The 107473-nt window shown below is 68.0% G+C and carries 89 protein-coding genes, 1 tRNA gene and 2 pseudogenes; 44 read left to right on the plus strand and 48 right to left on the minus strand.

The window, feature by feature from the left end; translation table 11 throughout:
• The 4 genes from D457_RS33290 to D457_RS0124350 all read right to left on the minus strand — a co-directional run.
• Positions 1–5881, minus strand: a 5881-nt coding sequence (locus D457_RS33290) for an RHS repeat-associated core domain-containing protein (RefSeq protein ID WP_051073026.1), incomplete at its 3' end; no start/stop codon positions are given.
• A 5-nt stretch (positions 5882–5886) separates the two neighbouring features.
• Positions 5887–9381 carry a LamG-like jellyroll fold domain-containing protein gene (locus tag D457_RS33295; protein ID WP_152514352.1) on the minus strand — a complete coding sequence of 1165 codons (3495 nt, stop codon included), beginning with the start codon at positions 9379–9381 and terminating at the stop codon, positions 5887–5889.
• 1709 nt (positions 9382–11090) lie between these two features.
• A complete protein-coding gene (locus D457_RS0124340) occupies positions 11091–11807 on the minus strand; it encodes a hypothetical protein (RefSeq protein WP_017583289.1) in 717 nt (238 codons plus the stop codon).
• Between the two features lie 3107 nt (positions 11808–14914).
• Positions 14915–15805, minus strand: coding sequence for a hypothetical protein (locus D457_RS0124350; protein ID WP_239646206.1), 891 nt, complete (start codon positions 15803–15805; stop codon positions 14915–14917).
• A gap of 403 nt (positions 15806–16208) precedes the next feature.
• Here D457_RS0124350 and D457_RS0124355 point away from each other — a divergent pair, with 403 nt between their 5' ends.
• Complete coding sequence (locus tag D457_RS0124355; protein ID WP_017583292.1) at positions 16209–17531, plus strand: hypothetical protein; 1323 nt, start codon at positions 16209–16211, stop codon at positions 17529–17531.
• On the opposite strand, the gene D457_RS0124360 is transcribed toward D457_RS0124355, so the two are convergent.
• The 8 genes from D457_RS0124360 to D457_RS0124395 form a co-directional block, all read right to left on the minus strand.
• On the minus strand, positions 17525–18421 hold the full coding sequence (locus D457_RS0124360) for a phosphotransferase enzyme family protein (protein ID WP_017583293.1): 897 nt from the start codon (positions 18419–18421) through the stop codon (positions 17525–17527). The genes D457_RS0124355 and D457_RS0124360 overlap by 7 nt on opposite strands.
• 77 nt (positions 18422–18498) lie before the next feature.
• The gene (locus D457_RS0124365; protein ID WP_017583294.1) at positions 18499–19173 is read right to left on the minus strand and encodes an HIT family protein; all 675 of its coding nucleotides are present in this window, start codon (positions 19171–19173) and stop codon (positions 18499–18501) included.
• 13 nt (positions 19174–19186) lie between these two features.
• Positions 19187–20119 carry a DUF2797 domain-containing protein gene (locus tag D457_RS0124370; protein ID WP_017583295.1) on the minus strand — a complete coding sequence of 311 codons (933 nt, stop codon included), beginning with the start codon at positions 20117–20119 and terminating at the stop codon, positions 19187–19189.
• A complete protein-coding gene (locus tag D457_RS0124375; RefSeq protein WP_017583296.1) occupies positions 20116–21147 on the minus strand; it encodes a hypothetical protein in 1032 nt (343 codons plus the stop codon). The genes D457_RS0124370 and D457_RS0124375 overlap by 4 nt, the downstream gene beginning before the upstream one ends.
• Complete coding sequence (locus tag D457_RS0124380) at positions 21144–21812, minus strand: hypothetical protein (RefSeq protein WP_017583297.1); 669 nt, start codon at positions 21810–21812, stop codon at positions 21144–21146. Before D457_RS0124380 ends, D457_RS0124375 begins: the two co-directional genes overlap by 4 nt.
• Entirely contained in the window at positions 21805–22701 is an 897-nt protein-coding gene (locus tag D457_RS0124385; RefSeq protein ID WP_017583298.1) for a hypothetical protein, read from the minus strand. The genes D457_RS0124380 and D457_RS0124385 overlap by 8 nt, the downstream gene beginning before the upstream one ends.
• Entirely contained in the window at positions 22698–23390 is a 693-nt protein-coding gene (locus D457_RS0124390; protein WP_239646207.1) for a pyruvate phosphate dikinase, read from the minus strand. Before D457_RS0124390 ends, D457_RS0124385 begins: the two co-directional genes overlap by 4 nt.
• Before the next feature lie 754 nt (positions 23391–24144).
• Complete coding sequence (locus tag D457_RS0124395; RefSeq protein ID WP_051073027.1) at positions 24145–27348, minus strand: RHS repeat-associated core domain-containing protein; 3204 nt, start codon at positions 27346–27348, stop codon at positions 24145–24147.
• Between the two features lie 557 nt (positions 27349–27905).
• Here D457_RS0124395 and D457_RS0124400 point away from each other — a divergent pair.
• Positions 27906–27986 (plus strand) — tRNA-Arg (locus D457_RS0124400).
• A 32-nt stretch (positions 27987–28018) separates the two neighbouring features.
• Here D457_RS0124400 and D457_RS0124405 read toward each other — a convergent pair.
• Together D457_RS0124405 and D457_RS35930 are read right to left on the minus strand one after the other, a co-directional pair.
• Positions 28019–29248, minus strand: coding sequence for a tyrosine-type recombinase/integrase (locus D457_RS0124405; RefSeq protein ID WP_275041020.1), 1230 nt, complete (start codon positions 29246–29248; stop codon positions 28019–28021).
• A gap of 692 nt (positions 29249–29940) precedes the next feature.
• On the minus strand, positions 29941–30360 hold the full coding sequence (locus tag D457_RS35930) for a hypothetical protein (RefSeq protein WP_152514355.1): 420 nt from the start codon (positions 30358–30360) through the stop codon (positions 29941–29943).
• Between the two features lie 857 nt (positions 30361–31217).
• Between D457_RS35930 and D457_RS0124415 the strand changes: the two genes are divergently transcribed.
• Entirely contained in the window at positions 31218–32510 is a 1293-nt protein-coding gene (locus tag D457_RS0124415; RefSeq protein ID WP_017583303.1) for an IS701 family transposase, read from the plus strand.
• A gap of 24 nt (positions 32511–32534) precedes the next feature.
• Here D457_RS0124415 and D457_RS37275 read toward each other — a convergent pair.
• Positions 32535–32735, minus strand: a pseudogene (locus tag D457_RS37275) (IS3 family transposase); the annotation flags it as partial.
• 719 nt (positions 32736–33454) lie between these two features.
• Positions 33455–34045: an SMI1/KNR4 family protein gene (locus D457_RS0124425; RefSeq protein WP_017583305.1), complete on the minus strand. Its 591-nt coding sequence runs from the start codon at positions 34043–34045 to the stop codon at positions 33455–33457.
• 395 nt (positions 34046–34440) lie between these two features.
• Between D457_RS0124425 and D457_RS0124430 the strand changes: the two genes are divergently transcribed.
• Both D457_RS0124430 and D457_RS0124435 read left to right on the plus strand, forming a co-directional pair.
• Positions 34441–34809 carry a hypothetical protein gene (locus D457_RS0124430; protein WP_026116982.1) on the plus strand — a complete coding sequence of 123 codons (369 nt, stop codon included), beginning with the start codon at positions 34441–34443 and terminating at the stop codon, positions 34807–34809.
• Between the two features lie 609 nt (positions 34810–35418).
• The gene (locus D457_RS0124435; protein WP_017583307.1) at positions 35419–36075 is read left to right on the plus strand and encodes a hypothetical protein; all 657 of its coding nucleotides are present in this window, start codon (positions 35419–35421) and stop codon (positions 36073–36075) included.
• Between the two features lie 341 nt (positions 36076–36416).
• Here D457_RS0124435 and D457_RS0124440 read toward each other — a convergent pair whose 3' ends face one another.
• The gene (locus D457_RS0124440) at positions 36417–37247 is read right to left on the minus strand and encodes a barstar family protein (RefSeq protein WP_026116983.1); all 831 of its coding nucleotides are present in this window, start codon (positions 37245–37247) and stop codon (positions 36417–36419) included.
• Positions 37248–37799: 552 nt separating this feature from the next.
• The gene (locus tag D457_RS0124445; RefSeq protein ID WP_017583309.1) at positions 37800–38411 is read right to left on the minus strand and encodes a hypothetical protein; all 612 of its coding nucleotides are present in this window, start codon (positions 38409–38411) and stop codon (positions 37800–37802) included.
• Positions 38412–38557: 146 nt separating this feature from the next.
• Here D457_RS0124445 and D457_RS0124450 point away from each other — a divergent pair, with 146 nt between their 5' ends.
• Entirely contained in the window at positions 38558–39022 is a 465-nt protein-coding gene (locus D457_RS0124450) for a hypothetical protein (RefSeq protein ID WP_017583310.1), read from the plus strand.
• Positions 39023–39706: 684 nt separating this feature from the next.
• Here the strand turns inward: D457_RS0124450 and D457_RS0124455 are convergent.
• Complete coding sequence (locus D457_RS0124455; protein WP_017583311.1) at positions 39707–40510, minus strand: helix-turn-helix domain-containing protein; 804 nt, start codon at positions 40508–40510, stop codon at positions 39707–39709.
• A gap of 213 nt (positions 40511–40723) precedes the next feature.
• On the opposite strand from D457_RS0124455, the gene D457_RS0124460 reads away from it, so the two are divergent.
• A complete protein-coding gene (locus tag D457_RS0124460; RefSeq protein ID WP_017583312.1) occupies positions 40724–41362 on the plus strand; it encodes a DsbA family protein in 639 nt (212 codons plus the stop codon).
• Positions 41363–41408: 46 nt separating this feature from the next.
• The gene (locus D457_RS0124465) at positions 41409–42059 is read left to right on the plus strand and encodes an NAD(P)-dependent oxidoreductase (RefSeq protein ID WP_017583313.1); all 651 of its coding nucleotides are present in this window, start codon (positions 41409–41411) and stop codon (positions 42057–42059) included.
• A gap of 188 nt (positions 42060–42247) precedes the next feature.
• Here the strand turns inward: D457_RS0124465 and D457_RS35940 are convergent, their stop codons facing one another.
• Entirely contained in the window at positions 42248–42985 is a 738-nt protein-coding gene (locus D457_RS35940) for a hypothetical protein (protein ID WP_152514358.1), read from the minus strand.
• A 1148-nt stretch (positions 42986–44133) separates the two neighbouring features.
• On the opposite strand from D457_RS35940, the gene D457_RS0124480 reads away from it, so the two are divergent.
• The 3 genes from D457_RS0124480 to D457_RS0124490 are packed head-to-tail and all read left to right on the plus strand — an operon-like array spanning position 44134 to position 46606.
• Positions 44134–44379, plus strand: a complete 246-nt coding sequence (locus D457_RS0124480) for a hypothetical protein (RefSeq protein WP_017583315.1) — start codon at positions 44134–44136, stop codon at positions 44377–44379.
• Positions 44372–45424, plus strand: a complete 1053-nt coding sequence (locus D457_RS0124485; RefSeq protein WP_017583316.1) for a polyprenyl synthetase family protein — start codon at positions 44372–44374, stop codon at positions 45422–45424. The genes D457_RS0124480 and D457_RS0124485 overlap by 8 nt, the downstream gene beginning before the upstream one ends.
• Before the next feature lie 18 nt (positions 45425–45442).
• Positions 45443–46606, plus strand: coding sequence for an oxygenase MpaB family protein (locus D457_RS0124490; RefSeq protein ID WP_017583317.1), 1164 nt, complete (start codon positions 45443–45445; stop codon positions 46604–46606).
• A 194-nt stretch (positions 46607–46800) separates the two neighbouring features.
• Here the strand turns inward: D457_RS0124490 and D457_RS0124495 are convergent, their stop codons facing one another.
• Complete coding sequence (locus D457_RS0124495; protein ID WP_239646208.1) at positions 46801–47514, minus strand: YwqG family protein; 714 nt, start codon at positions 47512–47514, stop codon at positions 46801–46803.
• Positions 47515–47848: 334 nt separating this feature from the next.
• On the opposite strand from D457_RS0124495, the gene D457_RS37595 reads away from it, so the two are divergent.
• Positions 47849–49207: a jacalin-like lectin gene (locus D457_RS37595; RefSeq protein ID WP_017583319.1), complete on the plus strand. Its 1359-nt coding sequence runs from the start codon at positions 47849–47851 to the stop codon at positions 49205–49207.
• A gap of 156 nt (positions 49208–49363) precedes the next feature.
• Here the strand turns inward: D457_RS37595 and D457_RS35075 are convergent, their stop codons facing one another.
• The gene (locus tag D457_RS35075) at positions 49364–50839 is read right to left on the minus strand and encodes a pectate lyase family protein (protein ID WP_017583320.1); all 1476 of its coding nucleotides are present in this window, start codon (positions 50837–50839) and stop codon (positions 49364–49366) included.
• A 755-nt stretch (positions 50840–51594) separates the two neighbouring features.
• Here D457_RS35075 and D457_RS0124510 point away from each other — a divergent pair.
• On the plus strand, positions 51595–53133 hold the full coding sequence (locus D457_RS0124510) for a glycoside hydrolase family 43 protein (RefSeq protein WP_026116990.1): 1539 nt from the start codon (positions 51595–51597) through the stop codon (positions 53131–53133).
• A gap of 339 nt (positions 53134–53472) precedes the next feature.
• Entirely contained in the window at positions 53473–53841 is a 369-nt protein-coding gene (locus D457_RS0124515; RefSeq protein WP_017583322.1) for a winged helix-turn-helix transcriptional regulator, read from the plus strand.
• 96 nt (positions 53842–53937) lie between these two features.
• On the opposite strand, the gene D457_RS0124520 is transcribed toward D457_RS0124515, so the two are convergent.
• The 4 genes from D457_RS0124520 to D457_RS0124535 all read right to left on the minus strand — a co-directional run bounded on the left by D457_RS0124520 (position 53938) and on the right by D457_RS0124535 (position 57490).
• The gene (locus D457_RS0124520) at positions 53938–54333 is read right to left on the minus strand and encodes a nuclear transport factor 2 family protein (RefSeq protein WP_017583323.1); all 396 of its coding nucleotides are present in this window, start codon (positions 54331–54333) and stop codon (positions 53938–53940) included.
• A gap of 222 nt (positions 54334–54555) precedes the next feature.
• Positions 54556–54834 (minus strand): hypothetical protein, encoded by a 279-nt coding sequence (locus tag D457_RS34255; RefSeq protein WP_017583324.1) that lies wholly within the window; start codon positions 54832–54834, stop codon positions 54556–54558.
• 347 nt (positions 54835–55181) lie between these two features.
• Complete coding sequence (locus D457_RS0124530; protein ID WP_017583325.1) at positions 55182–57098, minus strand: heavy metal translocating P-type ATPase; 1917 nt, start codon at positions 57096–57098, stop codon at positions 55182–55184.
• Positions 57095–57490, minus strand: a complete 396-nt coding sequence (locus D457_RS0124535) for an ArsR/SmtB family transcription factor (protein ID WP_051073028.1) — start codon at positions 57488–57490, stop codon at positions 57095–57097. The genes D457_RS0124530 and D457_RS0124535 overlap by 4 nt, the downstream gene beginning before the upstream one ends.
• 218 nt (positions 57491–57708) lie before the next feature.
• On the opposite strand from D457_RS0124535, the gene D457_RS0124540 reads away from it, so the two are divergent.
• Positions 57709–58245, plus strand: a complete 537-nt coding sequence (locus D457_RS0124540; protein ID WP_017583327.1) for a GNAT family N-acetyltransferase — start codon at positions 57709–57711, stop codon at positions 58243–58245.
• 239 nt (positions 58246–58484) lie between these two features.
• Here the strand turns inward: D457_RS0124540 and D457_RS0124545 are convergent, their stop codons facing one another.
• Both D457_RS0124545 and D457_RS0124550 read right to left on the minus strand, forming a co-directional pair.
• Positions 58485–59204 carry an ABC transporter permease gene (locus D457_RS0124545; RefSeq protein ID WP_017583328.1) on the minus strand — a complete coding sequence of 240 codons (720 nt, stop codon included), beginning with the start codon at positions 59202–59204 and terminating at the stop codon, positions 58485–58487.
• Between the two features lie 80 nt (positions 59205–59284).
• Positions 59285–60166, minus strand: coding sequence for an ABC transporter ATP-binding protein (locus D457_RS0124550; protein WP_017583329.1), 882 nt, complete (start codon positions 60164–60166; stop codon positions 59285–59287).
• Positions 60167–60330: 164 nt separating this feature from the next.
• Between D457_RS0124550 and D457_RS0124555 the strand changes: the two genes are divergently transcribed.
• The 3 genes and pseudogenes from D457_RS0124555 to D457_RS0124565 form a co-directional block, all read left to right on the plus strand.
• Positions 60331–61482: a sensor histidine kinase gene (locus tag D457_RS0124555; RefSeq protein WP_017583330.1), complete on the plus strand. Its 1152-nt coding sequence runs from the start codon at positions 60331–60333 to the stop codon at positions 61480–61482.
• The gene (locus tag D457_RS0124560) at positions 61479–62081 is read left to right on the plus strand and encodes a response regulator transcription factor (RefSeq protein WP_017583331.1); all 603 of its coding nucleotides are present in this window, start codon (positions 61479–61481) and stop codon (positions 62079–62081) included. Before D457_RS0124555 ends, D457_RS0124560 begins: the two co-directional genes overlap by 4 nt.
• A gap of 100 nt (positions 62082–62181) precedes the next feature.
• A pseudogene (locus D457_RS0124565) lies at positions 62182–62334 on the plus strand (phosphotyrosine protein phosphatase); the annotation flags it as partial.
• A gap of 81 nt (positions 62335–62415) precedes the next feature.
• On the opposite strand, the gene D457_RS0124570 reads toward D457_RS0124565, so the two are convergent.
• On the minus strand, positions 62416–63375 hold the full coding sequence (locus D457_RS0124570; RefSeq protein WP_017583333.1) for a TIGR03557 family F420-dependent LLM class oxidoreductase: 960 nt from the start codon (positions 63373–63375) through the stop codon (positions 62416–62418).
• 291 nt (positions 63376–63666) lie between these two features.
• Here D457_RS0124570 and D457_RS0124575 point away from each other — a divergent pair, with 291 nt between their 5' ends.
• Positions 63667–64362, plus strand: coding sequence for a haloacid dehalogenase-like hydrolase (locus tag D457_RS0124575; RefSeq protein WP_017583334.1), 696 nt, complete (start codon positions 63667–63669; stop codon positions 64360–64362).
• A gap of 154 nt (positions 64363–64516) precedes the next feature.
• Here D457_RS0124575 and katG read toward each other — a convergent pair whose 3' ends face one another.
• From katG to D457_RS0124590, 3 genes are all read right to left on the minus strand, one after another.
• On the minus strand, positions 64517–66739 hold the full coding sequence (gene katG, locus D457_RS0124580; RefSeq protein ID WP_017583335.1) for a catalase/peroxidase HPI: 2223 nt from the start codon (positions 66737–66739) through the stop codon (positions 64517–64519).
• A 40-nt stretch (positions 66740–66779) separates the two neighbouring features.
• Positions 66780–67211 carry a Fur family transcriptional regulator gene (locus tag D457_RS0124585; RefSeq protein ID WP_017583336.1) on the minus strand — a complete coding sequence of 144 codons (432 nt, stop codon included), beginning with the start codon at positions 67209–67211 and terminating at the stop codon, positions 66780–66782.
• 282 nt (positions 67212–67493) lie between these two features.
• Complete coding sequence (locus tag D457_RS0124590; protein ID WP_204367472.1) at positions 67494–68030, minus strand: HIT family protein; 537 nt, start codon at positions 68028–68030, stop codon at positions 67494–67496.
• 149 nt (positions 68031–68179) lie between these two features.
• Here D457_RS0124590 and D457_RS33305 point away from each other — a divergent pair, with 149 nt between their 5' ends.
• On the plus strand, positions 68180–68938 hold the full coding sequence (locus tag D457_RS33305) for a class I SAM-dependent methyltransferase (protein WP_239646213.1): 759 nt from the start codon (positions 68180–68182) through the stop codon (positions 68936–68938).
• Positions 68939–69034: 96 nt separating this feature from the next.
• Here D457_RS33305 and argG read toward each other — a convergent pair whose 3' ends face one another.
• Positions 69035–70483 (minus strand): argininosuccinate synthase, encoded by a 1449-nt coding sequence (gene argG, locus D457_RS0124600; RefSeq protein ID WP_017583339.1) that lies wholly within the window; start codon positions 70481–70483, stop codon positions 69035–69037.
• A 155-nt stretch (positions 70484–70638) separates the two neighbouring features.
• Here argG and D457_RS35430 point away from each other — a divergent pair, with 155 nt between their 5' ends.
• The 6 genes from D457_RS35430 to D457_RS0124630 all read left to right on the plus strand — a co-directional run bounded on the left by D457_RS35430 (position 70639) and on the right by D457_RS0124630 (position 76601).
• The gene (locus D457_RS35430; protein ID WP_017583340.1) at positions 70639–70809 is read left to right on the plus strand and encodes a hypothetical protein; all 171 of its coding nucleotides are present in this window, start codon (positions 70639–70641) and stop codon (positions 70807–70809) included.
• Between the two features lie 121 nt (positions 70810–70930).
• Entirely contained in the window at positions 70931–72130 is a 1200-nt protein-coding gene (locus D457_RS0124610; protein ID WP_017583341.1) for an anhydro-N-acetylmuramic acid kinase, read from the plus strand.
• An 18-nt stretch (positions 72131–72148) separates the two neighbouring features.
• On the plus strand, positions 72149–73675 hold the full coding sequence (locus D457_RS33310; protein WP_017583342.1) for a sodium:solute symporter: 1527 nt from the start codon (positions 72149–72151) through the stop codon (positions 73673–73675).
• Positions 73676–73783: 108 nt separating this feature from the next.
• The gene (locus D457_RS0124620; RefSeq protein WP_026116991.1) at positions 73784–74410 is read left to right on the plus strand and encodes a TetR/AcrR family transcriptional regulator; all 627 of its coding nucleotides are present in this window, start codon (positions 73784–73786) and stop codon (positions 74408–74410) included.
• Positions 74411–74517: 107 nt separating this feature from the next.
• Positions 74518–75003, plus strand: coding sequence for a PH domain-containing protein (locus D457_RS0124625; protein ID WP_026116992.1), 486 nt, complete (start codon positions 74518–74520; stop codon positions 75001–75003).
• A complete protein-coding gene (locus D457_RS0124630) occupies positions 75000–76601 on the plus strand; it encodes a PH domain-containing protein (RefSeq protein ID WP_017583345.1) in 1602 nt (533 codons plus the stop codon). Before D457_RS0124625 ends, D457_RS0124630 begins: the two co-directional genes overlap by 4 nt.
• Before the next feature lie 96 nt (positions 76602–76697).
• Here D457_RS0124630 and D457_RS0124635 read toward each other — a convergent pair whose 3' ends face one another.
• Positions 76698–77777 carry an RNA ligase (ATP) gene (locus tag D457_RS0124635; RefSeq protein ID WP_017583346.1) on the minus strand — a complete coding sequence of 360 codons (1080 nt, stop codon included), beginning with the start codon at positions 77775–77777 and terminating at the stop codon, positions 76698–76700.
• A gap of 159 nt (positions 77778–77936) precedes the next feature.
• Complete coding sequence (gene soxR / locus D457_RS0124640) at positions 77937–78386, minus strand: redox-sensitive transcriptional activator SoxR (protein ID WP_017583347.1); 450 nt, start codon at positions 78384–78386, stop codon at positions 77937–77939.
• Positions 78387–78480: 94 nt separating this feature from the next.
• Here soxR and D457_RS0124645 point away from each other — a divergent pair, with 94 nt between their 5' ends.
• The 3 genes from D457_RS0124645 to D457_RS0124655 are packed head-to-tail and all read left to right on the plus strand — an operon-like array spanning position 78481 to position 81484.
• Entirely contained in the window at positions 78481–79122 is a 642-nt protein-coding gene (locus D457_RS0124645; protein ID WP_017583348.1) for a DsbA family oxidoreductase, read from the plus strand.
• Between the two features lie 47 nt (positions 79123–79169).
• Positions 79170–80114, plus strand: a complete 945-nt coding sequence (locus D457_RS33315) for an NADP-dependent oxidoreductase (protein WP_017583349.1) — start codon at positions 79170–79172, stop codon at positions 80112–80114.
• Complete coding sequence (locus D457_RS0124655) at positions 80111–81484, plus strand: MFS transporter (protein WP_017583350.1); 1374 nt, start codon at positions 80111–80113, stop codon at positions 81482–81484. Before D457_RS33315 ends, D457_RS0124655 begins: the two co-directional genes overlap by 4 nt.
• A gap of 71 nt (positions 81485–81555) precedes the next feature.
• On the opposite strand, the gene D457_RS0124660 is transcribed toward D457_RS0124655, so the two are convergent.
• The 3 genes from D457_RS0124660 to D457_RS0124670 form a co-directional block, all read right to left on the minus strand.
• On the minus strand, positions 81556–81948 hold the full coding sequence (locus D457_RS0124660; protein WP_017583351.1) for a RidA family protein: 393 nt from the start codon (positions 81946–81948) through the stop codon (positions 81556–81558).
• Positions 81949–82085: 137 nt separating this feature from the next.
• Positions 82086–83057: a TauD/TfdA dioxygenase family protein gene (locus D457_RS0124665; protein ID WP_017583352.1), complete on the minus strand. Its 972-nt coding sequence runs from the start codon at positions 83055–83057 to the stop codon at positions 82086–82088.
• A gap of 475 nt (positions 83058–83532) precedes the next feature.
• Complete coding sequence (locus D457_RS0124670; protein ID WP_017583353.1) at positions 83533–84333, minus strand: PP2C family protein-serine/threonine phosphatase; 801 nt, start codon at positions 84331–84333, stop codon at positions 83533–83535.
• A 122-nt stretch (positions 84334–84455) separates the two neighbouring features.
• Here D457_RS0124670 and D457_RS0124675 point away from each other — a divergent pair, with 122 nt between their 5' ends.
• The 4 genes from D457_RS0124675 to D457_RS0124690 all read left to right on the plus strand — a co-directional run bounded on the left by D457_RS0124675 (position 84456) and on the right by D457_RS0124690 (position 88946).
• Positions 84456–85178 (plus strand): DNA alkylation repair protein, encoded by a 723-nt coding sequence (locus D457_RS0124675; protein WP_017583354.1) that lies wholly within the window; start codon positions 84456–84458, stop codon positions 85176–85178.
• 130 nt (positions 85179–85308) lie between these two features.
• Positions 85309–86307 carry an ABC transporter substrate-binding protein gene (locus tag D457_RS0124680; RefSeq protein WP_017583355.1) on the plus strand — a complete coding sequence of 333 codons (999 nt, stop codon included), beginning with the start codon at positions 85309–85311 and terminating at the stop codon, positions 86305–86307.
• A 168-nt stretch (positions 86308–86475) separates the two neighbouring features.
• Complete coding sequence (locus D457_RS0124685) at positions 86476–87042, plus strand: type I-E CRISPR-associated protein Cas6/Cse3/CasE (protein ID WP_017583356.1); 567 nt, start codon at positions 86476–86478, stop codon at positions 87040–87042.
• 251 nt (positions 87043–87293) lie between these two features.
• Positions 87294–88946 carry a glycoside hydrolase family 10 protein gene (locus D457_RS0124690; RefSeq protein ID WP_017583357.1) on the plus strand — a complete coding sequence of 551 codons (1653 nt, stop codon included), beginning with the start codon at positions 87294–87296 and terminating at the stop codon, positions 88944–88946.
• A 176-nt stretch (positions 88947–89122) separates the two neighbouring features.
• Here D457_RS0124690 and D457_RS0124695 read toward each other — a convergent pair whose 3' ends face one another.
• Entirely contained in the window at positions 89123–90682 is a 1560-nt protein-coding gene (locus D457_RS0124695; RefSeq protein WP_039831856.1) for a long-chain-fatty-acid--CoA ligase, read from the minus strand.
• A gap of 203 nt (positions 90683–90885) precedes the next feature.
• Here D457_RS0124695 and D457_RS0124700 point away from each other — a divergent pair, with 203 nt between their 5' ends.
• The 4 genes from D457_RS0124700 (at position 90886) to D457_RS0124715 (ending at position 94056) form a co-directional block, all read left to right on the plus strand.
• Positions 90886–91317, plus strand: a complete 432-nt coding sequence (locus D457_RS0124700; protein ID WP_017583359.1) for a DUF6153 family protein — start codon at positions 90886–90888, stop codon at positions 91315–91317.
• 108 nt (positions 91318–91425) lie between these two features.
• A complete protein-coding gene (locus D457_RS0124705) occupies positions 91426–92112 on the plus strand; it encodes a DUF305 domain-containing protein (RefSeq protein ID WP_017583360.1) in 687 nt (228 codons plus the stop codon).
• 90 nt (positions 92113–92202) lie between these two features.
• A complete protein-coding gene (locus tag D457_RS0124710; RefSeq protein ID WP_026116994.1) occupies positions 92203–93126 on the plus strand; it encodes a F510_1955 family glycosylhydrolase in 924 nt (307 codons plus the stop codon).
• An 81-nt stretch (positions 93127–93207) separates the two neighbouring features.
• Positions 93208–94056: an alpha/beta fold hydrolase gene (locus tag D457_RS0124715; protein ID WP_017583362.1), complete on the plus strand. Its 849-nt coding sequence runs from the start codon at positions 93208–93210 to the stop codon at positions 94054–94056.
• Between the two features lie 126 nt (positions 94057–94182).
• On the opposite strand, the gene D457_RS0124720 is transcribed toward D457_RS0124715, so the two are convergent.
• The 5 genes from D457_RS0124720 to D457_RS0124740 form a co-directional block, all read right to left on the minus strand.
• Complete coding sequence (locus D457_RS0124720) at positions 94183–95016, minus strand: MetQ/NlpA family ABC transporter substrate-binding protein (RefSeq protein WP_026116995.1); 834 nt, start codon at positions 95014–95016, stop codon at positions 94183–94185.
• A 246-nt stretch (positions 95017–95262) separates the two neighbouring features.
• On the minus strand, positions 95263–96345 hold the full coding sequence (locus tag D457_RS0124725; protein ID WP_017583364.1) for an ArsO family NAD(P)H-dependent flavin-containing monooxygenase: 1083 nt from the start codon (positions 96343–96345) through the stop codon (positions 95263–95265).
• A gap of 121 nt (positions 96346–96466) precedes the next feature.
• Complete coding sequence (locus tag D457_RS0124730) at positions 96467–96937, minus strand: GNAT family N-acetyltransferase (RefSeq protein WP_026116996.1); 471 nt, start codon at positions 96935–96937, stop codon at positions 96467–96469.
• A 92-nt stretch (positions 96938–97029) separates the two neighbouring features.
• A complete protein-coding gene (locus D457_RS0124735; protein WP_026116997.1) occupies positions 97030–97227 on the minus strand; it encodes a hypothetical protein in 198 nt (65 codons plus the stop codon).
• 56 nt (positions 97228–97283) lie between these two features.
• Positions 97284–98009: an SDR family NAD(P)-dependent oxidoreductase gene (locus D457_RS0124740; protein ID WP_017583367.1), complete on the minus strand. Its 726-nt coding sequence runs from the start codon at positions 98007–98009 to the stop codon at positions 97284–97286.
• A 218-nt stretch (positions 98010–98227) separates the two neighbouring features.
• Between D457_RS0124740 and D457_RS0124745 the strand changes: the two genes are divergently transcribed.
• The 4 genes from D457_RS0124745 (at position 98228) to D457_RS0124760 (ending at position 101239) form a co-directional block, all read left to right on the plus strand.
• Positions 98228–98647: a hypothetical protein gene (locus D457_RS0124745; RefSeq protein ID WP_026116998.1), complete on the plus strand. Its 420-nt coding sequence runs from the start codon at positions 98228–98230 to the stop codon at positions 98645–98647.
• A gap of 236 nt (positions 98648–98883) precedes the next feature.
• On the plus strand, positions 98884–99699 hold the full coding sequence (locus D457_RS0124750) for an SDR family oxidoreductase (protein ID WP_017583369.1): 816 nt from the start codon (positions 98884–98886) through the stop codon (positions 99697–99699).
• Between the two features lie 181 nt (positions 99700–99880).
• Complete coding sequence (locus D457_RS0124755; protein ID WP_017583370.1) at positions 99881–100729, plus strand: alpha/beta hydrolase; 849 nt, start codon at positions 99881–99883, stop codon at positions 100727–100729.
• A gap of 156 nt (positions 100730–100885) precedes the next feature.
• Positions 100886–101239: an antibiotic biosynthesis monooxygenase family protein gene (locus tag D457_RS0124760; RefSeq protein WP_017583371.1), complete on the plus strand. Its 354-nt coding sequence runs from the start codon at positions 100886–100888 to the stop codon at positions 101237–101239.
• 151 nt (positions 101240–101390) lie between these two features.
• On the opposite strand, the gene D457_RS0124765 is transcribed toward D457_RS0124760, so the two are convergent.
• Positions 101391–102152, minus strand: coding sequence for a class I SAM-dependent methyltransferase (locus D457_RS0124765; protein WP_017583372.1), 762 nt, complete (start codon positions 102150–102152; stop codon positions 101391–101393).
• A gap of 190 nt (positions 102153–102342) precedes the next feature.
• Here D457_RS0124765 and D457_RS0124770 point away from each other — a divergent pair, with 190 nt between their 5' ends.
• Together D457_RS0124770 and D457_RS0124775 are read left to right on the plus strand one after the other, a co-directional pair.
• Positions 102343–103539, plus strand: coding sequence for a benzoate/H(+) symporter BenE family transporter (locus tag D457_RS0124770; protein WP_017583373.1), 1197 nt, complete (start codon positions 102343–102345; stop codon positions 103537–103539).
• A 204-nt stretch (positions 103540–103743) separates the two neighbouring features.
• On the plus strand, positions 103744–104715 hold the full coding sequence (locus D457_RS0124775; RefSeq protein WP_017583374.1) for a GNAT family N-acetyltransferase: 972 nt from the start codon (positions 103744–103746) through the stop codon (positions 104713–104715).
• A 93-nt stretch (positions 104716–104808) separates the two neighbouring features.
• Here the strand turns inward: D457_RS0124775 and D457_RS33320 are convergent, their stop codons facing one another.
• From D457_RS33320 to D457_RS0124790, 3 genes are all read right to left on the minus strand, one after another.
• Positions 104809–105501 carry a TetR/AcrR family transcriptional regulator gene (locus D457_RS33320; RefSeq protein ID WP_017583375.1) on the minus strand — a complete coding sequence of 231 codons (693 nt, stop codon included), beginning with the start codon at positions 105499–105501 and terminating at the stop codon, positions 104809–104811.
• Between the two features lie 7 nt (positions 105502–105508).
• The gene (locus D457_RS0124785) at positions 105509–106105 is read right to left on the minus strand and encodes a hypothetical protein (RefSeq protein ID WP_017583376.1); all 597 of its coding nucleotides are present in this window, start codon (positions 106103–106105) and stop codon (positions 105509–105511) included.
• Between the two features lie 208 nt (positions 106106–106313).
• Entirely contained in the window at positions 106314–107084 is a 771-nt protein-coding gene (locus D457_RS0124790; RefSeq protein WP_017583377.1) for a nucleotidyltransferase domain-containing protein, read from the minus strand.
• 158 nt (positions 107085–107242) lie between these two features.
• Between D457_RS0124790 and D457_RS35080 the strand changes: the two genes are divergently transcribed.
• A partial coding sequence (locus D457_RS35080; RefSeq protein WP_239646209.1) for a TetR/AcrR family transcriptional regulator occupies positions 107243–107473 on the plus strand: 231 nt, incomplete at its 3' end.

Genomic DNA, 107473 nt, shown 5'->3' on the forward strand with positions numbered 1-107473 from the left:
ACACCCGGCTGCCCACCGCACCCGCGATACGACCACCGATCGCACCACCGGCCGCACCCAGCGCACCGCCGACCACGGTGGAGGTGGCGGCCCCGGTGAAGGACCAGTCGTTGCGCGGGGTGTCCATCCCGTACTGGACCAGGCCGCTGGCCGCGCCGCCCAATGCGGCACAACCCACCACTCCCACACCGCCGGTCAGGGCCGTGCAGCCCACACCGACCGCGATGCCCACGCCCACGGAGGCGATGGTGCTCTTGTTGTTGCTGACCCAGTTCTTGGTCGAGTTGTAGCCGGACTTGACGGCGTTGCCGACCTTGCTGGCCCCGGACTTGACGCTGTTCCAGGCGTTGGACAGGAACAGCCCCGTCGGGTCGGCGTAGGTCAGGGGGCTGTTGTTGGCGTAGGCGTAGCCGTTCATCTGCAACGGGTCTGCCGGGTCCACGATGGGGTCGGCCGAGATGAACCGTCCCAGGGCGGCGTCGTACTCGCGCGCGCCGACCAGTGTCAGTCCGGTGAAGTGGTCCACGGTCTTGCCGAGGAAGCCCTTGTCATCGGGCCAGAATCCGCCGGTAATGCCCCGTTCCTCCCCGAAGGGTGACAGGTAGCGGCGTACCGAATGCTCGGAGTCGGCGTGCATGGCCACCTGGCCGGTGCCGTGGTGGTCGGCGGCCAGCAGATCCACTCGGTCGGGGGTGCGCACCGCCACCCTCTGGCCCGCGTGCTCGTAGTAGCGGACGCCCTCTACCTCGCCGGTGAACTTGTTCGCCCGCAGCTCCATCCCCGGCAGGTACAGGATGTCCTCAAAGGGGGTGGAGTGCATCAGGCGCTCGCCGTCAGCGCTGTAGACGAAGGAGGTCTGCCCCTCGTCGGTGGTGACCGTGTCGAGGTTGCCCTCGGGGGTCCATTCGAGTTCCTGGCGCTCGCCCGCGAGTTCGCGCACCACGGTGTTGCCCGTGTCGTCGTAGTCGAAGACGGAGAGGGTGTCGCCCTGTGGTGTCTGCTCGACCACTTCACGAACGGTGTTGGGCTGGTCCTGCCCCTGTTCGGGGTAGGTGTAGTCGCGTACGGCGTCGTCACCGGAGCCGGTGACATCGTGCAGGGTCTCGCTGACCCGGTTGCCTGAATCGTCGTAGGTGTAGGAGTGCCAGTAGGCGGCGGGGCCGCCCACCTCATCGGCAGAGGGTCCGGCCGCGCACTGGCCGGAGTCCTGGTGGGGCAGGGTCCAGGCTTCGGTGAGCTGCAGGAGCGGGTCGTAGGTGAAGCACTGGGTTTCGGCCTGGCCGCCCTCGGGGGCGTCGGTGATGGACAGGACGTTTCCGGCGTCGTCGTAGGTGAAGCCGGTGTCCATCAGCGGAGCCTCGCCGCCCTGGCGGTCCACTCGGCTGCCGAGCAGGCGTTGGGTGCCCTTCTCGTATTCGTGGGTGATCCATGCCTTGGGCCCGGACCCTGCGGCGAGTTCGGTCTGGAGTACCTGGCCGAGCTGGTTGTAGTCGGTGCGGGTGACGTAGGGGGCCTCACCGGACAGGCTGATGGGACGACCGATGTCGTCGTAGCCGATCACGGTCGACTCGGCGGGTAGCCCTCCGGCGGCGGGCAACCCCATCCCTTGGACGGTGCCGTCGATGTTGTAGCTGATGGAGAACTCGTAGTCCCCGCCGAGCGCTCCCTGGGACTCGGGGATCCCGTAGAGGATGTTGGTGGGCCGGTCGAGCCGGTCCTGGCCCACGATGCCGATGCGGAAGTCGCCCTGAGGGGTGTGCCTGGTCTGGATGAACAGCTGGCCCTTAAGGACGGTGTCGTACTGATGGCTGGTGAGCTTGGTGCCCGTCTCGGGCTCGCCCTCCCAGCTCTCGACCCGCCGTCCCAGGTCGTCGTAGACATGGGAGACGGTTGTGCCGTTGGCGTCGGTGGTGGACACCAACTGGTCGAGGTCGTCGTAGACGTTGGTGGTGGTGCCGGTGTCGGGGTCGTGCACGGCCACCTGGCGTCCCCGGTGGTCGTACTCGTAGGACCATTCCTCGCCGGAGGGGGTGGTCATCGAGGCGATCTCACCGCGGGGGGTGTGGGTGTAGCTGGTCGAGACGTGCTCGCCCTCGGGGGTGTGGCCGGTGTACTGGCGCTGTTCGACCTTCTGACCGCGGGCGTCGTTGATGACGGTGGTGGGAACGCCGCCCTCGGGGGGTGTGACGTGCACGCGGTCGCCCTCGTGGACGGCGGTGGTGCGCCACACCTCGTCCCCGGCGACCTGCTGGATCACGTCGGTGAGCCGTTCGGCTCCGTCGTAGGTGTAGACGGTCTGGCCCTGGACGTCGCCGTTGCGGACCACGAGCAGGTTCCGGCTGGGCTCGTCCAGCGCGTAGTAGGTGTCGTTGGTCTTGGCGACTTGGCCGATGCCGTTGTGGAAGGTGTCGGTGACCAGGCGTCCGCCGTCGGGGCCGGGGGCCTGGGTCTGGCGGGGCCGTAGGAAGCCGTCGTAGATCTCGTAGGAGGTCTCGTAGGACCCGTCGTTGAGCAGGGTGCTGGTGGCGACGGCCGCTGGCGCGTTCTCGGTGATGCTGTACCCGAACTTCATGTTCGGGGTCATGTCGTTGGCCTTGGGCCGGTCGGGCAGCCAGACGTCGGTCAGGCGGCCCAGGGGGTCGTAGGCGGTGTCGGTGCGCCGGTCGTTGGCGTCGATCTCGGCGTGCACGATGCCGCGTGCGGGGTCGACGTGGTTCTGTACGGTGTGGCCGAGTGCGTTGGTCACGGTGAAGCCGGTGACCAGGCCGTTGTCGTAGGAGTACTCGACGGTCTCGTTGGTCACGCCCTCGGCGTCGGTGACCTCGACCTGCTGGCCGTACTCGTCGTAGTCGGCCTCCTTCACGGTCGTGTAGACGGGCTCGCCGTCGGCGTGGCCGTCGAGTTCCTCGGTGAGGGTGATGTCCCCCCTGGTGGGTGCGTCTCCGTAGCCGCCGCCGTCGTAGTGGCGGCGCACGTCGGAGACCACGTCACCGGGACCGGCCTCCTCGGAGCAGGCCACCGAGACGCTCTGCGCACGGGAGATGTGGGTGAACATGTGCGCGTCGGTGTTGTCGGCGTAGGTGGTGCGCGTGCACATGTTGTCGGCGTCGGTGGAGGTGTCGCCGAGGTCCTCGACACGTTCGGGGCGCCCGGTGTCGGTGTCGAAGGTCGTGGTGGTCTTCGTCTGGCGCCACTCGCCGTCGGCCAGGGCGGTCAGGGTGCGTTCGACACCGGTGTTGGTCAAGGCCGCCCTGGTGGTGCCCCAGTCCTCGGTTTGGGTGGCTGTGACGTGTCGCCAGGGTTCGAAGATGGCCTTGTCGACGATCTCGTCGCCGTCGTAGGTGATCTCCTCCAGTTGGTGGCCGGCGAGTTCGTCGTGGTCGGTGTACTCGGTTCCGGTGGAGTCGGAGACCTTCGCTGAGACGGTGCCGCCGTCGGGGTCGTCGCCTCCGTGCAGGCCGCGTAGGAAGGTGTAGTCGGTGCGGGTGGGCATGTCCTGGCCGTCACCCGTGCGTACCCGTACGGTTTCGTAGCCGCGCCACTGGCCCCAGGTGTGGTACTCCTCGTCGGTGATCCCGTTGGGTTCGTCGTGGCGCCATCCGGCGTCGCCGAGGTACTCGTAGCGGGTGACCTGGTCGGGTGAGCCGCCGGTGCGGTCGGACTCGATGACCTCCTCGACGACGTACTTGTGGAACCAGTCGGTGATGGGGTCCTCTTCACCGGGCGGGTTCCACTTGACCGGGTAGCAGCGGCCGGTCTGCTCGCCCTCCTCGGGCAGGTCGTCGGGGTCGCAGTCGCCACCGGAGTAGTTGACGTCGATCTGCCCGCCGGTCTCGGTGTGCACGGCTGCGAGGCGGAACCGTACCAGCGGCTGGATGTTGTCGCCCGGTTCGGCCACACGGTTGGGCAGCTGCATACCGTCCAGTTGGACCGGCGGTAGGCTCTCGGTCTCGTCGCCGTCGTGGCCGGTGCGGGTGATCTCCGACAGCCACAGGGTGCGTGAGCCGTCGCCGTTGTCGGTGAACAGGTGGTCCAGCTTCCAGGAGTCCACCGTCTGGTAGCCGTCGCCGGTGTCGTACTGGGTGCGGACCTGGTCCAGGCGCTTACGGGTCCAGAACGAGGGTGCGGTCTGGGCGAAGGCGCACTCGTCACCCGCGTCGCAGGCCCGGTCGTAGGGCACGTCCGGCCAGTGCTTGGCGGTGTCGGAGTCCAGCTCGTCCGCGTCGCAGTCGAAGTCGTCGTCGGGCAGGCAGCGCTCGGCGGTGTCGAAGACCACGCGTGCGGGGGCGTCTCCGTCGTAGATTTCGTCCTTGGTCTGGCCGTAGTCGACGCGTTTGAGGTAGCCGCCGCGGGTGTAGGCGGTGCCCTCGGTGTCGGTGTCGGCGTCCAGGGCGTAGTGGTTGGTCTCCTTTTCGTAGAAGTAGGTCATCACGTTGCCGCGCGGGTCCTCGACGTAGTCCAGGTTCCAACGCCAGCCCTGTTGGCACCAGGAATCGGAGAAGGAGTCGTCGTGGCAGGGCTCGCCGTCGTCGTTGCCGAAGACGGGCACGGTCCAGGTGGAGTCGGTGGTCTCCTCACCGCTTTCCCAACCGGGTAGGCGGTGGCGGCCGAAGTAGTATCGGGTGCCGTCGGTGGTGGTGACCCGCCAGTACTCGCCGTCGTTGTCGCCGTTCTCGGCGCCGGTGAGGTGATCGATCTTGGAGCCGTCGTCGGACTCCAGACGCCACTGGCCGGTGTCGTCGTCCTTGACCAGTTGGCCGGAGGCGCCGTTGAGCATCAGGGTGGCGTTGTCGGTGCCCCAGCACAGGTCGCCCTTGTACTCGTGGCCGTCGTCGGCGCAGGCCTTGTAGGAGCGCTCGATGTAGCCGGGCTCGTAGGAGAATCCCTCTCCGATCCACGAGCCCTGGTTGTTGGTGGCGCTGGTGCGCCCGTCCACGGTCTGTGAGGAGTAGTCCAGCGCCAGGTGCGGCATGAGGCTGGAGGGCACCGGTACCGGGTCCAGGGGATAGGACCAGGAGAAGACACCGGAGGAAGCGGACACGCTCCACTCGGAGGAGGGGGCCAGCGGGGTGGCCGAGTAATCGCCTCCGGGTCCGGACCCCGAGGCCGCCAAGGCGAAGACCCCGGTGGACGAACCGGTGGGCTCGGTGGGCGCGACGGTACGGGCTGTTGAGGGTGTGCGGCCCTCGTCTGCGGGGGTGGGGGCGCCCTGTTCAGGATCGAAACGGGCCGCCACGGTGCCCGGGGTGCCTGTCACCGGCTCGCTGAGCACGGGAGTGCGGCACTCCGGGACCTGCGGGGTGGAGGCGAAACAGTCGGGCAGTTGGGTGAGCGTGAGCCGATCACCGTAGGAGCCGCCGTAGGCGTCGGCGAAGTCGGAGGGGTCTACGTGCAGCTCGAGCTCGTGGTCGGCTTGGACCCGCAGCAGAAGGCCGTCGACGCCGGCCTCGCGGGCGCTGGCGCGGTCCAGGACCTCCACTTCGGTGTTGTTGCCCTCGGCGGAAACTGTTTGGACGGGCAAGCCGCCCACCGAAACCATGGTTTCGGGGTCAAGTGTTTCGGAGGCTGCAAGGGTCTCTCGGGCCGCTGAGGGCCAGGAGGCCTCGGGGTCGCTGCCCGCCGCCTCAGCCAGTTCCTCGCCCAGTTCCCGGGGCTCCACCTCTCCAGTGGAACCGGTGACCGGGTCGGGCATCTGCTGGCTCTCGGGGACCGAGTCGTCCCGCAGCCAGTCCGGCAGGGCTGGAAGGGTCTCGATCAGGGTCACGGTCACCACTACGGCCATGAGGGCCGAGGCCGCGGCGAGCAGGGCCCTCTTGAGCCGGGGCCGGGGGGCGCGGGAGGGCTCGGTGCCCGATTCGGTGGTGTCGGATGCGGGGGTCATACCGGTCACAGCTCCGGGTTCTCGGTGGTCCGGTTGAGCGCGGAGATCAGGTCGTCGTCAGCGGCTCCGGAGTAGACGCGCACGTCATCGACGGCGCCGGAGAAGTGCTGGTGCCAGTCATGGCCGTCCATGGCTCGCCCGACATTCAGGAGCGGCCAGGGTGAGTACTCGTCCTCGTCCAGGGCCTCCGGTGTCGGCCACAGAGGGTGGAAGGCTCGGGTGGAGGCACGTGTGCCGTTGACGTAGAAGCGCACTTCCTGAGCGAAGGCGTCGAAGACCAGCGCCAGGTGGTCGCCGCGCATCTCGGAGCTGGGAGAGACATCGTTCGCCTCCAGGACGGTGGTATCGGCCTCGTTCGAATCCCAGTTCGAGAGAACAGCCTCCCAGCGGCCGCTCTCAGCGTTGTAGCGCAGGTCGATGAGGGAGTTGTAAGCGTTCTGGGAGAGCACCGTCATCGTCTCGTCGGGTTCGGCGGCGGCCAGACGGGTCCGGGCGGTGATCGTGAAGCTGCCGTTCAGGGGCTCGTCCACCAGGGCTCCTGCGGAGTCCCCGTCACCGTTGAGCTGTAGGTGGCCCTGGCCGATCAGGGCGCTGTCGCCCTGCCAGGGGTCGGCGGTGTAGATGTTCGCGCCGCCGTTGAGCACCATCGGGCTCAACCCTTCGGCGTCCGGGCTGGTGCCGTCCTCGGCCAGATCGTTGAAGGGCCAGTAGCCGCGCCGGTCCACGGGCAGCATCCTGAGGCGGTCGAACTCATAGCCGTGCACGAGACGGTCGAAGACACGCACATCGGCCAGGGCGCCGTTGAGATGATGGTGGTAACCGCTGTCGCTGAGCGCACGGCCGATCTGTACGTCACCGGTGGTGTGCGGGGCCTCGTCCCGGTCGATGGTCCCCTCCGGGGAGCCGTTGACGTAGAGGCGAGCCGTGTTCGCATGGCTGTCGTGAGCCATGGCCAGGTGGGTCCACTCCCCTGCGATCACCGGCGTGTCTGCGGACACGCTCCACTCCTCCGGGGTGTGTGTCTCCGGGTCGGGAAAAGCCAGGTGCCAGGCCTGGTCGGAGGCGTCGTAGCCCAGGGTGAAACCGGGCCCGCCGCTGCCGTCCTGGGACAGGACCGCCTGGTCACTGTCCAACTCGTCCAGTCGCACCCAGGCGGCGGCTGAGAACAGGCTTGTGGTGTCGACCAGGTGAGTACCGGGGGCGAGGTAGGCGCCCTCGGAGCCGTCAAGGACGACCGCGGATCCGGAAGCCCCGGAGGGCCCTTCTTCTCCGAAGGTGGCCCCGTCTCCCGCGAGAGCGGTGTGATCTGCACCTGAGGTGTCTGCGGCTCCCTCGGATCCGGGATCGTCCGCCATGGACCAGTGCCCGACCGCGGGTCTGCCGCCCTCGACGAGGAACAGGTGGCTGGCGCGAGCACTGGTCTTGCCCGACCGGTCCACAGCCTCGACGTAGAGGCTGTGCGGCCCCTCGAACCACGGGCTCACGGTGAGTGTCGCCTTACCGTCGCTGTCGGGTGTCAGCGTGTTGGCCGCGGAGGGGTCCTCGTTGATGCCGTAGCGGTACTCGATGACGTCCTCAGAGGAGGATTGGATGGTGAAGTCGCCGTAGACGCCCACCCCGTCGTGCCAGTCATCATCAGCCGGAAAATCTTCGGAGGAGACTTCCGGTGCTTCCGGGCCCGTGGGGTTGTAGACGAACTGGCAGCGGGTCTGGGAACCGGACCAGCTCCACGGACCCCATGCGTACCCGTCGTAGGCGCGTACGATCCACGCGATGGTCGTGTTCTCAGGGATGTCGTCGGGAACCTGGTAGTGGAAGAAGGAGCCCGACACTTTCTCCGGGGTCGTGTAGGTGTGTTCCTGTTCCTCGCCGTGCTCGTCGGTCCAGAACACCCGGAACTGGCCTTGGAGTTTCTCACCGGCGTCACTGAACTCATCGCCGTCGGACAGGTAGGCCGACAGCCTCGGGGGCTCGTCCACGTAGGGGCGGTCGTCACCGTAGACACAGGCGCCTCCCGGGTCCATCCCCATCCAGGCCTGGTCGGGGATGTCGGGGACCGTGTTGTAGCGCACCTCCAGGTGGGCGTTGTCACAGAACCGCTTCCACTGGGTATAGGTGGACTCGTCGCCCGCGCGCAGCCCGAAGGATGTGGTCGACCAGCCGTTGGATGCGGCATCGGAGACGGCGTCGGAGACATCGAAACGCACGTTCTGGTTGGTGAGGGTGCAGGAACTGGTGGGATTGGACGGTCTCTGGGTGTCCTGGTGGCGCACCCACGAGGGTTGGTTGCTCCAATTGGTGGAAGTGCCGAAGCCTCCGGTTCGGTAGGCGCGCACCGGGTGGGAACCGGAATCGTAGGTGTGGCGCAGTGTGACCGCGAGCTCGGCCGAAAGGATCTGCTTGTCCGCGTAGGCGCCGGTGGGCATGCGATACAGCAACCGCTTGACGCCGACCCCGTTGCAGCCGTAGGGGTCCCCGGCCAGCTGCGGGCAACGGCCCGCGCCTTCGTGCTCCTGGCCGGAGAACTTCCAGAAGGAGGTGCCCGAATAGCCGGAGGCGACCATCGCCCAAGCCGTGCGTGTGGAGGTCTTCCACACGGGGTCGATGTAGAGGGGGTAGGCGGTCTCCTCGGCCGAGAGCATCTCCTGGTCGGGGTGCAGCACCAAGTCCTCGCCCTCAAGGTGGACCTCGACTGGTGCGATACGCGAGGACTCCGAGGGTCCTTCCTCCAACCGGTCGCCCTCAGCGTCCGGCCTCACCAACGGTTCCTGGGCAGACCGGCTCTGGGGTGCCACTGTCTCCCCGTCGCCACCCATGCCACCGGAGTCCCACATGAGGGGCTCAGCGGCTTCGAAGACGGCACCGCCCACGCCTGAATCGACTGCGGCCAGCCCCTCCTCGTCCTCGACCAGCTCCACACCGTCGACCTGGGTGCTCAAACGCAGTTCGGAAAGCTCCGCACTCTCGGCAGCCTCGGGGGTGTGAACCACGAGCACATGGGAGAAGCCGTCCGTCTCAGCTCGAACAATCAAGTCGACGTCCTCGGCCACCGAGGGATAGAGGGCCTCGTTCCCCTCCAACTCGGGTTCGGGTAGAGGCTCCGGCCATGCCAGAGACATCTCCTTGCCTGCGCGGGTCAGCACAGCAAGCGGTGCGTCACCACCAGGGGAGAGAGCGAGCCCGATACTGGCGGCCTCGGGGGCAATGGTCCCGTCTGCGTGACGGACCAGTGTGGCATCGGGATCGATCCATTCCCCGTCCCGCAGGACCCGCACCGGGTTGGCGTACTCCCGAGCGGTGAAACTCCCGTCCGGTTCGGCGTAGACGGTCCGCCGTTCCTCGCGCAGACCGGTGACCTCCACCCGCTGGTCGTGTTCGGCAGCGAGCTCGATCGCCGCTGCTTCGGTAGCCGCGGTGATTTCCTCATCGGCGCGAACGGCCTCCCTAGAGGATCCGGCTACCGGGAGCGTGACCGTGAGGGCTGTGACGAGAACAGTCACGGACAGGGCACAGGCCGCTTTGCGGAGGGCGGGAACGAAAGCGCGGGGGCGTGGCAGCTCGAGAGAACCGTGTGAGGGCACGGAGGGGTCCTTCCAAAGCGGAGGGGCGGGGCGCGGTTACGGAAGCAGAGAGGGGGCAACCCGCTGCTTCTGCGAACACCCGCCTGCCGACAAGGCCACCAACACCCGAGATGTTGTGGAACAGGAGTTGGATGAGGGTGCCTGAGCCCACGCCCTCTGAGGAGTTGCGCGACTGAAGAGGACGGATCTCGTTCGTGTGCCCGGGCTTCCTCGCCGGAGGTTCGGGAAGCGAGCTGTCGCCGATTCCCCTGCAAGGGCCAAAGACCTGGACGGCCCCGGCGTCAGTACAGCCCACAGGGCAACCGGAATCACCTTGGACGATGTGAGTGAGCCCTGGCGGAAGGGGATCAGGTTGCCGTCTTCCAAGGAGTTCGCGGGAGTCCGTCCAGGGCGCTGGCACTGATCAACGACCGTAACTGGGGATTGGGGGCCAGCCCAGACTTTGGTCGCGCTCGCGAAGCCCCTCCCCGCATCCGCGGACGAACACGTTTTCACAGCCGTGGCGGAAGCCGAGCTCACAGGAGGTGCGGCGACCAGCTGCCGGGGGGCTGGTGCGGGGGATGCCATGGGGGATGAAGTCCTAGCGTGAGGGCACGAGACGAACAGGGCGTGACGCTAGGTATCCGACAACACGGGCACATCACAGGAAAGGTTCCTTCGCCTTCCGAGACACCCCCGGGGGGAATGTGAACCTGGAGGCCTATTTCCTCTGGCCCACCGACTTCACCGAGACCGGAAGGAAGAAGGAGCTCGTGGCCCTGGCAGCCCTATGACCGGTGCGGGAACCACGGCCCGAACAGCGAACGACCCCTGAGAGCCCACCCCAGAAAGGAACACCTCGAACAGGTTCACAATACCAAAAATAAACTATATGAAAACGTTACCCGGCCACCCGCACATTGATTCATAGAGTCAAAATTTACGGAAACAAATAAAGCCCAATTAAACCTGTGGAATCATTGATCCTCACCCTCGCTTGAGAAATTTAAGCACTACCACAAAGAAGCTCGGGCGAGGGCGAGACCAGGAGGCCCATGCAGAAATCAGCTCAAAGAAGTGGAGACGCGGACAGCGAGAAGAGCGGTGACACAGGCGAAAAATAACTTCCAGCAGTCTGTGAACATGCACCGCCACTCCTTGAAGTTTACGACCGCCCATTCGATCACATAGCGAACCTGGCTGGCATTCGTGCCAAATTCTTCTTTCCAGCCCAGGAGTTGGCGGTATCAACTCGTTGAAGCAGCACTCTTGCCCCAAACCTCCGACAACTTCATGCAAAAGACTTGCTAGAGGATGCAGAACCCCAAAACGCCCGCGGCCAGTTGTTAGACTCCTCGGCGATCGCGGTCAGATACGGCTGGTGCTGCGGGGTCTCGATCCCTTTGGACAGCCACTCCCGGATCAGCCCGTCGGGGACACCTCCCGGCCGGGTGCCTGCTGGGGATGTCCCATTGGTCGGCCACTGCCAGAGGTTGTGCGGATCGACGAAGAACACCGGAAACTCGGTGGCCCCGTCAACGCTGCGTGCTGCCCTGTCTCCGTTCTATGCCACCAGGTCAGCGACTTGCCACCAGCTCCGGCAACCCCTGAAGCCCTTTCCCAGCAGGGGACCGTTGATCCGATCGGCCTCAGTTCTGGGTCACCGGCCAGGCCGCCGCCGGATCACAGTGTTCCGGGCAGGCCAGCAGGTAGACCTCGTTCCCCAGAAACAGTTCATACTCGCCAGGAGAACCACCATCGGGCTGCTCCGGCTGACCCGGGACAACGGCAAACCCCATACCCTCCGGCACCTGACACACGTACACCAGATCAGCGCCGCACGCGCACCGGTAATACTCAGGATCCTGTGCCCACGACGGCATTCCTCCCACCTTGAAGATCTGATCGCCCTTTCCCCGCTCGTTAGGGATGTCTTCGAAAGGCCGCAACATCAGCGGCAGAGATCGGAAGAAATATTCAGGCTCCATTGAAGGATTCGCCGCGCGGCGCTGGATCAGCACACGCCAGAACGGGCGTGGATACAGCTCATCCAAAGAGGCATTCCAGTACTCGGGCATCAACTGTCTTCCATCAGTCTTCTCTGGGATCGCAGCGTCGTTGTGTGTACGGCAGTGGAAGACCAACAGGTGGTCCCCGCCGAAAGGCCCCAGAGCCAGAGGCAGGTCGAGCTGGAAGAACAACAACAGCCGCTCGCCGCAGAAGCACTCGGGCCACTCCTGCCCCTCATTGAGGAAGGGCCAGCCGCCGATCGAGTTCCGCGTCGGCCGATCCAACACCTCGCTGCCAACGTCGACCGCGTACGCGGGAAACACTTCTTCGGGCTGCCTCAGATCAGATTCGAGCATCGGCCCACTCTAGAGCGGACCTTTGATCCGATGGCCCTCGCGCCCTGGGTGCAAGGAAACTGCAGGTCAGGATGGGTGAACTTTCGTCCTCACCCGGGGCCAGCGGCCCTGCGGTGCTCCTGGTGTGCTCCCCTGAACCGGCTACCGTACCGGCACCAAACCACCCGCCTCAGCCAGCGCCACGACTTCCGCCCAGCAGGGCAGCCGTGACCTCAGCCGCTGCCCTGACCTCCTCCGGGAACACACTCACCCCAAGCGTGGCCAGGCAAGACACACCTACGCTCGGCCTCACCGAGGCGATCAAGCGGGTTCGCTGACAACAACCCAACCGCCCCCTTGCCCGATACAGGCGTTATGTCGGATTCGCTGTTCGCGGCCACCAACGCCCCCGCGTGGGGCCCGAACCCCGGGCTCGCCCCCTGGGGCGGGGCCGGGTGTGGCGGGGGCAGCATGGGGGCGCTGGTGGCCCCACACCCCCCACCGTCCGGGCAGACCAGAAACCGTCCGACCCGCCACCCCACGCCAGCCCCGAACCACGAACACGGCCCCGGACACGAAGGGCCACCCACGCCCCGTGCTCACCCCTCACACCCATACGCCCCTTGGGTTTTCTCCCTCACCCAGTAGGAGAGCCGCTCCCACACCGGGACTTCGACACCCCGAACCTCACCCCTCGAAGAAGACACGCCCGCAGAACGGCGCCAGCAGCCCCAACAGACCTTGAACGGCGAAGGTCCCAGCAAGCTCGAACACCTCTCCTGCTACGGCCATGACCTTCTCGACCAGAGCGCTTCGCCGCGCATCGGATCCGTCTGCGGCTCCTCAGCCGTGCCCCACCTCCGCTGCTGCCCGCCCACCTCACGGCGGCGCACCAGAGCACACGGCTGCGGCAGGGGCATGCCCGGCGCGCACCCGCACGATCATTCCTTTAACGCGCGCACCGATTTTGGATGGCCATCCAATCCCAAAATAATGGGTTTAGTGAGGTGAATTAACAACATTTTCATAAGTGATAATGAAAGGCGAGGGGCGGGAGATGATGAGCAGGCCAGAGCGGAAGAAAGGGGGCGGGGCCGCCAGTCGGCCGACCCGCCAGCAGGCCAGGACCGCCGCCCCCTACGCGAAGGTGACTACCCACTGGGTATAAGTCTGGCCCCGTGAGTCAAGCTCAAACCCCCTCTGAACTGCAAGGATGTGGGATTTCAGCCTGATCGCACCACCAGGGCAATCGGCATAGTCACAGGTAGGCCTATCGGCATAGTCACAGGCATAGTCACTGGTAGGGCTATCGGCATAGTCACTGGAACCCCCTGTTTTCGCCCCCCTCCCGACCCGAGGGCTGGGTAGCCGCGCAAGAAAGGCCTCCTCTGATTCACCGAGCATTCTTTTATCTATCACTCAAACCGCCACACTGCACCGGGGCCAACCAGCAAGCCTCCGCACGCACGTACCGCGCGTGAAGCGTCCCAGGCCTCGTGCTCGCTCTGCGCCGTGATTCCTCACACCTGAGAACACATTATTGGCCACTCTATTATTCATCAGGGAATCGAATGTAAACAAGGATGGACTGAGCAGGCCTCCACCCGGACCGAGATCGAAGCATGCACTCTTGAACACCTAGAGGAATTGAGTGATGCAGGGACACTCAGGGGAGCGGAGGGGCGGCCGGGGAGGAGACAGGAGGGGGTACGTAGGGCGATCGGGCGAGGGGTCACCGTAGGGGCCGCCGCCCCCTACGTGAAGGTGACTACCCACTGGGTATAAGTCTGGTTTTGAGTCACACCCCTTAAACACGCCATGAACTGCGAAAACGAGTGCTTCAGGGGGGTCCACAGGCGTGGAGGGGGTGTTGGAGTGATCGGTGGAGGGTGCGTTGGAGTACTGATTCACTGCCTCTCACCTACCCCTCAGCGCAGACCTGGGGCCGGAGACGGAGGGTGTGGGGCAGCCCAGTGAGACCTCCGTGATTGACGGTGATAAGTTGGGCTTCTTTGAGCATTTTCCAGCGCGGAAGCGTGGCGTCGAGTCACTGAATAAGAAAACCCACAACCATTCTTTGAGATTCTTGTTATCGCACACACTCAGCGCCACCGCCTCATCGCCGTCGCAGGCCGCGCTCAGCTCGTGTGGGTGATGACCGAGTGTGTCTCGCTCACCGGCACCACCTCGGTCGACGACCTCGACCGATCCCCACGAGCCCACTGGCCCGGCGCAGGCAGGCCAGGGCATCGAACCAGGGCCGCTCCCTCGAAGGGAACGGCCCTGGATCCTTCTGTGCGAGGTCAGGCCACTGGCTGCCGCAGTGCCTGCCACTGACGTACCACTGCGGCCAAGTCGCTCATATCCACGGGCGGCTCACCACCGCCTGCTTCTGTGCCCCCGGGAACCGAGCCCCCTCGGCGAGGTGCCGGTGGCACCGCCCTCGCGCGACGCCGGGCGTGCTGGTTCTTCTCGTGCACGGCCAGGTACAGGCGTACCCCGCGCACTCCGTCATCGTCCTCGCACCACCCGCGCCGACCCGTGTACAACTCCCGCTGGTGGGACGGCGGCCCGGCTGTGTGCGTGCCCGTGGGGGCTTGCCCAGCACGGGGCCGAGGAACCTTCACACCCACCCTGCCCGCAGTCCCGCCCAGGCCAGGTTCAAGGCATTGGGACGGACGCCGTACCGGCAGTGGTTGACGCACCTCGGCCACCACTCGACTGCTCTGCCCAACCGGGCTACAGAACACGCCGGCAAGCACCGCCCCCAGCACCCAACGCAGATGCTCACCCCAGCCCTGTCGGCGCTTGCGATGCCGCCCGCTATGCTTTTCCACGATCTCCTCCTGCTGATACCAGGTGGGGATGAAGCCCCGGCGCGATGTTCACAGCACCGTGTCGGGGCGCCTCCACGACTTTCTTCTTCGTTCTCCATCAAGGTGTGGCCTGGTCGGGTGTCGATGGCCCCGGGGTCGTACGCCACCCGGAACTGCGCTTCCCACCCACACCACACAAAGGGCACAAAAGCCCCTAAAGCCCGCAAGGAATGCGCTGTTCCTGCAGGGCTGGTCGATGTTCGCTTGGATGAGCGAGGTTCTTCAACCCGGTACGAAAAAGGGCGGATTTCCTCAGCCCAGCACCGATATCGCCCGATTGCCAGAGGACAGTCCCTTTTCCGTGCGGGCTTTGTTCACGCGGGCCCTGATGAGGTCCGCGTTGACGCTGAGTTCCCGGGCCAGAGAGGCGTAGGTCTCCCCTCCCTCGAAGCGGGCCAGGAGCTCGCTGTTGGGCACCCCCAACTCCTTGGGCGGGCGATGTCCCTGGTGGGGCACCATGCCTGCGGCCTTGCGCTTCAAGGCGCGCTGCTTGCGCAGCCGCACCAGGTACATCACGTTCTGGTGGCGCGCCCCGGGCCGGTCATAGCCCCACATCTTCGAGGGGGTTTCTCCCTCGTGCCACAGTGCGAAGAACGCCCGTCTGGCTCGGCCCAAGGTCCGGGTGAAAGCCGCCGTGTCCATGTTCACCGCGCGCTCGGCTCGGCGGCGGTCGTCATGTTCGGCCAGCGCGGTCAGCACCTGGCGATGGGTCGGTGTGAGGGCTGCCCAGATCTGGACCAGGGCGATGCGGTCCACGAGCAGGTCTTCGTGGGAGTGAGCGGGTGCTGAGGTGCTGGTCCAGTAGCGCAGGAACGCCCTGGAGACCAGGGCTTTGTCCTTGCCGCCCAGTCCGTGGGCTTTGAGGTCCTGGTAGTGCTGGGCCTTCATCGCCTTCCACCCGATGGCGATCAGGTCGGTCTCCTGCGGACGGGCCGTGACCAGTTGCAGGTGCTCGGTGATGGCCTCCCAGGCGGTCTCGGCTCGGTGGACCATGTCCATGCCGTTCACCCAGCGGCACTCCCGCGCTGCCCACACCGCCAACCGCACCACCTGGAAGGCGGTGTAGCCGTGCCCGACCACGTCATCGGCCCTGGGCCGGGGCAACAACGGCCCGAACTCGTTCGAGCCGCGCGGAGATCTCACAGCGCCCCTGGCGAGGTTGTGGTCGCCCGCTTCGGAGGAATCGGGTTCTGTCCTCGAAAGCGGCAGTGAATCGCAGTGTCCATCGGGGTCGGTGCTGTGTGCGGGCCCCTTACCAGTGCGGTGTGAGCTCCTCACAGCCACAGGGCCGGCCTTGGACGTTGTCGCTGGGGTCATAGAGCCACTGTCCGGAGAAACCGCTGACATCCCCATGACCGTGCGGGCATGGTGGTCATGACAAGCCAGTCATGGCGGAGCTGGAGTTGGCGCCCGTAGTCTTCTGTGCCACCCACCCGCCCCGAGGTTTCGAGTGGAAGGCACCCCCGTGTTCTGCGGAAACTGTGGTCGATGCCGAGGCAGTGGCGCCTGCTCGTGTGTTCCCGCGCGGTTCTGGCGCATCCCCCAGGTGCGGCGGGCCGGGGCCGAAGGGGACGCCAACGCGCTGATCCGCCTGTTGCTCCGGCACACCGACCTGGCCCAGGACGCCATCGCGCGGATGTGCGACCTGTCCCAGACGATGGTCTCCCGGGTCCTGAGCGGCCAGCGGGAGCTACGGAAGCAGGAGACCGTCCGACGGGTGGTCGAGGGCATCACGCACGGGTACGAGATTCCCTCCCCCGCGATGGAGCGCGTCCCACCGGAGCTGGGCCTTGCGCTGAACGGCTCCCCGCAGAAGACCGCCGAAGTCCTGGGGCAGGTGGCCGGTGTGGACGTGGAGGACGTCCCAGGTGTGGAGGAGCAGCCACCGGCCTCGGCGGTCAGTTCCGCGGTGCTTTCCTGGCTGGTGTCAGGGCCCGCCTCCGGTGGGGCCGAGGCTCACGTGGCAGAGGGTCCGATCGTGGCGATCCGCAGCGCGTCAGCGACGTTCTCCGCCTTGGACAACCGCTTCGGCGGTGACAACGCGCGAGCGGCGGCGGTGCACTACCTCAACGGCACGGTGGTTCCGCTGCTTCGGAAGTCCCACGCGGAGAAGGCCAGCCGGACTCTGTTCGCGGTGTCCGCGGAGTTCGTGCTCTCGCTGGCGTGGATGTCCTACGACGCCCAGCGCAACGGCGCCGCCCGGCGCTACTTTGTTCAGGCTCTGGACCTGGCCGCGCATGCGGGCGACCGGCTGCTCGGGGCAAGTGTGCTCTCGGCGATGAGTCACCAGGCCAATTACGTCGGTGCGCACGCCGAGGCGCGGGATCTGGCCCGGGCGGCGTTGGCCGGTGCCGGGGAGCGGGCGACACAGACCATGCGGGCGCAGTTCCTGATGATGGAGGCGCGTGCCCACGCCTCCGGACAGGACAAGTCCGCGAGTTTCCAGGCGATGAGCGAGGCGGAGCGGGCTTTCGGTCGACGTGACCCGGGGTCCGATCCGGGGTGGATCGGTTACTTCGACCATGCGGAGTACTCCGACGAGGTCGCCCACTGCCATCGCGATCTGGGCCATGCCCATGTGGCGCGGCGGTTGGCGGAGCAGAGCCTGGCGTCCTCGATCGGGGAGGAGTACGCGCGCAGCCGGGTCTTCACCCGTCTGGTGTTGGCGGCTGCCGTGCTGGGGCAGGGCGAGGTCGAGGAGGCCTGCCATCTGGGCTCCGTGGTGCTGCCGCAGGTGCGGGCGACGTCCTCGGCCCGGTGCGTGGGCTACCTGAACTCGTTCGCCCGGAGTGTGCGGCCCTACCGCGGGCAGCCGACGGCGGACCGGTTCCTGAACCAGGCACGGGCCGTGGTGTCGGCTGCTCAGTAGGGGTTCCACGCCCGTGGGCGTCGCGGATCGGCCAGGTCGCTGATGCGCCGGTCGATCTCGGTGTCGATCTCGGGGCTCTCCCCGCGCTTCTGGGCGAGCCAGGTGGTCATGCGCAGTTCCCGGATCTGCTTGTAGAGGGGGAAGCCCTCCCAGGCGGTGACGTCGAACCCGTAGGCCTCGCAGAAGTCAGCGTACTCGGCTTGGCTGTGCCAGCCCAGGTCCCGGTAGAGGGCGGTCAGAACCAGGTCCCACTCGGGTGGACCCCAGCAGATGCCGTCCAGGTCAAAGAGCACGACACCGTTCGGGGTGGCCAGGACGTTGCCGATGTTGGCGTCGCCGTGGATGACGTGGATGCCCAGTACCGGCTTGGTGGTCGGGAACCGGGCAGCCAGGCTGCGATGGGTCTGACGTAGTCGGTCGCGTTGGGCGGGGCTGAGCCCGGCGGCGGTGTCGATGCGTTCGGCCACACGGTCGAAGGGGTCCAGGTCGGGGAGATCGAGTGCGGGCGGCGGGATGAGGCCGTGCAGCGCGTGTAGGAGCTTGGCCAACTCTTGGGGGACGGTCCACTCCCCTTGGACCCCCTCCCAGAGCGTGACGGCGGTGCCTTCGGCCAGAACAGGTTGTTCGCCGGGCAGGGGGCGGCTCACCGGCAGGCCCTGTGCGGCCAGCCATCGGGCGGCCCGCACCTCCCGGTCGGCCTCCGCCCACCTGGCCGCGGAGCGTTCGACCCGGGCGATGACGGCTCCGTCGCGCAGGCGGAACACCACGCGCTCCCCCATGCGGATCAGTTCGGGCCCCTCGTGAGCCGATGTCTCGGGGGTTCCCAGGGCCTGGGCGGCGGTGTGGACGGCGCGTAGGGCGCGCTCGGTGAAGTCCTCGGTGTGGGCCACGGGCCCCAGCCTATGCCAGGGCCCCGCGCCCGCCCCGTGTTCGAGCGGAGCATCCCGTGCTGAGGGGGCGAGACGGGTCACCTGGTGCTGAGGGCCGTGCTCATGCGGTGGACCCGGTCGGTCTGGGGGAAGGTGAGCCAGTCCCACTCCCCCTCTTCAGCGCCCATCCAGGTGGCCAGGCAGCGGCGGAAGAACTGGGAGGGCGCTCCGGTGGCGGTGCCGATCCAGTCCTGGTCAGGTGTTCCCAGGGCGAGGTAGGAGCGTTGTTCCTCCTCGACCAGGCGGCGGGAGGCGCTGATCCAGTCCATGCAGGGTCGCATGGTGACGGGTGCCGGAATGTGGTCGAGGAAGCGCCGGTGATCGTGGTCGGTGGCCACGACGTGGATGTGGGTGTGGTCGTAGCAGGCACCGCCCTTGTCACGGAAGTCGAGGCTGCCGTGTTCGAAGACGAGGCTGTCCAGACCGCTGCGTCGGCGGATGAGGCCGGTGACCTGTGGGATGAGGGTGCGCAGGTCGGCGTGTTCGGCGTCGTCCAGCCAGCCCACGGAGAGGGTGTGGCGCTTGGAGACGATGAGCAGGTACCAGTCGGTGAGTGCGCCGATGCAGGGCATGACGACGAAGTGTTCGCTCTCCAGGAGCACGTAGTCGGTGCGGGTCCGGGCCAGGCCCAGGTCGTAGAAGAGGTTGGAGTCGTCGCCACCTTCCACCTCGCAGCAGAAGGTGCAGATCTCGCTCAGGGTGCTCTCGTGCACGGGGTCCTCCGGGTCAGAACAGGGTGGGCGCGCCGGTGGGAGCGTCCTCGGCGGTGGCCGGGGCCAGGGATCGGCCGATGAGCCTGCTCAGGTCGGTGCAGTGGCGGGGCGCGTCGGGTTGGGGTTCGGTGGAGAACACGGCGACGGGGCCGGCGGCCCCGGTGATGTGCAGCCGGTGGGTGCCCTGGGTGAGGTCGTCTGGGTAGGCGAGCACGGGGGCGGATTCGAAGACGGCGGTGGAGCAGGCGGGGCGTATCCAGGGCTCGGGGGCGGCGAGCACTTCGGTGCCGGGCTGTTCGTCGCCGATCTTGTCCAGGTAAAGGGTGACCTGGGATGCGAGGTCGGTCAGCTTCGTGATGAGGGCGGTGGTGTCGATGCTGTTCTGCAGGCCCAGGACCTTACGGCGGGTTTGGACTTGTTGGGGCAGCGCGAAGTGCTGGGAGACGGCGGACTCCAGGGTGCGGACCGTGGCCCCGTCCTTGGTGCGGGCCAGGTAGAGGGCGGCGACGGGTCCCTGCTCGGCCAGGCGGCTGCGGCGGCGTGAGTCGGCGGCGGTGCCGACCTTGGTCGTGCCGTTGGCGAAGACGTCGAGGTAGAGCCAGTGCGGTTGCCGGAGGTAGTCGCGGATGTTCTCGGGCAGCGCGTCGGGGGTGCGGTGGGCCTGGTGGGCGGCGATGAACCCCTCCTTGTACTGGCAGCGTCGGCACTGCTTGCCCCGGGTGACGACCTCGTCGGTGCGGCAGCGCACGTGCCTGCCCTCGGCTCCGGTGAGGTCGAACCAGCCGATGCAGCGCCGCTGCTCGCCGTCGACACGGAAGACGTGCTCGCCCAGGAGGGGGTGGAGCAGGCTGTGTTCGGGGTGGTCGGGGTCGGTGGTGCGCAGGCGCGGGGTGTCGGGGTCGCTCCAGTCCAAGCCGAGAAGGGTGACGGGTGCGGTCGGGTTCATACCAGGCTCCGGTGCAGGATCGTTTCGATGTGGTGCAGGCAGCGGCGGCGCCGGGTGGCGACGGGGTTGCTGCGTTCGGCGTACAGGCCGTGGTCGTGGGTGCCGTTGAGGTTGTCGGTGACGATGTGCAGGTAGTCGAAGGGCACCTGGGCGGTGGTGGCGGCGAGGGCCATGTGCCCGATCTCGGGGTCCACCACGTCGAAGTGTGCACGGTGTTGCTCGAGCCAGGTGCGGGTTTCGTCCAGGACGCTGGGGACCGTGATGTGCCGGGCCCGGTCGCGCAGCCCGGGCAGTGCGGGGCCGAGGTCCAGGGCGCTCTTCCAGGAGAGGGGATGGCCCTTCACCTGGCTGGTGGTGCCGGTGACGATGACGGTGTTGGGTTCCATGTAGGGCTGGAGGCCGCCGAGTTTGCCGACGTAGAGCACGCCCGAGGTGTGGCCGCGGGTGATCAGAGCGGTGACCAGGTCACCGGCGAGGTCACCCCAGAAGCTGAACTCGCATCCCAGTAGGAGTGCGGTGGAGCGGCCGACGCGGGCGGTACGCCAGCCGAAGCCGGGGGGGTGGTTCCAGTCGGTGCTGGAGGCGGGTGGCCGGGTGAGGAGGGGTTCGACGTAACCGAGGATCGCCAGGTCGTGTGTGGGCAGGTTTCGTGGAAGCCAGTGGTCGACGAACGCCAGCCCCTGCCCGGGGACGGGCTGCTCGACGGTGATCTCGGCCGGTAGGTCCGTCATGGCGCAGGCCGCGCGTAGAAGCTCCGCGTAGTGGTGGGTGTAGTCCTGGCCGGGAGGGACCACGCAGTGCAGGACTCCGTCGGCGAGGGTGAAGTAGGGGCGGCGCCAGTTGAAGCGTTTGCCCACGCGTTTGTCACCGCCGAGGAGGAAGCTCAGGGAGCGATTGGGGTAGACCCATGCCCGGCCACGGGCGGCGGTGAGCAGGTCCAGGGGGATCTTGGGGAGGACGTAGTCGGGGAGGCGTTCGCCCATAGTGTGTTCGCTGGCCAGGACGGGGCCGGTCGCGGTGGTGTTCACGCTTTGACCTCTCCGCGCAGGAGGGGCAGGAGGGGCAGGAGATCCGTTTCGTCGGCGGTGCTCGGCAGGGTGTGCACGGGTGCCGGGTGTGCGCTGAGCAGTACCTCCAGGGCGCGGGCGGTACGGGTCTGGTAGTCGGTGAAGGCAGCGGAGGAGGTCGTGGCCTTCTTGGTGGTGAAGGCGCCGTGTTCGGAGGGTTTGGAGGTTCCGGCCCTGCGGGTGGTGGCCACCTCCGCCGTGGTGGTGAGCAGGACGACTCGGTCGGGCTGTGGCAGGGCGGAGAACACGGCTTCGGCCTGGTATACGAGTCGATCGTCGCCGGACAGGGTCATGCGGGCCTGGTGTTTGAAGTACCAGCCGTCGACCACCACCGGCCGGTCCCGGTCGAGTGCGGGTGCCACGTAGGCATGGTGGAAGAGCGTGTACCAGGCCGCCAGGGAGTGCAGCCAGTAGTGCGCCGGGTAGTCCCAGACCGGTTCGGCGTGGTCGTAGCCCCAGGTGAGGTCGTGCATGAGGGCAAGGCGCCGGTCCAGCCATGTGTTCCCGGTGTGGGGCGGATCGTCCTTACTCAGGGCGGTGGCCCGCGAGGGGACGGTGGTCAGGCGGGACAGCAGGTGGCTCTTGCCCGCTCCGTCGATGCCCTCGATGGTCCAGAACTCAGCCATGGGCGCTCCTGACGGTGATTCCGGCTTCGCGAAGGTTGATGGCCAGGTGCGAGAGCAGGCCTGAACGCAGGTACACCTCTTGTGTTCCGGCCCGGTGGAGCCGGTCGATGAATGCGGCCAGGCGGGTGTGCTCTTCCCGGGCGACGGACACGTCGAGCAGAACGGGGCCCTCGGGTAGGGGTGCGTCGGTCGAGGAGAGCGGGGCCGTGCTGATCGGAGGTATGGCGGTGTCCTGTTGCCAGGTGTCGGGCTCGGGCACACTGCTGCGGAGGTTCTGGGCGGAGAGTCCGTAGCGGCTGGAGTGGTGCAGCTTGAGACCGAACGGCTGGCCCAGGTCGTCGCGAAGGGCCGTCAAGTGGCGGCGGTGTTCACGAACCCATGCCACCAGGGTGGCGATCTGCCAGTCATCGACGCGGGCCAGTCGCTGTCGGGTTCCGTGGTGGGGGTCGTGGAAGCGAGCCATCTGGGGATGGGTGTCCGGGATGGTGAGTTCGAGGCCATCGTCCTTCACCACCAGGACGGCGGGGGCCAGGCGACTGTCCAGCTCCCAGATTCCGGGAACGATCTCGGCCACCACCACTGACTCGTAGACCGCGAGTTCGACAGAGAAGAGCACCTGCTCATAGGGCTGTACCAGTACAGACAGCCCCGGAGCGAGATCAATGATCCACTTCGCCGCGGCTGCGGGTGTGGCACCGACCAAGCGAGGCAGGTTCCGTTCCTCGGAAGTGGCCGCGGTGCGCAGCACCAGGAGTCGGTGCTCGCTGAAGCTGTCGCGCAGGGCCCGAGTACTCATCTGGTGCGGTCGCCGCACGACACGGATCGGTACACGCAGCAGCCCGTGGGCTTCGAGGGCGTTGACGGCCTCGATCTTGTCCCAGTCGCTCATGAGGCCCACTCCAGGGCAGCCCGTGTGATCGGGCGTACCTGGAGCACCAGGACGGTCGCGCCGGTCCAGGCCCACTCCACGTCGACGTCGAACCCGAAGTGGGCGCTGAGCTGTTGGCACAGGGGGTGGAGCTGCGCGGTGAGGGCGAGGCTCGGGATCTGCTCGGGGCCGGTCGATGCCCTGAACCGGTGGGCGTCACGTCGAGCTCGCATACGCAACGGCATCCCGGCGGTGGCTCCGTCCGGGTACGGGGATGCTTCGACCAGCAGGCGGTCCTGGCTGAGGAAGGCCACACCGTACAGGGAAGCGTCAGCCTGTTCCTGAACCAGAACGCACCCGCCCGGGACGGTCTCCAGTTCCTCCTGTGGGAGGAGATCTTGGTCGATGACCCGGGCCAGTGCGGAGGCATCGGGCGGACAGTTCAGCAGCGACACCGATCGCCCCGCCTGGGCACGCTCCAGCCCGTCCTCCAGGGTCGAGCTCGTGCGCACCACGACTCGGCGGGGCCGGTAGAGCTCCAACCACGTGCGGAGTGAGGCGATCGCTTCGCTGGTTCCGTGCGCCAGAGCAGCAGTACTGAGGCAGAGCCCCGGCGGCACGGGGAGCCCGAGGTCAGCGACCTGGCTCAGCCGCGCCGCCTTGTGACCCCACAGGTCGGGGTCCAACCGCTGAGAGAGCAGGTCAGCCACCAAGGCGCCACCTGCTCTCGACGCAGATCGTCAGGCTGAATGCCGCTTCAATGAATCCGTCCATGCCCTCACTCTGGCCAGCCCAGAGGGGCCATCCCATGACCGGCCAGTCATGGATTCACCGACGTGGGGCAGCGGCTCCATCGTGAGTGACGGGAGGCGATCCCGACACACACCACTTGCTCGCACCTAACGGACGATGAGGATTCCAAGATCAGTCCATCTGCAAAAAAATACCTTGTTTCACTTCTGCCAAACTATTCACACACCTATCGTCGACCATCAGCCAATGGGAGAGCAATCCCAGCCGCAGACAATCTGTGAATCATGGAAAAATTATCTCACAACACGCAAGGGCACTACTTCCACGAAGCAGAAATTCCGAGAGCTTATTACCGTTAACCCTTTTTCATGAAATTAGAAATCGGCCCGCGAAAGAATCGCGGGCCGATTTAGTGGATCATGTCCGATTCATGAGCCCCCTCGCAGAATACTGCTCATACACCCCAAGGGAGAAGCCTCGAACATTGAGATGGAATTTCATCGCTTCGATTTTCTCCGCAGAATCTCTCTAACACCAAGAAATGAGAAGCAGACTAGCACACCAACCAGGAGATAGACTACGAACCCACCTCCCATAATCATGTGCATCAGCAGCGCCCACGAGGAAGAAGCAAGCAGGCCAAAAAGGACGACCAAGACTGTTTTCTTATTCATCTCTGTTTCGTTCATTGAAATTTATCAGCTTGATCAATTAACACATTAGTGCGCCGGTGACTACACCGCCGATAGCTCCTTGAGCCACTCCATAAAGCATGCCCACACTTGCTCCACCAACCCCACCTGCGAGCGTGCCTGCTGGACCAAGAATGGAACCACCGACAGCGCCTGCGACGGCGCCCCATCCCATGCCAACCATTCCACCGACGGCGAAACCTACGACGATGTTCTCGAACATGCATGCGCCATAGGATTGGAGTCCCGTGAGGTCGGTGTTGTTGATGGGATCGCACGCAGCGTAGGTGTGGTTGTTCAGCTCCTGGCGGGAGGGGTCCGGTTGGGTGAAGCCCAGGGTGAAGGTGTCGTAGAAGCGGTGGGACAGGTGCACGGTCCCGTCCTGGAACTGGTAGGCACCGGTGTAACCGAACGGGTTCAGCTCTCCGGCCCGGGTGTCTTCCAGGGTGTCACTGTTCTGCTCGCCGTAGGGGCTGTATTCATAGACCGCGTCCGGCGCATCGGCCTCCGAACCCTCGGCGGTCAGGGCCAGGACGGTGTTCTGGTGGTCCAGGGTGTAGTGGAAGCGCTCGTCACCCTCCCAGGCCACCATCGAGATCAACTCACCGTTGGGGTCACGCACGAAGCTGGTGCGCTCGCCTTCGGAGGCGATGTTGGTGACCCCGAGGGCGGTGTTGGACAGCTGGCGCTCGATCCGGTCGCCGTCGTGGACGTCGGTGATGCCGCGCATCTGGGTCTGGTCGGTGGTGTCATAGCTCAACCACGCGGCCAGGTCACCGTCGCCGTCGTCGATGCGGGTGTTCTGCTTGGTCACCGAGTACTCGTAGACGTACTCACCCCGGCCGGTCATGTTCCCGGCCTCATCGTGGGTGACGTCCTCACCGCGCGCTCGGGTGGGCTGGTCGGCGTCGTTGTAGGCGAACTCCTCCTCCCCCGAGGTGAGGAGGTTGCCGGCGTCGTCGTAGGTGTAGTCGATCTGGCCGTTGCTGGTCAGGCGCTGCAGCCCGTCGTAGGTGAAATTCTCCCTCTCGCCGTTGACGGTGCGCGCCTGCAGTTGGGTGCTGTCGTCTCCGTCGGCGGTGTCCCAGGTGTAGGAGGCCTCCACCAGGGTCTGGTCGGCAGCGCCGGTGGTGGTGATGGAGGTCAGACGTCCCGAAGCATCGTAGGAACGGTCCTCCTCGGCACCGTCCGGATGGACGATCGAGGTGCGCCGGTTGTTCGCGTCGTAGGAGAAGGTGGTCTCCGCACCCGTGTGGTCGACCAGGGATGTGAGGCGGAACGCGGCGTCGTAAGCGTAGGTGGTGGTGTTGCCGTGTTCGGTGATCGCGGTGACGTTACCGGCCGCGTCATGGGTGTAGGTGGTCGTCTCCGAACCGGCGGAGTCAGTGCGCTCCGATTCCAGGAGGTCGCCGCGGCCGTTGTAGGACCAGGTGGTGCTCGCCTGGTCGGTGTGGGTGGCCACCTGGCGGCCGTTGCCGTCGTAGTCGATGCTCTGGAGCACGTCACCGTCGTGGGAGATGGACACGATCCGGTCCAGCCGGTCGTAGCCGTAGTCCAACCTGGTGCCGTTGCCATCGGTGACGGAGGTGACCCGGGAGAGGGAGTCGTAGCCGAAGGCGGTGGCGCCGATCGGGCCCGGTTCGGCCATCTCGGTCAGGTTCCCGACACTGTCGTAGGAGAACGTGGTCTCGTTGCCGTTGGCGTCGGTCATCGACGACACCAACCCCTGGCCCGTGTAGGACAAGGAGGACACCTCGATGTCCATGTCCTCCTGGACCGCGCGGGTCAGGTTGCCCGCGTCGTCGTAGGACATCGACAGCTCATCGCCGTCCGGGGTGGTGACGCTGGTGGGTTTGGCCGGATTGGCGGTGTCAGCGAACCCCACCGAGGTGGCCGCCCCGGTGGGCAGCTCGGTACCGATGAGGTTGTTGAACTCATCATGGGAGTACGTCACGGACGATTCGATCGGATCGGTGGTCGAAGCCACGTCCGAGTTGGCCGTCCAGGTCTGCGAACGGGTGTTACCGACCTGGTCGGTCGCCGAGGTCTGGCGTCCCTGGTCATCAAAGGCCAGGGTGGACTCACCCCCGTTCGGATCGGTGACCACCGTTTCGGTGTTGGTCCACACATTGTCACTGTCGTAGGTGTAGGAGGTGCTCGCACCGCCCTCACTGCCCTCCGGAGCGGTCAGGGAGGTGACCCGCGAGCGGTCGTCGTAGGACAAGGACCAGGTGGCGCCGTTGGCGTCGGTGATGGAGGTCAGGTCGGATCCGTCGTAGCCAAACGACAGCTCCTGCCCGGCCCGATCCGTCAGGGCGGTGAGGTTGTCGTCATCGTCGTAGGAGAAGGAAGAAGCGGTCTCACCGACCGGGTCGGTGATCTCCAGCAGCTCGTAGTACCAACCGTCGCCCTCCCAGTCGAAGGTGGTCACCCGGTCCTGGGAGTCCACGATCGAGGCCAGATTGCCCTCGGAGTCATAGCGCAGCCGGTGGGTGTTGCCGTTGCGGTCGGCCTGGGAGTACAGCCAGCCCTGTGCGGTGAAGGTCCACACCTGGTCGGCGTACTCGCCCCGGTGGAAGGTCAGCGCGTAGTGGCCGTTCTCGAGCTCTTGGAGGTCAGCGTTGAGACCGGCGGGTGAGTCGTAGCCGCCCTCACCGTCGCCTTCGAAGAACTCACAGTAGCCCGAGGGGCCCTGGAAGATGACGGGGTCGGTGAAGCGGAAATCCAGTCCGACATCGCGCCCGTGACTGATCGTCCACGGGTCGATGTCGTAGTGGGAGTTGTAGAAGGAGGAGATCGACAGATCCAGGCCGGTCCCGGCCATGGTCAGGTCCCGGTGCTGGAGCACGAGATTGCCGCTTTGTGTGTTGACGGCAAGCTCGAGCCGGTCGCTGATCTGGTGGCGTTCCAGGGGTTGCCATTCCTGGATACCGCGCAGGTCGTTGGCGCAGCTGCTGGCAGCGGCTTCGATGTCTTGCGCGGATGCGGCCGCCGCGTCGTCGCCGTCCTCGCTCGGCGGGGCCCAGGGCTCCTCGGGTGCCTGGCCGCCGGTGGGGTCGGTGTTGGCCTGACCCGGCTCCCAGGTTTGAGGGGCGGGCACGTTGCGGTCAGCGGGTGAGTGCGGGCCTTGATCGGCCCACACCGGTGGGGCCGACAACAGCCCGAGGGCCAGGGTGGCGGCGGCCGTGGTGGCCACAAACGCGCGCACGGGGTGGGATCTCAAAGGGGGAACGCTCCAAGGAAAGGGGGGATCAGGGGATGACAGCGCATCCACACCCGAACCGGGGCCTGGGACGGGCATGAGGAACCGGGCCGGGTGTGGGGATGCGGCCCGGGCAGACTACGGGCCGTCAAGGCACAGACACGATCAACCCAGGGTCACTGCATTCACTGAGAGCGAAGGGACTTTCGGGTGGTTTAGCCGATCGAGAAGCAAAACGTGGCGGCGTCGGCGCTGTGCGCAGGAAGAACGCCAGAGCGCAACACATCACTCAGGCCTCTGCGGGCCTCATGCGGGGTACTGGGTACCGGCATCGGGTCGTGGTGTCCACATGTGGCCCCCGGCAACAGTTGCCACAAAGCAACTACCTGTGGAAACCAACAAGACACAGAGGGCGACATGAGTGGAGCATCGGCCCGCCCGATTCTTCGCCCCCACCATCGGACGCGCTCCCGGGTTGTGTGCTCCGTTCGTGCTCCGCAGTTCTGGACCAAGGCGCCAGAGGGCGACACCCCTTGACACGAAACGACAGTAGTGCTCGGATGGGAAGGGACAAAACGGCACTCTGTGGCACGTACGGGCACGAAAGCATCGGACTTCTAATCCGACGGTCGCAGGTTCGAATCCTGCCGGGTGCGCCACAAAACCCCAGTTCAAACGGGGTACAACAGCCTCACCCTCGTCGTGCTCCCACACTGATGGGGCCAGGATGGGGCCGAGGTGGGGCCGGGACCGTCCTCACCTTCCGCGCTCTCCCCCGCCGATGAGCCCTCCCCGCATCGCGCAACACCAGCCACGCCGTGCGCTCCGCCGCCTCCCGCGCCACCTGCGCCACCTGCGCCACCTGCGCCACCTGCGCCACCTGCGCCACCTGCGGCAACACACTCGAGTAGGTGTCCGCCGTCAACACGATGCTCGCATGCCCCAACATCGCCTGGACCACCTTCAACTCCACCCCGGCCGCCAACGCCAACGTCGTAGCCCCATGGCGCAAGTCGTGCAACCGCACCGGCGGCAACCCGCTAGAGGTGTTCAGCTTCCGAAACAGACGCGACAACCGCTCCGGCGCCAACGCCCCACCCCGCAGGGCAGTGAACACGAACCCCCGCGGATCCCACACCCGCCCCTGACCCTGTGCTTCCTGCTGCTGGTGCCACTGGTGGCGGCGCAACACCCCCAAGGTGGTGTGGTCCACCGACAGCATCCGTCGACTCGCCGCGCTCTTGGGAGCCAGCTCCACCAACCTGCCCTGGTGAGACTGCAGTTGGCGCTCCACCCGCACCGTCCCCCGCACCAGATCGATATCGGGCCAGCGCAACCCCACGATCTCGCCCCGGCGCAACCCCGTCATCACCGCCAGGTGAAACAAGGCGTACAACCGGTCCTCGCGAACGTGGTCCAGGAACGCGCGAGTCTGCTCCACCGTCCACACCGCCACCACCGGACGTACCCCACCGTTGCGCCAGTCCGCGACGGCCTGCTCGGTCCACACCACCGGCCGCGTCGCACGGCCGCCCTCCAACCGCAACCCCTTGGCCGGGTTCGAGGCCAACAACCCCTGGTGCACTGCGGTGTTCAACGCCGCCCGTAACGTGGCCCGCACCCGCTGCACCGTCGCCGCCGACAACAGCACGCCCGTAGGCGAGCGGTGCCGGGAAATGGACGTGAAGGCCTGCGCCACCACAGCGGGAGTCAGTTCCTCCAGGACCAGAGCGCCCAGGTGGGGTTGCAGGTGGCGGTGGATGTGTTCGGCGTAACTGGTCCGGGTCAACGGCCGCAGCCGGGTGCGGATGGTCAACCAGTGCTTCAACCACTCCCCGACCGTCAACACCGCCGGATCGGTATCGCCGCCCTCGAGCTCCCGCACCCGGCGCAGACCCTGGCGGGCTGCTTCCCGGGACACGAACCCACCCCGACGCACCCGACGCCGATCACCCGGGGCGTGGTCCAGCTCCAGCGCGAAGTACCAACTCCCATGCCCCCTACGCGCCAGGTCGGGGCACCGACCCTCCCGTGCCTTCACACCCCTCACGCCACGGCACCCGCACCGCTTGTACACCCAACCCGATCCAGACACAACGAACACCCCCACAACCAGTGTCCGCCCACGAACGGGACAGAGGCGATGCCCTGTGTCCACGGGTGAGCGACCTTCAGGATCGCTCACCACCTCCCGGGTGACGGGAGGCGATCCCGGAACACACCAAAGCCCCCATCACCCCGGCGCGAGACAGTCCTACTTGGCTGACCCGTTCCGCTGCCCACGCCCGCGGTCACTGGACGGTGGACCGGGTGCACTACGTGCGGGACGTGACCTTCGGTGAGGAAGCCCGGCGCACCCGAAGCGGGGCAGCCTCGGCGGTGCTGGGCTGTTTGACCGACATCGTCCGCTAGAGGTTAAACGCCACGGGGTGGAAGAACACCCAGTTCGGGTGCAGCGTCCACACAGAGAAGGACAAAGTCCTCGAACTACACGGCATCAGACGAACTTGGCTCGTATGGATCTAAACTGCGAGAACTCCGGGGCTCTAACCTCCCAGACTCGTACCAGACCTGACTTCGCCGGGACCCTGGACCTCGGACTCAACTTTGCCATCATACAATTATCGAAAAAATAAAAACGGAGCCAACAATTGAAATAGCCCAAAAAAGCCAAAGCGGAAGCGATCTAAAATGGCTTTTTCCCGCATAAGAGTAAGGTGAAAGCTTCGCCCTAGTCAAGTCAACTGAATATGCCGCCCCAGCGCCAAGATAGACCGCACCCAAAAACATCCCACTCAGTAAAATGGATCGCCCAAAACCATCACCCCCTATCGCTTCACCCAGCAACGACAGAAGAAAAAATGAAACTATCAAGAAGGCGGCATGGGATACCATTGAGAAAACTTGCATCTCGAGGATATTTTCCGCAGCCTCTTTATCAATACCCCGAGCGCGCATTTCCTTCAAGCTAAGGATGACATCACCAGGGCCCTCACTTGAGCGAAGAAAGGCCTTAGAGTACACCATTTCCATCGGCCTATACCAAGGAATGCGACCCGGGGAATCATCCATCAAGCCCTACCCATTCGAGTTGAAAATAGTATCATTAGCGATCGATCTTGCAGAGTTAAAAACGGTATATGAATTGTCAACTACGCTCGTCACCTTGACCCGCGGAGACCACTTGCCCTCATGACTCCTCCACTGTGCCCCTGCCTTACGCGCAGTATCCCTCCATCTTCCAATACTCCCACTAGGCCCCCTCCCTGAACCATACCAACGGGCAGTTTCTTTAAGATGCCTTCCCCCAGAGAGGCCGCGACTTGCCCATCGAACCGCACCGAATGGCCCCACTGCAAGAACATCGAAAGCACCACTCTTATCACCATCGGCAAGCTTTTGACTTCCGCGCACTACACCAATAGCAGCAGACGCACCCGCGCAGATTACGCACCCGAAGAGCCCAGCGACTCCAAGAATAAGACCGGCGTCATCAGCAATCTGCCCCCAATTGGCTCCTCCTTGATTATTTGTGTAGCGGCTCTGGAACCAGTTTCCATTATCCTGCTTCGCATTGTTTAGCGCCTGGTCTTCTGGTGACACAGTCGCGCTTACACCCGAAAAAGGGTTCACGGGAGAAGGCACAGGCCTAGGGGTAGGAGCGGGCACCCAAGGAATACGGGACCACCCCGCCTGAATCGCTCTCGACCCACCACCATACGCACTACCCGCAGCATAGCTAGTACTCCAGTTGTAGATCCTGTTTGCCCTGTTCAGAGACCATTTGGCCGGACCGGAGAGATTCACCCCGCTGATCTGGCCGTTTCCCGGACACACCAACGGCCACCGCCCGATCATCGATGGTTGTGAAGACAACAAATCCCGAGGCGGTGGCCGCGGCCACCAGCGTAGCGGCCCAGCGCTGGCCCCACCTGCTGAACGAGACGATCTCCACGGTTGTTGACCCGTACCTGGCCCGCCCCGAGACCCGCACCACCGCCCGCGACCTGATCCGTGCCCTGCTCGCACCGCTGACCCGCAAGAACTGCTGGACCCTGGCCGAGCACACCGGTCACCGGTCCCCCTACCGGATACAGCACCTGCTGGGCCGTGCCCGCTTGGACGAACGAGCGCTGGCCACCGCCTTGCGCGGCTACATCGCTCACTACCTGGGCACCAACGACGTGGTCCTGGTCGTGGATGAGACCGGTGATGTGAAGAAGGGCGACCGTACCGTCGGGGTGGCCCGCCAGTACTCGGGCACCGCCGGAAGGATCGAGAACTGCCAGGTCGCGGTCTACCTCGCCTACACCACACCCGGGGCCCATGCCCTGATCGACCACCGCCTCTACCTGCCCCGCACCTGGACGGAGGATCCCGAGCGGCTCCACACCGCGGGAGTGCCCGAACAGGTCCAGTTCGCAACCAAACCCGAACTCGCCCGCCAGATGATCGCTGCGGCTGTGGAGTCCGTTCCCACCGCGTGGGTGGCCGGCGACGAGGTGTACGGTCGCAACCCCGGCCTGCGCACCTACCTGGAGCAACACCGCATCGGATACGTGATGCAGATGGCCGCCACCGACCGGCTGGTCACCCCGCGCGGGCTCCTCGCGGTCAAGGAGCTGGCCGTCCTGGTCCCCGAACAGGCCTGGCAGAAGCTCTCCGCTGGGACCGGGGCCAAGGGCGAGCGGTTCTACAACTGGGCGCTCATCGACGATGTCGCGGACGGATCCGGGGTGCGGTGGGTGCTGTTGCGCCGCAACCGCACCACCGGTGAGCTGGCTTTCTACCGGTGCTATGCCCCCGCTCCGGTACCGCTGGCGCGCTTGGTGGCGGTGGCCGGACGGCGGTGGCGGGTGGAGGAGTCCTTCGCCCAGGGCAAGGGCTTGGCCGGGCTGGACGAGCACCAGGTGCGGACATGGACTTCCTGGCACCGGTGGAGCCTGTTGGTGATGGTTGCCTACGCGTTCGCGGCCGTGTGTCGTCTGGCTGAGCTTCGACGGCATCCGGTTCCGGAGTGGTTGGTTGCGTTGACCTGCAACGAGATCGTTCGTTTGCTGAACGCTCTGTTCGCTTGCGTTCCGGATGTGGAGCACGTGCTGGCGTGGTCGGTGTTCAGACGCTCTCACCAGGCACGGGCCAGGTCTTGCCACTACCGCAGACAAGCAGTCCGAGAATCATGACAAACCGGATCTACAACTGGAGTATTAGAGGCTCGGAACCAACGCTTCGTCGTGTGCTGACACAGATTCCTGCCGGTAGAAGTTGTCTTCGAACTCCGCTGGAGGAACCAGCCCGATCTCGCCGTGCAGGCGGCGATGGTTGAACCAGTCCACGTATTCGGCCAGCGCGTTTTCATAGGAGTCGCTGGTGGAGCCGACCAAGGCCACCGCGCCCGCTTCGGCCAGGCACTGGAGTTGAGCCTGTCCTCGACGTGCCGCCACGCCCTGCCCGTCCTTCGAATCCGGCCCCTCCGCCCTGACCGAGAGGGGCGGTGGTTTTGTCGGTGAGAGTTGACAGCGTTTCTCGATCAGTTTCGACAGCACCTGTTTTCAGCTCAGGGCAGTGTCGATGAGTTCTGAGAGCACCCCTTGAGACGGGGCACACCTTGCCCTTCCTCGATAGTTGCCTACACCGCCGTGCGCGACGTCGCAGGTCAAGGTGGAGCGCCCGGAGCGAAGCGAGGACGAACGACCTTGAGGTGCGACGAGCGACGGCCATACTCGGCGACGAGGAGGGCAGCGGCGCTGTCGGAACTCATCGGCACTGTCGGTCACCGACAGCGTCAAGTGCTCTCAGAAATCATCGACAAGTGCTGTCCGTTCTCACCGACGTAGCCAGGGGCGGCGAGAGGATCTCACTGCCCGAGCACCTGGCCACGAGTGTCACGGACTCCTGCCCCTACCCCGAGCCGGGCCGGGCCGGTGGTGGATCTACACCCTCACATTGGAGAACGACACCGGCGACCTCGGCTCCCCTACCGTCACCTTCACGGGCAAGGCCCACTGACCCCATCCACGACAGCACAGAGTCCCAGGCCCTGGGCCGGAAAAGTGACCCCAACCCGCACCAGAGCCCTCATCACCCGCGAAACACTCGTGGCCCCTACTGTCCCGGGCAGTCCCGGTCACGAGCCCGTCTCCTTGAACACCGCGGGGTCCTCGTACACCTGGGGGCAGGAACGGCACAGACGGCCCTGGGTGTGCATCCGGTACAGGTACTCGCTCATCGACATCGCGTGCTCGTCCCACCATTCACCGGCTTCGGTTCGTGCCACCACCGGCCAGGTGTCGGGAGGACCGTCGACCACCCAGAAATAGTCCCAACCATTCCCGTCCCCACCCCAGCGCATCAGGCCGGGAACCGAAGGGTAGAAGGTCAAGGGTGGTGACACCAGCGTCAGCGGCTCCCCTGCCCGGTTGGTGAGGTCGTTGAGTTCCTCCTGATCATCCTCATCGTCCTCATACAGGTCCCGAAGGATTTCCTCCAGATCTTGGGTGGCCTCCAACGGATTAGAGTGCTCAGGAGTCCCCACTCGGGGGTTGACCAAGCAGAAATCCCCCCATACCACCCGGTAGTACTCCGATAGCAACCGCTTGTAGTCCCTCGGCAACTCCGTACCGACCTTCTCCTCGACCTCCTCCCAGTCGATCGGTGCCCGCTCGGGCACCCTGCTCGGACCGATCACATCAATGATCCGGTCAGTGAAATCCTCCACAACGGCCTCCTCAGCACCATGACGGCAGGTTGCTCACACGGTCCGCCGTTGTAGTAGTAACACCGAGGTCGGACATGACCGCAGGCGAGAACCTCGCGAGGCACCAGGCGCAGGCCAGGTGACGGGAGGCGATCCCTGCACGCGTCTTGAGAAACGTCGGTAGAGAGTCCTTGGCCCCCACACGACACCACTCATGTGTTCACGAAGGGCGGGATTTCGGTAACTCTCAGTGATAGCTTGAGCGTATGCGCAGGCCTGAACACCCCTGGCCCCGCCGACTCGCTGCCGTAGTGATCGCCATAGCAATGAGTTGCGGGCTGGCCACACCCGCCCACGCCCAAGACCAGGATGAGGCCACCCCTGGCCTCCCGCGTTCCGGAGCCCCCTACAACGCCGTGGAACGGACCCAGCAGCCCAGCGGAAACTGCGGAATCCAGGTCAACTACCCGCATTACAGCACCCAATACAAAGAGATCCACACCCGGGTCACCAGCTTCTGCAGGGACCTGGTCCTGGTCTCCAACACCGTTTCGGCCAAGACCTACCGCTCACGCTGGTTCGGCTGGCAGCGCGTCTCCACCCTCGACCCAAAAACGAAGACCAGCGGCAACGTGCAAGAACACCGCCGAACGATCACCGCACCGTGTGACAAGGGCAGCCAATACCGCTACCGCACGGAGGGGTTCGGAGAGGTCAGCACGGGCGCGCAGACCTTCTCCGCCGCATCGTATGAACAGAACGACAACGCGATCACATGCGGCTGAGAGCCTTCGCCCACCGAGCATGGCGTTGCGTGGGGGCCTGTCTCCTCCTCACGTCATGCTCTGTTCCTCCCTCCCCCGCCTCCCCCGAAGGCGAGACAGTGCCCGGCACCGTCTGGAGACAAGTGTCTGAACGCACCCCACCGCCCGAACCCCCGCTCCTGGAGATCGGAGACCTGGAACTCACCCCGTTCCTCTCCACTCTGGGCCGGAACCCGCAATCCCCTCCAGAAAGCTTTGCTTGGCCCGAACTCGAAAACGGCACGGCGCAAGTCAGAATCCTGACCGGCAACTCGCCCATCCGTGTCGTCCTGCTCTCCTTCCCCCGCGTCGACGAGCGCGGCATCCCCGACGAATCCACATCCACCGAGGAAAGGTGCGTGGAACAGCCCCAACCACGTACGGGGGTCTCAGCAGGAGAAGTGTGTGTCTACCACCCCTTGGGCGACGACGCCATCCACGTACAAACCCGACCTCACAGGTGCTCCGCCTACCACGTCCTCCAAGCCACATGGATCAGGCCAGGGCAGACCCCCGACGGCCCCGTCGAGGAGTACGTCTCATACGCCTGGAAGGACTCCACACCCACCTGCGTGGGGGAGGGAACATCTCATGGCCGACAGTAACCGGGCCGCAGCCGCGAGTGCTCTGGCCCGGCTCGCCGCCACCGCCGCCCTACCCGCCCGCGGCCTGTTCATCGCCGAGGCACACCAGGCCGCGCCAACGGTGACACCGGAGGGAGAACCACGGCGCGGTTTCGCCCCCTACGTGGGCCACGGCAGCGGCGAGTTCACCCACCTACGACGTCAGGTGGAGATCGAACGCCACGACATGTGGACCGTGCGAGCAAAAGACAGGCTGATCAGTCGCCGCGGGGACACCATCCACCTGCGGCTGGGCGAGGACACCACCGAACAACACATCGACCCACGGGCCACCCACGAGGCGGACTGGGCCTTCTGGGCAGGAGACTGGTTCGCCGAACTCATTGAGCCCCACAGAATCATCGGCCTGCTCACCGACGTCACAGCAGCAGCCGACTCCCCGGAAACCGTGCTGAGCGCGACCCCGAACCGCAGGACCCCCTCCCCCTACGACGGAGCCGCCGCCGACCACATCACCAGGCTGGAGATCACCCCAGAAACGAACGCCCCCCGCATCAGCCGGATCACCGGCCACCACGCCGACGGCCAGCAGGACACCTACCGTCTGGTCGAAGTACACGACACGAGAGATCCCAAGCCTTCCGAGCAAGGTAACTGCTTCTAATCTGACGGCCGCAGGTTCGAATCCTGCCGGGTGCGCCACAAAACCCCAGTTCAGACGGGGCGCAACAGCCTCGCCCTCATCGTGCTCTCGCACTGATGGGGCCAAGGTCGGGCCAGACGCGTTCTCACGCCGCGCGCCCTCCCCTGCCGATGGGCTCTGCCCGCATCGCGCCACCAGCCACGACGTCCGCTCAGCAGCCTTCGGCGGCTTCCAGTTTCACGCGAGTGACGGGAGGCGCTCCCACGCACCCAGGACATGTTGCCCTCGGCATCCTTGAACACCGCCACCCAAAAGAGCCGGAAATAGCATTTCCCAGGATGATGCTCGAAAGTGACCGGCTGTCACCGAAGGACGACACTTACGCCCCGCCCCTCGAATATCTCCAGAAACAGGTCGAACAGAGAAACATCGCCCCGAGCAGTGGGCACACGCTCCACCAACCGTGCTCTGGACTCGGCCGAGAAATCCCAATGCAGGGCAAACGGAGTGGTGGCGCCCCAACCTCCTCTCAGGCAGTCCTCCAAAGCGTCAAGGTTCCAGCCGAAGTACCCACCCGGCCCGTTGATGGCCTCACCGATCGCACAGTAAAAACTATCCCTGTCCACAATGCTCCGGCCGTCCACGGTGAACACCTGGCCTGCAGAACTAGCCGGCTTCCCCCTGCGCCGGTACTGCGAGGACTGAAGCGCCACTGACAGCCACGCCCGTTTGTCCACACACGCGAGTTCGCGCCACATGCCGGTACGGCCCAGGTGTCCCTTACGAACCAGGTCCCACACCAGGTCCGCCCCGGGCAGGGCGGCCTCGCACCACAGGGTCATGGTGAGGTCGACGAGACCGACTCCCCAGATGGAAGGTTCGACATCGATGACGGTGACCTCGTTGACGAAGTAAGACCCCATGGTGGCACCGTCGGCGTCGAGAAGGTCCAACCAGGCGTTCCCGGCCACGGCGCGACGGCTACCGATGTGGTCCACGCTTTTCTGCAGGCCACCTTTCGGGAGACACCCCGAAAGACGCACTCGGCGTGCTCCGTCTCCCTCCGGCAGCGGTGTGAACAACCCTTCCGCCTCGTGAGCAAAGCCCCAGAAGTCGACGCTGTCCTCGTCCGAGGTCAGCGCATACTCTTGCCTCTCGCTGCTCCGTACCAATACTCGCGTCGTGTTCCCCATGAGGGTGCTGATCCTAACTACGGCCGCACACCGTTACCAGCTCAGGACCGATGAGAACCTCGCGAGGTGCCATCGGACGCCGCCAGGGGCCGGTGTGTGCTCCGTTTGTGCTCCGCAGTTTTGGACCGGGACGTCAGCGGGGGACATGACATGGCACTTCTAATCCGACGGTCGCAGGTTCGAATCCTGCCGGGTGCGCCACAAAACCCCAGGTAAGACGGGTCACAACGGCCTCACTCTCGTCGTGCTCTCGCACTGATGGGGCCAGGATGGGGTCGAGGTGGGGCCAGACGTGTTCTCACCCCGCGCGCCGTCCACCACCGATGGGCTCTGCCCACATCGCGCAGCACCAGCCACGGCGTCCGCTCAGCCACCTTCGGCGGTTTCCAGGTTCACACGAGTGACGGGAGGCGGTCTCGGCACACGCTGCGACCTCCATCAGACCCAGCACAAAACACTCGGCAGCCACCCTCCTCCTGACGCAAGGAATACAACTCGTCATTACCAACGATCTGTTGGGCCACTCCCACATCGGCGGGATACTCCGTGCCGTTACGGCCGAGTACCGACCGAAGGTCCATAGTTGGCGGTCAGGGTTGCGGCGTACTCGTCCGGGACGGTCCGCCCCGCGAAGGTCAGTGGGAGATACGACTCCAGAGCGCCTGACACCTCCAGGAAGGGCCCGAACTGCGCGCGCCATTCGTTTCGTGCGGCCACGTTGGGAAACCCCCGGAAAACTGCAATCTCGGGATCCCTTTCACCCCAACACCCCCATCTTCCGGAAGCTCCGGTCACAGCGACGACATTCGCGGAGATGGCAATCGAGCCCAGGATGTCACCGTCCGGCTCGTGACCGATCGCCGCCCAGTAGTTGTCCATGTCGGCCTCTACGGACAACGACAACGCCGGATACATCCGATACTCCGGACGGTAGAAGTCATCGCCATCCGGCTCAAGAACCAGCAGCTCGACGTGACTGTCGCCATGCCACCGGGCCATCGCGCAGAGCACCGGCCAGAATTTCGGGGTGAGGATCACATCGAACTCACAGAACAGCGATCCCTCCACGCCCTCTTTGAAGACCTGGCCAGGCAGCCTGGCATCGAGATCGAAGACGGTTGCGCTACGGGAGCGAACACCCAGATAGCCGTTGCGATCGATCACTGTCGAACCTGCCCCTGCCATGAGTCCTCGCCCAGCCTGATCTTGATGTCGGCCTCCGTGGACCCCGGATTGTAGTAGTCAGCTGTCCACCCCTCGTGGCTGTGTGGACGGAGATGAGTGTCGGTGCGGGGTGGGACAATCCGGAGATGCACCTGAGAATCGACCCGGACCGCCAGATCACCCCCTTCACATGCGGCCACTGCAGCTCCGAGCACCTGCGGATCTGCGGCTTCGTCAACAACGAGCACGGCGCGTTCGCGATCTACTACGCCCACCTCTACAACCACAGCGACGTGCACGAGGCCTACGTCGACATCGTCATGGACGATGACTGGAACCCCGACAGTCCCTTGGAGCCCAGCCCCAACCGGACGACCTTCGGCTGCCGGATCGGCCCGGTGGAGGGCTCCCCCGCTCCCGCGTGCTCGCTCATCCAAGCGGCCGAGTTCCACGAGGGGAACCCCTTCTACGGTGACCGACTCGACCGGGAAAGGGCCCTACCGCACCCCTGGCTGCCCCTGTTCTGGGACACCGTCGACCACCTCCTCGAACACGAACCTGACGTGAACGCGCACGTGTACTGCGTCAACGCCGCCCTACAAGAAGGCTGAGAAGATACGTAGAGCGTCTCCTCGTGCTCCGGTCCGGCGAGCAACGCTGTCCGAGACGTTCTCCTGCGGAGGTACCAGGACCGGCGGTGCCTCAGCACTCGCCAGTCGTATCGGCAAAGATCGCTTGGCCGGGTGCGGAACGGCGAAGCGCCCAGAGTGGAGCATCACCTTCAGTCCGTGGTCAGCGAGGGCCTCGCAAGGTGCCATCGGACATCGACGCAGCCAGTGTGTGCTCCGTTTGAGCTCCGCGATTTCGGACCGGGACGTCAACGGGCGGCAGGACGCGGCACAGAACGACATCCTGATTCGCTTCTAATCCGACGGTCGTAGGTTCGAATCCTGCCGGGTGCGCCACAAAATCCCAGTTCAGACGGGGCACAACAGCCTCACTCTCATCGTGCTCTCGCATTGGTGGGGCCGAGGTGGGGCCAGACGTGTTCCCACCCCGCGCCCTCCGCCGCCGATGGGTGCTGCACGCATCGCGCAGCACCAGCCACGACGTCCGCTCAGCCATCTTCGGCGGCTTCCAGGTTCACGCAAGTGACGGGAGGCGATCCCGGCACACTCCGCAGCCTCCATCACAACCGGAACAAAACACTTCCTGGCCTTCGTCGGTAGCGTCTGCACCCTCATGTGTTTTCCGCCGACCCACCAGGTGAGATGTGCTCCTGCTGCGTCAGCGCGTCAGCCCGCCCGGAAGCGGCGGCGAAACGCGGAGGGGGTGAGATCGGTCCGCTGGGTGAAGTACTTGACGAAGTTGCTGGCATCGTCGAAACCGAGCCGGTCGGCGACTCGACCGATCGGATCCTCCTCGTGGGCCAGGAGCCGTTTGGCCTCCAGCACGACACGGCGGTCGATGAACTCCTTGGCGCCCACACCGGCGGAAGCCGTGGTGGCACGGCTGAGCGTGCGGGGGGAGTAACCCAGCGCCCGCGCGTAGTCGTTCACGTTGCGGGCACGGGCGAAGCGCTCCTCCACAGCGGATCGGAACCGCACGAAGGCCTCCGGGTGGTCAGCTGTCGGGCTCCCTACCGGGGTGGCCTGGTAAGTCAACCGCAGCATCACCACGGCCAGCAGGTGCTGGAGGATGCGGGCCCGCAGAGCCGCAGGAAGCGAAGCGGTGCCCTCGTATTCGTGAACCAGGTGGCCGAGCGCCTCCTCCATGGCGGCCGCGTCGTCCCCGGCGAGCTCCCAGTGAACGCGGCCGAACAGGTCGTCCAGCCGCGTCTGGGCGGAGGTGGCCGCATCCAGCACACCGGACTGGAAAAGCACCAGCCATCCCGATCCGCTCGTGAGGTCGTGGAACTGCTGGACTTGCCCCGGACGCACCCACAGCCACGCCCCGGGGGCCGCCATGTAGTCGGTGAAGTCCACCATGTGCCGCACCATCCCCTGCTGCACGGTGAGCAACTGGTGGAAGTCGAGCCGCTGGGCCTTCTCCATGCCCGGACGGCGCCGCAACCGCCGATGCAGCTGGCCGAACGACATCACCTCGATCCCGCCCGCATCCCCTCCCGGGGGCTCATACCGGACCTCTAAAACCTCAGATTGTCCCTTTTTCACCATCATGAGTCACCACCGTACCTGGAACATGCGCTAGCTCGAACTTAGTTTAAAAGGGCAGATACGGGAACGGCCCATCATGGACGTGGCCTTGGTTCTGCGACATGTGACCTGAATCAACCATTGGAGAGGACGTCCATGACCCCTGTCGAGCTCACCTACGCCTTCGACGCCTATTGCGGTTGGTGCTACGGGTTCGCCCCGGCGCTGCACCGTTTCGTCGACGCCAATGCTGACCGGATCCGTCTGCGGGTGCTCTCCGGTGGCCTGTTCTCAGGCGCGGCGGCCGGTCCCATCAGCGCTTACCCACACATCCCGGCCGCCAACGAGCGCATCACGCGTCTGACCGGCGTCACCTTCGGGTCCCCCTACCAGCGGATGCTCACCGAGGGCAGCACGGTGATGGACTCCACCGCCGCGGCCACGGGGCTGGTGGCGTTGCGCCGGCAGGCCCCGGAAAGAGCCCTGGAGTTCGCCGCAGCGATGCAGGAGGCGTGGTACGTGCACGGCCGCGACCTGGGCGACGTGGCCGTCTACCGCGACATCGCCACCGGCAAGGGGCTCGACGCCCAGGCGGTCACGGAGGACTACACCCACCCCGCCACCCGAACAGAGGCGGAACAGGACTTCCGCGCTCTGCGCCGCCTGGGAGTCAGCCAGTACCCGACCCTGCTGCTGCACAGCGACACGGGCGTCCACCGCCTGGGCGGCCCTGTCTCCAGCGCCGAGGCCCTCAGCGCGGCCCTGGACGCCCAGCTGACAGCCGCCACCACCTGATTCCCCTAGCAAGCACATCGACAGTCAACTCGAAAGGACCATCCCCATGGCTAACATCGCGGTTTTCGGAGCCACCGGCACCATCGGCTCCCGCATCGCCGAAGAGGCCCTGGAGCGCGGTCACACGGTCACTGCCGTGGTCCGCGACCCGGCCAAGCTCACCGACCTCGATCCCCGCCTGAAGGCCGTCACCGGCGACGCCCTGGACCCGGCCTCGGTCACCGCCGCCGCCCAAGGACAGGACGTGGTGGTCAGCGCGGTCGGCGGCGGGGACGGCCCCGGCCACCTGGCCACGATCGAACCGTCCGCCCGTGCCCTGGTCGAAGGCCTGCGCGGCCTCGGAGAACAGGCCCCGCGACTGGTCTCGGTCGGCGGCGCCGGCTCTCTGCGTACCCCGGACGGTCAGCAGGTGTGGGACACCCCGGGTCTGCCCGAGGGCCTGTTGCAGATCATGCGCGCCCACGGTGACGCACTGGACTACTACCGCACCGTCACGGACCTGGACTGGACCAACGTCAGTCCTGCCGCCCAGATCGGGCCGGGCGAGCGCACCGGCACCTACCGCACCTCCGGAGAGGAGCTGCTCACCGACGAGGCCGGGAACAGCACCATCTCGGCCGAGGACTACGCCGTGGCGATCCTCGACGAGATCGAGCACCCGCAGCACCTGCGGCAGCGCTTCGCCGTAGCTTACTGAGCGCTCCCGAACCGCCGGGGCGGAGCAGGCGATACCCCTGCTCCGCCCAGGCTGGACCGCCCCGTGTCCGCCCGCCAGCGCCCCACAGCCGCCCCGGCCCCAGAATGCCATCATCCGCACAATTAAGGCATTATGTACGCGATCATAGTGCCCCAAACCGGATCTGTTTCCAGGAACGACTGCAACCCTCAGTCCTCCGCTGACCAAGAGTTGTACATCGTGACGTCCTGGATCTGCACCACCGGGATGACGGGCTGCCCGTCGTCTCTTAATTCGACTTTCCAGTCTCCGTCTTCCCAACGCAAGTCGATTGTGACCGAGGCGAACGTACCATCCGTCGCCTCAACCGCAAGATCGATACGAGATGCATTCAAAGAATGTCCCATTAGATTGTACCCACGGATCGACAATCGCAGCCCACTGTCATCCCCAGGGATACCGTTAAGCTCCAAATCCTCCAACACAGAATCACGCCCAGGACCTTCCGCCACGAGCTTCTCATTGACGCCCTGGACAAGATTGGGGTCTGATCCCATAGCCAGGATGTTGGAAGCGGCCAGGAGAGCTCCACTTGGCGAACGGGCGTAACACTGACGAAGTCCCGCGTCAGAAATAAACCCAGGGCCATCATCTGATGTTAAAGGGGCAAGCATGGTCCCAACATACTCCCATTCGACATCTCCGGGAGTTTCGTCTATCACGGTCTCGTCGTTTCCAGCCAGCCCGCACATGCTCGCCTCAGGGGAATCAATATCAACATCAGGTTCGACACCAAGGTCTTGAGACGCCTCTTTTTCTTGCGAACTTTCAGCCAGAGACGAAGCATCACTTCCCCCAGAGCAACCACTGACCCCCAACACAAAGATGGAAACCAATGAAACTATCCCGAATTTAATCCAATCAATTTTCTTGACTTGATCACCCATCGCAGCCACAACCTTCCCAGCGAATAATTTGAAATTATACCGAGAGCGCCAAATTCAGATTGGGCAAAAATGATCCTAGCAATACTTAAGACCTGCATCACCATCCCTTTGATCCGATGGTGCACAGGCCCTGGGCGCGAGGAAACCCCAGGCCAGGAACGGTGGACCTTCGTCCTCACCTGAGGCCAGTGGCCCTGTGGGGCTCCTGGCCTGCTCCCCTGAACCGGCTACCGCACCGGACCCAGGCTGCTCACCTCAGCCGGAGCCGCCGCGCTGCTACGCGGTGCGGCGGTCGCACCGGCCGCCGTCGTCGCCGCATGAAGGAACACGCTCTGGCAGACGTGCTGCGTGAGGTACGTGATGAAGCGACCCAACCCGCCCGAGGCCACCTTCACAGCCGAGCCCGCGGCCAGCACCCTCAAGGCAAGCCCGCCCAGCGCGAGGACCCAACACCCACACCCGAACTCGCCCTGCCCCCAGACGCCTTGACCACCACCCCCACCTGGACTCCCCGACCCTGAGCCACCCAATACGGGCGTTATGCCCTTTTTGCTGACCGTGGCCACCACTGGCCCCGCGGGGGCGCTGGCCGCAGGGGCGGCCCTGAAGCCGGGGCCGAAGTGTCCGGGGCCACAGCGGGGCGCTAGCGGCCCCACATCGCTCCCAGCGTCCGGGCAGAACGGGAATTGTCCGGCCCACCGCCCTACGCTAGCCCTGAGCCCGATGACCACATCCCCAGGGTTCCGACAAAGTCGGGTGATGGGGATGTGACCTGCGTCTTCGTGAGCGCAACAAGCAGAAGCGGGCGTGTTCAACCCGGTTGGATGGAAGTTCTCCACGCTGCCATCTACCCAAGGAACACGCCCGAATATGCCATCGTCCCATCCCGACTTTATTATGATTGTCTGTTTTTTCGCATTCCACATATCCCCCCCAATAGCATCAAAGCGGACCAGATCACATCATCGCATTGACAAAATCGGTGATTACCAAAGATGCTTGACAAGCAAGGACTCTGAACGGATATACGAATACCCCGAACAAGATCCACTCGGACCTTTTGTCTGTTCTCTACCGTGGTCCTTCTCATGTCAACTGAAAGCAGGGATGCTGTGGCGCACACCGGTCGCGGTGCGAGGGACGAGCACATGGACGAACCGTTGCTGATCGCGGCCGGGGTGGCCGACCTGGCCTTCAGCGGTATCGGAACGGCTCTGAAGAGAGCGAGGGCGCTGCTGGTCCGGTCTGACCTGGTGGAGCTGTCCCAGGATGGCCGGAAGGAACTGAAGCAGCGGGGTCGGCTGGCGCTGCAACGGTACGTCCCCGCCTCCGAGTCCCATTTGGAGCTGCTTGCCCGGCGGGCCGCGTCCCGGTCCGGACAGAGCGATGTCTGAGACCGAGGAGCAGTTCCTCCTCCGCACCCGGGTGAACGCCGCGTTGCAGGAGTTCGCACAGCAGGAGACAGATCGCCTCCTCGCCATCGACGCCGACCTGATGCCGGTGGCCGAACAGTTGGCCGTGGCGGTCGCCAGCGGCAAGCGCCTGCGCGCCGCGTTCTGTTATTGGGGATGGCGCGCGGCCGGGCAGCCGGACAGCGATGCCCTGGTCCGAGCCGCCACGGCGATGGAGCTGGTGCACGCCGCCGCCGTTATCCATGACGACCTCATCGACGAGAGCCCGATGCGACACGGCATGCCGAGCTCCCATGTGGCGCTGCGCGCCGCGTTCACCGGTCGAGCGCGGCCTCATGCCGGGGGCCGCGCCCTAGCCCTGCTGACCGGAGACCTGCTGATGTCGTGGGCCGCTCAGCTGTTCCTCAACTGCGGCCTGCCCGCGGCCTACCTGTCCCGCGCCCGCGAGCTGTGGGCGGTCATGACCAGGGAACTGATCGCCGGGGAGTGCCTGGAGGTCCTCCGCACCGGCTCCCGGCCCGACACGAGCAGATCGCTCCAGGTGATCCGCTACAAGACCGCCAAATACACGGTCGAGCACCCCTTGCGTATCGGTGGCGCGATGGCCGGAGCACCGGACAAGCTGTTGAAGGCCTTCACCTCCTACGGGCTTCCCCTGGGCGAGGCGTTCCAGCTGCGTGACGACCTACTGGGCCTCTTCGGGGATCCCGAACGCACAGGCAAGTCGAACCTGGACGACGTCCGAGGCAACCGGCCGACCGTCCTGTTCGCCGAAACCTGGTCGGCCGCCACCCCGGCCGAGCGCCGGGAGCTGCGCGGTTTGCTCGGCCGACGGGGCCTGGACGGCGAAGGCCTTCTGAGAGTGCAGGCGATCACGCGGCGTACCGGTGCCCTCGACCGTGTCGAGGAAATGATCGCCCAGCGTGTCCAGGCCGCGACCGCTGTTCTCGCCAGCGCGGACGTACCGGCCGAAGCAGCCGAGGCCCTGTCCCGCATGGTGGCCTCCGCCGCGTCCCGCCGTTACTGATCCGCCGAAAGGAATCCCATGTCCTACACACCAGAGTCCATGGACGCGCTACGGCTCCTGGGGGACGAACTCGCCGACGAGACGGTCAAGGAACTGTTCGAACGCGGGCAGGTCGGCAAGTTCAACACCCTCATGCGCTACTTCTCCACCGCCGGCCAGGACCTGCCCGACGGACTGCCGGACGTCGCCCGCGAGTACCTGCACGCCACCGCCGCTCCGCCCTCCTGGATCGACTGGGGTGAGATGGAGAAGGCCCGTCTGTTCTTCATCGACAACAACGTGCACATCTCCACTGCCCTGGCCTTCTCGGCGATGCCCGCCTGCTACGTCATCCCGCACGTGGCCAAGCTGCTCAGCGCCACCCACGCCCTGGAATACCCCTCACGGCGCATGGCCGAGACCGGACAGTTCACCGTCTACCTCATGCAGCCCGACGCCTTCGAGGCAGGGAGCCGGTTCGTTCCCGCGGTCCAGAAGGTACGGCTGCTACACGCCTCCATTCGCTACCACATGAGCCGCGAGGGCCGTTGGGACGTGGCCGCACTCGGCACGCCGATCTGCCAGGAGGACATGATCGGCGGCCAGATGATGTTCTCCCTCCAGGTGCTGGACGCACTTCACCGCCTGGGGATCCATATGTCGGTCGACGGCGCGGAGTCCTACTTCTACGTCTGGCGCGTCGTCGGCGAGATGCTCGGTATCAGTCCCGAGCACGCCCCGGCTGACCTGGACGAGGCCCGGAAGTTTTCCGACCTGTACATGACCAGGCACATGGGCCCCTCAGAAGAAGGGGCACGTCTGACCCGCCAGCTCATCGACCTCTATGAGGAGGTCGTCCCGGGAACCCTCCTCGATCCGGTGGTCGCCGCTCTCATCCGCTACCTCATCGGCGACACCTGCGCCGACTGGCTCCAGGTTCCGCGCACCGGCTGGGACACGGCCGTCAAGCTCTCTCCCGCCCTGATCGGCATCTTCGAGCGCATTGAGGACCGTTCTCCGCTCGGGGAGTGGGCCCTGGACCGCCTCGGCCACATCACCACCCACCTTGAGCTCAGCTCCCTCACCCGTGGCCGGATCATGCAGTACGCCATCCCCGAGCAACTCAAGGACGAGTACGGTGTCACTTCTCAAGCCAACCGGACCGACCGCTGGACCCCGCCGTCCTTGAGCCTGCGCACGTGAGCAACGGTTCCTCTGCGGCGGCACGCACCTGGAGCCATCCGTGAGGGCAGCTTGCGACTGGGTGGGTATACATACCGAGGGGCCTCGCCCAGTTGCTGTGGGTGAAGCCCCTCATTGTTCCGAGCCTCTAAAGAACCCGGCACGAAACACTCTGGGAGATGGCCTGAACCGGCGGGACTTCGATCTGATCGGCCTCAGTTCTGGTTCACCGGCCAGAGCGCCGCCGGATCGCAGTGTTGCGGGCAGGCCATCAGGTAGACCTCGTTCCCCAGAAACAGGTCATAGAACCCGAAGGCACTGCTGTCGGGCTGCTCCGGCTGACCCGGGGCAACGGAGAAGTCCATTCCTTCCGGAACCTGGCACACGTAGACCAGATCAGCACCGCACGCGCACCGGTGATGCTCGGGATCCTGCGCCCACGATGGTGTTCCACCCACCTTGAAGATCTGAGCTCCTTTGCCCCGCTCGCTGAGGACCTCCGTGAAGGCCCGCAACGTCAGCGGCAGGGCACGCAAGGACGGCTCGGGCTCCGCCCACGGTTTCGCCGCCTGCCCCTGGAGCAGCACACGCCAGAACGGCCGGTCCTCACCGGCGTAGGGAGCGTCCCAGTACTCGGGCACGAGCCGGCCGTCATCGGACGTGTCCGGGATCGCGGCGTCGTTGTGGGTACGGCAGTGGAAGACCAACAGGTGCTCCCCACCGAAAGGCCCCAGTTCCAGAGGAAGGTCGAGCTGGAAGAACAGCACCAGCCGCTCGCCGCAGAAGCACTCGGGCCATTCCTGCCCCTCGGCGAGGAAGGGCCAGCCACCGATCGAGTTCCGCGTCGGTCGCTCCACAACCTCGCTGCCGACGTCGACCGCGTAGGCGGGGAACACTTCTTCGGGCTGCCGTGGATCAGATGCGAGCATCGGCTCACTCTAGAGCGGACCTTTGATCCGATGGCCAACGCACCCCGGTCACGAGAAACCCCCAGGCCAGAACGGATAGACCCGTATCCTCACCTGGGGTCAGCGATCCTGTGGGGCTCCCGGTCTGCCCCCTGAAACGGCCACCGTACAGGGACCGGGTTACTCCCCTCAGCCGGAGCCGCCGCTCCTCGTAGCAGCCCGGCGGCCGAGACGGCCGCGCGTGAGTTCCGATGTCCTCGAACGGGGCGCCAGGAGGGCGCCTTCGGGGGGTCCCGCGGAGCCGGGCCCAGGCGTAGAATCCGCCGGGCACCGTCCCCTCCAGACAGAGGTCCACGTGTCCCCCTCCCCCGCACGCTCCCTGTCCGTTCTCCTGGCCGTTCTCGCCCTGTTCACCTCGCTGCTGGCCGCGCCCGTGTCCGCCGCCGCGGACGACGCCGCCGACAACGCGGCCACCAGCGGGGCCCTGTCCGTACTGACGTACAACGTCGCGGGTCTGCCCGAGTTCCTCACCGACCCCGGGGAGCAGCGCCCGAGCGTCAACACTCCGGTGATCGGGCGGCGGATCGAACCCTACGACGTCGTCCACGTCCAGGAGGACTTCAATTACCACGCCGCCCTGTACGCGAACAACGACCACCCCCACCGCACACCCACCAGCGGCGGTGTCCCCTTCGGCGACGGGCTCAACACCCTTTCCCACCTGCCCTACAGCGACTTCCACCGGGTCAAATGGAACAGGTGCAACGGCACGGACTGCCTCACCCCGAAGGGCTTCACGGCCTCACGCGTACGGCTCGCCGAGGGCGTGTACGTGGACCTGTACAACGTGCACGCCAACGCCGGGGTCAGTAACGCCGACCTCGCCGCGCGACGGGCCAACATCACCCAGTTGACGCAGTACATCGAGCGGCACTCGGCGGGGAACGCGGTGATCGTCGCGGGTGATACCAACACCCGGTACACGCGCGCCGGGGACAACATCCGCGAGCTCGCCGACACGCTCGGCCTGGCCGACGCCTGGGTCGAGCACGTGCGCGGCGGGTCCCGCCCGCAGGCGGGTTCGCCCGCCCTGGTGTGCCAGACCAACGCGCCCACCGAGGGCTGTGAGGTCGTCGACAAGATCCTGTACCGCTCCAGCGCCTTCGTGGAGTTGCGTCTGGCCGACTACCGCAACGATCATGCGGACTTCCTCGACGCCGACGGCCGGATGCTCTCCGACCACTACCCGCACACCGCCGAGTTCGACTGGTCCCTCGCACCCGGGGTCCTGATGAGCGACCTGGCGGGCGGTCCCCACGGCACTCCGTTCACCGACGCGGAACGGGTGGTCGGCGGGGCGGAGCCCGTCGCGCTGTCCCTGCGCGCGGGCGCGCGCGTGGACCAGATCGCCATGGACTACGCCGAAGGCGGCAGGACCGCCCACGGCGGGAGTGGCGGCACCGCGCGCTCGCTCACCCTCGAACCGGGCGAGCACCTGGTCTCGGCCACCTTGTCGACCGGGCAGCGCAACGGGCGCACTCGCGTGTTCCACGCCGAGTTCGCCACGGACCGGGGGCGGACGCTCTCGGGCGGTACGGCTACGTCGGACACGGTGACGTTCACCGCGCCCGAGGGGTGGCGCATCGCCGGGTTCCACGGCCGTGCGGGCGATGAGGTGGACAAACTCGGCGTCATCTACACGCCCGTTCCCTGATCCCCGACCTGGGCCGGGCGCACCAAGGCTGACCACAGCGCCCCCGGTCCGAGGTCCGCGCGAAGGCTCTCCCTCGGGAGGGGGCTGAACAGCGTGTTTCTCGGAACGTGGGAAGGGCCCGGGGAAGAGGGCTGCTCCCTTCCCCGGGCCGTCGGGTCACAGCTTCCCGTGCCCTGCCCCTGCGCTGACGATCTCCGGAACGCTGCCGGGAGCGTCGGCCTCGTAGCTGTAGGGCGGGTCGGACACATTGCCCCGGGTCTCGGGCTCGGCCGAGCCGACCAGGACGTTGTCGCGCGCCGTCAGGTTTCCGGGGCCCGAGTCGGCGTATCCCACGACTGTCGTCGCACGGCTCAGGTTCTCGAAGTAGTTCCCTTCGACCAGCACGTTGGCGCCCATCGTGGAGGCCACCGCGTACTCCCGGTTGTCCCGGTAGTAGTTGTTGAACACGTGTGTGTGTTCGGAGAACCGGACCCGCGGGTGACGGGTGTTCGTCCCGTCGTAGAAGTTGTGGTGCAGGGTCACGCGCAGGTGGCCGATGTCGGCTGTGTGGCCGTCGCTGTGACCGATGATCGTGGTCTTGTCGTGGCTGTGGAAGTGGTTCCACGACACCGTGACGAAGTCGCTCTCACGTTTGATGTCGATGAGGCCGTCGGCACCGTTGGAGAACGTGTTGTGGTCGATCCAGATGTTGGTCGATCCGTTCTGGAGGTTGATCGAGTCGTCGTCGGCGTTCGTGAAGTTGATGTTGCGGACGACGATGTTGTGGGCGTCGCTGATGTTGAGCCCACCCCCGGTGATCGTCGCGTCCGTGCCCAGACCGATCAGCGTCTTGTCGCTGGACACCCGGTGCATTCCGCTGATGGAGACCGTCCCCTGGACCTGGATAACCAGCGGGCCGGAAGCGCTGAGCGCCTCGGTGAGCTGTGCGCCGTCGGTCACCGTGACGGTGTCGCCTCCGGCTCCACCGGTGGTCCCACCGTTCTCCGCCGCCCAACCGGTCGGGCCGCCCGGGTCCGGCGACGGGGCGTCCGCCCCGACCTCGATGAGCTCCCAGCGCTGGTTGGCGCCGCCGTGGTCGTCGTACTGGGAGAGACGGGCGCCGTTGTCCTGGTTGTGTTCCCAGACCTCCAGGGCCTTGCCGCTGTGCCGGTTGATCAGGGAAACGGTCCCGTCCCCGGCGTCGACGGGCCGCCACTGCTGGTTGGCTCCATCATGGCGGGTGTACTGGCGGATTTCGGCGCCGTTTTCGGTGGAGCGCTCCCAGAGATCGACGGCCTTGTCGCTGTGGCGTGCCACGAGTGTGAAGTGGCTGTTCGTCTGCGGCACGAACTGGAACTGCTGGTGGGCGCCGTCGCCCTGGTCCCACTGGATGATCTCGGTGCCGTTGTCGGCAGACTTTCCCTCGACGTCCATGACTTTGCCGCTGTTGGCGTTGCGCAGGACGTAGTAGGCGTCCGAGTCGATGCCAGAGGCCTGGACCGAGACGGTCTCGGTGGTGTTCGCGGAATCGTCCGCCCGTTGGAGGGCGAACAGCGAACCGCCCGCGAGGGCGAGGGCGGCGGCTCCGGCGAGGGATGCGCGCAGGGGTGAAACTCTCCGTCGCTTACGTGAGCGACGTGACGTCGTCGGCACGGTGGTCTCCTGCTTGTGGGGGTCCGGGGTCGGCCGTGAACCGACCTCGGAGGCAATGGGTATCAGGAATGGGGCCGCGCTCGGGCGGCGCAGGCCGCGCAGTCGCGGCCTGGAAGCACGGTGCCCGGGAGTCGTTGCGGGACCGGGCCCCGGTGGGGTCATCGCTTGCGGCGGGAGCGTAGCACGCTCTGCGGAAAAGGCCTCATTGCTCCTGGAAACCGCATTTTCTGTAAATAAACCTCACTATTCTCCTGAAAGTCACATGAGGAGTTCACCGGTTTCGGACCCGGGCCCGACATCGCGGGCAGACCCCTCGGCCAGGCGCTCTCCTGCGAGGAGCGCGCGCACGACGGGTGGGTCGAGCCGCCTGTCGTAGTGGCATCGCAAGCACGGATGGTGGACCTGAGCGGGGTCAGCGTTCATGGCATCCCCAGTCAGGACGAGAGGTTGTATTTCCAGGTCAGCACGTTTTCGAAGGAAATCCCGTTTCCACGTGCGGTCGGATCGCAGCAACAAGGGAACGGACCCCGAATACCCACCTCTCCCACATTTTCTGCTTGCCGTGGTGACCTGTGGTTTGTTCACCTGTCACAGCCGTTCAACGCAGCATCCCGTTTGACCCCGTTTATGAAACGTTGCAAGGTAGGTCCCCGCATGCGGAGATGGGAGCGCTCACACATGCACTGACCGATGGCTCAAGGCCACCGGGAACAGCGACGCCACACCGGCGTCCGGTGACAGTGAAGGAAGAGTTCGTGGCGTTTCGATCAAAGACAGCGGGACTGAGCGCGGCCGCGTTGACCGCGGTGGCACTCATCGCGGCTTTCACCCACGTACAGGGGCGGGGCGGGACCGAGGGGGAGCTGGCATCGGGGGTCGCAGACCCACAGGAGCAGGGAGGTTCCAGGGGAGAACTACCGGATCCGCCCCGGTTCGCCGACGTCACCGTGCACGACCCCTCGATCGTGGTCGCGGAGGACGAGTACTGGGTCTTCGGGTCGCACCTGGCCGCCGCGAAGACCGAGGACTTCATCAGCTGGGAGCAGACCGCAGAACTGGTCACCCCGGAGAACCCGCTCTTCGACGACGTCACCGAAGAGCTCTCCGAAGCGCTGGAGTGGGCGGAGACCACCACGCTCTGGGCCCCCGACGTGATCCAGCTCTCCGACGGCCGTTACTACATGTACTACAACGCCTGCCAGGGCGAGTCTCCGCGTTCGGCAATGGGTGTGGCCGTGGCCGACGAGGTGGACGGCCCTTATGAGGACCTCGGAGTCTTCCTGCGTTCCGGGCACCGTGCGGGTGAGGGTTCCAGCGAGGACGGCACCCCCTACGACCCCCGCATCCACCCGAACGCGGTGGACCCGGACGTCTTCTACGACGACGAGGGCACTCTGCGGATGGTCTACGGCTCCTACTCCGGTGGCCTGTTCATGCTGGAGATGGACGAGGAGACCGGCATGCCGCTGGCAGGCCAGGGCTACGGCACCCACCTCATGGGCGGGAACCACAGCAGGATCGAAGCAGCCAACATCCTGCACCACCCCGACACCGGCTACTACTACCTGTTCACGACCTTCGGAGGTCTGGACGCCGACGGCGGCTACAACATGCGCGTCGCACGTGCCCAGACGCCGGAGGGACCCTACTTCGACGCGGAGGGCAACGATATGCGGGAGGTCAAGGCCGACCCGTCCCTCCCGATCTTCGACGACGCGACCATCGAGCCGTTCGGCACGAAGCTGATGGGCAACTTCCTGTTCCAGCGGGAGGCGGGCGACCCGGGCCGGGGGATCGGCTACGGATACGTGTCACCCGGGCACAACACGTCCTACCTGGACCCCGACACCGGACGCATGCAGCTGATCTTCCACAGCCGCTTCCCGGAGCGAGGTGAAATGCACCAGGTTCGGTCCCACGAGATGTTCATGAACGCCCACGGGTGGCCGGTCGTCGCCCCCTACCGGTTCGCCGGGGCCGAGGCGGGGCAGGTCCACCAGGCGGACGCGGTCGGCGAGTACCGGTTCATCAACCACGGCAAGGCGATCTCGAGCGACATCAACGAGGCCGTTACCGTCGAGCTGCACGACGACGGCCGGATCACCGGCGGCGTCGAGGGCGGTTGGGAGCTCGACGGGCAGAACCGTGTCGACCTGACCATCGACGGCGAACCCTACAACGGCGTCTTCACTCCCCAGTGGGACCCGACCTCGGAGTCGTGGGTGCTGACCTTCAGCGTCCTGTCCCAGGCAGGGGTGTCCCTGTGGGGAAGCAAGGTCGAACCCCTCCTCTAGTGTCCGAGGAACACAGGAGGTACTTGCCGTCGAGGTGTTCCTCGGCGGCGGTCTTCTTCTTGTCGACCTTCGCGTGCCCCTCGTCCGTCAGGAATTCCTGGTAGGCCGCGTCCGCCCCGTCCACACCGGCCATGTTCAGGGCACCCGCGCAATGGAACATCCGTACCGGCAGCTGATCGGCCTCCGGCGCTATCGATACGGCCGTCTCCGGTTCTGGTCGATCCCGCCCTCGGAGCACTCCCCCGACGGCGGCCCTCAGTCGGCGTTACGACTCGATGACCCTTATGCTCACCATTGGAAACCAATCGCCTCAAAGAAACCAATGGGAGGGTTCACCGCATGCCCGAGCACCCGACGTTCGACATCCTCACAGCGACCTGCCCGTCCCGCACCTCACTCGCCCGCATCGCCAACAAGTGGACCGCCATGGTGGTCATCGCGCTCAGCTCCGGCCGCCTGCGCTTTCGCGACCTGCGCACCACGGTCGACGGGATCAGCCCGAAGGTCCTCACGGACACTCTCCGGGACCTCGAACGCGACGGAATCGTCACGCGACACGTGTACGCGGAAGTGCCCCCCAGGGTCGAATACGAGCTGACCGCCCTGGGGCGCACCCTGCACGCACCTCTTCAGGCACTGGGCCTCTGGGCCGAGGAGCACATCACCGAGGTACTCGCAGCACGCGAAAGCTACGACGCACACACGTGACCCCGCCCCGTGGGCCTGGTGCGGACAGCGAGTACGGCCTCCATCCGCGCGCCGACCCCGGGGCGCACCCTGGGTCGGCGGGACAGGGCCTGTCTTCTACTGCCCCCAGAAGGCGTCCTCGGCGACCTCGTCTTCGGAGAACAGCCACATCTCGACGATCTTCCCGTCCTTGAGGCGCAGGAGGTCCACACCGTCCATGCTCATGGCCGCGTCCTCACGCCGACCGGCGAAATGGATGGGGGCGGCCACCAGGTCGCCGTTACCCATCAGGGCATGGACCGCGTCGATCGCGAAGCTGCCCTGACTGGCCTCCATCATCCCGCCCAGCAACGCGAAGACAGCGTCGCGCCCCTTGTGCTCACCGGAGAACTGGTTGGCGCCCGGCTGGTGCCACACAACCTCCTCAGCGAGAAGCTCCCCCACCTTCGCCAGGTCGCCGTTCTGCACAGCCTGGAAGTACTCACGGGCAATCTCGACGTTCTTGCTGGCCATAATCATTTCCTCCTCATGCCCCCAAGACGGGGATAACTGCATTATGTAATACTTTAACTACAGAGAGCGACAAGCATGTGGTGCCGTTACCACCCCCGGATGCCACATGGCGGCAAACCTGCGCTCAGGCGCCACCCCAGAACGCGCCCTCGCCCCGCCGGTCGACGGTGAAGAACCGCCTGCGCGATCCGGCCGCCTCGATTCTCAGCGGGCCAACGCCGTTCATCTGCATCCCACGCCGTCGCGCGCGACCGAGAAACGGACGGGCACCGACACCAGCAGACCGTTCACCAGGGGCTCACCCGTCGACTCCAGCTCACCCCCGGTGGCCGCCACCATGCCGATCGCGGCCGCACCGGGGTGCGCACCGGAGAACCGGCTGGCGCCCGGCTGATGCCACACGTTGCCGTCGGCGAACAAGCTCGCGACCATGGCGAAACCCTTGGCGAACACCGCGCCTACGTACTGGCGTGCGATCCTGCGCATCGGGGTGGACCCCATGGCCAACTCTCCCCCTGATCGGTTCGTGCTGCTTGACCCCTATAGTCACCATCGGAAACCAGTCACCTCAACGTAACCATTGGAATATGTGACTCAGATCACATACGACCAGGGGCTCTCCGCCGTCACGCTGACGCTGGACCCATGCCCCGATCGGCCGCGCCGCGGAGCTCCCTCAGGCATGACCGGCCGACGGATCATGCCGGAGCCTTCTCCTTCTCACCGGCCGCCGGGCCCGTAGACGCGCGGTAGCGGTCGGCTGATCCAGGCATGTCAGGATCGATGTCGGGACAGTGAGGACGCCTCACCGGCTTCCCTCCCCTGTCGGTGACCGCCCCCGTGCGAGCTCATCGCGTCCAGGCGCGTTCGCGCAGCAGGCGGATGCCGTTGAGGGCGACGATCACCGTGGAGCCCTCGTGTCCGGCCACCGCGAGCGCGAGCGGCAGAGTAGCCACCAGATCCCAGGTCACCAACACCACAATGAACGTGCCCGCGATGCACAGGTTGGCGATCACGAAACGACGCGCCCGCCGGGACAAGGCGATCAACCGGGGCAGGGTCGACAGATCGTCGCGCACCACAATGGCGTCGGCGGTGTCCAGGGCCAGGTCCGAGCCGCGCCGCCCCATCGCCACACCGATGGTGGCCGCAGCCATCGCGGGGGCGTCGTTGACCCCATCGCCCACCAGCAGCACCTGGGCTCCGGTGTCCTCCTGCTCCTTGACCAGGGCGGCCTTGTCCTGGGGTAGCAGGGCCGCGTGCACGCGGTCGATGCCGGTGGCCCCGGCCACGTGTGCGGCGGTGGCGGCATTATCCCCGGTGAGCAGGTGTACCGGCCGGGTGGTGAGCGCACCCACCTGCTCAACGGTTCGGGCGGCCTCGGGACGCAGGGTGTCGGTGAGAGTGATGCGGCCCCGCACCTGCTCGTTCACGCTGACGACGACCTGGGTGCTCGCCGGGCCCTCGGGGTCTGCGGGGGCGCGCTCCACACGCACCCGGTCCCCGTCCACGATCGCGCTCACCCCGATCCCGGGCAGGGAAGCGAAGTCCTCCACCGGCAGTGGAGCCGCACGTCGCTGGTCGGCGTGCGCGCAGATGGCACGGGCCAGGGGGTGTTCGCTGTTGCGTTCGGCCGCCGCTGCCCAAGCCAGGATCTCTTCGGCTGTGTGGCCCGATTCGGGTTCGACCTCGGCGACCCGGGGCTCGCCCTGGGTCAGGGTGCCGGTCTTGTCGAAGGCCACCAGGTCGGTTCGGCCGATCTGTTCCATGACGGTGGCGGATTTGACCAGGACGCCGTGGCGTCCGGCGTTGGCGATCGAGGCCAGCAGCGGCGGCATGGTGGAGAGCACCACCGCGCACGGGGAGGCCACGATCATGAACACGATCGCGCGCAGCAGCGCCGCCTCGAAGTCATGGCCCAGGAACAGCAGGGGGATGCCCAGCACGAGCAGGGTGCCCACCACGACCAGGGCGGAGTAGCGCTGTTCAATCCTTTCGATGAACAGCTGGGTCTGGGCCTTGGTGGCCGAGGCCTCCTCGACCAGGGTGACGATGCGGGCGATCACGGACTCCCCGGCAGGGCGCGCCACGCGCACGCGCAGGGCGCCGGTGCCGTTGATGGTGCCGGAGAGGACCTCATCGCCCTCGCCGCGGGGCACGGGGACGGATTCTCCGGTGATGGCCTGCTGGTCGACCTCGCTGCGGCCGTCGATGACGGTGCCGTCGGCGCCCAGACGCTCGCCGGGGCGAACCAGGACGACCTCCCCCACCTGGAGTTGGGAGGTCTCCACGATCTCCTCGCGCTCACCGTCCGCGGTGGTGGTCAGGCGTACGGCGCGTTCGGGTGCCAGGTTCAGCAGGGCACTGACGGAGTCCGCGGTGCGTTGGGTGACCACGGCCTCCAACGCTCCGGATGTGGCGAAGATGACGATGAGCAGGGCGCCGTCGAAGACCTGGCCGATGGAGGCGGCGGCGATCGCGGCCACGATCATCAGCAGGTCCACGTCCAGGGTGCGCTCCTTGAGAGCGCGTAGTCCGGACAGGGCCGAGTCCCATCCGCCGGTGGCATAGCAGGCCAGGTACAGAGTCCACCACACCCAGGCGGGGGCGCCCAGGAGTTGGGCGGCCCCGCCGACCAAGAACAGGGCCAGCGCGGCGGCCGCCCAGCGCACCTCCGCCAGCTTGATGCCGGTGGCCAGCAATGAAGGGGGATGGACCTGGGTGCGGTCGGCGGCGGGGGCGGTGGTGGCCGTGGCGGAGGTCACGAGCGCTCGTCCTGGTTCTGGTCGGCGTGCTGGAGGGAGGCTGTGCGGGCACGGTGGTGAGCGGGTTCGACTTCGAGGGCGTGTTCGGCCTGGAAGACGGCGTCGGCGACCAGCTTGCGGGCGTGCTCGTTGGCCAGGCTGTAGTACATCCGGTTGCCCTCGCGGCGGCAGGCCACCACACGGCCGATGCGCAGCTTGGCCAGGTGCTGGGAGACCGATGGGCCGGGCTTGTCGAGGCGTTCGGCCAGCTCGTTCACCGACAGTTCGCCGCCGCGCAGGGCCAGAATGATCCGCACCCGGGTGGCGTCGGCGAGCAGGGAGAGGATCTCCACGGCGTACTCGACGTAAGGGCTGTTCTCATCAAGACTGCACGGATGCGTATTTGCATTCATACGCAGATACTAAGACTGCTGGTGTGGTGCCGCAACAAGACTGAGGGACAGGAGCGTTCGGCGTTCTCGATGAGCTCCTTGTGTGCCAGCCTCTCGACCCGGTCAACGCCCCCGCTACGCGGCCCCCTTCCCCCGGGGTGTGAGTGGGCACGTCATGATCGCGGGGGCGGTGTGTTCCGGCACCCCCGTACGGCAACGGTCTCGGACAAGGACACCACTTGGCTTCCACACGGCTTCTCACCCCAGGCGACGCGGCGGAGCTCGCCAGGATCCTGTCGGAGAACCGCGAGTTCCTCGATCCCTGGGAACCGCTGCGCGGTGACGACCACTTCACCCCCGAGCGGCAGTCCGCCCTCCTCGAACAGGCGCTGCGCGACCACGAGGCCGGGATTTCGGTTCCGCTGGCCATCCTCGGCCCCGAGGGACGGATCGTCGGCCGGATCAACATCAACAACGTCGTCCGGGGCGCCCTGCAGTCGGCGAGCATCGGCTACTGGGTGAGCGGTTCACACAACGGCCGGGGACTGGCCACCGAGGCGGTCGCCGACGCCAGGAGGATCGCCTTCGAACAGCTCGGCCTGCACCGGCTCCAGGCCGAGACCCTGATCCGCAACACCGGGTCTCAGCGGGTCCTGGAGCGCAACGGTTTCATGCCCTACGGGCTCGCGCCCCAGTACCTGCGGATCGCTGGCCGGTGGCAGGACCACATCCTCTACCAGCTCCTCAACCCGGAGTGGTCCGAGCCCGCCTCCTGAACCCGCGCCCGCGAAGGGGAGAGGCGGAGCCGGGGACGGACACTGCTGATCCCGCTCTCACAGAGCCCGCGGTGAGCATCCCCCCCTAGCTCGACCAAGGCCAGGAACGCGTCGCGGAGCGGAGGGGCGTCCGCTGCGGGCGCCACCCTGCTGTTGTCGTCGCGGATCCGGCCGCCGGTGACCACCTTGGCCGTTCGCCCCGCGCACGGCCCGATGACACGTCCCAACGGCGGGGGATTTCAGCGGCGCGGCTCCCAACGGAAGACCCGGGAGGCCAAGGCGACGGCGACCACGATCCAGGCCAAGGTGGGTGCAAGAAGGAACAGGGAGTCCGCCAGCGGAACCCCGCCGTTCCAGGCGTTAACGACCAGCTCGGAGGCTGAACCGCCGGGAAGCAGCCGCTTGAGCAGGGTGAGTTCCTCGGTACCGGTGAAACCCACCCAGCCGGACACGGAGAGCACACCGATCATGATCGGCAGTGTGGTCACCTGGGCGTGCTCGGGCGAGTTGGTCACCCCTGCCGTGGCCAGTGCGAAGCCGAGCATCATAACCATCGTCACGAGGACGGCCGTCCTCAGGAGCAGGGGGTCGGCCGGCGCTTCCGCGACCACGGACAGCACGGTCAGGACCACGGCCACCTGAACGACCGTGACGGCGGTGACCGGAAGGAACAGTCCGGTGAGGATGCTGACGTCGTCCACCGCCGTGGAACGCAGCCGTTTGAGGAAGAGGTTCTGACGGCGGGAGGCGAGCGTGGTCACGGCGGTCGTGTAGAGGGCCATCACCACCACGAGGAACATCAGGACGGAGGCGATGGCTCCCAGGTCGAACAGGCCCGGGGCGCGATCGTTCAGGTACATGTAGAGGGCGCTGCCCGCGAGGGGCACGATGATCATGGTGACCAGAACCAGCCGGTTCCGGAAGATCTGGATCAGCTCACTCCGAGCGATCGCGAGCATGGCGAAGGTCCTTTGCTGGATGGTGCCGGGGTTGTGGGCGGGCCCCGGACGTGAGTCCCGGGGCCGTGGGTGAGTGCGGCCTAGTTGCCGATGGAGCGGAAGACGTCGTCGAGCCGGGTCGGTCCGGCCGCCAGGTCCCGCAGTTCCACCGCGTGGTCCTGAGCCCAGCCCAGGAGCAGGTACAGGTCCTTCTGCAGCCCGCGGGTCTCGATCAGGAAGGTCCCGTCGACCTCTCGTTCGGCGGGCAGTGGCAGCTCGGGCGCGGTGGACGGCAGCGCGAAGCGGATCGTGGCGGGCAGGGCCCGGGTCAGCTCGGAGACGGTCCCCTCCCGGTGGAAGACCCCCTTGTGCATGAGCCCGATCCGGTCGGCCCGCTGCTGCGCCTCCTCCAGGTAGTGCGTGGTGAGGACGACGGTGGAACCGTCCTCGCGCAGCCGGTCCACCGCGTCCCACAGGTCGTCCCGGGACTGAATGTCCAGGCCGGTGGTGGGCTCGTCCAGGAAGACCAGTTCGGGGGTTCCGTAGACGGCGGTGGCGAAGTCCAGGCGCCGCTTCTCGCCGCCGGAGAGCTGGGACACCCGGGTCCCGGCCTTTTCCGTGAGGCCGACGACGCCGAGCAGGCGCTCGACCCGGTCGGTGCGCCGGGTGAGCTTTCCGATCAGCCGGACGGACTCCCTGACCGTCAGGTCCGGGGAGAAACCGCTCTCTTGCAGCATGATCCCGATCCGGGGGCGCACGGCCCGGCGGTTCCGCGGGTCCTGTCCAAAGACCCGCACGGTGCCTGATGTGGCAGCACGGTGGCCCTCGACCGTCTCCAGGGTCGAGGTCTTGCCCGCGCCGTTGGTACCGAGCAGGGCGTAGAGCTCGCCACTGTTGACCTGGAAGGACAGATCCCGGACGGCGTGGAAGTCGCCGTAATTGACGTTCAGACGTTCGACGTCGATGACTGGTGTGGTGGTCATGCACCCCATTCCAGCCTTCGGCGCGCCGGCGCGGCAGTGCGGCCGCGTCACCCCTTCGGTATGACGTCCGACCAGGTGAAGTCATGACGTGGCGTCACTGGTGGCGCGACGAGCCCGGAAGAATACTGGGACGGACCCCGCTACCGGCTCCCGGAAGGGCCCACATGACGTTCGAGCGCACCGAGGTGACACAGGGACACCTGCGCACGGTCAACCTCACCATCGTGGCCGCGTCGCTCTCCGCCGTCGGTGCGCTGCTGATCTCGATCAACGCCCAGAACCTGCACCAGGCCGTGGTCCTGGGTGCGGGTCTGGTGGCGGGCCTGGTGGCGGTCCGCAGGTGGGAGTCGGAGCGCCTCGCCCCCGTCCTGCTCCCCTGCCTGCTGGTCGCCTCGGCCGTGTGGCTCTACGGGATGCTGGTGCTGGACAACGCGTCGGCGTCCTTCGGGCTCTCCGTCGTGGGTACCGTCGTCGTTCTCCGGCTGCCGCGCCCGCGCCGGTGGGCAGCCGGGCTGGGGCTGGCCGCCCTCGTCGCGGGAGTGGTCGCGGTGAAGGTGGCCCTGTCCCCGGAGAGCGCTCTCCAGGCACTGCGCGAGTACGCGGTGGGTTCCCTCAGCGTCGCGGTGGTGGGCGTCGTCTTCGCGAGTCTCAACCATCTGGTCGCCGGGCTCATCAGTGAACTGGAGCGTGCCCGCGAGCGCGACGCGGAGCTGGCCGTGGCCCGGGAGCGCGTGCGCTTCGCCGGGGACCTGCACGACATCCAGGGACACACGCTCCATGTGGTGAAGCTGAAGGTCGCGCTGGCGCGCAAGCTGGTGCACAGCGACGCAGACCAGGTGGAGCGGGAGCTTGACGAGGTGTACGAGCTGGTCGGGGACACCATCGCCGAAACCAAGGAGCTCGCCTACGCGCAGCGGCGGCTCAACCTGTCCGCGGAACTGGAGAACGCCAAGAACCTGTTCGAGGCCGCGGGGATCAGCGTGAGCGTCGAGCGCGAGCCCACGAGGTCGGACAGTGACGGAGGTGGTGCTGGCAGCGGGCCCGGCAGCGGGGTAGAGCTCCTCGGGCAGGTGCTTCGGGAGACGACCACCAACATCCTGCGGCACGCCCAGGCGGGGCGGGTGCGGATCACCCTCTCGGGGGCGGGCATCACCATCGTCAACGACGGCGCGCACGAGGGCTCGGCACCCGAGCTCAGCGGGCTCTCCGCCCTGCGGGAACGGGTGGAGCGCGAGGGCGGCACACTGAGAGTCGAGCGCGAGGACGGGCGGTTCCTGACCGCCGCAACGTTCCCCCAGCGGAAGGACGACCGATGACCACCGTGGTGCTCGCTGACGACGAGGCCCTCCTGCGCAAGGCTCTGGCCGCGCTACTCCCGCTGGAAGGCGAGGTCACCGTACTCGCAGAGGCCGAGGACGGGGAGTCGGCCGTGGCAGCCACGTTGCGGCACCGGCCGGACGTGCTCGTCATCGACCTGGAGATGCCCGGCGTGGACGGGCTCGGCGCGGTGGCAGAGATCCGCCGTGAGCTGCCGGACCAGGTGATTCTGATGCTGACCCGGCACGCCCGGCCCGGGGTCCTGCGCAGAGCGCTCAAGCTTGGGGTGCAGGGGTTCGTCAGCAAGTCGGCCGAACCGGCGCACATCACCACGGTCATCGAAACCCTGCACGAGGGCAGGCGGTGGGTGGACCCGGACGTCTCCGCGCTCGCAGTGATCGACGACAATCCGCTCACCGACCGGGAGGCCGACGTGCTGCGGGCGACCGGTGAGGGGTACTCGGCCGCCGACATCGCGGCCAGGCTCCACCTGGCGGAGGGCACGGTGCGCAACTACCTGTCGAACGCGATGCAGAAGACCCAGACCCGGACCCGGCACGCGGCGGCCCGCTACGCCCGCGAACACGACTGGCTCTGAGCGAGCCGGGCACCGCCGTCTGGAGGGGGACCTGCGGCACCGATCCGGCTGGAGGCGTGCGTCGGGCTGCGCCGTGGTCCTGGCCGCGGTGAAGGCGGTCTGCGGCGGCACCCGCCCGTTCTTCCCCGGTAAGCGCTACCTCGACTGGGAACTCCCCGACCCCACCGGACAGAGCGTGGCAACGGTCCGCCCCATCCCCGACGACATCCGCAAGCGCATCGAAGAACTCATCGGAGAGCCCCTCCCCCACTGACCGCTGGGTCTGCGGACCCGAGGGCCGCCTACCGCGGCTGAACAAAGGTGGTGCGGTGTCCACCGGCTCCGGCCCGGTGGCCTATGACAGGTTCCGGATCGGCTCGGCCAGCTCGGTCTCGAAGAACCTGAAGAAACCCTCCGGGTCGGGCCCCGCGTTGATCAGAGCCAGATGGTCGAACCCGGCGTCGGCGAACTGGCGGACCACTTTCAGGTGGCGTTGCGGGTCGGGACCGTACCCGAACACGTCCGCCATCGCCTCGCGGCTGACCAGGGCGGTCGCCGCCTCGAAATTCACGGGGTTGGGCAGTTCCGCCTGGACCTTCCAGCCGGTGAGGCCGAAGCGGAAGAGTTCGTGCGCGGACTCCAGCGCGGCGTCCTCGTCGGCGGCCCAGGCCAGGGGGACCTCGCCGTAGCGGGGGCCATCACCGCCCAGCTCTCGGTAGGTGCTGGTGAGAGCGGAGCTGGGTTCGGTCGCGAAGAGCCCGTCGCCGGACTCCGCAGCGAGCCTGGCGGCCTCCTCTCCGCCGGCGGCCACCACCACCCGCGGCGGATGTTCGGGGAGGTCGAAGACACGGGCGTCCTCCAGGACCAGGTGTTCGCCCTTGTAGGAGTGGTAGCCGCCGGACCACAGCAGACGCATGATGTCGATGGCCTCACGCAGCATCTCGTGCCGGGTGGTCACGCTGGGCCACCCCCGCCCCACCACGTGTTCGTTGAGGCGCTCCCCAGCTCCCACCCCCAGGGTGAAGCGATCCTGTGAGAGCAGCGCCGTGGTCGCGGCCGCCTGCGCGATGATCGCCGGATGGATCCGCAGGAAGGGGCAGGTCACCCCGGTGGCGATCTCGACGCGTTCGGTCCGCTCGGCGATGGCGGCCAACATGGACCACACGAACCCGGAGTGGCCGTGGCTGAACAACCAGGGGTGGAAGTGGTCGCTGACCTCGACGAAGTCGAACCCGGCCCGCTCGGCGCGCACCGCCTGTTCCACGATCTCCCGGGGCCCGTAGCCCTCGGCGAAGAGCTTGTAACCGATCTTCATGGTCGCCTTCCCACGTGTCGTCTGGGTTCCACGTGCTGCCCTGACCGGGTCCGCCTCCACGGAAACCCCATCGCCGGGAAAAACACCCCTGCCTGTGCGGGGACCCGTGTCCCGGGGCGCGGGCGGCCACGTCATGATCGTGGGGGCGGTACATTCCGCCCCCCGAATGGTGGAACGCTGGAAGCAGCCCTTACCCCTGCTCCGAACGCTCTCCTGCTCCTGGACGACGGCCTGGAGCCCACAACCGAGTTCGAGGTCCCAACCGTCCGCCCCCTTAAGGAAGAGGCACACGTGACCTGGGCGCTGTTCGACCTCGACGAAACCCTGATCGACCACGACTCGTTCGCACGGTTCACGGTGCACCTGTTGCTGCGCAACCCGGTGCGGTTGGCGGCGGCCGTGCTGTTCCTGCCCCTGATCGGTGCCGCATTCACCCGCCGCTCGTGGCGGGTCGGCGCGGGCTCGGTCCTGCTGTGGCTGGGCACCGTCGGGGTGAGCGGCACCCGCCTGGACCGGATCGTCCGGGACCACTTGAGAAAACTCGGCGTCCGCGGGCGGCTGTTGCCGGACGGGGAGGCCGCACTGGCCGAGCACTTCCGGGCGGGGCACGACGTGGCGGTCGTGACCGGCTGCGCCGAACTCATCGCCGTTCCCCTGTGCCGCGAGATCGACCCCCGGATCCACGTGGTGGCCTCCACCCTCAGGCGGCGCTGGGGAGGGCTGGTCGCGGACCGCCACTGCTACGGCCCGCGGAAGGCCGAGATGCTCACCGAATCCGATACGGGGGTCGGGGCGGGCGGCGACATCGTCTCCGCTTACGGAGACAGCCCCGCAGACGCACCCATGCTCGACCTGGCCCGCACCGCCGTGCTGGTCAACCTACCCGAGGCGACCGCGGAGAGGATGCGCGGACAGCTCACCGGGCCGGACCGGGTGGTGCGCGTCGACTGGCCACCCAGGCCACGAACCAAACAGCCACGGGCATGACCGGCCCGAACACCATCGCCGCGGGCACAGCCGAAGCGCCCCGGACATGACGGAACCGGCCCGACCTTCGCAGGTCGGGCCGGTCCGGGTGGCGCAGGCAAGGGTCACGTTCCCGGGGGCTCCGGGAGCCCGGGGTCAGAGACCCTGGCCGGAACTAGACCAGGTCGAACCGGTCGGCGTTCATGACCTTGTTCCACGCGGCGACGAAGTCCTGGACGAACTTCTCCTTCGCGTCGTCGGAGGCGTACACCTCGGCCACGGCGCGCAGCTCGGAGTTGGAGCCGAACACCAGGTCGACGCGGCTGCCGGTCCACTTGACCGCACCGGAGTCGTCCTTGGCGACGAAGGTCTCCGAGGTCTCGGAGTTCTCACCGGTGGCGTACCAGTTGGTGCCCAGGTCGAGCAGGTTGACGAAGAAGTCGTTCGTCAGCGAGCCCGGCTTGTCGGTGAACACGCCCAGCTCGGAGTTGTCGAAGTTGGCGCCCAGCACACGCAGGCCGCCCACCAGGACGGTGGTCTCCGGGGCGCTGAGGCCGAGCAGGTTGGCGCGGTCCAGCAGCAGGTACTCGGCGGGGAGGCGGTTGCCCTTGCCGTAGTAGTTGCGGAAACCGTCGGCGACCGGCTCCAGGTAGGAGAACGATTCGACGTCGGTGTGCTCGTCGGTCGCGTCCACGCGGCCCGGGGTGAACGGGACGGAGACGTCCTGGCCCGCGGCCTTGGCGGCCTGCTCGACGCCCACGCCACCGGCGAGGACGATCAGGTCGGCGAGGGAGACCTTCTTGGCCGAGGAGGCGTTGAACTCCTCCACGATGCCCTCGAGCTTGGCGATGACGCCGCGCAGCTCGGTCGGGTTGTTGACCTCCCAGTCGATCTGCGGCTCGAGGCGGATGCGGGCACCGTTGGCGCCGCCGCGCTTGTCGCTGTCGCGGTAGGTGGAGGCGGAGGCCCAGGCGGTGGAGACCAGCTGGGCGACAGACAGGCCGGACTCGGCGATCTTCGCCTTGAGGGCGGTGATCTCCGCGTCCCCGATGACCTCGCCCTGCTGGGCGGGGAGCGGGTCCTGCCAGATGAGGTCCTCGGCGGGGACCTCGGAGCCCAGGTAGCGGCGCTTGGGGCCCATGTCGCGGTGGGTCAGCTTGAACCAGGCGCGGGCGAAGGCGTCCTTGAAGGCCTGGTGGTCCTCGTAGAAGCGACGCGAGATCTGCTCGTAGACCGGGTCGACGCGCAGCGACAGGTCGGTGGTGAGCATGGTCGGCTTGTGCTTCTTGCCGGCGATGTGGGCGTCGGGGATGATCTCCTCGGCGTCCTTGGCGATCCACTGGTTGGCGCCGGCCGGGCTCTTGGTGAGCTCGTACTCGAACTCGAAGAGGTTCTTGAAGAAGCCCGCGCTCCACTCGGCCGGGGTGGTGGTCCAGGTGACCTCCAGGCCGGAGGTGATGGTGTCGCCACCCTTGCCGGTGCCGTGGTTGTTCTTCCAGCCCAGGCCCTGCATCTCCAGGCCGGCGCGCTCGGGCTCGACCTCGACGTTGCTGTCCGGGGCGGCGCCGTGGGTCTTGCCGAAGGTGTGGCCGCCGGCGATGAGGGCGACGGTCTCCTCGTCGTTCATGCCCATGCGGCCGAAGGTCTCACGGATGTCGCGAGCGGCGGCCAGCGGGTCCGGGTTGCCGTTGGGGCCCTCGGGGTTGACGTAGATGAGGCCCATCTGGACAGCGGCCAGCGGCTTCTCGAGGTCGCGGTCGCCGCTGTAGCGCTGGTCGTCGAGCCAGGTGGTCTCGGGGCCCCAGTAGACGTCGGCCTCGGGCTCCCACACGTCCTCACGGCCACCGCCGAAGCCGAAGGTCTCGAAGCCCATGGACTCGAGGGCGACGTTGCCAGTGAGGATGAACAGGTCGGCCCAGGAGATGTTCTGGCCGTACTTCTTCTTCACCGGCCACAGCAGACGGCGGGCCTTGTCCAGGTTGCCGTTGTCGGGCCAGCTGTTCAGCGGGGCGAAGCGCTGCTGACCGGCGCTGCCGCCGCCGCGGCCGTCGTGCGAACGGTAGGTACCGGCGCTGTGCCAGGCCATGCGGATCATGAGCGGGCCGTAGTGCCCGAAGTCCGCCGGCCACCAGTCCTGGGAGTCGGTCAGGAGAGCGGCGATGTCCGCCTTCACGGCGTCCAGGTCGAGAGCCTCGAAGGCCTTCGCGTAGTCGAAGCCCTCACCGAGCGGGTTCGACACGGGGGTGTTCTTGGCGAGGATCTTCAGGTTGAGCTGGTTGGGCCACCACTCGCGGTTGCCGTCACCCTGGGTGGGGTGGGAGATCTGGTCACCGTGAGCGACGGGGCAGCCGCCGGTCTGCGGCGGGGTGGGTGCGACGACCTCGTTGTTGTCAGACATCGACTTCCTTACGGGGAAGGGAAAGGGCGGACTTTGTAGCTCAGGGGCTGGGCGAGCTGAAGCACTCAGCGCATTGGCCCCAGTAGACGACCTCGGCCTCGTCGATCGAGAAGCCGTGGTCAGCGGACGCGGTCAGGCACGGTGCGTGGCCAACGGCGCAGTCGACGTCCGCTATGGCGCCGCAGGACCTGCATACGACGTGGTGGTGGTTGTCCCCCACCCGTGTCTCGTAGCGGGCCACGGAACCCTGCGGCTGGATGCGTCTCACCAGACCGGCGCCGGTCAGTGCCTTGAGTACGTCGTAGACGGCCTGGGCGGACACCGTGCCGAGTTCCCCGCGCACGAGGTCGATGATCGACTCCGTGTCCGCGTGTGGGTGCTCGTGCACGACGGAGAGCACAGCTAACCGCGGGCTCGTCACCCTCAGAGCGGACTCGCGCAGCATCTGCTCGAAATCCGAAGAGGTTGGCATGCCCCGAAGTCTGCCGTCTTTTCTGGAGTTAGTCAAATCTTGGATTCGCTCCGCTGTACGACCAGGGGTGTGCACCACTCAGCACGCAGAGCAGCACACGGGTGGAACGTGGACCGGCATACGGGCTCCAGGCCGACCTCTTGGCAGCCTCCCCCGCGGGGACAGGCCTCCGGTGAAGCCGCGGATGACCATCAACCGAATCACCGAAGAAATCATGACTGCCGCGTTCGATGCCCGACCCGTCCGGTCCTCATCGCCGGGGTGGGCCTGCTCAGCGGGAACTCACCGCGTGTCTGGCGGGTAACCGCCGCGCCCGCACCGGAGACGACCCCGGGTCCGGATGGCTTCGCGAACGCGCTCGGCCGCGGCGGCGGACTCGGCCGGGCCGGTGTCGAGGATGCCGTTCTCCGTCATCAGCGCGTGGAACTGCTGTTCCTCGTACGGGACTCCTGACGGCAGCGCCGCGATGTGCCAGTGCAGATGGGAGTTGCCCTGCTGGCTGCCGAGGGAGAGCAGGTAGGTGCGCTCGGGCTCGAACACGTCCTCCACCGCGAGCGCCACCTCCCGGACGACCAGCATGGTCCGGGAGTAGGCCGCCTCGTCCAGGTCCCGGACGACGTGCTCCAGATGGGCCTTCGGGGCCACCAGGGTGCGCCCGGCGAGTGTGGGATAGCGGTCGAGGAAGGCGATGTGGTCGTCGTCCTCGAACAGCACCTCGTGCGCGAACCCCGGCTCACCGGCCACCAGCGCGCAGATGAAGCACGGCCCGTTGCGGGTCCGCTCGGTGTAGGCCTCGATGTCCATCGGACGCCGTGCCATGCGGGCGCTCCTTACGTAGGGGAGCGACAGAGTATTCGGTAGGGCCCTGCCCCTACCAAGGTCGCTGGTCCCCGACCCACGGCCAGCAGCAGAATCGGAACCCCGCCCCGCAGGCTCGCAACCGACCGAGGAGACCACTCGTGGAGATCATGACCCCGCAAGCCTTCGACGCCCAGTTCCGAGCCCAGCATGAGAGCGCTCTCCTCCAGGAACTGTGGGCGGGTGCCTGGGGCGATCAGTACCCCGCGGAGGTGGCGCCCTCCAGCGGCTGTCCGTGGCGGCTGCTCGGCCTGATGGTCGCGGTCCTGCACCCCGCGCCCGGTTCCACACTGGTTGACCTCGGCTGCGGACTGGGGGGTCCGGGCCTGTGGCTGGCCCGTGCGACCAGAACGCGACTGGTGGGGGTGGACTGGTCCCCGACGGCGGTCCGGATCGCGGGAGAGCGCTCTGCGGACTGGTTGCCTCCCGGGCGCGCCCGCTTCCGCACCGGGACCTTCGAGGCCACCGGGCTCACGACGGCTTCGGCCGACACGGTGATCAGCGTCGACGCTCTGGCCCTTGCCCCGGACCCGCACGCAGCGCTGACCGAGGTGCGGCGCGTGCTGCGCCCCGGCGGCCGTCTGCTGTTCACGGCGGCCGAGCCGACCGGGGGTCTGGGGGCAGACGGCGGGTCGGCCTGGGCGGAGCCGCTGCTCGCGGCCGGGCTCGTGCCCGGTGCACGTCACGAACTCCCCGGGGAGGGCCACGCCTGGGGTCTGCTCTACGCGTCCGTGCGCGAGCACCGGCGGGAGCTGCGCGCACAGATGGGCAGCACGGCCACCGACACCCTGTTGACCGAGGCGACGATGGTCGAGCCGCACCTGGAACAGCTCTCCTGGGGCGCGGTCGAGGCCGTCGCACCCGACTGACCGGCCCCCACCACCCGAGCGATCAATGCAACGCGACGACCGCCCCGCCCGAGGAAACGGGCAGGGCGGTCGCCGTCAGTGCTTGGGCTGCCCGGACTAGTCGGTACCGGCCTCCATGGCCGCGTAGTCGAGCAGATCGTCTTCGGAGCCCTGGCCGCGGGAAGCGATGGTCTCGGCGCCGCCTTCGGGCATCGCGCCGATCAGACCGGTCGAGGCCGCTTGGGCGGCACCGATCGACGTCGGGTGCGTGCTCTCGCCGACCATGCCCAGAGCGGCGTACTCCTCCAGCTTGGCGCGGGAGTCGGCGATGTCCAGGTTGCGCATGGTCAGCTGGCCGATACGGTCGCTGGGACCGAACGCCGAGTCCTCGGTGCGCTCCATGGACAGCTTGTCCGGGTGGTAGCTGAACGCCGCGCCGGTGGTGTCCATGATCGAGTAGTCGTCGCCGCGGCGCAGACGCAGGGTCACCTCGCCGGTGACAGCGGTGCCCACCCAGCGCTGGAGGGCCTCGCGCTGCATGAGTGCCTGGGGCTCCAACCAGCGGCCCTCGTACATCAGGCGGCCGAGGCGGCGGCCCTCGTTGTGGTAGGTGGCGAGGGTGTCCTCGTTGTGGATGGCGTTGACCAGCCGCTCGTAGGAAGCGAACAGCAGCGCCATGCCGGGGGCCTCGTAGATGCCGCGGCTCTTGGCCTCGATCACCCGGTTCTCGATCTGGTCGGACATGCCCATGCCGTGGCGGCCGCCGATGGCGTTGGCCTCCAGGACCAGCTCAACCGAGTTGGCGAACGTCTTGCCGTTGATGGTGACGGGGCGGCCCTTCTCGAAGCCGATCGTCACGTCTTCGGCGGCGACCTCGACCTCGGGGTCCCAGAACCGCACGCCCATGATCGGGTCGACGATCTCGATGCCGGTGTCGAGGTGCTCGAGGGCCTTGGCCTCGTGCGTGGCGCCCCAGATGTTGGCGTCGGTGGAGTAGGCCTTCTCGGTGCTGTCGCGGTAGGGCAGGTCCCGCTCCTGCAGCCACTCGGACATCTCCTTGCGACCGCCGAGCTCGGTGACGAAGTCGGCGTCGAGCCACGGCTTGTAGATACGCAGGGAGGGGTTGGCGAGCAGACCGTAGCGGTAGAACCGCTCGATGTCGTTGCCCTTGTAGGTGGAGCCGTCGCCCCAGATCTGGACGCCGTCCTCCAGCATGGCCCGGACCAGCAGGGTGCCGGTGACGGCACGGCCGATCGGGGTGGTGTTGAAGTAGACGCGACCGCCGGAGCGGATGTGGAAGGCCCCGCAGGCCAGCGCGGCGAGCCCTTCCTCCACCAGGGCCTCACGGCAGTCGACCAGGCGGCCAATCTCCGCGCCGTAGTCGGTGGCACGGCCCGGCACCGAGGCGATGTCGGGTTCGTCGTACTGGCCGATGTCGGCGGTGTAGGCGCAGGGGACCGCACCCTTCTCGCGCATCCACGCGACCGCTACAGACGTGTCGAGGCCTCCGGAGAAGGCGATTCCGACACGTTCACCGACAGGCAGGGAAGTGAGCACCTTGGACATGCAAAAAGTATGCACCTAAATGTATGAACATGCAAACCAGGGTCGTGGCCACGAATGCGGCTCCTGCCCCGCAACAGCTCCGCCCCGGTTACCGGGGCCGCTCACGGGTACACCCCAAGCCCACGACGAGTGCGCCCAAACCCCCTGGAGGCACCGTGTTTGCGACCATCGCAGCCGTCCTGTTCGGCATCGCCGTCCTCTTCGAGATCCTCGGCCTGAACATCGAGGGCATCGTGACCACCACCACCCTCATGCTCACCGGGCTGCTCTTCGCCGCCCTGCATCTGGCCGGGTACGGGGGCCGCTCCCCGCGCCGACGGCGCTGAGCGCCGGCGTGATCGCTACCCGCAGCAGGGCGCCGGCCCACGGGGAGTGTCCGGGCGGAGCGGGCGGGGTACCTTCCATGGACGGGTGCCCCGCCCGCCCCGCCCCTGACCCAGGAGCCCCATGATCGTCATCGGAGTGTCCTCCGGGACCTCTGCCGACGGGATCGACGTCGCCGCCGCCCGGTTCGAGTTCGAGCAGGGCGGTGAATGCCTCCGGCTGATCCCGCTGGGGTTCGCCACCACGCCCTACTCGGGCCCCCTCCGTGAGGCGATCCGCGACGCCCTTCCTCCTGCCGCCACCACGATGGAGGCCGTCTGTCAGCTGGACACCCGGATCGGCCAGGAGTTCGCGGCGGCGGCACGGAGCGGTATAGCCGAGTTCGCCGACGGACGGGCCGACCTGGTCGCCTCACACGGCCAGACCCTCTTCCACTGGGCCGACGGCACCACCGTGCACGGCACCCTTCAGCTCGGCCAGCCCGCCTGGATCGCCGAGGCCACCGGCCTTCCCGTGGTCTCGGACCTGAGGGTGGCCGACGTGGCCGCCGGAGGTCAGGGCGCCCCGCTGGCGAGCACCCTGGACCTGCTCCTGCTCGGCGGCCGCACCGAGCCGACCGCCGCTCTGAACCTCGGCGGTATCGCCAACGTGACCGTGGTGCGCGACGGGCAACCGCCGCGCGCCTTCGACACCGGCCCCGCCAACGCCCTCATCGACGCTGCCATGCGCCTGGTCACCGGCGGACGGGCCGACTTCGACTCCGGCGGGGCCCTGGCCCGGACCGGCCGCCCCGACCCGGCGCTCCTGGACCACCTGCTCGCCGAGCCGTACTACCGGCTGCCCGCACCCAAGACCACCGGACTGGAACTGTTCGGCCCAGACCACCTCGACGCCGCCCTCACGCTGGTCGGGCGTCCCTCGGACGCGGACCTGCTCGCCACTCTGGTGGAGCTCACCGCCGTCACTGTCGCCGACGCCCTGCGCCCCTTCGGAGTCCGGGAGGTGCTCGCCTCCGGTGGCGGCACCCGAAACCCCGTGCTCATGGAGCGGTTGGCCGCCCACCTCTCCCCCGCCCGGCTCGACTCCACCGAACAGCTCGGCCTGGACGGAGACGCGAAGGAGGCGTATCTGTTCGCGCTGATCGGTTTCCTGAGCTGGCACGGGCTGGCCGGATCCGTCCCCGACTGCACCGGCGCCCGAAGAGCCCCGGTGGCCGGACGGCTGACCCCGAGCACCGGACCACTGCGCATGCCCCCACCAGCCTCGGCAGCGCCCCGCCGCCTGTACGTCAGTACCCCCGACTCCGGGTCACCGACCCGATGACCCCCCGGGAGCAGCACCGTGCAGACCATCGATCTCGTTGTCATCGCCGTGTACCTGCTCGCCTCGGCCTGGCTGGGGTTGCGGCTGTCCGGACGCCAACGCGATGTCAAGGACTACTTCATCGGCGGTCGGCGACTGCCCTGGTGGGCGGTGTGCCTTTCGGCGGTGGCCACCGAGACCAGCGCCCTGACCGTGATCAGTGTGCCCGGGGTGGCCTACCTGGGCAACGTCACGTTCCTCCAGGTGGCGATCGGCTATCTGATCGGGCGGATCGTCGTGGCCTTCCTGCTGCTGCCCCGCTACTACCGGGGCGAGATGACCACCGCCTACACCTACCTGGGGCTGCGGTTCGGTCGGGGCATGCAGAGCACGGCCTCGGTCACGTTCCTGTTCACTCGTGTACTGGCCGACGGGGTGCGACTGTTCGCGGCGGCCATCCCGATGAAGATCATCCTCGACTCGCTCGGTGCGGGGGTCTCCTACTTCGCCATCGTCGCGGTCATGGGTGTGGTCACGATCCTCTACACCCTGGTCGGCGGGATCCGGGCCGTGGTCTGGGTCGATGTCGTGCAAATGGGCCTGTACTGCGTGGGCGGTGTGGTGGCCCTGGCCGTCATCACCGCCAGCCTGGACGTGAACTTCCTGGCCGTGGCCGCGGACGCCGGGAAGACGCAGTTCCTGGACTTCACCTCGAACCCCGTCTCCGCTCCGTACGCCACGGTCACGGCGGTCCTGGGCGGTGCCCTGCTGTCCACGGCCTCGCACGGCGCCGACCAGATCATCGTGCAGCGGCTGTTGAGCTGCCGGAGTCTGCGGGACGCTCAGAAGGCGGTGATCGTCAGCGGGGTGGTGGTGTTCGCCCAGTTCGCGCTGTTCCTGACCGTGGGCCTGGCACTGTACTCGTACTTCCAGGCGGCCACCGTCGAGCAGCTCGGCCTGGCCGGCTCTGACGAGCTCTTCCCGGTGTTCGTGGTGGAGGCGATGCCCCCGGGCCTGGCAGGTCTCCTGCTCGCCGGGGTGATCGCTGCGGCGATGAGCACCCTGTCCTCGTCGCTGTCCGCACTGTCCTCCTCGACCATGACCGACCTATACGAACAGTTCTCCCACCGCGCGCTCTCCGACACGCAGGCGCTGCGGATGAGCCGGCTGTTCACCCTCGGCTGGGGGCTGGTGTTCATCGCGGCGGCCGCGATGTTCACCGGCACCGACAACCCCGTCCTCGAACTGGGCCTGTCCGTGGCCAGCCTGACCTACGGCGGTCTGCTCGGCGCGTTCTTCCTGGGGCTGTGGGTGCGCCGGGCCCGCCAGCTGGACGCGGCCATCGCCTTCTGCGCGGCGGTGGCGACGATGTCGTGGCTGTTCCTCTTCCAGCCGGGGCTGATCGGGTTTACCTGGTACACGGCGATCGGTACGGGCATCGTGCTCGGCCTGGGCTACCTGCTGTCGCGCCGCCACCCCGACGACTCTCCCATGGCGGACGCCAGCACCCCTGACGAGCCGTGTGAGTCCGCTGGGCGAGAAGAGGACCGCGGCTCCGTTTCCTGAGGTCAGGCAGCTAGGCCCGGCTGCCGGGGGCCGACCCGCTGTGCTTCTCGACGACTGTCCTCGATCAGCCCTTGCCTTTTTTCAGACCGATCGGACTAAAATAGGACCATGCAGACTGGAAAAATCCCAACCGGCCGGAAACGTGCCTCGTTCATCGAGCAGGCACGGCGCGAACAGGTGATCAGGGCCGCCGCCGAGACAGTGGCCCAGGTCGGCTACGCGAACGCCTCGCTGTCCCGGATCGCCGAGCAGGCGGGGATCAGCAAGAGCGTGATCTCCTACCACTTCGCGGGCAAGGACGAGCTCATGGTCCTGGTCGCGCAACAGTTCATCGACGCGTCCACGGAGTTCATGCTCGCCCGGGTGGAGGCCGAACCAACCGCGACCGGGCAGGTCAGCGCGTGGATCAGCGGTCAGGTGGAGTACTACGCAGCACACCGGACCGGGTTCCTCGCCATGATCAGCATCATCACGAACCACCGTTCCCCCGACGGTTCGAACCCGTTCACCGGCCAGCTGGACGAGGAGGTCGACGAGTTCGCGCAGCTCCTCCAGCGCGGGCAGCGGGACGGGGAGTTCCGGGAGTTCGACCCCCGTTCCACCGCCGTCATCATCCTGCGCAGCACCGAGGCACTGATCAGCGCATGGGTCATGGACGAGAGCCTCGACCTCACCGACCAGATGGGCACCCTCCTCGACTTCGTCCACCACGCGATCCGCCGGGAGAACCGATGACCACCGCCCCGAAAGACCCACCGATACCGAGCACCGCCCCTGTGAACTCCGGATCCGAAACTCCGCGCACCGGGGCACAGACCCCGGGACCACCCACCGCCGATCCGGTGACCCGGTTGCGGCCACCGCGCCATCGCGTCGAACGCCGAGCCGTCCGGTGGTGGGCGCTCCAGTCCATGGCCCTCTTCGGGCCGATCATCACGGTCGCGATCGCCACCCACGTGTTCTGGGAGGCGGCCCGCCCGTGGACACTCGTGGCGGCGGCCGTCGCGGCGGTACTCCTGCTGGTGGGCACCGTCGTGGAGCCCTGGTGGCGGTACGCCGTCCACCGCTGGGAGGTCACCGACGAAGCGGTCTACGGCCTCAGCGGCTGGTGGGTCCGGGAGTGGCGGGTGGCACCAATCTCGCGCATCCAGACCGTGGACGCGGTACGCGGCCCGTTCGAGCAGGTCATGGGGCTGGCCACACTCCGGGTGACCACGGCCTCCTCACAGGGCGCGATCGACATCGTCGGGCTCGACCACGAGGTGGCGGCCGAGACCGCGGAGAACCTGCGCGCCGTCACCCAGCGGACCCCCGGTGACGCCACATGAGCTCCGTGGGTGGGGAACACGAGCAAGCGGCTGAGGTCCCCTGGTCGCGGCTGAGCAACCGGATGCTCTGGGCCGACGGAGTGTGGAGCCTGCTGTCCCTGGCCCCGCTGGCCATCGCGACCTGGGTCTTCGGCACGGACTTCCAGACCGGGAACCCCATGCCGTGGGTGATCATCGCCGTAATCGGGGTTGTCGGGGCGGCTGCGGACGCGCTGCGCTGGATATTCACCCGCTACCGCGTGAGCGGGGAGTACGTGGAGCTACGGACCGGCGTGCTGGTGCGCAACCACCGTTCGGTGCGCAGGGACCGGATCCGCAGCGTGGACCTGGACGCCAAGTTCTGGCACCGGATCGTGGGACTGCGTGTGCTGACCATCGGCGCGGGCCAGCAGGCGGCTGCCGGTGAGTCCGCGTTCGAGCTGGACGCGGTGTCCAAGACGGAGGCCGAGGAGCTGCGCCAGCTCCTGGCCCTCAGTTCACCCGCACCGATCCGCCAGCGCGCACCGGAGGGCACGGAGCTCGATCCGGGCCCGGCCCCGGACGAGAACGAAGACGAGAACGTCGGTCAAACGCGGGTGCTAGCCGGTTTCCGCCCCGGTTGGTTCGTGTACAACATGTTCAACGCCTGGGCCTTTGTCCTGGCGGCAGGCCTGTGTTGGGGCGCCTTCATGCTGGCTCCGGCAGTCGGCCTGGACCCCACCTCATGGGTCGTGGGGTTCCTCGACACCTGGGGGCTCCACTGGGCGTGGGCCGTCCTGGCAGGGGTACTCGTGCTGGGGGTGGTCGGCTCGCTCGGACTCGCGGTCGCCTTCCTGACGGAGTACTGGAACTTCGAGCTGGCCCGCGTTCCCGGTGCGAAGGGCACCCTGCTGCGCACCCGCCACGGACTGTTCCGGACCCGGGAGGTCAACCGGGACGACGAGCGGATCCGCGGCGTCCAGATCTCCGAGCCGGTGCTGTGGCGCTGGCTGGGGATCGCCGACACCACGGTGGTCACGACCGGTCTGGACGAGTGGTCGATGTCCTCACCCACCGCCGTACTTCCCCGGGGGCCGGTGCGGGTGGCCCGTCCGATCGCCGCGGCCGTGCTGGGGACCCCCGCCAATCCCATGGACACGCCCCTGCGGCGCCACCCCCGTGCCGCGCTCGGGCGCAGGCTCTGGTGGGCCACGGTGACAACGGCACTGTTCACCGGCGCTGTGGGGGCACTGGCCGCCACCAACCTCCTTCCGTTGGCCGCCGTGTGGATCACCGCCGCCGTACTCGGGCCGCTCGCCCTCCTGGGCGCGGTCATCGCCTACCGGGCCCTGGGCCACGGGATCGCCGACGAGTACGTGGTTCTGCGGTCCGGGCTGTTCTTCCGGGCGACGACGGCGCTGCGACGCTCCGCGGTGAGCACCGTCGTCATCCGCGAGTCGGTGCCCCAGCGGTTGCTGGGGCTGCGGAGCGTGGCGACGATGACGGCGGCCGGGGCTGGAGGGTACGAGGCCCCCGACATCGCCGCTACCGGATGCACGCTGTTCGCGAGTAAGGCCGCCCCCGGGGTACTCGATCCCTTCCTGGTCACCGAGGAACGTGAGGCGGCCCCTGCCAGATGAGTTCGCCGGGGCGGCCGTGAGCGGATCCCCCGCTCACGGCCGCCCCGGCGTCGACAGTCACTCACAGCACCTGGTCACCGCACTCATGCACGACGCCTATTCGAACTCCGTGCCGCCCTTACGGGTCAGGTAGGCGTCGGAGACGAACTTGGTGATCGTGCGACCGCCCAGGACCTCGGAGAAGCGTTCCTGTGCGGGTCGGACGACCACGCCCTCCCGCAGATGCAGGGCGGCCCCGCTCCAGGTCTCCTTGCCCTCCGCCGCGGCGAACAGCGCGGCCTCGTCATAGGGGCCGTCGTAGAGCACCGGAACCGCGGGCAGGTCCACCTCCGCAAGCAGGGCGGGCAGTTCGGCGGCATCGATCCACCGGCTCTCACCACCCGCCTCGATCCGGATGTCGAACACCGCGTAACCGGGTCGGTCACTGCGGCCGGTCTCGCCGTACTTCAGGTCCTGGACCCCGGCGCCGAACACCTCACCGAACACACCCACCCGGGACGCACCGAAGCGCTCCGCGACGGCCCGCGCGGCCTTGGCGACCCCGTGCGCGGTGACCGCCCTCCAGTACAGGTTGTCCTCGGAGCGCACCAGCCCCAGCCCCTTGGCGCCCTGGCCCTTGGAGGAGACGAACTCCTCGCCGGTCTCGGCGACCAGCGTGAACAGGCAGGCCGTGCCGTGGATCTTCTCGGTGGCCACGACCGGCTCCCCCGGCTCGAACACGCCCGGATAGCGCTTGATGTTCTCGATCTCGACCCACCTGAGCAGGTCGGGGGCGGGCTCCATCGCACCGCTCATGTGCAGCGGGACCTCAGGGACCCACTTGGTGACGCCGAGTTCGCCCGCGAAGTCGGTCCCGGCTTCGTGCTCGGCCGCGAGGTCGCGGTCGCCGAGCCCGGCCGGTCGACAGACGACGCCCTGGGACACCTCACCGCGGAGCCGGAGCGGCTTCACCCGGTTCTTCTTGGCGCCCGCGAGCTTGCCGGTGAGTCCGATCTCCTCGATCAGGTCGTCCGGGAGCACGGCGTTCTCCGGGATGTAGACGGCCCAGTCGCCCGTGCGGTACGCGCCCTTGGCGACGACCGCGCGGAACAGCCCCACCTGCGCGAGTTCGAGCGCGTCGGCGTTGGGGTGCGGAAGGATCGTGAGCCGCTCGGCGGTGACCCGGAGGGTGGACATTGCTCTCCCTGTTCGTGATGTCCTCTGCGGACGGTGTCACGGACGTTCGCGCCCGACGTCCGAGCCAGTGTGTCCGAGAGCCGGGTGACGCCACAACGCCTTTTCCGCCGGGCTTCCCGCAGTGGGCAGGGCCCCGCCGAGGCAACCCGGGGACGGCCCTCAGGGGAAGCGTTGGGCTCCGCTGCCGTCCCGGCCCAGGATGTCCTCCGGGTTGGAGTAGGGGCACGAGACCAGGGACAGGCATCCGCAGCCGATGCAGTTGGAGAAGCGATCCCGCAGCGCGGTCAGCTCCTGGATACGTTCGGTCAGTTCGTCGTACCACTGGCGGGAGATGCGGGCCCAGTCGCGTTTGGTCGGCAGACCCTCCTCGGGCAGCTGGTCGATGGCGTCCTTGATCCGGTCCAGGGACAGGCCCAGGCGTTGGGCCGTGCGGATGAACGCGATGATCCGGAGCGTGTCCCGACGGTACTCGCGCCGGTTGCCCGCCGTGCGGCGGCTCCTGATCAGCCCGAGGCTCTCGTAGTAGTGCAGGGCCGATACCGCCACCCCGGCCCTGTGGGCCACCTGCCCCGGTTTCAGCCAGAGGATGTCCGGGTCCAACTGCGGCATCAGGCTCTCCTCCACCAGCCGACTTGACATCAAGTTCACTTGACGAAGTGGACTCTACGCGACGGACATGACAGGCGAGAGTTCGGAGAGTTCAATGGACAGGATCACGGTGTGGGCCGACATCAGGTGCCCCTGGTGCTGGATGGGCCACCGGCGGCTGAGGGCCGCGCTGGAGCGGCTGGGGACGGCGGGCCGGGAGGTGACCGTGGTGCGCCGGAGCTTCCTGCTGGAGCCCGCGGGCCCGGATTCCCTGGACCGGACCGTGCGCGGCGCCGCGCTGAACTCGTGGGGCATGAGCGAGGCCCAGTGGGAGGCCACCAGGAGCCGGGTGGCGGAGGCGAGCCGCCGCAAAGGCCTCGGGATCGAGATGAACGAGGTGCTGAACGTCGACTCGCGACCCGCCCACCGACTGATCAAACTCGCTGTGTCCCGGGGGTTCGACCCCGAGCAGGTGTGGGACCAGCTCTACACAGCGCACCTGGAACGGCGCGAGGACCTGACGGACCCGGAAACGCTGCGCCGGGTCGGGAAGGGGCTCGGGCTCACCGGAGGGGACGTGGACGCCCTGCTGGGCTCCGACGACTTCGCCGCCGAGGTCGAGGACGACCACCGGGAGGCCGTGGCACAGGGGGTCGGCTCCATCCCCGCCTACGTGCACGCGGGGCAGGCGTTGAGCGGGGCACGGAGTGTCGACGAGCTGGTGGAGTTCCTGAGCGGAACGGGAGCCCGCCGATGAGCAGCAGAACGGAGGGCATGACGGCAGGCACTACTCCCGGGGCCACGATGCGGGCCGCCGCGATCGACGCGTTCGGGCCGGCCGAGAACCTGACAGTGCGGGACTTGCCGCGCCCTGTGGCCGCGCCGGGAGAGGTCCTGGTCCGGGTTCGGACGGCGGGCGTCCAACTGACGGACGCGGCGATCCGGGGCGGCTGGACCCCACCGGGTGCGACCATCGAGTTCCCGCAGGTCCTCGGCAACGAGTTCGCCGGGACCGTGGCCGAGGTCGGTGCCGGGGTGACCGGGTTCTCCGTGGGCGACGGGGTCGCCGGTTACCGGGTCCTCGGCTGCTACGCCGAGTACGTGAACGTGCCCGCCGAACAGGTCGTCCCCAAACCCGCGGAGGTGTCGTGGCTGACCGCGGGCGCCCTGTCGGCCTCCGGGCAGACCGCGCACACCGCTCTTGAACGACTGCGCGTGGGCGAGGGCGAAACCCTGCTGGTGCACGGCGCGGCCGGCGGGGTCGGCACGGTGGCCGTGCAACTGGCCGCGGCGCGCGGAGCCAGGGTGGTGGGCACGGCGAGCCCGGCCAACCACGCGTACGTGCGCTCCCTGGGTGCGGTGCCGGTCGAGTACGGCGAGGGGCAGCTCCAGCGGATCCGAGCCGCGGCGCCCCAGGGGGTGGACGCGGCCTTGGACGCGGCCGGGCACGACAACCTGCGGACCGCGGTCGAACTGGTCGAGGACCGGAGCCGGATCGGGACGATCGTCGACATCGCCCTGGTCAAGGAACTGGGCTGCCAGTGGATCAGCAGCGACCGGTCGGCGGCCCGGCTCCGCGAGCTGCTCGACCTGTGCGCGAAGGGGCGGCTCACCATCACGATCCGCGAGACCTTCCCGCTGAACGAGGTGTGGAAGGCCCATCTGGACGTGGAGACCGGCCACGGCAGGGGCAAGATCGCCCTAGTGGTCGGGTCCGGGGAGCGCACGGACAGCGACGGGACGCCATGACCGCCGAGCTGGGGTCCCCCACCCCGGCCGTCCGGCTCTGGGCCCGGGGGTCGCGGCCGTTGGTGATCGGGGCGCTCGGGCTGATGACCTTCATCGCCTTCGAGTCCTTCGCCGTCACCACGGCCCTGCCGGTGGTGGCCAGGGACCTGGACGCGCAGAGCTGGTACTCGCTGGCCTTCGCCGCGACGGTGACGACCGGGCTGGTCGGGATGACCCTCGGCGGCGCGTGGGCGGACCGGCGCGGACCGTTGCGGCCCCTGCTGTTCGGCGCGGCTGCGTTCCTGCTCGGGATCGCGCTGTGCGTGGTCGCGCCCACCATGGAGGTGTTCGTACTCGGCCGACTGCTCCAGGGCGTCGGCGGCGGCATCGACTCCGTAGTCCTGTACGTGGTCATCGCGCGGTTCGTGCACGAGGACGCCCGCCCTCGCATGTTCGCGCTGCTGACCGCCGCGTGGCTGCTGCCGTCGGTGGTCGGGCCGCTGGTCTCCGGGCTCCTGGTGCAGCTGGTGCACTGGCGCGTGGTGTTCGCTCTCGTGTTGGCAGGGTCAGTGGTGTCGCTGTTGTTCCTGGTGGGGGTGGTACGCCATGTGAGGTCGGGCCACGGGCAGGGGCCGGTGCTGGACCGGCGGGTGTTCTGGGCGGGTGCCGCTGCCGTCGCACTGCTGGGGCTGCACGTCTCCGGACAGCAGACGGCGCCGCTGCTCGCGGTGGGCACGGCGGTCAGCGTGGCCGTGTTGGCGGTCACCGCCGTGCGGCTGCTCCCCGTCGGCACCCTGCGCGCACGCGCGGGCATCCCCCGGCTGGTGCTCCTGCGAGCGCTGCTGGGCGGCTCGGTGGCCGCCACCGACGTCTACCTGCCCGCCTACCTCCAGTACGAACTGGGCTACACGCCCGCCGCCTCCGGCCTCGTGGTCGCGGTCGGGGCGCTGGGCTGGGCGTGCGGTGCCTGGCTCCAGGGGCGTTCGACCGCCGACCCGCACCGGCCGGACCTGCTCTGGAGAGCCGCCGCCCTCGTCTCGTGCGGGCCGGTCGGGGCAGCTCTGGTGGTCGGCGGGCTGCTGCCCGCCCCCGCGGCCGCCCTCTCCTGTGTCCTGATGGGGGTCGGTATGGGCATCGCGTACCCGCAGCTCAGCTCGACGGTCCTGACGCTGTCCGCCAAGGAACGGCAGGGCGCCAACAGTTCGGCCCTACAGGTGGCGGAGTCCCTGGGGTCCTCCGCTCTGCTAGCCGTGGCCGGGGCGGTTCTGACCACGGCGGCGCTCGGGGGGTACCTCACGGTGTACGGCCTGGTGACGGTGGTGGCCGTGGCCGCTCTCACCGTCACTGTGACCCTCCGTCCGGTCCGGGTCGCAGCGGACGGACAGAGCTGAGGGACGGGACGGGGCCGTCTCGGGCCCCGGAGCACTTCGGGGACCCGAGACGGCGGTCCGGACCGGGCCGGTCAGTCGGCGGCGAACGCCTCCAGCTCCACGAGCAGCTCGGGGCGGCCCAGACGGCTGATCTGGGCGCAGACCCCGGGCGGTCGTACGTCGAAGGCGGCCAGGCGCTCGGCCATCATCTCCCCCGCCTGCGCGAAGAAGGCCTCGACGTCGGTGACGTAGGTGTTCATGCGGACGATGTTCCCCAGCCCCATGCCCGCCTCGCGCAGGACCGCCTCGACGTTGTCCAGGGCGACCGAGGTCTGGGCCCGCAGGTCACCGGGGTGCAGCGACTCACCCGTGGCAGAGACCGAGCACTGTCCGCTGACGAAGAGCAGGCGCTGGTGCCCCTCGATGAGGACGCCCTGGTCCATACCCTCGGGGTAGGTCCAGGGGTTGACGGTGGTGCGCATCATGGCGGGGCCTTCCGTGAGGGGAACCTGACGGAGCCCAACGCTAAGACCTCAACCCGACTTGAGGTCAATATCGGCTGCCGTCCCGGTTCCCAGGGACCGGGACGGCGGCTCGGGGCCCGACCGGGCCGGGGGCGGGGTCAGAAGGGCCGGTCACCGACGATGGCGACGCGCTCGGCCACACGGGGGTGCGGGTGGTAGTCGTTCACCGCGTAGTGCTGGGTGGCGCGGTTGTCCCAGAACGCGACCGAGTTGCGCTCCCACCGGAAGCGCACCTGGAACTCGGGGGTGTGCGCCTGCTGGAAGAGGAAGCGCAGCAGCTCGTCGCTCTCCGCCTCGTCCATGCCGACGATCCGGGTGGTGAAGGAGACGTTGACGAACAGCGTCCTGCGGCCGGTCTCGGGGTGGGTGCGCACGACGGGGTGCTCGACCGGCGGGAACCTGTCCTGCCACTCCAGCAGCCGGTCCTCGTCCAGGAAACGGGAGAACCCGGGGATCACGTCGTGCACCGCGGTGCGCCCCTCGATGCGCTCCTTGACCTCATCGGGCAGGTTGTCGTAGGCGGCGGCCATGTCCGCCCACAGGGTGTCGCCGCCCACCGGCGGGACCTCGACCAGGCGCAGGATGGCGCCGAGAGCGGGCGCCTCCCGCCAGGTGACGTCGGTGTGCCAGACGTTCTCGTAGCTGGGCGGGGCCTCACTCTTGGCGAACCGGGCGATGTGGACGTCGTCGCCCTGCTCGATGAACGGGTTGGTCTCCAACTCACCCCACAGCCGGGCGATCTCCTGCTGGCGGGCGGAGTCGATGGGCTGGTCCCGGAAGAAGACCACCTTGAACTCCAGCAGCGCGCGGTTGAGTTCGGCGCGCAGCTCCTCGCTGATCTCCTCCCGCAGGTCGATGCCGTGGATCTCCGCGCCGATGAGGGCACCGAGCGGCCGGACCTCGAACAGTTCGTAGGGGCGGGGCAGCTCTCCCTCGGGGAGTCGGCACAGCGTGCGCGGCCCCTCGACCAGGGCGGTATCCACGGCGGTGCTCCCCCGAAGGGCGGGCTCGGCGGGCCGGGTGGCCTCGACGGTCTCGGTGTCGGTTCTCCGGGTCAGGCTCGGGCTCATGTTCTCTGTCTCTCTGATCGGTGACAAGGGCGGAAGGGGCCGCCGAGGCGCAGGAGGGTGTCACGGGTTCAGGGAAACCAGGCCGGTACGGCTCGGTCCGGAGACCGGCCGCGGGAACGCGGGGCAGCGTGGACTGATTCGCCGGCGGTCGCGCCGGAGCCGGGCTCGGGCGTGGAAACCGCCGGTCAGCGCCTACCCCTGGGGAAGGGAGTCGACGCACCGGACACCGCGGGCCTCGGAACGGCAGCGGCGGATCAACAGTGCGGAGGGGAACCCAGGCGACCGCGGCGCAGGATGATGCCCGGCGTTCCGCGACGCGCCCTGTCAGCTGCCCGGGAGGACCGGCGAACGGTCGGGCGGCTCGACAAGGGGGTTCTCATAGCTGTGAGAGTGGAGCACCGGAAGGGTGCCTGTCAACCGCCCTGGGCCGCAGGCCCCACCGGTGAGGGGGTTACCGCCCCGGTGGAGCCCGCGGTCACCGGTCGCCGACCGGAAGGAGGAGGGCGGTGACGTTGTCGTGTCCGCCCCGGTCGAGCGCGTGTCCGACCAGGGCGCGCGCGGCGGGCAGCCACGAGTCCCCGCGCCGCGGGGACGGGACCGCGGCTCTCAGATCAGCCGGATCGGCAAGGTAGCGGGTCAGCCCGTCGGTGCACAGCAACAGCACGCCGGGGACCGTCGGACGCAAACTGCGCGAACCCGGCTCGGCCGGTTCCGCGTCGGCGCCCAACCATGCCGAGATCGCGCCGAACTCCCCTGTGTCGTCCTCCGTCAGCAGCACCGCCGGACCTTGTTCGGGCAGCCAGTAGGCGCGGCTGTCCCCGACCCAGGCGACCCACAGGCCCTCGGGACCCACCGCGCCCGCCACGTACGTGCAGGCGGGTGCCGGGGATTCGGTGCCGGACAGGGCCTCGACGGCCCGCCCGGCGCGCGCAGCGGAGCGACTCAGGGCGGTCTCGGGGAGGTCTCCGCCGACCAGCCGTTCAGCGAGGGCAGCGCAGCCGGTCTCCGCCGCGAGTTGAGCGGCGCGCTCGGCCCTCGGCGACATCGACACCCCGTCGCAGACCACCCCGGTGGTCCAGTCCCCAGCGGCCGCGAGCGCCAGGGCGTCCGCGTTGATCCCGCGCCGCGCCCCCCGGTCGCTGACCCCCGCCGCGCCGTCGGCCCCGGTGGCCTCCATCCGCACCCTGTAGTCCGGTTGGTCCGCACCGCAGTCCCAGCAGTGGCCGTCGGGGGCGACCGTCCCCTCACAGGCGACGCATAGCGGGGTCTGGGTCATACCCGGGATTCTGGCAGAGAGGCCCCGGAGCAGGAAGGCACGGCGGGCCGGGTCCGACCGGACCGCCGTTCGGCGGGGTGTTCCGACCGGTGCGGTCGGGTGCGCTCGGTTATCGTCACCCCATGGCCGACGACCTGACCGCCGAGGCCTTCCTGGCCCGGCTCGACACCCACCGCAGCGACGAGGAGCTCCGTAAGTACCAGCGGTACTTCCGCTTCGACGCCGATGCCCAGGACCCCCTCGACTACTTCGTCGGGGTACGCATGGGCACCGTGTTCGCGCTCGCCAAGGAGTTCGTGGACATGGACCTCGACCAGATCGAGGCCCTGCTGGAAAGCCCGGTCCACGAGGCGCGCGCCGGAGCGCTGAGGATCATGGAGAAGAAGGCCCGCCGCAAGGGGGCCACCCCCGAGCAGGTCGGCGAGCTCGCCGACCTGTACCTGCGCCGCCATGACCGTGTCAACGACTGGGACCTGGTGGACCTGGCCGCCTACCACGTCGTGGGCCGGCATCTGCGAGAGCGCTCTCGGAAGGTTCTGTACGAGCTGGCCCGTTCGGAGAACCCGTGGCAGCGGCGGACCTCCATCGTGGCGACAGCACACTTCATCGGGCACGAGGACCTGGACGACACCTTCGCGATCGCCGAACTCCTGCTGGGTGACGACCACGAACTGGTCCAGAAGGCGACCGGCTGGATGCTGCGCTCCGCGGGCGACGTGGACCCCGATCGGCTGCTGGCCTTCCTGGACACCCACGCGGCGAGGGCCCCGCGCCCCCTGCTGCGCGCGGCGATCGAGAAGCTTCCGCCACAACAGCGAGCCCACTACCGGGGGCTGCGCGCGTGAGCACGGGCCACACGGGCGGGCCAGGCTCGGGAACGGGGTCCGGGGTCGCGCGGGTGTGAGCGGGGCCGCCCGGGCGACCAGCCACCGCGGGACTAGGATAGGCGAGCCTAACCTTAGCGAACGGAGTCCCATGTTCACCGGCCCCGCCCCGCGCTCGATCGCGTGCGCCCTCATCGTCCTTCTCCCCCTCACCGCCTGTGGGAACGCGGGCGAGGACTCGTCGGAGAGCGCTCCCTCATCGCAGGCCGCCGAAGGCGCGTTCCCGGTGACCATCGAGCACGAGTTCGGCAGCACCACCATCGAGGAGGAGCCCGAGCGGGTGGTCGCCCTCGGCGTCACGGACGCCGACGCGGTCCTGGCCCTGGACCTCGTCCCGGTCGGCAACACCGGCTACACGTTCTACGAGTCCGGGCTCGGCCCGTGGACCGACGACCTGGTCGAGGGCACCGAGCTGACCCGAATCGACTCCGATTCCGAACCCAACGTCGAGCAGATCGCCAACCTCGCCCCCGACCTCATCATCGGTGTCTCCGCCGGGTTCGACGACGCCGTCTACGAGGCCCTCTCCCAGATCGCCCCCGTGGTCGCGCGACCCGCCGGGGTCGCCGCGTACACCGTGCCCCGGGACGAGGCGACGGAGATCATCGCCACCGCGCTCGGCCGCCCGGAGGAAGGCGTCGCCCTCAACGAGGCGACCGACGAACTCCTCGAACAGGCACGCGCCGAGTACCCGGAGTTCGAGGGGCTCACCGGGACCGCGGTCCTTCCCTACGACGGCAAGTACGGCGCCTACCTGCCCGGAGACGCCCGCGGCAGATTCCTCCTGTCGCTGGGCTTCGACATCCCCGAGGCGATCACCGAGCGGGACAGCGGGAACGACTTCTTCGTGGAACTGTCCGCGGAACGCGTGGACCTGCTCGACGGAGACCTACTGCTCGTGGTGAGTGACGACGAGGACTTCGACATCACCGAGGGGTCCAGTGTCTTCAACACCCTCGACGTGGTGCGTGAGGACTCCGTTATCGCCACCACTCTGGACGAGCGCGGCGCGGTCACCTACAACTCCGTGCTGTCGATCCCTTACGCGCTCGACCACCTGGTGCCGAGGATCGGTGGAGCGCTCTCCTGAGGATTCGGGGAGCGGCACTCGAAGCGCGCACCCGGACCCGTGAGGGGTGGGCTGATCAGGGGCCCACCCCTCGTAGGCTAGAAAACCTCACCACGGGCCCGGACTCCTCCGGTGCTTCGTGCGCGCACGCGATCCCCGCTTCAGCGGGACGACCCAGATCGGATCTCCTTGTACCTGTCCCGCATCAGCCTCGACCCCCAGCGCAGCATCGGCATGGACCAGTGGGGGGTGATGGGCCGGGCCGTGCGCAAGGCCGTCGACCCCGCCCCCGAATCCGACGCCCGGGTGCTGTGGGCGCGCCTGTCCCCCACCACTCTGGTGATCAGTTCCGACACCGCCCCCGCCTGGGGAAAGCTTTCCGGGGCGAAGTCAGCCTCGATCCTGCCGATGACCCGGCACCCGGAGGGTGAAGCCGTCCGATGGGAGCTCATCACCGCGCCCACCGCGCAGCGCGAGGCGGAGCCCACGGAGGAGAACCCCAGGCCGAAGGTGAAGAAGGTCGCCCTGCCGGAGTCGGAGTTCGACGCGTGGCTGGACCTGAAGCTGGGCGAGGCCCTGCGCGTCACGGCGGCGAAGTGGAAGCGCCTGGGCGGCCGTCCGGCCCGCTTCCACTTCATCGGGGAAGCCATCGTCCAGGACAGCGAGGCGCTCCAGGAGCTGTCGCTGAAGGGCATCGGCGCGGGCACGGCCACCGGTGCCGGATTGCTCCTGACCTCCCCGCTGGAAGACCAGTAGGCGCACGTAAACGCGCGGAACAACGATTGAGCGGGATCAGAATTCCACCAAAAAGGAATTCAAGCCAAAAACCTCACATTCTTCCCATCTGACCCAACCTCGCGTAGGAGTGTTGCATTCAGCGGGTAAATCATGAAGGTTTTCTCCTAAGCCCGAGCTGACCGTCGCACGCGGACCGCCGGAGGAACACCGAAAAACAGGTGGCTCCTCCCAGGTCCCCGTCCGTACGACGCAAGCCTGAAGGAGCAACCTTGGCGTACCCGCACCGGAACCGACCCGCCGCACGGCCCGATCCCTCGGCTCCGTTCCCCCGCACCACCGCACCACGTGCCGCCTCCCGGACCGCGCTCTTCAGCGGAGCCCTCGCGGCGGCGCTGACCGCGGCGCTGCTCCACGCCCCGCAGGCCGCCGCGGAACCCGAACCGGAGAGCCAGGCGCCCTGCGCCAGCGACCCCGGGGCCCCGCCCAAGCACCAGATGCGGGCCGAGTGGATCGCCAGCGTGTACAACATCGACTGGCCCACCGAACAGGGCCAGAGCCCCGAGAAACAGCAGGCCGACCTCGTCGACCTGTACGACGAGGCCGTCGACAACGGCCTCAACGCGGTGTTCGTACAGATCAGACCCACCGCTGACGCCTTCTGGCCGTCACCGCACGAGCCCTGGTCGGAGTGGCTCACCGGTGAGCAGGGCGGCGACCCCGGGTACGACCCGCTGGAGTTCGCGGTCGAGGAGGCCCACGCCCGGAACCTGGAGTTCCACGCCTGGTACAACCCGTACCGGGTAGCCATGCACGACGACCCCGGGGCGCTGGTCGAGGACCACCCGGCCCGGCAGAACCCCGACTGGATCTTCGAGTACGGCGGGCGGCTGTACTACAACCCCGGCATCCCCGAGGCCCGCGAGTTCGTGATCGAGGCGATGATGCACTCGGTCGAGAACTACGACCTGGACGGGGTGCACTTCGACGACTACTTCTACCCCTACCCGGTCGCTGACCTGGAGATCCCCGACGAGGACACCTACGCCGAGTACGGCGCCGGGTTCGACGACATCGGGGACTGGCGGCGCGACAACGTCGACCTCATGGTCGAGGGGATGAGCGACGCGGTCAGCGCCGCCAAACCACACGTGAAGTTCGGAATCAGCCCGTTCGGGATCTGGCGCAACTCCAGCACCGACCCCGACGGGTCGGACACCAACGGCACCCAGTCCTACGACAACCAGTACGCCGACAGCCGCAAGTGGGTCCTGGAAGGCTGGCTCGACTACATCAACCCGCAGGTCTACTGGGAGATCGGGCTGCCCGTCGCCGACTACTCGGTCCTCGTCCCCTGGTGGGAGGAGGTCGCCTCGGGCACCGACACGCACCTGTACATCGGGCAGGCCGCCTACAAGGTCGGCAACCCGGGGGCGTGGCAGGACCCGAACGAGCTCTCCAGCCACCTGGACTTCAACAAGGACTACCCCGGGGTCCACGGGGACGTCTACTTCAGCGCGACGTCGCTGCGCACCAACGCCCAGGAGGCCATGGAGATCCTGGTCGCGGACCACTACTCGCACCCCGCCCTGGTGCCGGTCAAGCGGGACCTCGGCGGAACCGTCCCCGCTCCCCCGAGGGTGAGCGCGGGCGAGGGGGACGGCGGCACCGTCCTGGATATCAGGCCCGGCCCCGGTGAGGCGCCCGCCTACTACGCGGTGTACGCCTTCGACGGCAAGCCCCGCCCGGATCAGGCCCGCTGCGGTATCGAGGACCCGCGCGCCATGCTCGGCACCGTGCGGGCGGATGAGGACGGCTCCGCGACCTTCACCGCACCCGCTGATTCCGACACCACGTACTACGTGACCGCCCTGCACCGACTGCACCACGAAAGCCGCGCCAGCGCCCCGCGGTACCTGCCCTAGGAACCCCTGAACCCGCCTCCGGACCGCCGCACCGGAGCTCTCACGAAGAGCGCTCGAGGGACCCGGCACCATCCAGGTGCCGGTTCCCTCGTGTGCCCCGGGCCCGCGAAGGCGGCGGAAGCTCTCCCCGGACCCGCGAGAGCACTCGCCGAGGGCCAGCGGGGCCGGCTCCCGGCTTAGGTAGCGCCCCCGCTCTCGCCCGTGGCCAGGGGACGGAGCTCCTTCTTGAGGATCTTGCCGGTCGGTCCGACGGGGAGCTCGCTCAACAGGCGCACCTCGCGCGGGTACTTGTAGGCGGCCAGCCGCTCCTTGCAGAACGCGATGAGGTCCTCCTCGGTGGCCTTGGCGTCGGGGCCCAGGGACACACAGGCCACGACTTCCTCACCCAGGCGGGCGTCCGGGCGCCCGATCACCGCCGCGGCGGTCACCTCGGGGTGCTCGTACAGGACCTCCTCGACCTCGCGCGGGTAGACGTTGTACCCGCCGCGGATGACGAGGTCCTTCTTGCGGTCGACGACGAACAAGTAGCCCTCCTCGTCGGTGTAACCCAGGTCGCCGGTGTGGAACCAGCCGCCGCGGAAGGCCTCGGCGGTCGCCTCCGGACGGTTCCAGTAACCCTTCATCACGTTGTGGCCCCGGACCACGATCTCCCCCACCTGGTCGGGGCCGGGCGGGAGCGGCTGGTCGTCGGGGTCGACCACGCGCACGCTCACTCCCCAGAGCGGCTTCCCGATCGAGCCGACCCTGCGCTGCTCGGCGTTGATGTTGAAGGTGGCCCCGGCGCAGGTCTCCGAGAGCCCGTACCCCTCCAGGATCACCATCCCGGGGAACTTCTCCTCGAAGGCGCGCATGACCTCGCCGGGCATCGACGCGCCTCCGGAAACACCCACACGCAGCGTGGACAGGTCCCGGCCCCTGGTGTCACTGTGCAGGATTTCCTGGTACATGGTCGGCACCCCGGCGAGGATCGTGCACCGGTGCCGCTCGATGGCTTCCAGCGCCGCGGCGGTCTCGAACCGGGGCACCAGCACGACGGTGCCGCCGTTGCGCACCGCCACGTTGAGCACGCTGGACAGGCCGAAGATGTGGAAGAGCGGCAGGACCGCGAGGCCGATGTCGTCGTCGCGGAAACCGAAGAGGTCCCCGCCCACAGTGCAGTTCATGTACATCTGAAAATGGGTGAGCTCGGCGCCCTTGGGCCTGCCGGTCGTGCCGCTGGTGTAGAGCAGGACGGCGGTGTCGTCGGATCCGGTGGGCTCGGGTTCGCCGAAGTCCTCGGCGAAGTAGAGCTCGTCGTAGTGGAGTGTGCCCTCGGGGCGTTCGTCGTTGCCGGGCAGGTTCACCACGTACGTGCGCACGCTCTCCCCGGTTTCAGCCAGCTCGACCGCCCGCACCGCCTCCTCGGCGAACATCTCGAAGGTCACGAAGACCCGCGCCCCCGAGTCGGTCAGGTGGTAGGCGGTCTCGGGCGCCTTGAGGAGCGGGTTCAGGGGAACCATGACCAGGCCCGCCTTGAGAATACCGAAGTAGGTGAACAGGAACTGGGGCAGGTTGGGGAGTTGGACGGCGACCCGGTCCCCGGGTTCCAGTCCGAGGCCGCGCAGCGCGGAGGCCACCCGCCCGGAGATCTCGTCGACCTGGGCGTAACTGAACTCCAGGTCGTTGATGTGGCAGAGGGGTTTGTCCGGGTTCTCCCGCCGTGATTCCTGAAGGATCGTCGCGAGGTTGAAACTCATGGCACCCACCTAGGATTTAACCGACCAGACGGTATGTTTCCGGAACGTATATATGCGGGTGCCGTGGTGTCAATGGTGGCTTTCTCGAAACCCGCCTGCGCGAAGGGCTCCGGAAAGGTGCGGCGGCTCCGGCAGCAAAGACCCGCACCCCGACCGGACACCCTGGTCGAGTACCCCCTCGGGGTAGGGGTACGCTGGCGCACATGTCGCCGTCCGAGCCGCGCCGCAGCCGCACGGGATCCGCCCTGACGCGGATCCTGCTGATCACCGTGCTGCTGCTCGGATTCGGATCCATGCACACCCTGGGCCACGTCCAGCACGAGGCACACGCCTCGACCGGCGCCCATTCATCCGGTGCGCACTCGGCCGGCCCCCACTCGGCTGGTACCGACTCCACCGGCGGGTACTCGGCGGCGCCGGAGAGCGCCCTATCGCTCCCCGAGCTGGACCCGACCTCGGTCTGCCTGACCCTGGGTGCCTTCGTCGCCGTTCTGCTGGGCGTGGCCCCCGGCGCCTTCCTGCGCTGGCCCAGAACCCCCGCGGACACAGCCGGTCCGGCCCTGTTCCCGGTTCGGCCGCCCTTCCCCGCCCCGGACGAACCCTCCCTCTCCCGTTTACAGGTGCTGCGCATCTAGATGCCCGCGCGCCCCGGCACCCGCGTGTCGGCAGCGCGCCCCGCAGCACAGACGGCCGCGTCGGACCCGGATTCGACGCGGAGGAGATCCTAGAGAGGAAAGGTCACCATGACCTCGTTCGAGCGTGCCCTGAAGAAGCGAGTCCTGACCGCGGCCACCGCCGCCTTCGCTACCGCCCTGTTCGCCGCGGCCTGCGGCGGCGGTGACGAGGACGCCCCGACCACCAGTTCGGAGAGCGCGGAGCAGGCCGCCGAGTTCAACGACGCGGACGTGCACTTCGCGCAGATGATGATCCCCCACCACGAGCAGGCCGTCGACATGGCCGACCTCGCCGACACCCGCGCGGGCTCGGAGGTACAGGCCCTGGCCGAGGAGATCCGTGCCGCCCAGGGGCCGGAGATCGAACAGATGGAGACGCTGCTCGACGCCTGGGGCGCCGAGGTGGAGCACGGAATGGACCACTCCCAGATGGACGGGATGCTCTCCGAGGGGCAGATGACCCAGTTGGAGGCCGCCGAGGGGGAGGACTTCGACACCCTGTTCCTGGAGTTCATGGTCCTGCACCACGAGGGCGCCGTGGACATGGCCCGCACCGAGCTCGCCGACGGGGTCAACCCCGAGGCCCGTGAGCTGGCCGAGGAGATCATCGCCGCTCAGGAGGACGAGATCGAGCAGATGAACGAGATGCTGGGTGTCGAGGAGCCCGGCGTCGAGGAGTCCGGCGTCGAGGAGTCCGGCGCCCAGGGCCCGGGCGGGGACGCCGCCGACGACAACGACGACCACTCGGGCCACTAGGTCCGGGGATCGCCAGGGGGCCGGTGCAGGGGTACCGGCCTCCGCCCCCGTGTGAGATCAAGGTGTCATCCGAGAGGTCGGAAGAGAACCATGCGAAGCCGAACACGAACACACACCCGAACCCTCAGCGTGCTGGCCGCGGCGGGTCTGCTCGCCGTCACGGCGGCGTGTGCGGAACCGGAGGAGAGCGTGCACGCACAGGCCGGAGCGGACGGGCCCGCCGGGGCGGACACGGAGGGGGTGGCGAACACCGTCGGTGTGCCCCTGCCCGAGGAGGCCCAGCACGTGCACGGGGTCGGGGTCGACCCCGGGTCCGGCAAGGTCCTGGTGGCCTCGCACGCGGGCCTGTTCACGGTGCCCGCCCCCGACCGGCTGACCCGTGAGGCGACGGTACCCGCGCACGTCGGACCGGCGATCGACCTCATGGGCTTCACCGTCCAGGGCCCGGACCACTACCTGGCCAGCGGGCATCCCCAGGGGGACACCGACATGCCCGACCCGGTCGGGTTGATCGAGACCCGCGACGGCGGCCGGAACTGGGAGGCCCTGTCCCTGGCGGGCGAGTCCGACTTCCACGCGCTGGCCTCCGCCGGTGACCTGGTGGTCGGCTTCGACGGTGCGCTCCGCTCCACCGAGGACGGGGTGAACTGGAGGGACCTGGCACCGGACGTGGAGGCCTTCGACCTGGCCGTGTCCGACGACGGGAGCACCGTCGTCGCCACCACCGGTCGGGGACCGGTGCGTTCCGCGGACGGCGGAGCTGCCTTCGTAGTCGTGGCGGACGCTCCCCCGCTGGCCCTGGTCGACTGGGTACCAGGAGGCGAGACGGTGTTCGGGGTCGCGGTGGACGGCGGCGTGTACCGGAGCACCGACGCCGGTGACACCTGGGAACGCACCGGTGAGCTACCGGGCAACCCGGAGGCGCTGCACGCCGATGAGGGCCAGCTGATCGTGGTGGCCGACCATCACGCGGCCCGCTCCACGGACGAGGGAGCCACCTTCGACGCCTGGTAGCCGACAGAGCGCCCTCCCGTCCCGCGGAGGGCGCTCTGCTTTTCGGGTCCGGGCGGGTCGGCCCGCTGCCAGACTCGGGGCATGGGAGAATTCGTCACCGTCCGGGAGCACCCCGAGGTCAGTCTGTTCTGCTCGTTCCTCGGTCCGCCGAGCGGCACACCGCTGTTGGTGGTCCACGGCGGACCCGACTGGGACCACAGCTATCTGCGCCAGCCCCTGGACCGGTTGGGCCGCCACGTGATCCTGCCGGACCTGCGGGGGTGCGGGCGGTCGACCCAGGGCCTGGGGCCCGGCGGCTACTCCTTCCGGGCCGCCGCTGACGACCTGGTCATCCTGGCCGACCGACTCGGCCTGGACCGGTTCGACCTGCTCGGGTTCTCCACCGGCGGACAGATCGCCCAGCGCGTCCTGCTGGCCGCCCCGGACCGGGTGCGGCGGACGGTGATCGCGTCCAGCACCCTGTGGCCGGTCACCGACGCCAACTTCGGGCCCTGGCCCGAACGGGACGTCCTGCGCACGGCCGAGGGCCGTGTGTGGGCCGAGTCCGCCCTGACCGGCCCCGACCTGGTCCGGGAGGCCGCTGTCGCGGGGGCTCCGGCCAGTGTCCGTGTCCCGGAGCGGTTGCCCGCCTATCTCTCCCTGCTCGACCGTGTCTCCTGGTCCGCCGAGTGGGTTCCCGGGTTCCTCGCCGGAACACTGGACTCGCCCAGGCCGCCGGAGGGCCCCGAACGGTTGCGGGCGCTCGGCGCTCCCCTGCTGTTCCTGCACGGCAGGGAGGACATGACCTTCCCCGCTTCCTTCGCCGAGCGGGCGGCCGAGTTCCTACCGACGGCCGAGGCGGTGGTGCTGGAGGGTGCCGGGCACATGGCGCACCTAGACCGGGCGGAGGCCTGGCTCGACGCCCTGGACGCCTTCCTCTCCCGCCCCTGACCTCCGGCCTCCCCGCTCCGTACGTGCGAAGGTCCGGCCCCGACGGATTCCGTCGGGGCCGGACCTTCTGCCAGGGGATTGGCCGAGAGCGCTCTCCGCACCGGTGAGCGGCCACCGCACCCGCCGTTAGCCGGCGGCGGCGGGGATGACACTGCCCTGGTACTCCTCCTCGATGAACCGGACCGTTTCCGGGGAGGTCAGCAGTTCGACGAGGGTGGCGATACGCGGGTCGTCGGTGTTGTCGGCGCGGGCGGCGAGGACGTTCACGTAGGGGTTGCCGTCGAACTTCTCGAGCAGGATCGAGTCCTCCTCGAAGTCCAGACCGGCTTCCTGGGCGTAGTTGTTGTTGACGATCGCGGCGTCGACGTCGTCCAGGGAGCGGGGCAGCTGCGCCGCCTCCACCTGGCGGAACCGGAGGTCGAGCGGGTTCTCCTCGATGTCGTCCAGGCTGAAGGCGGACTCGTCGATCCCCTCCGCGAGCGTGATCAGGCCGCCCTCCTCCAGCAGAAGCAGCGCGCGGAACTCGTTGGTGGGGTCGTTGGGCAGAGCCACCTCGGCCCCCTCCCCGAGGTCGTCGATGTCGTCGACGACGTTGGAGTACAGGCCGAGCGGGGGCAGGTAGATCTGCTCGACGGTGACGAGGTCGGTGCCGTTGCCCTCGTTGTACTCCAGCAGGAACGGCTCGTGCTGGTAGAGGTTGACGTCCAGCTGTCCCTCGGCGAGGGCGGCGTTGGGGGCGATGTAGTCGGAGTACTCGTGGATCTCCAGGTCGAGACCGGCGTCGGCGGCCAGCTCGGCTTCGATGAATTCGAGGATGTCGCCGGCGGGGACCGCGGTGGCGCCGACGACGAGGGTGTCCTCACCTCCGGCCTCGGCCGAGGCGTTCTCGGAGGGGGCGCCGCAGGCGGTCGCCGCGAGCAGGGCCAGGGCGGCGGGGACGGCGAGGGTGGCGCGGCGCATGAGGGTCCTTTGCATACTGCGGACAGGCGGTTCCAGGAACACGGACGGAACGTCACGCATTTCCTATTTGTCCGACCTTAAATCAGGGTTACCCCGGAACCCCAGCGCCCGTGACCAACCACACACGCTGTGACCAGCCCGAAAGGCACTGGTCAACCATTGAAGGATCGCACACCGAGCAACCTGGCATACGGCGGGCACCGGGCGGCAGGGGCCTCCCGCCTTCCGTGGCCCAGGCCGGTCGGGTCAGTGCGGCCGTCCCCTCCGCAGTTCCTCGACGATGCGGGCGACCGCGGCCCCGGCGGTGCGGCCCGCGCCGACCAGCGTGTCGGAGGCGGCCCCGGTCCAGTCCCCGTAGCCGACCAGGTGCAGCCGGGGTTCCCGGACGCTGCGGTTCCCGTCGACCGGGATCCGGCCGTCTGCGTCGAACAGCTCCAGCGGGGCCAGGTGGTCCAGGGCCGGCCGGAACCCGGTACACCACAGGATCGCGTCGGCCTTCAGTTCGCTGCCGTCGGCCCAGACCGCACCGGTCCGGGTGAGCCGCTCGAACATCGGCCGTGCCACGAGCACGCCCCGGTCCCGCGCCCGGCGCACGCTGGGCACCATGACGATGTCGCCCAGGCGAGCCGCACCCCGGCCCGGCCCTGCGCCCTCGGCGTACCGGGCGGCCTCGTCGAACAGCACGCGGCCGTCCACGTGGTCGGGCAGGAACCTGACCGGGAGCCGGGCGACCCACGTGGTGTGCGCGACCTCGGCGAGGTCCGCGAGGAGCTGCGCCGCGGAGTTTCCACCGCCCACGACCACCACGCGCCGCCCGGCGAACTCCTCCGGGCCCCGGTAGTCGGCGGTGTGCAGCTGTCGGCCCTCGAAGAGGTTCCGGCCGGGGTGGTCGGGCGTGTGCGGACGACGCCAGGTCCCGGTCGCACTGACCACGTGCCGGGCACGCCACGTGCCCGTGGAGCCGACCACCTCCAGCACCCCCTCCGCACGGCGCACCCCAGTAACGGTCACCGGGCGGCGTACGGGCAGTTCGTAGCGTCGCTCGTACGCGGCCAGATACTCGGCGACGTGCCCTGCCGAGGGGAGTTCCTGTCCCGTTTCGGTCGGCATCCACGAGCCCGGCAGGGAACTGTGCTCGGCCGGGGAGATCAGCCGCAGGGAGTCCCAGTAGCTGCTCCAGCTCCGATCCCAGAAACCGCCCGGCGCCCGCTGCCCGTCGAGGATGACGTAGTCGGCCCGCGCGCGGCTGAGGTGGTACCCGGTGGCCAGTCCCGCGGGACCGCCTCCGATCACGACGACGTCGTACTCGGCGTCGGCGGGTGCGGCCACGTGTCCTCCCGGATGGTGTGAGTCGGCCGGCGGCCACGCGACCGGGGTCGCGTCGGAACCGGCTTCCCAGTGTGGGTGACACGGACGAACGGATCGCCATCGCCCCCACGCCGTCGAACGGCTAGCCCAGGAACATCTCCCCGATCACCTGGTCACCCATGAACTCACCGGTCGGGCGGAAGCCCAGGCCCGTGTAGAAACCCTCCGGGCCGCCCTCTCCCGGGAGCCACATGACGGTGAGCCGGTTCTGCCCCCGGCGGCGGGCCTCCTCCGCCACCGCCCGCACGGCGAACCTGCCGTAACCCCGGCCCTGGTGCTCGGCGGACACGTTCAGCCGCCAGATCCCGCAGCGGAAGGCGTCGATCCCGGCGTCGGGGTCGAACCCGCCCATGACGAAGCCGACCGCCTCGTCACCGTCCATGACCAGCCGGGGCCAAGCGATGTCCGGACCGGCCGCGTAGGCCTCCGCGAGGGATCTTTCGACCGGGGCCACAAAGCGTTCCTGATTCGGGCGAACGCGCAGTTCGCAGGCGGCGTGCACATTGTCTGGAGTGATCTGCGCGAGACGCAGAGCGGGGGGTGTGTTGGTCATGGTCGAAACCCTAGACCGACCCAGCTCACGAAAAAGCCGCTGTGGCCCGGCCATCGTGAGCGCGCACCGAACCGGCCACTGGTCCGGGCCCATCAGGTTCCGTGGTCGTCCGGGGTTCGCCACATCACGAAGGTGTAGCGGTAGAAGCGCGGTGCCCCGTCACCACTGAACGAGTCCGAGAGCATCAGGGTCTTCCAGGCCTCCTGGCGGACGGCGACGGGGTGGGAGCGGGGTTGGGGCTCGGACGCCCCGACGGCTCCTCGGTCTCCTCCTTGAAGGATCGTCGACACCCGCGGCTGCTTCCGACTCCTGTGTCGGTTCCGGGCACAACCGCCGAAATCGCGGGTCAGTGACCGGGAAGCGCCCCGCCGTTGACGCCCAGCACCTGGCCGGTGGTCCAGGACGCCTCGGGCGAGGCGAGGAACTCCACCACCGCGGCAACGTCGTCGGGGGTGCCCGCACGGCCGACCATGGTCTCGGCGGCGAGCGTGTCGTGCCTGCCCGAGCGGCCCTCCTTGGTGAAGAACTCGGTGTCCTGCACGTAGCCGGGGGTGAGTGTGTTGACGGTGATGCCGTCGGGGCCGCCCCGCTTGGCGAGGTCGATCCCCCAACCGCACAGTCCCGCCTTGGCCGCCGCGTAGGCGTCGCCGCCGCCCCGGTGCGCGGCGATGGAGCTGATGTTGACGACCCTGCCGCCCGGGCGCCGGAAGGCGGGCCAGAGCGCCTGGGTCAGCATCATCGCGGACAGCAGGTTGGCGTCGATGGTGCGCCGGTAGATGTCGAAGGTGCCCTTGGTGTCGACCGGGGTCTCCTTGATGATTCCGCCCGCGTTGTTGACCAGGACGTCCACGGGTTCGGCCGAGAGCTGTTCGGCCGCGGCCAGGACGGCGTCCTCGTCGGTGAGGTCGACCGGCAGGGGGATGATCCGCGCCTCGGGGTTCTCCGCCGCGACCTGGTCGAGGACCTCCTTCCGGCGTCCGAGGACGTGGACCTCGTCCCCTGCCTTGGCGAGGCGTTCGGCGATCGCCCTGCCCATTCCGGTGCCGCCGCCGGTCACGATGATTCTGCGCATGTGATTCCTTCTCGCTGGGGTGGTCGCGCGAAGGAAACCACGCTCCCGACGGGAGTGCAACCGACTTTCCGCCCCGCGCGGATCCGGGGGAACGCTCTCTCCTTCCGTAAGAACGAACGGTCGACACCCGGTGGACGCGACCAGAACCTAACCACTCCAAGGCGTAGCATTTCAATTACTCAAAGTAATTCTAGTTGTCGACTCGAACTGGAGCCCACATGAAGTTGCCCGTCAGACCGCACCAAATGGTCCTGCGCGCCGCCACCGGCGCCTCCATCCTCAACTCCGGTCTGAGCAAACGCGGCGCTGACGAGGACACCGCGATGGGACTCCACCGGATGGCGGTCGGCACGTACCCGTTCCTTGACAAGATCGACCCGGTCACCTTCACCCGGCTCCTGTCCGCCGGGGAAATCACCCTGGGCACCGCACTGTTGGTGCCGCTCGTGCCGAGCAAGCTCGCGGGGGCCGGGCTGAGCGCCTTCGCCGCCGGGCTGCTCGGCCTCTACCTGCGCACCCCCGGGATGCACAAACCCGGCAGCCTGGCCCCCACCGAGGAGGGCACGCCCCTGTCCAAGGACCTGTGGCTGCTGGGCGCCGGACTCTCGCTGGTCCTGGACAAGCGCGACCGGGGCTGACGTCTGACGGAAGCTCTCGGAGTGCCCGCTCACCCAGGGCAGGAGAACCCGACCGGCTCGAACCCGCGCCCTGGCCGCCCGGACCGGACCCCACCGTCCAGGGCGGCCAGGATGCCTTCCGGGCATCGTACGGGCGTTGTCCGGACGAGGTTCCCGGCGCGAAGTTGTTGAGCAGGGTTCAAATACTGTGGTGTGTGCTTCGGCCCCACCCGCCCCCCTGACTCGAAGGACTCCCCATGGCCCCCTCCGTCCCCGCGCCCGGCCGTACCGCACTGGTCACCGGAGCCTCCTCCGGGATCGGGGCGGCCGTCGCAGCCGCCCTGGTCGAGCGCGGTTACCGCGTCTTCGGCACCAGTCGGAACCCCGAGACCGTGAGCGCACGGGTGCCCGGGGTCGAGTACCTGGCCCTGGACCTGACCGACTACGGCTCCGTGGAGGCCTGCGCCGAGGCCGCGGGCGAGGTCGACGTCCTGGTCAACAACGCAGGCGAGAGCCAGAACGGGCCAATCGAGGAACTGCCCATGGAAGCCGTGGAGCGGATGTTCCGGCTGAACGTGTTCGGCGCGGTCCGGCTCACGCAGCTGCTCATGCCGGGGATGCGGGCGCGCGGGTACGGGCGCGTGGTCATGGTGGGTTCGATGCTGGCGAGTTTCCCGCTGGCCTACCGGTCCTCTTACGTGGCGTCCAAAGCGGCGATGAAGGGGTTCTCCGACGCGGTTCGACGCGAGGTGTCGCCGTTCGGGGTGGGTGTGACCACGGTCGAGCCGGGTTCGATCAACACCGGGATCAGTGAGCGCCGCACCCAGTACGTGGGGGAACAGTCCCCGTTCAGGGATGAGTACCGGACCATGGTGGACACGCTCAACGCCAACGAGGCCAAGGGGATCTCGGCGGAGCGGGTGGCCCGGACCGTGGTCGGCGCCATCGAGGCGAAGCGGCCGCGGCCGTTGTACGCGGTGGGCAGCAACGCGCCGCTGGTGTTCGCGCTGCGCCGTCTGCTGCCCCGCGCCACGATGCTGCGGATCGTGGCGCGCAAACACGGCCTCAAGTAACGCCGGGCGAGTGCGGCGGGATCTTCCCGCGCACGTAGCTGAACGCGTCGCCCGGTTGAGCGCGTCGCCCGACCGGGCACACCGCTCCACTGGGCAGGGGAAGTGAACCGGGGCACAATCGGTGCCCACGGGCCTCCCGCGCCCCCGGGCCCGTGACTCCGTCATCCACTCCGGGAGAGCTATGTTCACCTTCGACAGCAGCGACGGCCTCACCGTGCACGTCCACGAGTGGCAGCCCGACGGCCCGCCGCGCGGTGTCGTCCAGTTGGCCCACGGCATGGGCGAGCACGCCCCGCGCTACGCTCCCCTGGCCCAGGCGCTCAACGAGCGCGGGTACGCGGTGTACGCCAACGACCACCGGGGCCACGGGGCGACCATCCACGCCGAGCCCGGCCGGCTGGGCGCGGACGGTTGGAACCTGCTGGTCGCCGACATGGCCGCACTCTCCCGGATCCTGCGCGAGCGACACCCCGGCCTGCCGTTGGTGCTCGTCGGGCACAGCCTGGGTTCCTTCGCCACCCAGCAGTACCTGCTCGAACACGCCGACCTGCTCACCGGGGCGGCGCTCAGCGGTACCACCGCCGTGGACCTGTTCCTGGGTTCGGTCCCGCCCGGGACCAGTGACCTCAACGAGATGTTCAACGCTCCGTTCCAGCCGGTCCGAACCACCGCGGACTGGCTCAGCCGGGACGAGGAGCAGGTGGACCTTTACGTCGCGGATCCCCTGTGCGGGTTCGCGCTCGACGAGGAGGCGCTGGTGGGGCTGGCCACCGCGGCCTTCGGTCCGCTCACGGATCTGTCGGGGGTGCGGACGGACCTGCCCCTGTACGTGCTGGTCGGGGACCGCGACCCGCTCAACCACCGATTGGAGTTCAGTGACGCCCTGGTCGAGCGTTACCGCAAGGCGGGTGTCGCGGACATCGTCTACCGCACCTACCCGGGCGCGCGGCACGAGGTGCTCAACGAGACCAACCGGGCGGAGGTCATCGGCGAGTTGGTGGAGTGGGTGGACCGGGTGTCCGGGAGCTGACCGCCGGCAGACCCGGAGGCGGGTCGTCCACGATGGCCGGGGCCCGCGGGGATGGCCGTCGGCGGTGGGAACGTCGGCGGGGAGCCTGGTGCGGCCGGGCCGAGCGGGTCCCTTAGGTTGGCCTTGGCAGATGTGGATCCGACCGGAGGTACACGCGTGACCAGTGTCGTCAAGTTCAACGTCCTGACCGTCCCGGAAGGGGAGGGTTCCACTCTGGAGGAGCGTTTCGCCAAGCGCGCAGGGCTCGTGGAGAACCAGGAGGGCTTCGAGGAGTTCCAGCTCCTGCGTCCGGTCGAGGGCACCGACAAGTACCTGGTGTACACCCGTTGGCGGTCCGAGGAGGACTTCCAGAACTGGGTGAGCGGGCAGGCCTTCAAGAAGGGTCACGCCCAGGCCGCGGCCGATGCCAAGAAGGACGGCCATGCCCACGGCGGGCACGGAGGCCCGGCGGCGACCAACAGTGAGATCTGGGGCTTCGAGGTCGTCCAGCACGTCACCGCCAAGAGCTGATCCTCTTCATCCGCGCCGTCGGCGGGCCGCGAGGGTCGGTCGGCGGCGCGGGCGTCACCGGGGCGGGGCGGTCCCCGCTCACCGGACAACACGCCTGGACGCCCCGGCCCGTCTCGTCCCGGACTCGTTCGCGGCCCTCCCCCTCCCGGGCTCACTCCGGTCTGCGGGCCTCGATCAGGTGGCGCGCGGAGTGCGCGACGAACGGGCCCTGATCCTCGATCTGTTCGTGCAGTTCCCGTAGCCGGTCCCGGTACTTGTCCACGGTGAAACCGGGGACCATCCACACGACCTTGCGCAGGAAGTACACGACCGTGCCGATGTCGTGGAACTCCAGTCGGAGCCGTTCCGCTCTGAGGTCGACGACCTCCAGCCCCGCGGCCTCGGCCCCGGCCCGGTCGTGGTCCGGGTGGCGGACGTTGTTGTTCTCGTCGGGCTGCGGTCCGAGGAAGTACTCGTACAGCTCGGCCGCGCTCGACGGGCCGACGTGCTGTGCCAGGTAGGTACCGCCGGGAGCAAGGACGCGGGCGATCTCGTTCCACCAGACGGTGACCGGGTGACGGCACACGACCAGGTCGAACGCGGCGTCGGCGAAGGGCAGCGGGGGTTCGTCGGGATCGGCGACGACGGCCACCCCTCGGGGGTGCAGCAGGCGGGTGGCCTTGGTGACGTTGGGCGGATACGCCTCGGTGGCGACGGTCAGCGGCGGGTGGGCGGGGATCCCCGCCAGGACCTCGCCACCGCCGGTCTGGATGTCGAGGGCGGCGGTGGCTCGGGCCATCCGCTCGCCCATGAGGCGCTGGTAGCCCCAGGAGGGCCGCTGCTCGGTGGCCCGCCCCTCGAACCAGGAGAAGTCCCAGCCTTCGGTCGGTTCGTTGACTGCCTCGTCGAGGAGTTGGTCGAAGCTTCGGTTCATGGGGTCATCCTCACCCGGTCCACGGCGGAGATCCAATGCTTTTCTCCCGGCCTGTCGACCACTGCGCGCTCGCTCCCGCACGCGCCCCGGTCACCATGAGTCCCGTGGTCCTTGCCCTGTTCCCGGGCGGTGTCGGCAGACCCGGCCCCGGCGACCGGGACTCAGTGATGGGACGACAGGATGGTTCACCATGAGAACCCTCGTCCGGAGTGTCCAGCACGCCGTCCCCCTCTCCGCCGTGACCGCGGGCCTCATCGCGGTCCTGGTCGGGGTGACCAGCTCGGCGGCGATCGTGTTCACCGCCGCCGAGGCTGCCGGAGCCTCGCCCGGGCAGATCGCCTCGTGGATGCTCGCGCTGGGTGTGGGCATGGCCGTGACCTGTGTGGGTCTGTCCCTGCGTTACAAGGCCCCCGTGGTGACCGCCTGGTCCACCCCGGGTGCGGCCCTGCTGGCGGTCGGCCTGGATGGGGTGAGCATGTCCCAGGCCGTGGGAGCCTTCCTGTTCTCAGCCGCGCTGATCACGCTGAGCGGGGTGACCGGCTGGTTCGAGCGGGTGATGGACCGGATCCCGGTGCCGTTGGCCGCCGGGCTACTGGCGGGCGTGCTGCTGCAGTTCGGGATCGGGCTGTTCACCAGCATGGAAGGCGACTTCGCGGTGGTGTTCGCGATGTTCGTGGCGTACCTGCTGTGCCGCCGGTGGCTGCCCCGGTACGCGGTCCTACTGTCGTTGCTCACCGGCGGTGTGGTGGCCGCCGCCCAGGGGTCGCTGCGGTTGGGGTCGGTGGACCTGGCGCTGGCCTCCCCGGAGTTCGTCGCGCCCGAGTTCTCCTGGCAGGTGCTGGTCAGCGTGGGCCTGCCGCTGTTCGTGGTGACCATGGCCTCGCAGAACCTGCCCGGGGTGGCGGTGCTGCGCGGTGACGGCTACCGGGTGCCGATCTCTCCGGTGATCGGATGGACCGGCGCGACCAACCTGGTGCTGGCGCCGTTCGGGTGCTACGGGATGAACCTCGCCGCGATCACCGCGGCGATCTGCACGGGCCCGCAGGCCCACCCGGACCGGGAGCGCCGGTATCTGGCCGGGGTGTGGGCCGGGATCTTCTACCTGTGTGTGGGGTTGTTCGGTGCGACCGTGGCCTCCCTGCTGGCCACCTTGCCCTCGACCCTGGTACTGGCCATCGCCGGGTTGGGGCTGCTGGGCACGATCGGGGGTTCGCTGGCCTCCGCGGTCTCGGACGAGGGGTCTCGGGAAGCCGCGGTGGTGACCTTCCTGGCGACGGCCTCGGGGTTCACGCTGTTCGGGGTGGGTTCGGCCTTCTGGGGGCTGCTCGCCGGGGTGCTCACCCTGCTGGTGACACGTTCGTACCGTGCCGGTGCGCAGAACTCCTGAGGCTGAGGGAGCCCGGTGGGAAAGGGCTTGCGGGGCCGCCGCCTCCGCCGCTATAACTACTGGGGCCGTCACCGACCCCCGGTGCGGCGACGACGAGAAAGGAGGCGCATCCGATGTTCCCCGTGATCACCGCGTCCGTGTCCTCCCTGGTCCGCGACCACCGCTGACCCCCGGATGACGGGCGCACACGCCGAAGGTGCTTCCTTGACCGTTCTTCCGAACGACTTGACCATCCGTACCATCACCGGTCCCGAGGAGCTCGATCTCTTCAACCGGCTGCCTTACGTACAGAACGACGAGCTGGCCGACGACCTCGCCCAGGGGCGCCGCCGCCCCTCCTGGATGTGGATGGCTCTGGACGGCGACCGCCTTCTGGCCCGTCTGTCCTGGTGGTGCCGTCCACAGGACGACGCCCCGTTCCTGCTGGACCTGATCGACGTGGACGACAACGCCCACGACATCGACCGTGTCGCCGTGGCCGAGGAGCTGCTGCGCACCGCCAACGCGGCCCTGTTCCCCGACGGCGTGCCCGTCGCCCAGGGCACTCCCCCGCCCGAGTTCCTGCGTTTCGTCCCCGCCGGCTGGCGTGAGGACGAGAGCGACCGGCGCATGGTGGAGGACCGTGTGCGGGCGGTCGAGCGGTCGGGAGCCGTCCCGCTCGTCGAGCGGCTGCGCTACGAGTGGTTCGCTGGGTACCCGGTTCCCCAGCCCGGTGACCGCCTGCGGTTCCGCGGGATCAAGAGCACCGAGGACATCCTCGGCCTCATGACCCGGGCCCTGGACGGCACCCTCGATGCCCACGACCGGCTCGACCTCAAGGAGAAGTCCGCGGCGGAGGTCGCCGCGGCCAACTTCGCCGACGAGTTCGCCCACTACGACACGCCGCGAACCTGGTGGCGGGTGGCGACGCTCCCGGACGGCGAACCGGTGGGCTTCGTGATCCCGGCACGTAACGCCTACCACCCGATCATCGCCTACATCGCGGTGCTTCCCGAGCACCGCGGCCACGGCTATATCGATGATCTGCTCGCCGAGGGCACCCGCGTGCTCGCCAAGGAGGGCGTGCCGAACATCCGGGCCGCCACGGACGTCGGGAACGTCCCCATGGCCAAGGCGTTCGAGCGGGCCGGTTACGACACCACCAGCGCTGTGGTGAACCTGACCTGGGAGAAGTAGCTTCAGCGGCGTCCCTGCCGGCAGTGCCCTGAGTGGCGCCGCCCTGGCCGGGGCGCGCAACCTGAGGGGAGGGGTGCCCGAGCGCCCCTCCCCTCAGCCGTGTCCGCCGGAACCACCCGGCGCACCGGGCCCATCGGAAGCGTCGGCCAGACCGTCAGAGGCGACGACCCCCAGAGCCTCCACGAGATCGGCGGCGAAGCGGTCCAGCGGGGGAAGGTCCTCGGTGCCCTCGGAGAAGGCCTCGAAAAAGCCGCGCTGGAAGCAGGCCCCGACCAGCAGGGCCGCTGTCGCGTCCGGGTCGGTGCCCAACTCGACCCGTCCCAGGTCCCGCTCGGCCGCCAGGTAGGCGGCGACCGCCCGGTTGACGTTGAGCGGACCGGCCCCGTGTGCGCTCAGGCCCTCGCGGTGCCGGCGGAGCAGGTCCGGTTCGGCGAAGAGGGCGCCGAGCATGGGAGACCCGTGCCGGAAGAAGGGGACCGCGCCGAGCACGATGCCGACCAGGGTGTCGCGCACTCCGTCGCGGCCCACGCGTTCGGGCAGTGCGGCGAGGTCGCCGACGAACGGCGGGAAGCGGTGCCGCAGGACCTCCAGGAAGAGCTCCGACTTGTCGGTGAAGTGTTTGTACAGGGTCGCCTCGGAGTAACCGGAGGCGCGAGCGATCTCCTTGGTGGTGGCGTTGGCCATGCCCAGGCGCTCCATGACCTCGGCGGCGGTGTCCAGGAGATGCTGGCGGGTCCGGGCCGCGGTCGAGCGGGGTCGGCGTTTCCTGGTCTGGCCGTCGTCCATGGGGCTCCTAGGTGGTGGCTGCGTGCTGTGCGGGGGACGGGCCGGGGCCGGCGGTGAGCAGGCGGCGCAGCCGGACCAGTTCACCGGCGACGTAGGGACCGGCGAAGAACACACCTATCACGGTGGAGAAGGCGACCCAGGCGAGCAGTGCCGCCCCGGGGTCGGCGACGGTCGCGGTGCGCTCGAACACCCAGTACAGGGAGGCGGCGTAGGCGGTGAGGCCCGCGGTCAGGGACCCGATCCTGGAGATGCCGAGGACGGCGGCCGCGTAGAGGGCGGTCATCGGTGCGAGGAAGAGGCCGAGTTCGTGGCCCAGCAGCATGAAGACGGCGTAGGAGGCGGTGGCGGCGCTCAGGGCGGTGAGCGGCCGGGTCCGGCACCAGTACAGGGCTGAGCAGCCGACGACCACCAGCGCGAGAGCGAGGGTGTCCGTGGGTCTGGTGGCGCCCCAGCCGGAGACCGGAGCAAAGGGGTCACCGTCGAGGGTGGCGAGGGCGGCCGCGAGTTCGAGGGCCAGGACGAGGGTGGCGATGACGGCGACGGTCGTTCTGGGGCGACGGCCGAAAGGGAGCGCGGGCGCGCTGTTGGTCGCAGTGGGGTTCACGAGAGCTCCCCTAGAAGTGAGTGGTCACTCACTAACTCTAGGTTCAACCCCTCCGGCACGACAAGCCCCGGAACCCGCCAAGGAGCCGGGTTCCAGCCAGCAGGGTTCGAACGAACACCCCCGAGGAGACAGACAAGGCTCCCCACAAGCCCTTCCCCGCTCTGGCTTGCCGGTCGGCGCCGCTGCCGTGGCCGCGGCACTGACTGGTTCAGCGGGTTCCCGCGATGATCCGCCCCGTCTCGGCGACCGCCGCGAGAAGGTCCTGCGGATCAGCGGTCATTCCGGCGACCACGAAGTCCACCTCCTCCATCCCGGCCCGAGCCAGCAGGGTCTTGTCGTTGGTCACCCATTCACCGCGTGCGGCCAGGACGGCGTGCGCCGCCTGGGACGCGGCCTGGGCGACCAGCCCCGCGCACTGGGCCACCCGGCCGTACGGGGCGTGGTTGCGCTCGGCATAGGCGAGGTTGGCGGAGGCGAACCCGCGCCAATGGGGCGGGGCACTGCGGCGCAACCGATCCGGGTACCCGGGCCGGGGCAGGTCACCGACCAGCACCCGGCCCAGGGCGAGCTCCGCCACCACCAGGTAGGTGGGGATACCCACCAGGTGGAACATGAGCGGTTCGACCCGGAAGCGGCCCTGTTCGACCTCGGCCAGTTCGTGTTCCACCGAGTCGAGGTCGCGGTAGTGGACGTCCACCGGGCGGCCGTCGATCCGCAGCCAGGCTCCGCCGTTGAACACGCCCTCGCTCCAGCCGCCGAACTCCGAAACGTCGCCCTCCCAGCCGACGCCCCGAAGGGCCTGCGGGGTGAACTCGCCCTTGGATCCCCGGTAGTAGACGGCGAGATCCCAGTCGCTGTCCGGCCGGTGCGTACCCTGTGCGCGCGAACCGCCGAGGCTGACCGCCTCGACCCCGGGCAGGGCGGCGAGACGGTCAGCGGTGGCCGCGAGGAAGCGTTCGTCGGAGTCGGAGAAAGTCATGCCCCCATGATGAACTCTGACGACGGTGTTCCACTCCTCATTTCTCCGACCGCGGAGCCGCACCGGCGGAGACGGGTTCCGGTTCCTTGCGGTCGGGGCTTCCACAGGTCATCCGGCGCAGGAACGCCTCGACGGGTCCGCGGACACCGAACCGGGCCGTGATCGACGAGACCGGTGTGTCCGGGCTCACCATGGAGGGGATCGCCGGCCGCGCGGGGACCGCCAAGACCTCGCTCTACCGACGCTGGTCCAAACCGGAGGACATCCTGGTGGAAGCGGCCCTGCGCCACTATCCGCAGGAGACCCCGGCCCGGAGGCGGACAACCTCCGGAGGGGCCTGCTGGTGGTTTCTAGTATCTGTTGCAATGAACCTGATTCAGGGGGTAGTT

This window comes from Nocardiopsis valliformis DSM 45023 (assembly GCF_000340985.1).
GTDB classification, from domain to species: Bacteria; Actinomycetota; Actinomycetes; order Streptosporangiales; family Streptosporangiaceae; genus Nocardiopsis; species Nocardiopsis exhalans.

Bases quoted from the DNA above. Each gene is read 5' to 3' on its own strand.
- D457_RS0124340 (WP_017583289.1), bottom strand. From the start codon at position 11,807: ATGCTCGAATCTGATCTGAGGCAGCCCGAAGAAGTGTTTCCCGCGTAC.
- D457_RS0124370 (WP_017583295.1), bottom strand. From the start codon at position 20,119: ATGAACCCGACCGCACCCGTCACCCTTCTCGGCTTGGACTGGAGCGAC.
- D457_RS0124380 (WP_017583297.1), bottom strand. From the start codon at position 21,812: ATGGCTGAGTTCTGGACCATCGAGGGCATCGACGGAGCGGGCAAGAGC.
- D457_RS0124385 (WP_017583298.1), bottom strand. From the start codon at position 22,701: ATGAGCGACTGGGACAAGATCGAGGCCGTCAACGCCCTCGAAGCCCAC.
- D457_RS35930 (WP_152514355.1), bottom strand. From the start codon at position 30,360: ATGGAAATGGTGTACTCTAAGGCCTTTCTTCGCTCAAGTGAGGGCCCT.
- D457_RS0124435 (WP_017583307.1), top strand. From the start codon at position 35,419: ATGGCCGACAGTAACCGGGCCGCAGCCGCGAGTGCTCTGGCCCGGCTC.
- D457_RS0124440 (WP_026116983.1), bottom strand. From the start codon at position 37,247: ATGGGGAACACGACGCGAGTATTGGTACGGAGCAGCGAGAGGCAAGAG.
- D457_RS0124450 (WP_017583310.1), top strand. From the start codon at position 38,558: ATGCACCTGAGAATCGACCCGGACCGCCAGATCACCCCCTTCACATGC.
- D457_RS0124455 (WP_017583311.1), bottom strand. From the start codon at position 40,510: ATGTCGTTCGGCCAGCTGCATCGGCGGTTGCGGCGCCGTCCGGGCATG.
- D457_RS0124460 (WP_017583312.1), top strand. From the start codon at position 40,724: ATGACCCCTGTCGAGCTCACCTACGCCTTCGACGCCTATTGCGGTTGG.
- D457_RS0124465 (WP_017583313.1), top strand. From the start codon at position 41,409: ATGGCTAACATCGCGGTTTTCGGAGCCACCGGCACCATCGGCTCCCGC.
- D457_RS35940 (WP_152514358.1), bottom strand. From the start codon at position 42,985: ATGGGTGATCAAGTCAAGAAAATTGATTGGATTAAATTCGGGATAGTT.
- D457_RS0124480 (WP_017583315.1), top strand. From the start codon at position 44,134: ATGGACGAACCGTTGCTGATCGCGGCCGGGGTGGCCGACCTGGCCTTC.
- D457_RS0124485 (WP_017583316.1), top strand. From the start codon at position 44,372: ATGTCTGAGACCGAGGAGCAGTTCCTCCTCCGCACCCGGGTGAACGCC.
- D457_RS0124490 (WP_017583317.1), top strand. From the start codon at position 45,443: ATGTCCTACACACCAGAGTCCATGGACGCGCTACGGCTCCTGGGGGAC.
- D457_RS0124495 (WP_239646208.1), bottom strand. From the start codon at position 47,514: ATGCTCGCATCTGATCCACGGCAGCCCGAAGAAGTGTTCCCCGCCTAC.
- D457_RS0124515 (WP_017583322.1), top strand. From the start codon at position 53,473: ATGCCCGAGCACCCGACGTTCGACATCCTCACAGCGACCTGCCCGTCC.
- D457_RS0124520 (WP_017583323.1), bottom strand. From the start codon at position 54,333: ATGGCCAGCAAGAACGTCGAGATTGCCCGTGAGTACTTCCAGGCTGTG.
- D457_RS34255 (WP_017583324.1), bottom strand. From the start codon at position 54,834: ATGGGGTCCACCCCGATGCGCAGGATCGCACGCCAGTACGTAGGCGCG.
- D457_RS0124535 (WP_051073028.1), bottom strand. From the start codon at position 57,490: ATGAATGCAAATACGCATCCGTGCAGTCTTGATGAGAACAGCCCTTAC.
- D457_RS0124545 (WP_017583328.1), bottom strand. From the start codon at position 59,204: ATGCTCGCGATCGCTCGGAGTGAGCTGATCCAGATCTTCCGGAACCGG.
- D457_RS0124550 (WP_017583329.1), bottom strand. From the start codon at position 60,166: ATGACCACCACACCAGTCATCGACGTCGAACGTCTGAACGTCAATTAC.
- D457_RS0124555 (WP_017583330.1), top strand. From the start codon at position 60,331: ATGACGTTCGAGCGCACCGAGGTGACACAGGGACACCTGCGCACGGTC.
- D457_RS0124560 (WP_017583331.1), top strand. From the start codon at position 61,479: ATGACCACCGTGGTGCTCGCTGACGACGAGGCCCTCCTGCGCAAGGCT.
- D457_RS0124570 (WP_017583333.1), bottom strand. From the start codon at position 63,375: ATGAAGATCGGTTACAAGCTCTTCGCCGAGGGCTACGGGCCCCGGGAG.
- katG (WP_017583335.1), bottom strand. From the start codon at position 66,739: ATGTCTGACAACAACGAGGTCGTCGCACCCACCCCGCCGCAGACCGGC.
- D457_RS0124585 (WP_017583336.1), bottom strand. From the start codon at position 67,211: ATGCCAACCTCTTCGGATTTCGAGCAGATGCTGCGCGAGTCCGCTCTG.
- D457_RS0124590 (WP_204367472.1), bottom strand. From the start codon at position 68,030: ATGGCACGGCGTCCGATGGACATCGAGGCCTACACCGAGCGGACCCGC.
- D457_RS33305 (WP_239646213.1), top strand. From the start codon at position 68,180: ATGACCCCGCAAGCCTTCGACGCCCAGTTCCGAGCCCAGCATGAGAGC.
- argG (WP_017583339.1), bottom strand. From the start codon at position 70,483: ATGTCCAAGGTGCTCACTTCCCTGCCTGTCGGTGAACGTGTCGGAATC.
- D457_RS0124610 (WP_017583341.1), top strand. From the start codon at position 70,931: ATGATCGTCATCGGAGTGTCCTCCGGGACCTCTGCCGACGGGATCGAC.
- D457_RS0124620 (WP_026116991.1), top strand. From the start codon at position 73,784: ATGCAGACTGGAAAAATCCCAACCGGCCGGAAACGTGCCTCGTTCATC.
- D457_RS0124630 (WP_017583345.1), top strand. From the start codon at position 75,000: ATGAGCTCCGTGGGTGGGGAACACGAGCAAGCGGCTGAGGTCCCCTGG.
- D457_RS0124635 (WP_017583346.1), bottom strand. From the start codon at position 77,777: ATGTCCACCCTCCGGGTCACCGCCGAGCGGCTCACGATCCTTCCGCAC.
- soxR (WP_017583347.1), bottom strand. From the start codon at position 78,386: ATGCCGCAGTTGGACCCGGACATCCTCTGGCTGAAACCGGGGCAGGTG.
- D457_RS0124645 (WP_017583348.1), top strand. From the start codon at position 78,481: ATGGACAGGATCACGGTGTGGGCCGACATCAGGTGCCCCTGGTGCTGG.
- D457_RS33315 (WP_017583349.1), top strand. From the start codon at position 79,170: ATGCGGGCCGCCGCGATCGACGCGTTCGGGCCGGCCGAGAACCTGACA.
- D457_RS0124655 (WP_017583350.1), top strand. From the start codon at position 80,111: ATGACCGCCGAGCTGGGGTCCCCCACCCCGGCCGTCCGGCTCTGGGCC.
- D457_RS0124660 (WP_017583351.1), bottom strand. From the start codon at position 81,948: ATGATGCGCACCACCGTCAACCCCTGGACCTACCCCGAGGGTATGGAC.
- D457_RS0124665 (WP_017583352.1), bottom strand. From the start codon at position 83,057: ATGAGCCCGAGCCTGACCCGGAGAACCGACACCGAGACCGTCGAGGCC.
- D457_RS0124670 (WP_017583353.1), bottom strand. From the start codon at position 84,333: ATGACCCAGACCCCGCTATGCGTCGCCTGTGAGGGGACGGTCGCCCCC.
- D457_RS0124675 (WP_017583354.1), top strand. From the start codon at position 84,456: ATGGCCGACGACCTGACCGCCGAGGCCTTCCTGGCCCGGCTCGACACC.
- D457_RS0124680 (WP_017583355.1), top strand. From the start codon at position 85,309: ATGTTCACCGGCCCCGCCCCGCGCTCGATCGCGTGCGCCCTCATCGTC.
- D457_RS0124695 (WP_039831856.1), bottom strand. From the start codon at position 90,682: ATGAGTTTCAACCTCGCGACGATCCTTCAGGAATCACGGCGGGAGAAC.
- D457_RS0124700 (WP_017583359.1), top strand. From the start codon at position 90,886: ATGTCGCCGTCCGAGCCGCGCCGCAGCCGCACGGGATCCGCCCTGACG.
- D457_RS0124705 (WP_017583360.1), top strand. From the start codon at position 91,426: ATGACCTCGTTCGAGCGTGCCCTGAAGAAGCGAGTCCTGACCGCGGCC.
- D457_RS0124710 (WP_026116994.1), top strand. From the start codon at position 92,203: ATGCGAAGCCGAACACGAACACACACCCGAACCCTCAGCGTGCTGGCC.
- D457_RS0124715 (WP_017583362.1), top strand. From the start codon at position 93,208: ATGGGAGAATTCGTCACCGTCCGGGAGCACCCCGAGGTCAGTCTGTTC.
- D457_RS0124720 (WP_026116995.1), bottom strand. From the start codon at position 95,016: ATGCGCCGCGCCACCCTCGCCGTCCCCGCCGCCCTGGCCCTGCTCGCG.
- D457_RS0124730 (WP_026116996.1), bottom strand. From the start codon at position 96,937: ATGACCAACACACCCCCCGCTCTGCGTCTCGCGCAGATCACTCCAGAC.
- D457_RS0124740 (WP_017583367.1), bottom strand. From the start codon at position 98,009: ATGCGCAGAATCATCGTGACCGGCGGCGGCACCGGAATGGGCAGGGCG.
- D457_RS0124745 (WP_026116998.1), top strand. From the start codon at position 98,228: ATGAAGTTGCCCGTCAGACCGCACCAAATGGTCCTGCGCGCCGCCACC.
- D457_RS0124750 (WP_017583369.1), top strand. From the start codon at position 98,884: ATGGCCCCCTCCGTCCCCGCGCCCGGCCGTACCGCACTGGTCACCGGA.
- D457_RS0124755 (WP_017583370.1), top strand. From the start codon at position 99,881: ATGTTCACCTTCGACAGCAGCGACGGCCTCACCGTGCACGTCCACGAG.
- D457_RS0124765 (WP_017583372.1), bottom strand. From the start codon at position 102,152: ATGAACCGAAGCTTCGACCAACTCCTCGACGAGGCAGTCAACGAACCG.
- D457_RS0124770 (WP_017583373.1), top strand. From the start codon at position 102,343: ATGAGAACCCTCGTCCGGAGTGTCCAGCACGCCGTCCCCCTCTCCGCC.
- D457_RS33320 (WP_017583375.1), bottom strand. From the start codon at position 105,501: ATGGACGACGGCCAGACCAGGAAACGCCGACCCCGCTCGACCGCGGCC.
- D457_RS0124790 (WP_017583377.1), bottom strand. From the start codon at position 107,084: ATGACTTTCTCCGACTCCGACGAACGCTTCCTCGCGGCCACCGCTGAC.